This window comes from Komagataeibacter nataicola (genome assembly GCF_003207795.1).
Taxonomy (GTDB): Bacteria; Pseudomonadota; Alphaproteobacteria; order Acetobacterales; family Acetobacteraceae; genus Komagataeibacter; species Komagataeibacter nataicola.
This window is the reverse complement of record NZ_NIRT01000014.1, coordinates 1-84,537: the sequence shown is the minus strand read 5'-3', so window position 1 is coordinate 84,537 and position 84,537 is coordinate 1. Positions and strand designations below refer to the sequence as shown.

82 protein-coding genes, 1 tRNA gene and 3 pseudogenes are annotated in these 84,537 nt (G+C 61.3%); 40 read left to right on the top strand and 46 right to left on the bottom strand.

Going from position 1 to position 84,537, the window contains the following annotated elements:
* The first annotated feature begins 105 nt into the window (after positions 1 to 105).
* From CDI09_RS18155 to CDI09_RS09685, 4 genes are all read left to right on the top strand, one after another.
* Positions 106 to 258 carry a hypothetical protein gene (locus CDI09_RS18155; protein ID WP_167370202.1) on the top strand — a complete coding sequence of 51 codons (153 nt, stop codon included), beginning with the start codon at positions 106 to 108 and terminating at the stop codon, positions 256 to 258.
* A gap of 95 nt (positions 259 to 353) precedes the next feature.
* Complete coding sequence (locus tag CDI09_RS09695) at positions 354 to 893, top strand: hypothetical protein (RefSeq protein ID WP_146220867.1); 540 nt, start codon at positions 354 to 356, stop codon at positions 891 to 893.
* A 159-nt stretch (positions 894 to 1,052) separates the two neighbouring features.
* Complete coding sequence (locus CDI09_RS09690; protein ID WP_236944454.1) at positions 1,053 to 1,685, top strand: hypothetical protein; 633 nt, start codon at positions 1,053 to 1,055, stop codon at positions 1,683 to 1,685.
* A 17-nt stretch (positions 1,686 to 1,702) separates the two neighbouring features.
* On the top strand, positions 1,703 to 2,215 hold the full coding sequence (locus CDI09_RS09685; protein ID WP_078525920.1) for a peptide deformylase: 513 nt from the start codon (positions 1,703 to 1,705) through the stop codon (positions 2,213 to 2,215).
* 32 nt (positions 2,216 to 2,247) lie between these two features.
* On the opposite strand, the gene CDI09_RS09680 is transcribed toward CDI09_RS09685, so the two are convergent.
* Positions 2,248 to 2,976, bottom strand: coding sequence for a response regulator (locus CDI09_RS09680; RefSeq protein ID WP_078525919.1), 729 nt, complete (start codon positions 2,974 to 2,976; stop codon positions 2,248 to 2,250).
* Positions 2,977 to 2,981: 5 nt separating this feature from the next.
* Positions 2,982 to 3,686, bottom strand: coding sequence for a phosphate signaling complex protein PhoU (gene phoU, locus CDI09_RS09675; RefSeq protein ID WP_078527935.1), 705 nt, complete (start codon positions 3,684 to 3,686; stop codon positions 2,982 to 2,984).
* A gap of 180 nt (positions 3,687 to 3,866) precedes the next feature.
* On the opposite strand from phoU, the gene CDI09_RS09670 reads away from it, so the two are divergent.
* Entirely contained in the window at positions 3,867 to 6,194 is a 2,328-nt protein-coding gene (locus CDI09_RS09670; RefSeq protein ID WP_078525918.1) for a TonB-dependent receptor, read from the top strand.
* Here the strand turns inward: CDI09_RS09670 and CDI09_RS09665 are convergent.
* Positions 6,143 to 7,513: an MFS transporter gene (locus CDI09_RS09665; RefSeq protein ID WP_078525917.1), complete on the bottom strand. Its 1,371-nt coding sequence runs from the start codon at positions 7,511 to 7,513 to the stop codon at positions 6,143 to 6,145. The two genes, CDI09_RS09670 and CDI09_RS09665, sit on opposite strands and share 52 nt — an antisense overlap.
* On the bottom strand, positions 7,510 to 8,340 hold the full coding sequence (gene panB, locus CDI09_RS09660) for a 3-methyl-2-oxobutanoate hydroxymethyltransferase (RefSeq protein WP_078527933.1): 831 nt from the start codon (positions 8,338 to 8,340) through the stop codon (positions 7,510 to 7,512). Before panB ends, CDI09_RS09665 begins: the two co-directional genes overlap by 4 nt.
* Before the next feature lie 430 nt (positions 8,341 to 8,770).
* Between panB and CDI09_RS09655 the strand changes: the two genes are divergently transcribed.
* Positions 8,771 to 9,766, top strand: coding sequence for a hypothetical protein (locus CDI09_RS09655; RefSeq protein WP_078525916.1), 996 nt, complete (start codon positions 8,771 to 8,773; stop codon positions 9,764 to 9,766).
* Positions 9,767 to 9,953: 187 nt separating this feature from the next.
* Complete coding sequence (locus CDI09_RS09650; protein WP_078527932.1) at positions 9,954 to 11,948, top strand: AAA family ATPase; 1,995 nt, start codon at positions 9,954 to 9,956, stop codon at positions 11,946 to 11,948.
* Between the two features lie 68 nt (positions 11,949 to 12,016).
* Here the strand turns inward: CDI09_RS09650 and CDI09_RS09645 are convergent, their stop codons facing one another.
* Complete coding sequence (locus CDI09_RS09645) at positions 12,017 to 12,862, bottom strand: acid phosphatase (RefSeq protein ID WP_205836587.1); 846 nt, start codon at positions 12,860 to 12,862, stop codon at positions 12,017 to 12,019.
* Between the two features lie 155 nt (positions 12,863 to 13,017).
* Here CDI09_RS09645 and CDI09_RS09640 point away from each other — a divergent pair, with 155 nt between their 5' ends.
* Positions 13,018 to 13,227: a hypothetical protein gene (locus tag CDI09_RS09640; protein WP_078525914.1), complete on the top strand. Its 210-nt coding sequence runs from the start codon at positions 13,018 to 13,020 to the stop codon at positions 13,225 to 13,227.
* A 118-nt stretch (positions 13,228 to 13,345) separates the two neighbouring features.
* Here the strand turns inward: CDI09_RS09640 and CDI09_RS09635 are convergent, their stop codons facing one another.
* The gene (locus CDI09_RS09635) at positions 13,346 to 14,110 is read right to left on the bottom strand and encodes an SDR family NAD(P)-dependent oxidoreductase (RefSeq protein ID WP_078525913.1); all 765 of its coding nucleotides are present in this window, start codon (positions 14,108 to 14,110) and stop codon (positions 13,346 to 13,348) included.
* A gap of 103 nt (positions 14,111 to 14,213) precedes the next feature.
* Entirely contained in the window at positions 14,214 to 14,570 is a 357-nt protein-coding gene (locus tag CDI09_RS09630; protein WP_110571278.1) for a YidB family protein, read from the bottom strand.
* Between the two features lie 231 nt (positions 14,571 to 14,801).
* Between CDI09_RS09630 and CDI09_RS09625 the strand changes: the two genes are divergently transcribed.
* The 3 genes from CDI09_RS09625 to CDI09_RS09615 all read left to right on the top strand — a co-directional run bounded on the left by CDI09_RS09625 (position 14,802) and on the right by CDI09_RS09615 (position 17,623).
* Positions 14,802 to 15,119, top strand: coding sequence for a hypothetical protein (locus CDI09_RS09625; protein ID WP_078525911.1), 318 nt, complete (start codon positions 14,802 to 14,804; stop codon positions 15,117 to 15,119).
* A 172-nt stretch (positions 15,120 to 15,291) separates the two neighbouring features.
* Complete coding sequence (locus CDI09_RS09620) at positions 15,292 to 16,716, top strand: cryptochrome/photolyase family protein (protein ID WP_078525910.1); 1,425 nt, start codon at positions 15,292 to 15,294, stop codon at positions 16,714 to 16,716.
* Positions 16,717 to 17,014: 298 nt separating this feature from the next.
* Positions 17,015 to 17,623, top strand: coding sequence for a hypothetical protein (locus CDI09_RS09615; protein ID WP_236944452.1), 609 nt, complete (start codon positions 17,015 to 17,017; stop codon positions 17,621 to 17,623).
* Between the two features lie 276 nt (positions 17,624 to 17,899).
* Here CDI09_RS09615 and CDI09_RS09610 read toward each other — a convergent pair whose 3' ends face one another.
* A complete protein-coding gene (locus tag CDI09_RS09610) occupies positions 17,900 to 18,109 on the bottom strand; it encodes a hypothetical protein (RefSeq protein WP_078525906.1) in 210 nt (69 codons plus the stop codon).
* Between the two features lie 119 nt (positions 18,110 to 18,228).
* Positions 18,229 to 18,873, bottom strand: coding sequence for a glutaredoxin 2 (gene grxB / locus CDI09_RS09605; protein ID WP_078525904.1), 645 nt, complete (start codon positions 18,871 to 18,873; stop codon positions 18,229 to 18,231).
* A 104-nt stretch (positions 18,874 to 18,977) separates the two neighbouring features.
* Between grxB and petA the strand changes: the two genes are divergently transcribed.
* The gene (petA, locus tag CDI09_RS09600; protein WP_078527930.1) at positions 18,978 to 19,613 is read left to right on the top strand and encodes a ubiquinol-cytochrome c reductase iron-sulfur subunit; all 636 of its coding nucleotides are present in this window, start codon (positions 18,978 to 18,980) and stop codon (positions 19,611 to 19,613) included.
* Positions 19,614 to 19,695: 82 nt separating this feature from the next.
* Here the strand turns inward: petA and CDI09_RS09595 are convergent, their stop codons facing one another.
* The 3 genes from CDI09_RS09595 to CDI09_RS09580 form a co-directional block, all read right to left on the bottom strand.
* The gene (locus CDI09_RS09595; protein WP_078527928.1) at positions 19,696 to 20,787 is read right to left on the bottom strand and encodes an L-dopachrome tautomerase-related protein; all 1,092 of its coding nucleotides are present in this window, start codon (positions 20,785 to 20,787) and stop codon (positions 19,696 to 19,698) included.
* 300 nt (positions 20,788 to 21,087) lie between these two features.
* A complete protein-coding gene (locus CDI09_RS09585) occupies positions 21,088 to 21,624 on the bottom strand; it encodes a DUF1269 domain-containing protein (RefSeq protein WP_078525903.1) in 537 nt (178 codons plus the stop codon).
* Between the two features lie 133 nt (positions 21,625 to 21,757).
* Entirely contained in the window at positions 21,758 to 22,492 is a 735-nt protein-coding gene (locus tag CDI09_RS09580; RefSeq protein WP_078525901.1) for a lytic transglycosylase domain-containing protein, read from the bottom strand.
* Between the two features lie 122 nt (positions 22,493 to 22,614).
* Between CDI09_RS09580 and CDI09_RS09575 the strand changes: the two genes are divergently transcribed.
* From CDI09_RS09575 to CDI09_RS09550, 6 genes are all read left to right on the top strand, one after another.
* Positions 22,615 to 22,845, top strand: coding sequence for a hypothetical protein (locus CDI09_RS09575; RefSeq protein WP_078525899.1), 231 nt, complete (start codon positions 22,615 to 22,617; stop codon positions 22,843 to 22,845).
* Positions 22,842 to 23,735: a TrbG/VirB9 family P-type conjugative transfer protein gene (locus tag CDI09_RS09570; RefSeq protein ID WP_078525898.1), complete on the top strand. Its 894-nt coding sequence runs from the start codon at positions 22,842 to 22,844 to the stop codon at positions 23,733 to 23,735. The genes CDI09_RS09575 and CDI09_RS09570 overlap by 4 nt, the downstream gene beginning before the upstream one ends.
* Positions 23,732 to 24,703: a TrbI/VirB10 family protein gene (locus CDI09_RS09565; protein WP_078525896.1), complete on the top strand. Its 972-nt coding sequence runs from the start codon at positions 23,732 to 23,734 to the stop codon at positions 24,701 to 24,703. The genes CDI09_RS09570 and CDI09_RS09565 overlap by 4 nt, the downstream gene beginning before the upstream one ends.
* 42 nt (positions 24,704 to 24,745) lie before the next feature.
* A complete protein-coding gene (locus CDI09_RS09560) occupies positions 24,746 to 25,153 on the top strand; it encodes a hypothetical protein (RefSeq protein ID WP_408884493.1) in 408 nt (135 codons plus the stop codon).
* Between the two features lie 239 nt (positions 25,154 to 25,392).
* Positions 25,393 to 25,707 carry an antibiotic biosynthesis monooxygenase family protein gene (locus CDI09_RS09555; RefSeq protein ID WP_078525893.1) on the top strand — a complete coding sequence of 105 codons (315 nt, stop codon included), beginning with the start codon at positions 25,393 to 25,395 and terminating at the stop codon, positions 25,705 to 25,707.
* A 154-nt stretch (positions 25,708 to 25,861) separates the two neighbouring features.
* The gene (locus CDI09_RS09550; protein WP_078525892.1) at positions 25,862 to 27,073 is read left to right on the top strand and encodes an SMP-30/gluconolactonase/LRE family protein; all 1,212 of its coding nucleotides are present in this window, start codon (positions 25,862 to 25,864) and stop codon (positions 27,071 to 27,073) included.
* A gap of 104 nt (positions 27,074 to 27,177) precedes the next feature.
* Here the strand turns inward: CDI09_RS09550 and fumC are convergent, their stop codons facing one another.
* From fumC to CDI09_RS09535, 3 genes are all read right to left on the bottom strand, one after another.
* Complete coding sequence (gene fumC / locus CDI09_RS09545) at positions 27,178 to 28,632, bottom strand: class II fumarate hydratase (RefSeq protein WP_078525890.1); 1,455 nt, start codon at positions 28,630 to 28,632, stop codon at positions 27,178 to 27,180.
* Positions 28,633 to 28,797: 165 nt separating this feature from the next.
* On the bottom strand, positions 28,798 to 31,137 hold the full coding sequence (locus CDI09_RS09540) for a TonB-dependent receptor (protein WP_078525889.1): 2,340 nt from the start codon (positions 31,135 to 31,137) through the stop codon (positions 28,798 to 28,800).
* Positions 31,138 to 31,532: 395 nt separating this feature from the next.
* Positions 31,533 to 32,162: a LysE family translocator gene (locus CDI09_RS09535; protein WP_078527926.1), complete on the bottom strand. Its 630-nt coding sequence runs from the start codon at positions 32,160 to 32,162 to the stop codon at positions 31,533 to 31,535.
* Positions 32,163 to 32,274: 112 nt separating this feature from the next.
* Between CDI09_RS09535 and CDI09_RS18150 the strand changes: the two genes are divergently transcribed.
* Genes CDI09_RS18150 through CDI09_RS09520 form a run of 4 tightly spaced genes read left to right on the top strand, consistent with a single transcriptional unit; the run spans position 32,275 to position 34,967 of the window.
* Positions 32,275 to 32,472 carry a hypothetical protein gene (locus CDI09_RS18150; RefSeq protein WP_167370138.1) on the top strand — a complete coding sequence of 66 codons (198 nt, stop codon included), beginning with the start codon at positions 32,275 to 32,277 and terminating at the stop codon, positions 32,470 to 32,472.
* A complete protein-coding gene (locus tag CDI09_RS09530) occupies positions 32,436 to 33,197 on the top strand; it encodes a metal ABC transporter ATP-binding protein (RefSeq protein ID WP_236944450.1) in 762 nt (253 codons plus the stop codon). The genes CDI09_RS18150 and CDI09_RS09530 overlap by 37 nt, the downstream gene beginning before the upstream one ends.
* A complete protein-coding gene (locus tag CDI09_RS09525; RefSeq protein ID WP_078527924.1) occupies positions 33,194 to 34,069 on the top strand; it encodes a metal ABC transporter permease in 876 nt (291 codons plus the stop codon). Before CDI09_RS09530 ends, CDI09_RS09525 begins: the two co-directional genes overlap by 4 nt.
* A gap of 1 nt (position 34,070) precedes the next feature.
* Positions 34,071 to 34,967: a metal ABC transporter solute-binding protein, Zn/Mn family gene (locus tag CDI09_RS09520; protein WP_078525886.1), complete on the top strand. Its 897-nt coding sequence runs from the start codon at positions 34,071 to 34,073 to the stop codon at positions 34,965 to 34,967.
* On the opposite strand, the gene CDI09_RS09515 is transcribed toward CDI09_RS09520, so the two are convergent.
* The gene (locus CDI09_RS09515; RefSeq protein ID WP_205836586.1) at positions 34,945 to 36,708 is read right to left on the bottom strand and encodes an ABC transporter ATP-binding protein/permease; all 1,764 of its coding nucleotides are present in this window, start codon (positions 36,706 to 36,708) and stop codon (positions 34,945 to 34,947) included. The genes CDI09_RS09520 and CDI09_RS09515 overlap by 23 nt on opposite strands.
* 370 nt (positions 36,709 to 37,078) lie before the next feature.
* Here CDI09_RS09515 and CDI09_RS09510 point away from each other — a divergent pair, with 370 nt between their 5' ends.
* Positions 37,079 to 37,528: a DUF2501 domain-containing protein gene (locus CDI09_RS09510; protein ID WP_078525884.1), complete on the top strand. Its 450-nt coding sequence runs from the start codon at positions 37,079 to 37,081 to the stop codon at positions 37,526 to 37,528.
* A gap of 159 nt (positions 37,529 to 37,687) precedes the next feature.
* Here CDI09_RS09510 and CDI09_RS09505 read toward each other — a convergent pair whose 3' ends face one another.
* From CDI09_RS09505 to CDI09_RS09490, 4 genes are read right to left on the bottom strand one after another with little or no spacing between them, the layout of a single operon-like run.
* Positions 37,688 to 39,373 (bottom strand): ABC transporter substrate-binding protein, encoded by a 1,686-nt coding sequence (locus tag CDI09_RS09505; RefSeq protein ID WP_078525881.1) that lies wholly within the window; start codon positions 39,371 to 39,373, stop codon positions 37,688 to 37,690.
* Between the two features lie 17 nt (positions 39,374 to 39,390).
* Complete coding sequence (locus tag CDI09_RS09500; protein WP_078527921.1) at positions 39,391 to 40,020, bottom strand: SCO family protein; 630 nt, start codon at positions 40,018 to 40,020, stop codon at positions 39,391 to 39,393.
* Positions 40,020 to 42,788 carry a DNA polymerase I gene (gene polA / locus CDI09_RS09495; protein ID WP_078525879.1) on the bottom strand — a complete coding sequence of 923 codons (2,769 nt, stop codon included), beginning with the start codon at positions 42,786 to 42,788 and terminating at the stop codon, positions 40,020 to 40,022. The genes CDI09_RS09500 and polA overlap by 1 nt, the downstream gene beginning before the upstream one ends.
* 14 nt (positions 42,789 to 42,802) lie before the next feature.
* A complete protein-coding gene (locus tag CDI09_RS09490) occupies positions 42,803 to 43,018 on the bottom strand; it encodes a zinc-finger domain-containing protein (protein ID WP_078527919.1) in 216 nt (71 codons plus the stop codon).
* A gap of 76 nt (positions 43,019 to 43,094) precedes the next feature.
* Here CDI09_RS09490 and CDI09_RS09485 point away from each other — a divergent pair, with 76 nt between their 5' ends.
* Complete coding sequence (locus tag CDI09_RS09485; protein ID WP_167370255.1) at positions 43,095 to 44,177, top strand: alpha/beta fold hydrolase; 1,083 nt, start codon at positions 43,095 to 43,097, stop codon at positions 44,175 to 44,177.
* Positions 44,178 to 44,232: 55 nt separating this feature from the next.
* Positions 44,233 to 44,309, top strand: a tRNA-Arg gene (locus CDI09_RS09480).
* A gap of 278 nt (positions 44,310 to 44,587) precedes the next feature.
* On the opposite strand, the gene CDI09_RS09475 is transcribed toward CDI09_RS09480, so the two are convergent.
* From CDI09_RS09475 to CDI09_RS09415, 14 genes are all read right to left on the bottom strand, one after another.
* Complete coding sequence (locus tag CDI09_RS09475) at positions 44,588 to 45,388, bottom strand: hypothetical protein (protein ID WP_078525875.1); 801 nt, start codon at positions 45,386 to 45,388, stop codon at positions 44,588 to 44,590.
* Position 45,389: 1 nt separating this feature from the next.
* The gene (locus tag CDI09_RS09470; protein WP_236944448.1) at positions 45,390 to 45,890 is read right to left on the bottom strand and encodes a hypothetical protein; all 501 of its coding nucleotides are present in this window, start codon (positions 45,888 to 45,890) and stop codon (positions 45,390 to 45,392) included.
* A 288-nt stretch (positions 45,891 to 46,178) separates the two neighbouring features.
* On the bottom strand, positions 46,179 to 48,719 hold the full coding sequence (locus tag CDI09_RS09465; RefSeq protein WP_078525872.1) for a DUF927 domain-containing protein: 2,541 nt from the start codon (positions 48,717 to 48,719) through the stop codon (positions 46,179 to 46,181).
* Positions 48,716 to 49,063 carry a hypothetical protein gene (locus CDI09_RS09460; protein ID WP_078525870.1) on the bottom strand — a complete coding sequence of 116 codons (348 nt, stop codon included), beginning with the start codon at positions 49,061 to 49,063 and terminating at the stop codon, positions 48,716 to 48,718. The genes CDI09_RS09465 and CDI09_RS09460 overlap by 4 nt, the downstream gene beginning before the upstream one ends.
* A 115-nt stretch (positions 49,064 to 49,178) precedes the next feature.
* Positions 49,179 to 49,337 (bottom strand): hypothetical protein, encoded by a 159-nt coding sequence (locus tag CDI09_RS09455; protein ID WP_010515824.1) that lies wholly within the window; start codon positions 49,335 to 49,337, stop codon positions 49,179 to 49,181.
* An 82-nt stretch (positions 49,338 to 49,419) separates the two neighbouring features.
* Positions 49,420 to 49,671: a hypothetical protein gene (locus tag CDI09_RS09450; protein WP_078525868.1), complete on the bottom strand. Its 252-nt coding sequence runs from the start codon at positions 49,669 to 49,671 to the stop codon at positions 49,420 to 49,422.
* Positions 49,672 to 50,261: 590 nt separating this feature from the next.
* Positions 50,262 to 50,591 (bottom strand): hypothetical protein, encoded by a 330-nt coding sequence (locus CDI09_RS09445; protein ID WP_078525866.1) that lies wholly within the window; start codon positions 50,589 to 50,591, stop codon positions 50,262 to 50,264.
* Positions 50,588 to 50,884: a hypothetical protein gene (locus tag CDI09_RS09440; protein WP_078525864.1), complete on the bottom strand. Its 297-nt coding sequence runs from the start codon at positions 50,882 to 50,884 to the stop codon at positions 50,588 to 50,590. The genes CDI09_RS09445 and CDI09_RS09440 overlap by 4 nt, the downstream gene beginning before the upstream one ends.
* A complete protein-coding gene (locus CDI09_RS18830) occupies positions 50,881 to 51,003 on the bottom strand; it encodes a hypothetical protein (protein ID WP_257788359.1) in 123 nt (40 codons plus the stop codon). Before CDI09_RS18830 ends, CDI09_RS09440 begins: the two co-directional genes overlap by 4 nt.
* A 1-nt stretch (position 51,004) precedes the next feature.
* Positions 51,005 to 51,232, bottom strand: a complete 228-nt coding sequence (locus CDI09_RS09435; protein ID WP_078525862.1) for a hypothetical protein — start codon at positions 51,230 to 51,232, stop codon at positions 51,005 to 51,007.
* Positions 51,229 to 51,474 (bottom strand): hypothetical protein, encoded by a 246-nt coding sequence (locus CDI09_RS09430; RefSeq protein ID WP_078525860.1) that lies wholly within the window; start codon positions 51,472 to 51,474, stop codon positions 51,229 to 51,231. Before CDI09_RS09430 ends, CDI09_RS09435 begins: the two co-directional genes overlap by 4 nt.
* Positions 51,471 to 51,731 (bottom strand): hypothetical protein, encoded by a 261-nt coding sequence (locus tag CDI09_RS09425; protein ID WP_078525858.1) that lies wholly within the window; start codon positions 51,729 to 51,731, stop codon positions 51,471 to 51,473. Before CDI09_RS09425 ends, CDI09_RS09430 begins: the two co-directional genes overlap by 4 nt.
* Positions 51,728 to 51,925 carry a hypothetical protein gene (locus CDI09_RS09420; protein WP_078525856.1) on the bottom strand — a complete coding sequence of 66 codons (198 nt, stop codon included), beginning with the start codon at positions 51,923 to 51,925 and terminating at the stop codon, positions 51,728 to 51,730. Before CDI09_RS09420 ends, CDI09_RS09425 begins: the two co-directional genes overlap by 4 nt.
* Positions 51,922 to 52,173 carry a hypothetical protein gene (locus CDI09_RS09415; protein ID WP_078525854.1) on the bottom strand — a complete coding sequence of 84 codons (252 nt, stop codon included), beginning with the start codon at positions 52,171 to 52,173 and terminating at the stop codon, positions 51,922 to 51,924. Before CDI09_RS09415 ends, CDI09_RS09420 begins: the two co-directional genes overlap by 4 nt.
* Positions 52,174 to 52,257: 84 nt before the next feature.
* Here CDI09_RS09415 and CDI09_RS18825 point away from each other — a divergent pair, with 84 nt between their 5' ends.
* Together CDI09_RS18825 and CDI09_RS09405 are read left to right on the top strand one after the other, a co-directional pair.
* A complete protein-coding gene (locus CDI09_RS18825) occupies positions 52,258 to 52,449 on the top strand; it encodes a ribbon-helix-helix protein, CopG family (protein WP_078525852.1) in 192 nt (63 codons plus the stop codon).
* 136 nt (positions 52,450 to 52,585) lie between these two features.
* Positions 52,586 to 53,728 (top strand): type I restriction endonuclease, encoded by a 1,143-nt coding sequence (locus tag CDI09_RS09405; protein ID WP_078525851.1) that lies wholly within the window; start codon positions 52,586 to 52,588, stop codon positions 53,726 to 53,728.
* A gap of 888 nt (positions 53,729 to 54,616) precedes the next feature.
* On the opposite strand, the pseudogene CDI09_RS18965 reads toward CDI09_RS09405, so the two are convergent.
* The 5 genes and pseudogenes from CDI09_RS18965 to CDI09_RS09370 all read right to left on the bottom strand — a co-directional run.
* A pseudogene (locus tag CDI09_RS18965) lies at positions 54,617 to 54,769 on the bottom strand (integrase); the annotation flags it as partial.
* Positions 54,770 to 56,266: 1,497 nt separating this feature from the next.
* Positions 56,267 to 57,310, bottom strand: coding sequence for a helix-turn-helix domain-containing protein (locus CDI09_RS09385; RefSeq protein WP_078525845.1), 1,044 nt, complete (start codon positions 57,308 to 57,310; stop codon positions 56,267 to 56,269).
* Between the two features lie 173 nt (positions 57,311 to 57,483).
* Entirely contained in the window at positions 57,484 to 57,804 is a 321-nt protein-coding gene (locus CDI09_RS09380) for a HigA family addiction module antitoxin (RefSeq protein ID WP_078525843.1), read from the bottom strand.
* Position 57,805: 1 nt separating this feature from the next.
* Positions 57,806 to 58,096, bottom strand: coding sequence for a type II toxin-antitoxin system RelE/ParE family toxin (locus tag CDI09_RS09375; RefSeq protein WP_078525841.1), 291 nt, complete (start codon positions 58,094 to 58,096; stop codon positions 57,806 to 57,808).
* A gap of 272 nt (positions 58,097 to 58,368) precedes the next feature.
* Positions 58,369 to 59,580: a tyrosine-type recombinase/integrase gene (locus CDI09_RS09370; RefSeq protein WP_078525839.1), complete on the bottom strand. Its 1,212-nt coding sequence runs from the start codon at positions 59,578 to 59,580 to the stop codon at positions 58,369 to 58,371.
* A 238-nt stretch (positions 59,581 to 59,818) separates the two neighbouring features.
* Here CDI09_RS09370 and CDI09_RS09365 point away from each other — a divergent pair.
* Positions 59,819 to 60,408, top strand: a pseudogene (locus tag CDI09_RS09365) (transposase); the annotation flags it as partial.
* Between the two features lie 35 nt (positions 60,409 to 60,443).
* On the opposite strand, the gene CDI09_RS09360 reads toward CDI09_RS09365, so the two are convergent.
* Complete coding sequence (locus CDI09_RS09360) at positions 60,444 to 61,376, bottom strand: glycosyltransferase family 2 protein (RefSeq protein WP_078525837.1); 933 nt, start codon at positions 61,374 to 61,376, stop codon at positions 60,444 to 60,446.
* Between the two features lie 983 nt (positions 61,377 to 62,359).
* Here CDI09_RS09360 and CDI09_RS09355 point away from each other — a divergent pair.
* Both CDI09_RS09355 and CDI09_RS17730 read left to right on the top strand, forming a co-directional pair.
* On the top strand, positions 62,360 to 63,883 hold the full coding sequence (locus tag CDI09_RS09355; protein WP_151892030.1) for a hypothetical protein: 1,524 nt from the start codon (positions 62,360 to 62,362) through the stop codon (positions 63,881 to 63,883).
* 309 nt (positions 63,884 to 64,192) lie between these two features.
* Positions 64,193 to 65,851: a hypothetical protein gene (locus CDI09_RS17730; protein WP_146220863.1), complete on the top strand. Its 1,659-nt coding sequence runs from the start codon at positions 64,193 to 64,195 to the stop codon at positions 65,849 to 65,851.
* Positions 65,852 to 66,196: 345 nt separating this feature from the next.
* Here the strand turns inward: CDI09_RS17730 and CDI09_RS09345 are convergent, their stop codons facing one another.
* Together CDI09_RS09345 and CDI09_RS09340 are read right to left on the bottom strand one after the other, a co-directional pair.
* On the bottom strand, positions 66,197 to 66,451 hold the full coding sequence (locus tag CDI09_RS09345) for a hypothetical protein (protein WP_078525834.1): 255 nt from the start codon (positions 66,449 to 66,451) through the stop codon (positions 66,197 to 66,199).
* A 45-nt stretch (positions 66,452 to 66,496) separates the two neighbouring features.
* Positions 66,497 to 66,856, bottom strand: a complete 360-nt coding sequence (locus tag CDI09_RS09340) for a hypothetical protein (protein ID WP_078525833.1) — start codon at positions 66,854 to 66,856, stop codon at positions 66,497 to 66,499.
* A 200-nt stretch (positions 66,857 to 67,056) separates the two neighbouring features.
* On the opposite strand from CDI09_RS09340, the gene metH reads away from it, so the two are divergent.
* The 6 genes from metH (at position 67,057) to ybaK (ending at position 74,520) form a co-directional block, all read left to right on the top strand.
* Positions 67,057 to 70,566: a methionine synthase gene (gene metH / locus CDI09_RS09335; protein WP_078527917.1), complete on the top strand. Its 3,510-nt coding sequence runs from the start codon at positions 67,057 to 67,059 to the stop codon at positions 70,564 to 70,566.
* Between the two features lie 69 nt (positions 70,567 to 70,635).
* The gene (locus tag CDI09_RS09330; RefSeq protein ID WP_078525832.1) at positions 70,636 to 71,043 is read left to right on the top strand and encodes a phosphoribosyl-ATP pyrophosphatase; all 408 of its coding nucleotides are present in this window, start codon (positions 70,636 to 70,638) and stop codon (positions 71,041 to 71,043) included.
* Between the two features lie 175 nt (positions 71,044 to 71,218).
* Positions 71,219 to 71,743, top strand: coding sequence for a CvpA family protein (locus CDI09_RS09325; RefSeq protein WP_078525831.1), 525 nt, complete (start codon positions 71,219 to 71,221; stop codon positions 71,741 to 71,743).
* A gap of 52 nt (positions 71,744 to 71,795) precedes the next feature.
* Positions 71,796 to 73,310, top strand: coding sequence for an amidophosphoribosyltransferase (purF, locus tag CDI09_RS09320; protein WP_078525830.1), 1,515 nt, complete (start codon positions 71,796 to 71,798; stop codon positions 73,308 to 73,310).
* Entirely contained in the window at positions 73,307 to 74,047 is a 741-nt protein-coding gene (locus tag CDI09_RS09315; RefSeq protein WP_078525829.1) for an SDR family NAD(P)-dependent oxidoreductase, read from the top strand. Before purF ends, CDI09_RS09315 begins: the two co-directional genes overlap by 4 nt.
* Entirely contained in the window at positions 74,044 to 74,520 is a 477-nt protein-coding gene (gene ybaK, locus CDI09_RS09310) for a Cys-tRNA(Pro) deacylase (protein WP_078525828.1), read from the top strand. Before CDI09_RS09315 ends, ybaK begins: the two co-directional genes overlap by 4 nt.
* Before the next feature lie 168 nt (positions 74,521 to 74,688).
* Here the strand turns inward: ybaK and CDI09_RS09305 are convergent, their stop codons facing one another.
* Both CDI09_RS09305 and purD read right to left on the bottom strand, forming a co-directional pair.
* Entirely contained in the window at positions 74,689 to 76,074 is a 1,386-nt protein-coding gene (locus tag CDI09_RS09305) for an MFS transporter (protein WP_078525827.1), read from the bottom strand.
* A gap of 211 nt (positions 76,075 to 76,285) precedes the next feature.
* Positions 76,286 to 77,581 carry a phosphoribosylamine--glycine ligase gene (gene purD, locus CDI09_RS09300; RefSeq protein WP_078525825.1) on the bottom strand — a complete coding sequence of 432 codons (1,296 nt, stop codon included), beginning with the start codon at positions 77,579 to 77,581 and terminating at the stop codon, positions 76,286 to 76,288.
* 66 nt (positions 77,582 to 77,647) lie between these two features.
* On the opposite strand from purD, the gene xseA reads away from it, so the two are divergent.
* The 4 genes from xseA to CDI09_RS09280 all read left to right on the top strand — a co-directional run bounded on the left by xseA (position 77,648) and on the right by CDI09_RS09280 (position 81,087).
* Positions 77,648 to 79,108 carry an exodeoxyribonuclease VII large subunit gene (gene xseA / locus CDI09_RS09295; RefSeq protein WP_078525823.1) on the top strand — a complete coding sequence of 487 codons (1,461 nt, stop codon included), beginning with the start codon at positions 77,648 to 77,650 and terminating at the stop codon, positions 79,106 to 79,108.
* A gap of 20 nt (positions 79,109 to 79,128) precedes the next feature.
* Complete coding sequence (locus CDI09_RS09290) at positions 79,129 to 79,509, top strand: BA14K family protein (RefSeq protein ID WP_205836585.1); 381 nt, start codon at positions 79,129 to 79,131, stop codon at positions 79,507 to 79,509.
* 327 nt (positions 79,510 to 79,836) lie between these two features.
* On the top strand, positions 79,837 to 80,244 hold the full coding sequence (locus CDI09_RS09285; RefSeq protein ID WP_078525819.1) for a helix-turn-helix domain-containing protein: 408 nt from the start codon (positions 79,837 to 79,839) through the stop codon (positions 80,242 to 80,244).
* A gap of 126 nt (positions 80,245 to 80,370) precedes the next feature.
* The gene (locus CDI09_RS09280) at positions 80,371 to 81,087 is read left to right on the top strand and encodes an OmpH family outer membrane protein (protein WP_078525817.1); all 717 of its coding nucleotides are present in this window, start codon (positions 80,371 to 80,373) and stop codon (positions 81,085 to 81,087) included.
* Between the two features lie 199 nt (positions 81,088 to 81,286).
* Here the strand turns inward: CDI09_RS09280 and CDI09_RS09275 are convergent, their stop codons facing one another.
* Positions 81,287 to 82,585, bottom strand: coding sequence for a nucleobase:cation symporter-2 family protein (locus CDI09_RS09275; RefSeq protein ID WP_236944446.1), 1,299 nt, complete (start codon positions 82,583 to 82,585; stop codon positions 81,287 to 81,289).
* Positions 82,586 to 82,673: 88 nt separating this feature from the next.
* A pseudogene (locus CDI09_RS09270) lies at positions 82,674 to 84,455 on the bottom strand (TonB-dependent receptor); the annotation flags it as partial.
* Between the last annotated feature and the right edge of the window lie 82 nt (positions 84,456 to 84,537).

Here is an 84,537-nt window from a genome sequence, read left to right as displayed (position 1 = left end):
GTACGTGTGGAACCCCTCGGGCGGCGTGCCGGATTATGGCGTAAGCTACAACCGCCGCGTGGGCAACGAGGCCATTTTTGGCCTGCACAGCAGCATTACATTCTGATGGGCACCCCTGCCGCCCCGCATGAGCGGGGCTGGTCGGGCGCGATCGTGCTGCTGCTTATGGTGCTGCTCTTAGTACCCGGACGGGCCAATGCCCCCCACACCCGCAACGATACGCCCCGACAAAGGAAAAAAAGCACAGGGCCGCATTGAAAATTTGTATTATTGTACCGCCTCCCCCCGCCCTATAAACAACAGGGGAGGAATCCATGTCTTACTACGACAGATTTGATGATGTCCGAACCATCATGCGCACATCGGCAAACAACCGATGGCTGGAATGTTCCTCCACCGACCCCAAAGGCAGAACCACCTTCATCCTGCTCGACATCTGCAACATCATCCAGCTGAAACTGGAATATGATGGCACGGCCCTGTACCGGAACATTGGCGATGCCGGGCGCTATACCCTGCATGCTTTTGATGATCCCGTTCATGAACTTGCAGGCAGGCTTGGCACAAAAACCATTACACACATCATGCAGCCCGATTACCTCGTGCTGCATGATCTTGAGGATTATGAGGTTCTGGGCGCGGGCGCGCCCGCAGGCAAACAGCAGGGGCGGGCCTATAACGTGTGCAGCATGATCCATTGCGCGACATACGCCCTTTATGCCCGCTCCACCACGCCGGTATGCATCGTCTATGACTACGCCAGCATTACCCTGCGCTATAACCCCACCTGTGCACGTAGCAGGCCCAAAAGGCGCAGGCGCCGTGGCTTCCTCAGGCTGGTGAAATGGTTTTTCACGCCACCCAAACCCGGTGGCAGGAAATATGCGACGTGATGCCGCACGCCAGCGCGTAGCTGCCTTAAAAAAACATCGCAGCCATCAGGCAAAAACAGTTTCACGTCTTCTTTTTGCATTATATGGACCCTTGATGATACGGCCCGAACAACCCGCCGCATGACGGGTTTGCGCGCCCCACCAAAAAGGAAAAAACCGTTGCGCCGTCTTGTTGCTCTCTGCCTTCCGCTCACCATGGCCGCCTGCGCGCAGCATGCACCCCGCCCCATGGTCAATTACTGCAGCCAGCCCGCCATTGGCGCGGCCATCGTGCGCACGGCAAACCAAGGCGCGCCCACGGCCTCGCCCGCCATCCGTTTCGAGGGGGGCACGGTCAGGAGCTCGGTCTATAACGACCACGTGCAGGTACTCGCCTGCCATGGCAGCCTCGTGCGCGGCAATGGCACGCGCGAGGATGGCGTGGCCATCGCCCGCCTGTCGCACATGCATACGGACTGGAAATCCCTGTGGAGCACCACGGCTGCGACCCATCAGTGGCTGTCGGATGCCGATATCGCACGCAACCGGCAGGACCGTTACGCCAATTACTACGAACACACACCGCAGGCCTGCAAGCCCTACGCGCATGACCTGTTCTATGGCGCTCCGAAATCGGACAAGGAAACCGACCACCTGCGCGAGACACTGTATGACTGCCTGGCCGAGCATAACGTCAAGCCGCTGCGCCCCGTCTCGGGCGTGGAGCATACCTACAGCCCGTTTGGCCTGAATTTCTACATTCCCTACTACACCAACCTCAATGCGGATGATAACGGTCCCTTCCTTTACTGAAGCCCGGAACACCCGCCATGGCCATCGTGCCGATCATCCGCTACCCGCATGCGTGCCTCGAACAGGTCGCCCGCCCCGTTGACGCCACCAGCGCCGAAACAGCGCTTCTGGCCCGCGACCTGCTCGATACCCTGCGCGCGGCGCCGGGCCTGGGCATAACCGCAAGCCATGTGGGCCAGCCCCTGCGGCTGGTGGTGATCGACCTGCATGATGGCGCGGGCGCGCATGTCTATGCCAACCCCGAGGTCATCTGGCACGCTGATGATACCGCCACGATGGAGGAAGGCAGCCTGTCCATGCCGGGTATCCACGCGCCCGTCACCCGGCCCGCCCGCGTGCGGGTGCGCTATGACCGCCCCGATGGCACCGTGGCGGAAGACGAGGCCTGCGGCCTGCTGAGCGCCTGCCTGCAGCACGAGATCGACCAGACCAACGGCCTGTTCTGGACCCGGCGGCTGTCACGCCTGCGCCGCGAGCGCGCGCTCAGGCGGTATGCCAGGCTGGAACGCGAACATGAGGGCAATGGATAAAAGCTTCACCAGAAGCTTTTACCATTTTTGCATCAGTCCGCCTGGCCATCATCAAGCATGTAACCACTCGAGCGCACGGTGCGGATCAGGTCAGCCCCGCCCGTGGCGTTAAGCGCAAGGCGCAGGCGGCGGATATGTACATCCACCGTGCGTTCCTCCACATGGATGCGGTCATCCCACGCGGCCGCCAGGATCTCGGCGCGTGAGAACACCCGGCGCGGATGGCGCATGAGGTGCAGCAGGATACGGTATTCGGTCGGCCCCAGCGCAATGGTGCTGCCCGCGCGCGACACACGGCGCCCCCCGTGGTCGATCGTGACATCGGCAAAGGTCAGGACATCCCCCTCTGCCACGGCGGCAGCCGCAGCCCCCCGCCCCGCGCTGCGCCGCATCACCGCGCGCACGCGGGCATGCAGCACGTCCATGCCGCATGGCTTGACGAGGTAGTCATCCGCTCCGGTATCAAGCGCGTGAATCGAATCCTGCTCCTCGCCGCGCGCGGTGAGCATGATGATGGGCAGGTAGCGCGTAGCCGCCGCCATGCGCAGCCTGCGGCACAGATCCACGCCCGAAAGGCCGGGCATCATCCAGTCAAGCAGCACGAGGTCGGGTTTCCAGCTGGTCACGCCGGTCAGGGCATCAAGCCCGTTATCAACCGGCATGACCGTATGCCCCGCCGCCTCGAGGTTGTAGGTGAGCATGACGGACAGGGCGGCGTCGTCTTCTGCAACGAGGATGCGGAGCGGTTGATCAGCCTGCACGGGGTCTAGCTTCCCTGGCCCGAGAACCCGCCGCGTGGCCGCACCACGGGCAGGATCTCACCGGTGGCGGTGTAGTACACGCGCTCGGCAATGTTGGTGGCGTGGTCACCGATGCGCTCGAGGTTCTTGGCAATGAACAGCAGGTGGGTGCATGGCCCGATATTGCGCGGGTCTTCCATCATGTAGGTCACGAGTTCGCGGAACATGGCGTTGTAGAGTTCATCCACCGCCGTATCGGACTGCCACACCTCGCGCGCGAGATCGGGGTTGCGCTGGCTCAGGGCATCAATCGCGCGGCGCAGGTTGTCCTGCACCAGGCGGCCCATGCTGCGCAGGCCACTGAGCGAGATGCGCGAGGCCAGCAGTTCCGCGCGCAGCGAACGCCGCGCGATGGAGGCGGCGCAATCACCGATGCGTTCCATGTCTCCGGTGATCTTGAGGGCCGAGACCACCTCACGCAGGTCACCCGCCACGGGCGAGCGCAGGGCGAGGATGCGGATCACCATGGCCTCCACATCGCGCTCGAGCGCATCGACCTGCGGGTCGAGGTCGGCGGCGATGCCGGCGGCGTTCTCGTCACGGTCGGCAATGGCGGCAACGGCCTGTGAGGTCTGGCGTTCCACCAGTCCGCCCATGCGCGCCATCATGGAGCGCAACTGCTCGAGTTCCTGCTCGTAACTGCGTACGATATGTGCTGATTCCTGTCCCACCACCCGCAACCTTTTTGCCTGCCTGCCCGCGCAATCATGCACGATCCGCCCGATAACGGGGCTTACGATGCCTTATGGGACTATACTATATCGGTCCCCGATTTGTTCAAGACGATGTCATATCCCACCCGGATGAGACAGAATAATGAAATAAAAAGATATTTTTTCAGGAACGCCCTCATGCCGCGCCCGCCCTGCCGCCCCGTTGTGTTCCCTGCCACCTCCGCTGGCCGCCTGCATGTGCTCACGGTCGCACTCAGCACCCTGCTCGGCCTCGGGCCGGGCATGGCGGCGGCGGATGACACCACCACCACGCCTGCTGCGGCAAAACCACCCCGCCCGCCTGCTGCGGGCAAGGTGGAGCGCCTGACCGTAACCAGCCAGCGCGTGGTGGGCACCGAGCCCGGTGGCGGGCTGATCCGGGTGGAGGATGCGGCAAAATCGGTCAGCACCATCGGCACGGATTTCATGCGCAAGCAGGCCCCGAGTGCCACGGCGTTCGACATGGTCAGCCTGCTGCCGGGCGCCAATGTCTCCTCCTCCGACCCGCTGGGCTTTTCGCCGCAGACCAATATCAGCGTGCGCGGACTGGGCGGGGATTCGCTGGGTTATGTGCTCGAGGGCATGCCGCTCAACGATATCGCCTACTACAACGGCTATCCCGGCCAGTTTGCCGATACCGAGAATTACCAGAGCGTCTCGCTCGCCCAGGGGTCAGCCGATCTCGACTCCCCCGTGCTCAACGCGGCGGGCGGGCTGATGAGCATGACCTTCCGCGATCCGTCGATGCGGGCGGGCGGGTATGCGGATGTTTCCTACGGCTCATACAACACCAACCGCCAGTTCCTGCGGCTTGAAACCGGGCAGATCGGGCATACCGGCCTGCGGGGCTTCGTGTCCTACTCGCACGGCTATACCGATAACTGGCGCGGACCGGGCCATGACGAGCGCCAGCATATCGACTTCAAGTTCCTGCGCGAATGGGGGCAGGGCAACCGGGTCTCGCTGATCGGCACATGGAACACCATGGTGGCCAGCTACTACCCGCCGGTTGACAAGTCTGACTGGCAGGCCCAGGGCGTGCATGGCGCGGCCAACAACCTTGCCGCCACCTACAACCCCAACAATGCCGCTGGCGGCACCGATTACTGGGAGCTGTACCGCCAGCCCGAGCGCATTGCCTACCTTGCCGCCCCCGCGCGCTTTACGCTGGCGCGCGACCTGCACCTCAAGGTCACGCCCTATGCCCAATGGAGCTATGGCAACGACCCCGGCGGCACGACGCTGGGCGATGCCGGGCTTTCAGGCGGGGCAGATGCGGGCACGGTGGTGCGCTCGAACTGGACCCAGACCAGCTACCGCTCGGGCTTCAACGCCACGCTCGACTGGCAGCTTGGCAACCATGACCTCGTGTTCGGCTACTGGTATGACTACTCCGATGACAGCGAGCACCAGCCCTTCACCGCCGTGAACGCGCAGGGCTACGCGCCCGATATCTGGGTGGACCGCATCAGCCGCACCCTGCTCGATGGCAATGGCCAGCAGGTCGATGCGGGCAGCTACCACATGATTTCCCAGACCAACGCGCTCTATATCGGCGACCGGATGCATTTCCTGCACAAGAAGCTGATGGTGGATGTGGGCTTCAAGGAAGTGATGCTCGACCGCACCGGCACCACCACATCGGGCGGCGTGCAGACGGCGGCAGGCAGCAACAGCGCAACACCGCTGCCGCGCATCGCCATCCGCTACCAGATCACGCCACGCCACATGGTGTTCTTCAACACCACCACCAATTTCCGCACGCCTGATGAAAGCGCGCTGTTTGGCGGGGTAACGGCCAGCGGCACCGCAACGCAGCTTAAAAACGAATATTCCGTGTCCGAGGAACTCGGCTACCGCTACAATGGCGACCTGATCGTGGGCAGCCTGACGCTGTTCAACTACAATTTCACCAACCGCGAAATCCAGACCCTGCTCAACGTCAATGGCGCGCAGGTGGATTCCACCATCAACGGTGGCGGCCAGACCTCACGCGGGGTGGATGTGGAGATCGGGCTCAAGCCATGGCACCACTTCGCCCCCTACCTGTCGGGCGAATACCTGCACGCCACCATCGACAGCGACATTCCATCAGCCACCGGCACGCTGGCAACCCGCGGCAAGATGGCGGTGGAAAGCCCCACGCTTCAGGCCTCGGCGGGGCTGAGTTATGATGACGGGCATTTCTTTGGGCTGGCTTCGGTGCATTATACCGGGCGGCAGTATTCAACCTTCATGAATGACGAGCGCATGCCCGACCACACCACGGGCAACCTCGCCATCGGTTACCGCATGGATGACCATGCCTTCCTCTCGCACCCCGAATTCCGCATGAACTTCATCAACATCACCAACCAGCATTACCTCTCTGGCGTGGCCACGCCCACGCTCACCAGGGCCGACGGGCCGCAATATTACGTGGGCGGCGGGCTGGCGGTGCTGTTTACCGCCGCCACGGGGTTCTGAGCCGCAAGCCCGCGCAGCACCACCGCGCCCGCCAGCAGGTACAGCACGGCGGGCACCAGCAGAAAGCCCGCATGGATGCCCGCCTGCGCCTGCACCGTCTGTTGACCCGCGCCACTGACCAGCCCTGCCGCCGCCAGCACGCCCGCCAGCAGGCTGCCGCCAATGTCAAACGCCATTTTTGACGCCGTGGAATTGAGCGCCCAGCCCAGCCCCACCGCGTGCAGTCCGTCCGCACTGCCTTCATGCCGCATGGCCTGCGCCAGCAGGGTGAAGCAGGCCGGGTTGCACACACCCACGCACAGCCCGAACAGCGCCAGCCCCACCCCGGTCACATCCAGCCGCGCCGGCAGCCCGTAGGCCAGCAGCAGGATGCCCCCTGCCGCAACCGTGCCGCGCCGCATGACCATGCCCGGCCCCCACCATGCGCACAAAGGCAGGGAAAGCCCGCACCCTGCCAGCACCATCAGGCTCATCATGCCCAAAAGCCAGCCCGCCATGTGGTCGCCCGCATGCACCACGTAACGCACGTCATACACCAGCGCGCCGAACAGAAAGGTGCTGCCCAGCATGGTCAGCAGCATGGCTCCCGTCAGCCGCCGCCATGCCCGGTTGGCCAGCAGCGACACAACGAGCTGCCGGGGTGCGACATCACCCCCATCCGTCGCCACGCGCTCGTGGCACAGCCGCGCGGGCAGCCACACCAGCCCCCCCACCACGCACGCCACCCCCGTCATGAACAGGGCGAAGCCCGCCTGCCGGTTGCCGTGGCCCAGAAAATCCACGGCAGGCAGGGTGGCCATGCTGACTGCCAGCCCGCCCAGCGTGGCCCCCACCATGCGGCTCGTGGCCAGGCGCAGGCGGATGGCAGGATCGGATGAAATCAGGCTGGTCATGACGCCATAGGCGGTATTGACCACCCCGTAGCTCACGCACAGCCCCATATAGGCAACACCCGCGCACAGCCCGCGCACCGCTATGGGCCAGCCGCGCGGCAGCGGCACGAAGGTCAGCACCACCAGCACCATGAACGGCACGAGCCCGCCGCGCAGCAGCGGCAGGGCCTGATGACCCGCGGGCCTGCGGTCGATCCACAGCCCCACGGCCGGATCGGTCACGAGACTGACCGCGCGCGCGGCCAGCAGCATGAACCCCACCATGCGGGCAGGAAAAAAGCAGATATCGGTATAGAAATACGCCAGGTAGCTGAGCATCAGCCCCCAGATGATGTTGAACCCCGCATCACCCGCGCCAAATGCCACGATCTCCTTCAGCCCCACGCATGCGGGAGGAGGTGGCACCGGCGCGGGCGGGCGCATCATCCCGGCGTGACCGCGCGGCGGATGCCAAAACATTCTTCCGGCCCCGGAAAGCGGCGGGTGCGCACATCCTCGGCATAACGGGCCACCGCACCGTCAATCATATCGCCCACATCGCCATAACGGCGCACGAAGCGCGGGGTGACCGTGCCGAACATGCCCAGCATGTCATCAACCACCAGCACTTGCCCATCGCACGCAGGCGAGGCCCCGATGCCGATCACCGGCACCGGCACGGCGGCCACGATCTCGCGCGAGACGGATTCGACCGTGCCCTCAAGCACCACGGCAAAGGCTCCGGCATCCGCAATGGCATGGGCATCATCGCGCACCTTGCGCGCCTGCGCCTCGTCACGCCCCTGCGTGCGAAAGCCGCCCGTGGCGTTGACCGCCTGCGGCATCAGCCCCACATGCCCGCAGACGGGAATGCCACGCTCGGCCAGAAAGCGCACGGTTCCGGCCATTTCCACCCCGCCTTCAAGTTTGACCGCGCCGCAGCCGGTTTCAGCCATGAGGCGGGCGGCGTTGCGAAAGGCCTGCTGCGGCGATTCCTGATAGGAGCCAAAGGGCATGTCCACCACAACCAGCGCGCGCTGCGAGGCCCGGACCACGGCGGCGCCATGGGCAACCATCATGTCCATGCTCACGGCCAGCGTATCAGGCATGCCGTACACCACCATGCCCAGCGAATCCCCCACAAGCATCACATCGACATGCGCATCGAGCCTGCGGGCCATGGGCGCGGTATAGGCCGTAAGCCATACACCGGGTTCCTCACCCTTGCGCACATCGCGGATGGTCCGCCGCCGGGGCTGCTCCCCTTTGCCCATGCCTGCCATTTTCCTGCCATATCCATTGCGTTACGATGATATCTGGATATTGCAGCCCACCGGTCTTGGCAAATCCTCCCGCCGCCGTGGCGGCATGAGGCCATGGGCAGGCGGGCGCAATCGGGGGGAACCCCTACGCTATTCTTAACAGAACCGAAAGAGACCTATCCGTGCAGCCAGAGGGAAATCTGTCATGGATTTAATGTGATATTAATTACTATTATCACATAATATGCCTATGATATACATCAATACGGCAGCCAACGACCCCTTCATGCAGGCCTCACCCCATAACAAGGCGCATGCCGTATTTTCCATGTGACCCCGCCCCCATCCCTGTGGCGCATGGTTCCGCGCGGTGCAGGCCCCTCCTGCCCGTTCCACCACCAGTCTCAACCGTTCTGGCCACAGATACTTCAAGGACCGCCCGATGCGTGAAACACGTACCGCCCTGGCTGCCTGGCATCTGCAGCATTCCCGCCCTGAATGCCTGGTAAGCTATTTCGACCCCTGGCAGCCGGTCGCACGGCAGCTTGACCTGCTTGCCAACCGCTTCCAGGCCGTGAAAGCCCTGTGCGACGCCGACCGCGACAGCCTCGCCGTGGAAGATGACGCATTGGCGCAACTGCGTGATTCGCTGGCGTTTCACCTGCTCAAGGCCTGTGTGTGGTGGCAGGTGGATTTCGCGCCCCGCGCGGTAACGGGGCTGTCGGCGCCGCATTTCATGGAGCACGCCCACCGCCATACCGCACGGCATGTGGATGATGAAACGATGCTCGATGTCATGACATGGCAGCATTACATGCACCGCGCCGATAGCGGCCACATCATGGTAACCGGCACAGACCCGCTCTACCGTGGCAGCACCAGCATCGTGTACGGCATTGACGGGCATCGGGGCTTCCGCTTCGCCATGCAGCGCCCCGGCCAGAAGCTGGCGTGGAACGACATCACCCACCCGGATTTCATTGCCGCCAGCCTCAACGCCCGCGCGCTGCACTGCCTGATCGAGACGGAATGCGCCGCCATTGGCGAATGGGATCAGGCGCGTGAGGAGCATATCCAGGCCGCCCGCCACCATGCCCGGCACTTCCACATCGTGGGGCAGGCCGACCCCGTGGCGCGCTATGCCGCGGCCCTTGAGCAGTTCAGCCGGTGCCAGTCGCGCTTCGGGCGGTTCGCGTTCGAGAACATCGTCAACCACATGGCGTTTGCCGTGGTCCATGCCGCTCATGAGCAGGGCCTGAGCCTGGTCGGCCTCCTGCGCCAGGGCGAAGAGAATCCGGCAAGCTCAAACATGGTCGACAGCCTGAAAAGGCGCGCGCACGCCCACGTCACCACCGGCACCGACCCGCTGCGCCAGACGGAACTCGTGGCCATGCTCAACCGGGTTGAAACCGGCTTCGCCCTCTCTAACGGGCGATAAGACAGGGGGAGAAGAAAACATATTCTTCTCCCCCCACGACATCCGGGCCTGCAATACCTATATTCAGCAGGAGTAGCAGGAGACCCGATATATGGCATTGGCCAAAAGCAGACGACCGGCACCCCGCCGCAGGACGGTACAGCCCCGCTCACCGCGTGTACGCGGCGAGACCCGCCGCCTGCTGGAAATGCTGTGCGTGCTGCATGGTTCGATCCATCGCGGATCGCGTGATGCCGGTGCCCTCGTGCGCTGCGTGGTGCAGGCGCAGCCCGATCTTGGCCTGCCCGACAAGGACCTGCCCGCCGCCCCCCGCCATGATGGCGAGAACCCGCCCACCGCCACGGAATGGAAGCGCCTGGGCCATGCGCTGGAGGAAATCCGCCTCCAGCACATGAATGACCGGGGCTACGTGGATGCCTGGCTTGATGAACTCAGCCACGCCACCGGCCTTGGCAGCGTTGCCAGCGAAGTGCTCGGCCTTGCCATGTGCTACCGCCTGAACGGGCATTTCGAGCAGTTATGGGATGACCTGTGCGAAAACCGCTCGCGCGGGCCGTTCCTGTGCGAGGACATTCCGCTGCTGCACCTGCTGCTTGGCCAGGAGGAGGATGCGATCGCCACGGCCCTCGCCCCCGATGGCCAGCTGCGCATGAGCGGGCTGATGACCGTGGATGAGGATGGCGACATCACGCTCCTGCCCCGGCTGATGGCGCTGATGAACCGCCGCGCCAGCGTGGTGGGTGATATCCGCTCCATGCTGCTTGGCCAGCCCCGTGCCGCCACCCTGCCGTGGGAGGCCTTCGCCCATCTGGGCCAGCAGGCCGAGATTGCGGCCAGGCTGCTCAAGGCAGCGGTGGCCACCCATGCCAGCGGCATCAACATCCTGCTTTATGGGCCGCCGGGCACCGGCAAGACCGAATTTGCCGCCACCCTTGCGCGGCATATTGGCGCGACACTGTACCCCGTGGGCGAGGCCGACAGCGCGGGCGATGAACCCTCGCGCCATGAGCGCCTTGCCGACCTGCGGTGCAGCACGCGCCTGCTGCGCAACACCGAGTCCATCCTTCTGTTCGATGAGGCGGAGGACCTGTTTACCTCCAGCCTGTTCGACGCGCCGCAATCCTACAGCCGCGTGTTCTTTCACCGCCTGCTCGAGCAGGGTGGCACGCCGGTGATCTGGACCGCCAACGACCTCGATACCCTCGGCCCCGCCATCGCCCGGCGCATGGCGCTGTGCATCGAGGTGCGCCAGCCCGGCATCGGCGTGCGCACACGCCTGTGGCAGGACATGGCGCGTGAGGAGAAAGTGGCCCTCGCCCCGCAGGATGCGGCTGATCTTGCCCGCACCATACCGGCAGCACCCGGCATCTTTCGCAACGCGCTGCGCTCCACCCACCTTGCAGGCGGCGATTCGGCCATGGCCAGCCTGATCGCTACCGGCATTGCGCGGGCGGCGGCAGGCGGGCAGATGCCCATGCCCTCGCAGCCCGACGTGACGGATTACGACGCCACCCTGATCAATGCCGATTGCGACCTGCAGGCCCTGACCACACGCCTCGCCCGCCCCGGCGCGCCCCGTGCGGTCTCGCTGCTGCTGTCCGGGCCACCGGGCTCGGGCAAGAGCGCCTATGCCCGCCACCTTGCGGCACAGATGGACATGCCCGTGCTGCAAAAGCGCGCCTCTGACCTTCTGGACAAATATGTGGGCCAGAGCGAGCAGCAGATTGCCGCCGCCTTCGCCGAGGCGTGCGACAGCGGCGCTTTCCTGATCATTGACGAGGCCGACAGCCTGCTTGGCGACCGCCGCTCCGCCGAGCGGTCATGGGAGATCAGCCAGGTCAACGAGATGCTGACCTGGATGGAACAGCACCCGCTGCCGTTTGCCTGCACCACCAACCTGGTGGAAAAGCTGGACCCGGCCAGCATGCGCCGCTTCCTGTTCCGCGCGCGCTTTGGCTACCTGAACGCAACACAGGCGGCGCATGCGTTCTCACGCTTTTTCGGGCAGGATGCGCCAGCCGCGCTGCGGCATCTGCACACCCTCGTACCCTCGGATTTCGCGCTGGTGCTGCGTCGGGCGCGGCTGCTGGATGAAAACCCCACGCCCGACGAACTGCTTGAACGCCTGCGCACGGAAACCGCAGGCCGCGAGGGCAACCGCAAGATCGGTTTTCTTTCCTGAAGAACAAGTAAACAAACGTTTTTGGGTGCCGCCTTTTTACAAAAAGGCGGTATTCTTCTGTTTACTGCTTACTGCGGCGGATGGGCGGCGGCATCAGCCTCGATAGCACATTCGGCGGCAGGAGGGGCTGCCATGGTGGCGTGCAGCGCCGTCACCTCCGCCCGCGCCGCATCCATTTCCTGCCTGAAGCCGTCATCCTGCTCCATGGCCGAATACAGCACGCCGCCATTGAGCCAGCCCGCCGCGACATCGCTCTGCCACTGCACGCCACAGACCACGCGGCTCTCACCAAACACGCGGGCGCGCTGCATGATCGCGGCCGTGCGGTCGGGCAGGATATCGGACAGGATCAGCCCCGTCACCCAGCCCAAAGTCGCATGGAGCGAGGGATAGGACGGGTCACGCTTGAGGTCGGTGCGAAGCGGGATGCAGGTGGGGAGTTCGGCCTCGGTAAAGGGGCGGGGCCGGTTCCACAGCGCTTTCTCGGCATTGACGGCAGGTGTCAGGCGCTTTTCGATCCGCGCTACAAGGCCAACGAGTTCGGGCAGATGCTCAGGCGGCAGGGTAAAGCCCACCGCACACGAAAAGGCCGAGACCATATGCGCGGGCGTATCGCGGTTATCGGCCTGTGCGAGTTTCCACCGTGGCGTGCCTTCAAGGGCGCGGGTCTCGGCAAAGACGGAAGCATCAGCCGCGCGCTGCGCCGTGTCCGGGCCGGGCGGCGGCGGCAGGAACACCTGCCCGTCGGGCAAAGGCGGGCCAGCAGGCGCATCGGCCTGCGCGGCCGGGTGGGAATGGACAGCATGATGAGCGGCGTGCGGATGTGCAACAGCCACCACAGGCGGCATGGCCAGCAGCCCCGTTACGGTACAGGCGGCCAGCCTGCGCGCCATGGCAGCACGATCGAGACGCATCTTGTTCCTGTCAGTTCAGCTTCTGCCGCAGGGCACGGCCATACCCTGCCCATAGCATGGGGCGCGGAAGGGGCAAATGCCACGCATGCCAGACGCATCTTCTGCGCCGGCGGGTTTTATGGCATGCTGGCCCGACAAGCTGGAGGCACGCCCCGATGAACCGCAGAAACCCGATATGGCCCACTACCGTCAGCCCCGTGCGGATCGGGCTGTGCGTGATCGGGCTGACGCTGGTACTCGTCCAGTTCATTCACGGGCTGAACATCAGCCCCAATGCCATGCCGGGCCAGGTCATGTTCCATATCGCCATGCTGGCCCTGGGCGCCATCGTGTTCGTGGCGGGCATGTGGGGGCCTTCGCTTTAAATAACGCCGTTAAACCAAACTATTGAAAAATAATAAAAGTTTTTGGAGAAGCTTTTTCCAAAAGCTTTGAAGGACGCCACCATTCCGGCAAAAGGCGACGCCCCTAAACCCTTGGGTTTCAGCGCCCGCCCGATACCGTCATGACGCTGCCCGTCATGTACGATGATGCGGGCGACAGCAGGAACGCCACCGCCTGCGCAATCTCGTCCACATGGCCCACGCGGCCCATGGGCACCACGGTCTCGGCCAGCTTCGCGGTCTCGGGGGGGACCATGTCGGTCGCGGTCAGGCCGGGCGCCACCGCATTGACGCGGATGCCCTCACGCGCGACCTCATTGGCCAGGCCACGCGTAAAGGTCTCGACCGCCGCCTTGGTGGCGGCATAGGGCACAAGCCCCGGCAACCCGCCCAGCCGCGCCGCAACGGAAGACAGGTTCACGATCACGCCCCCTTTGCCGCCATGGCGGGTGGACATGCGGCGCACCGCCTCGCCCGCGGCCAGCATGGTGGCGCGGATATTGATGTTGAACAGCGCATCGAGCGTCTCGGCGCTCTGCTCATCCACCCGCACCTTGGTGCCGGTTACACCGGCATTGTTGACCAGCCCCCACAGCGGCCCGAGCTCATGCGCGCGCGTGAACAGGGTGCGGATCTCGCCCGGCTTGGAAAGATCGGCCCTGATGGCCATCGCCCGGCCACCCTGTTCGGTAATGGCGCGGGCCAGCGCCTCGGCCGGGGCGGCGTTGGTGGCGTAATTGATGGCCACCGCATGCCCCTCACGCGCCAGCAGGGCGCTGATGGCATGGCCAATGCCCCGGCTGCCCCCCGTTACGATCACGACGCCGGGGGTCTTGGGCGATGCGGGGGAATGGGCGCTGTTCATGAAGCTGTCCTGCCTGCTGTGAAGTGTCCGATAAGGGGATCATAGGCCCCTGCCCCCGCCTGCAAACCAGAAAACGCGCCCGTTTGCAGGCAGCCGGCGTATATCAGCCATCCAGTCGTGCAAGGTGGGGCAGCAGATCACCAAGCCCCTTGATGGTGGCGGAACGTGACAGCCCGGTTTCATCCGAGAACCGGCCAATGACGGGGTCAGGGATCAGTGTTGTCACCACGCTTTCATCAACCGATGTGTTGGTGGGATGGTTTTCCCAGCCGATGACCTGCTCTTCCAGCCCGGCCTTGCGGGCGCGGGCATGCAGGTCCTTGCGGCCGGGGCTGTTGGCATTGCCCATATAGGCGATGACCGCGCTCATCAGGCCCGATGTATCGGTGCGGGCACCGGTCAGCACATCAGCAACCTTGCCTGCGGCCTGTCCGATCTGATCCGTACGGGTGGTAGCCATGGTGTATGCTCCTTTGTGGTCTGACGTTGTGGTCATGACAGGCCAACGAAGGCAGGACGCCATTCGTGCCATCACGGATTTATGAAGACTGTCCTGTATTTTTCAGGGAACTTCCGGAGCACGTGCCTCATCACCCTGTTATGACAAAAAAGGTTGACAGCTGTAGCAAACTGCAATGCGCTGTGAGGCGGCAAGACCACGCCGCCTTGAAAAAACAGAGGAGAAAACGCAATGCGACGCCTGCCCGATGTCCGGCGTTCCACCACGCATGGGCTGCTTGCGCTAGTCTGTGTTGCCACGGGTGTTGCCTGCGCCACGCCACCCACCCATGCGGCCGAGCGCGGCGATCAGGCCAGCGCGTGCAAGGGCGATGTGTTCAGGCTCTGCTTTCTCGACATTCCGAACGAAAAACTGATGACGGAATGCCTGGAAAGCAAGCTCGACCAGCTCTCGCCCAAATGCCGGGCCATGTTCGAGGATGATAGCCCGCCCGAGGCCACGGGCACGCCCGCGCAGCCTCCGCCGCCCGCGCCCCCTGCCCCGCACTGAAAACATGCGGGCCTGCGCCCAAACGGATTTCCGGGTGAAACTTTTACCCCATTATCAATGATCTGGTTCCAGACGATCGCTTAAACCGGCATGTAATGGCGATGGGCGATTATTTGACGGCCCGCCATTTGTACCCCACACAAATAGCCCGTATTTCTGGAACAGGGTCGTCATGCCTGATTATGCTCCCACCATCATGTGGTTTCGTGATGACCTGCGGCTGGCGGATAACCCGGCCCTTTCTGCCGCGGTGGCGGCAGGGCCGGTGGTGTGCGTGTATATCCACGACCCCGCGCTGAAGCTGGGCGGGGCCGAGAAATGGTGGCTGCATGGCGCGCTTGAAGCCCTTGATGCCGACCTGCGCGCGCATGGCGGGCAGCTATGCCTCATGACGGGCGCGGAGCAGGACAGTCTTGTATGGCTTGCACGCGCCCTGGGCGCGCGTGGCGTGGAATGGAACCGCCGTTATGCCGGGCCTGCCCGCACGCGTGATGCCGCGATCAAGGCTACGCTGAGAGCCGGGGGTCTGGCAGCGCAGAGCCACCCCGGCAACATGCTGCATGAACCATGGCAGGTGCGCACGAAGCAGGGCAGCCCCTTTCGCGTTTTTACGCCATGGTGGCGGGCGCTGCAGGCCATGGGGCCGCCGCTGCCGCCGCTGCCCGTGCCGCATGGCCTGGCCACGGCTCTGGCGGCGGCCCCGGTGCAGGCCGCCGCAACCGAACGGCTTGTGCCGCTGGCCGCCCTGTCGCTCCGCCCCGCCACACCCGACTGGGCGGCGGGCCTGCGCGCCACATGGCAACCCGGCGAGGCAGCCGCCCGCAAGCGGCTTGATACATTCGTGGCGGAGCGCCTGCCCGGCTATGCCACCGCGCGTGACCTGCCCGCCCAGCCCGCCACGTCGGGCCTTTCACCATGCCTGCGCTTTGGTCATCTCTCATCCCGGCAGGTGTGGCACGCGGTTGATGCTCACGGCGCGGGCGACCGCGACGCTGCGAGCTTCCTGAGTGAGCTCGGGTGGCGTGATTTCGCCCATTCCACCCTGTTTGACTTTCCTGATATGGCAACGCGCAGCCTGCGACCCGAATTCGACGCCATGCCCTGGCGCACCGACCCCGCCGGGCTGCGGGCCTGGCAGCGTGGGCGCACGGGCTACCCCATCATCGACGCGGGCATGCGCGAACTGTGGCACACGGGCTGCATGCATAACCGCGTGCGCATGATCGTGGCGTCTTTCCTGACCAAGCACCTGCTGCTCGACTGGCGGGTGGGCGAACAGTGGTTTGCCGATACGCTGGTGGATGCCGATGTAGCGAGCAACCCGTTCAACTGGCAGTGGGTGGCCGGGTGCGGGCTGGATGCGGCCCCGTATTTCCGTATTTTCAACCCGGTGCTGCAAGGCGAGAAATTCGACCCCGAGGGCGCATATGTGCGGCACTGGGTGCCCGAAATCGCGCGCCTGCCGGGACGCGCCATCCACACGCCATGGAAAGCCGACCTGCCCGCAGGCACCCGCTACCCCACGCCCGTGGTGGATCTGGCGGGCGGGCGGACCCGCGCGCTGGCAGCATGGAAAGCGCTCCAGCCCCGATTATAGACCATACACCCTGTAAGTAGACAGCCGCCTCATATGGTGTTAGGGATCTCTCTAACGGTAACAGATATTATGTATTAATTATTATATGAAACTAATTCCCGCCATTCCTCGAAAGACGGGAAGGCCCTGACATGGCCACGCCTTTTCACAGACTGATCGCGGTATTTTTTAGCTGGTAAGCAACAATATCTCAAAAACGGCAATATTTTAATCATGTCTCCCGTGCTGGCGACATGCACGCAGCACCTGGAGGCAGGATTTAATGGGTAGCAGGAACAGGTATGGCTCCGTACAGGCAGTGTCCTGTGAGAACGGGCAGTTTGTCCTTGTGTCCGGTCATTTCGATATGGATTCGATCCAGCAGATCATGGCCCGGTACCGCAGGGAGGGCGGCGTGTCCGTCCGCTGGGGCAATGAATGCCCCATCGTGGCGCGTAGCGGTGCCTGGCTGAGCACGACCCTGACCGAACTTGACGGGTGGAACGCAGGCACCCTGAACCTTGACGGGGGCACGATCATCGTGGGCCATGCCCAGGGCACGAGCGTGACCATGCTGCCGGTGAACGTGCGGGCGGGCGGAGGCACCCTGATGTTTGACAGCGGCACGAAAGATGGCGGCAGCCTGCTCGTTGACCTCAAGCGCATGTGTGACCCCCACGCCACGCTGAAACTGGTCTTTGCAGGGCTGGAGCAGCAGTTTGCCGCCTATGATCCCATGACGGACATGACCCTTGTCGGGCTGCCCCCCGCCAGCGACACCGTGGAGGGCTGGGTTGCCCTGCGGCTTGATGGCAACCCGTGGCACATCACCTGCCCCACGACCATAGAAGGCGCGCCCCTGCCCCAACTGCGCCGCGAATGGCAGGCCAACGGGCAGCCGCATGTGACCCTGCGCCTGCCGGGCTGAAAAAGGGCGTCAGAACAAATCACGAAAAAAGGAGGACTCTGCATTCCGGTGCATGATCTCCGCAAGCGTCAACAGACTTATCCACAGGCTTGCGTGAAAGATTCCATCTTGCGAATCCTGTTTCCTGTTGCGACAAAGAGACAATAAATGGCTATTTTCCGCCAGAATCAGGATTCTTTTTGTGCCCTTCTTTACGCCTGCGGTTTCCTGTGCAGGGGACTCGGCCAGATTACGGTGAAAAAAATCCACACCTGACCGGCCCGTTCCAGCAGGGACTCAGCCATTCAGTCCCGGTTCGCCGTCATGTTCCGCAAGGGCGGACGGCGGCTGGCCGGGCAGGGCGAAGTGAACCAGAAGCTCGTGGGGCAGATTTTCGGTAAAAACCTGGTCGAATCGCGCATGCAGCGACTGACGGACCCAGACCTCGAACGGTGTGCCGCCGCCTCGCCTGGCGGGGAGGAGCGGCGTATCGTGAAATGCTGGCATGGTGTCCCTCCCTGTAATGCCGGGCGTGTCATGCACAGGAAACGGTCAGGCCACGCTGACAGTTTCCTGCATCCGTGCCCCGGCGGGGCTGCCATGCGCGCGCGCCCCGCAATCCCGGCTCAGGCCGCCATGGAGTCGAGCAGCGGAATGCCGGTAGCCTGCGCCATGTGCGTGCAATACGCCCGCACCGGCGCGGGCCATGTAATTCCCGCCACCAGCGTCAGGTTGCGCAGGAAGGGAAAAAGATGGATGTCATCGGTTGAAAGCGTGCCGTTTACCGCCTCCGGGCTACGGATCAGTTCGGCCAAGCGGGGAAGTGCCGCGTTGATGCGGCCGATCAGGGCCGGGCTTTCAGCCAGGCGCTGATAAAACGGGCCAACCATCTCCTCCTTGTTGCGGATGAAATACAGCCGCGCCGCCGTGGTGGCGAATTCCGGCAGCGGCGTTCCCGCCGTGCGCGGCAGTGTCAGGTTCAGGTAGGGGCCTTGCATCTCCTTCATCCACGCGGTGATTTCAGGGCGCGTGGGGCCGGTCAGCAGGGGCCTGCCATCCATGGCATCGACATGGGCAACGATATCCATGCTTTCCCCCATGAAATGGCCGTCCTGTTCCAGAATCGGCACCATCTTGCAGCCGATCATGCGGGTGGGGGTTTCCACATCGTCATTGAGCAGCACGATATCGGTAACCGGCATGTGCTTGAGGCCAAAAATCATGCGCGGCTTCACGCAGAAGGGGCAGTGATCATAGATATAAAGTTTCATTGCAATTCCATGATGGTTCCGGGACCGTGGCGCAGCGCGCCGGTGGCATGCTGGCGCGCTGTATCCTCTTCCTTTTGGCGGGGGAGCACGGTAAAAACATGATGATGGAAAACGCGTCGGATATACAACCCGCCCCCGGGGGGCGCCGGAATTTCCTCGGGCTTGTCACCACCGCCACGGCTGCGGCGGGTGTGGGGGCATGCCTGTGGCCTTTCCTGCAAAGTCTTGCCCCGCGTGACAGCGCCGCCGCCCACCTGCCGGTGGATGTGGACATATCCGCCCTGCCGCCAGGGCAGCAGATTGTCGTGACGTGGCAGGGCAAGCCGGTTTTCATTACCCACCGCACGCCTCAGGCGCTGGCCGTGCTGCAGGATGCGGCCCAGACCGCCCGCCTGCGCGATGGGCCATCGCACGACAACCAGCAGCCGCCCTATGCCACGAACTGGCACCGTTCGCTTGACCCGCGCTACGGCGTGGTCGTGGGCATCTGCACCCATCTGGGCTGCGTGCCTGCCTACAAACCCCTGCCCGAGGGCCGGGGCGAGGCCAGTTGGCCCGGTGGCTACGCCTGCCCGTGCCATGGCTCCAAATTCGACCTCGCAGGCCGTGTATTCCGTGGCGCGCCCGCGCCCTACAACCTGCCCGTGCCGCCTTACAGCATGCCCTCACCCACCGTCATCCGGCTGGGTGAGAACCCGGCGGGGCAGGATTTTGACTTCTCGAGCATTCTCCAGCTCTGAAAAAACCGGCAAAATTTCTGAAGAACGCCGCCTTTTTGAAAAAAAGGCGGCACCCAGAAACCTTTATTTTCATCACATGGCTTTAACGCACCGGTCTGAGGTGCAGGTCCATGGTGTAGATCGCAACCGGCAGGCGCAGGCGTGATTTTCCATCAGGCTGAAAACTGGCGGTGCGGTTGAGCTGGACTGCGGGAATCCACAACGTGCCGTGGCTGTCGATCCACATGGCATCGGCCCAGACCAGCCGTTTGTCCCGCACCAGCGTGCTGACCTTGCCCTGCGGGGTCAGGCGCAGGATACGCAGCCGGTTCACATCCGATACATACAGGTTGCCATCACCATCAATGGCCGTGCCGCCGGTGGTGGGCGTGTTGTAGAACAGCCTTACAGTGCGGGCGAGATCCTGCGCGGGCAGGTCCGGGTTTTCCAGCGCGGCGGTGGGGGCAACCCATAACGGGCCGGAACTGGGCTGGAAATAGAGTTTCGACCCATCTGGCGAAACCTCGAGCTGGTCGGCATGCACGCGGGCGGGGTGGCCGCCGGTGGTCAACAGCCGGCCCTCAGCATACATCGGGCGCTCATCGGTGGTGGAACGGTCATGGGCCAGCACGCGGCGCTGCTGGCCCGTGCGCTGGTTGACCACGATCAGGGCCGGATCGCCCGCATCGGTTACGAAAATCGTGTCATTATGAAAGCGGATGTCATCAATATAGCTGTGCTGCGTGCTGCTGGCGCGCAACGAGATGACATGCACGGGCTGCCCGGTCGTGATGTCAAAGGCCAGAAGCCGCGCGGGCGCGCCCCCCATGGGGTTGGGCGGACCGCCCACATTGGCATCGCCCGAATCCACGACCCATAACAGCCCGTCCGGCCCGATGCGCAGGGCGTTGACCCGCACGAAGGGCTGCAGGTCGTCTTTCGTGCCATCAACGTGGTTCCAGCGCGCATCGGGAAAGGCATGGGGCACACCCTGCGCATCGACCTCGGCCACACTCGGGCCACCGCCACCCCCACCCCAATACGGGAAAGAGACGAACATGCGCCCGTTATCCGCCACGGCAACGGCATTGAGCACGCGCTGCGAGGTCCAGGCCGTGTGCAGCGCCTCACGCGCGCAGGCCTGCACCGGCTGGCCCGCAAGGCCAGAGGCGAACAACGCACCCGCCACGGCCATGCCGCGCAGGGAAAGGGAAAAACCGGTGAACCGCATGCACCCACCCTATCACCCTGCGCCACAAAAGCCGTTCACGGCTACGTGTGAAAAAGCCATGACGTGCAGGCCAGGACCGGGCGTTTTCTTGCGGCCGCGGGCATCATTATTCAACTTGAAAAACAACTGACTGATAAAAGTTTTCGGGTGCCACCCTTTCGCAAAAAAGCGGCGTGATCTGAGGCTTTGTGAAAAAAGCCTCAGCAAAAAACTTTCTGGCGGGACTGTCCCCCGCAGGCGCCACGGCCATGCGGGGGCGGGTCTTCAGGCGGTGGGAGCGACTGCGGCCATCTGGCCCAGGGCCGCGCGCAGCTTGCTTTCATTGGCGGGCGAAAGCGAGGTCTGCAGCACGCGGGCGTGGCCCTTGAACTGGCTCAGGTCAGCCAGAACCTTGTCGGGCTGCGACTTGCGCACCAGCACGAACAGGGCAGACGTATTGGCGGGAATGGTCGAGCCGAGCGACTTGATGAAATTGTCATCAATGCCGTAATCGGACATCTTGCCCGCAATCGCCCCGGCGCCAGCCCCCACGATGCTGCCCGCGACAAAGCCTGCCAGCGGGTTCAGGCACAGCAGGCCAACCAGCGCGCCCCAGAACCCGCCCGAGAACAGGCCATAGGAGGCACCGACCTTTTCAAGGTTGATGCTCTGCTGCAGGTGCAGCTTGCCATCCGCCCCACGGACCACGACAACCGCGTCCTCAAGGTCAAGCAGGTATTCCTTTTCCAGCTTCTTGCATTCGGTCAGCGCGGCCGTGGCTTCGTCCTGGCTGTCAAAGCCGATAACGATCAGATCGGACATGGGATACTCCGTTGCATGCTACCGCCACGGTGGTGGCGGATTATGGATCTGATATTACATGCAAGCCGCCCATCTGCCGTGGTGGTTTTGGGCATGGCCGCCGCCTGCACGATGCAGGTCTATGCGCGGGCATTCAGTCCTGCGCGGCGGCAGGGGGCGTGAACACATCGCGCGGCGCATGCGTGAAGGCATCCTGCCCTGGCGCGCCATCGCGCTGCGGGTCGTGGCCGGGCGGGTCTGCCGGAGGTGGCGCGGGCGGCGGGGAAGCCGGTGCGCCATCGGGCGGCGCGGGCGGAGCCTCGAGGGCCGGTATCATCAGCGTTGCCGGGGAACCCGGCTGCGCCGCGCGGGCCAGCAGGCCATCAACATAGCCATTGCGCAGCCCGCGCGTGGGGCTGCCGGTATTGTAGCAGCTCAGCGCGTGGCGCAGCGCGGCCTGCGGGCTGGCCGCATCGGGCAGGGCCGCGCGGTAGCATTCATGCAGGATCAGGCTGGCCACGCGCAGGTTGCGGCATGGCTCGAGCAGGGCGGCGGGGTCCAGCCCCAGCCGCGTGGCGTTGCGGCTGTTGACCTGCAGCAGCCCTGTATCAAAATCATGCCCGTGGGCCGCCAGCCAGCGCACGGTGGCGATGGCCTCGGCCTCGCTGGCGGGTGGTCGGGGCAGGCGGTACGGACCATTGACATGAATGGCCCACGGCACGCCCGCTGATTCCTGTGCCACAACCAGCATGAGCGTGCGCGGCGCGGTATCGGGCGCGCAGCGCTGCGCAAGCGTGGCCAGAGGCAGAGCGGGCACGGCCGCCGCTACCGGCCCGGTCAGGCCGCACGAAAGCCACACAAAAAACGCGAGAAGGAACGGGCGGTGCATTTCTTCCTTCCCGGACTTGCCAATAACAGGGGGCTTTTTTATCCTTTTCGCATGCGAACGGTGTCAAGAGACGGATTTGAGCAATCGGTAGTGGGCATGTACAGGGTCGGGCCATACGGTCTGTGAGTCAGGCTGGCATTCCGTTTTCCCTGCGGCCTGCGGGCACGCGCCTGGGCATCGTGGCGATGGGCCTGCTGCTGGCGGGCTGCACGCCCCGACCGGGCCATGTCAGGCAGCCCAACATGTGGCATCTGGTGCAGGTCAACCGTACCCCGCCGCCTGAACTGTCGGGCCGGACAGCGCTCACGTCTGCCACCCCTGCTCCCCCCGCCGCACAGGATGCCCACCCATGACACCCACCCCATGGCGCATGGCAATGGTGGCGGCCCTCATGGCGCCGGTCCTGTGCCCCCAGCCTGCCGGAGCGACGGGACGCAAGAGCACCTCGCCGTATGACTATCGCATCAAGTCGGTCATCTATAACCCGCGTGATACGGTGGAAGTCGACGGCGTGGTGGGGATTGCGACCGACATCACCCTTGCCCCCGACGAGCATTACGTCACCCACGCCTTTGGCGAGGAGGGCGGCTGGTCCTTCGCCTGCCGCGAGAACCACTGCTTCATCCGCCCCAAGGCGCAGGAGAGCGACACCAACCTGACCATCGTGACCGACCGGCACACCTACCATATCCTGCTGCATTACGTGGGCGGCCGACAGGAGAAGGGGGTAGATGGCCACATGCGCACCGTCTTCGCCTCCACGCCGTGGGCGCTGGCGCAGGCCACGGTGGAGCTGACCTATATCTACCCCGATGAGGATGACGGCAAAAAGGCCGCTGCCGCGCGCGCCAGCCACATCGAGGCCGAACTGGCCGACCCGTATGGCGACGGGCCGCATAATACCGCCTATCGCCGCTCGGATGGCACGCAGGACCGGGCCATCGCACCCCTGAACGTGTGGGATGACTATCGCTTCACCTATTTCCGCTTCCCTGAAAACGGGGTGCTTCCCACGCTGTATGTCATGAACGAAAGCGGGCAGGAAACGGTGGTCAACGCCGTGGTGCTGGGGCGTGACCACAATATCCTCGCCGCCCAGATGACCGCCCGGCAATGGCGCATCCGCTACGGAAGCCTGGTGATTGGCGTGGTCAATGACGGGTTCAATCCCTCGCTGGGCAGTGCGCCGGGCGGCACCATCTCGCCCATGGTGCGCCGGGTCGTGCGTGATGGGGCATCATGAAGCACGTGGCCCCTGCCTGTGCGCTGGCGCTGTGCGCGCTGGCCAGCCCCGCCCACGCGCAGGATGCAGCCCACCTGACCCTGAAATGCCCCGGCAGCACCGTCATGGTCGACGGGCAGGGACAGGCCTCGTGCCCGCCCGCCGCGCCACCCGCACCCGCAGCAACCCCCGCGCCTGCGGTGGACAGCGCTGAAGATGCCGCCATGAAGCGCAGGCTTGGCCATGATTTCACCTTCGCAACCCCCGTGGCCGATACCACCACCCCCCCGGCGGCGACGCCCGCTGCCGCCACGGCAGCGACCAAGACCGATAACCCGCTGCTGACCCGCCTGCTGCCCGAGAGCACGCCCACCGCCCATGCCAGCCTGCTGCGCGGCCAGAACCTGATCGTGGGCAAGGGCACGCTGATCCCGTGCGGCACGATCAACGAGATCAACACCACCCTGCCCGGACTGGTCACCTGCCGGGTCAGCCATGATGTCTATTCCATCAACGGCAAGGTGCGCCTGATCGACAAGGGAGCGGTGGCGGAAGGCGAGGTGACATCCGCCCTGCAATATGGCCAGAACCGTATTTTCGTGAACTGGCTGCGCCTGCGCAACCCCGAGGGCGTGAGCATAGACCTGCTCAGCCCCGGCACCACGCCGCTTGGCGGCAGCGGGGTGAAGGGCAAGGTCAATACGCATTTCTGGGCGCGCTTTGGCGATGCGATCATGGTGTCGATCATCACCAATGTGGGGCAGATGATGGTGCAGGCCATCACCAACCTCGCCTCCAAGCCCGGCACCACCAGCATCACCACCAGCAGCGACGACACCAACTCCGTCGTCAGCCAGGTGGAAAAGATCATCCTCAGCCAGACCAGCAACGTGCCGCCCAGCCTGTATGTGCAGCAGGGCAACATGGTGCAGATCTATGTAGCGCGCGATCTCGACTTCAGCAGCGTCTATACATTGGCCGAGCAGTAACCATGGCTGCCATGTGGCGGTGCGTGAAAGCCCTGGTGAACCATGACCCCGCCCCGCGTGTTGTCTGCCCATGGGCCACCCGGCCCGCAACATGACACGAAAGGCAGGCCCATGCCCCGTTCGATGAATGATGACGACCGCCCCGGTGATGCCGGTGAAAACAAGCACGCCACAGCCCGCCATCTGGCCGAGGCCGGCCTGCGCGCCGAACGCGCGGGCGACCAGACGCGCGCCGATGAACTGTTTGATGAAGCCGAACGCACCGACCCCGAGGCGCTGGCCAACGTGCTGATGGAAAACCCCGCCCCCCGCCGCCGTGTTCCGGCACAAGGGTTTGGCGATGATGCAGGTGTTGCCCGCATGAGCCGGATGGTGGAACCCGGCTCGGACGCACCATCGCGCTCCGGTATTACCGATGAAGGCAGCGGCGCGGATTCAGAACGCCGCTGAAAGGCACCCCCCGCCTGATGAAAGGGCAGGTTGCTAGCACCTCGATACACCGCAATGTCATCACCTGACCTGCGGCACATGGCCCTTCCTCAAGGCTGTTTTTTTCGAGAAGCGTCAGAAAATGCCGCCTTTTTGAAAAAGGCGGCACCCAGAAACTTTTATCAGTTTTTTTATCAAGGGTTTATTTTCGGGCAGGGCGCAGGCAGGCTTTCAGGGCAGCTTTTGAGGAGAAGCCAGACATGTATATCGCCATGAACCGTTTCCGCATCCCGCCCGAGAACGAGGCCGAATTCCGTGAACGCTGGCTCGGCCGCGAGGTGCACCTGCGCACCGTGCCCGGTTTTGTCAGCTTCCAGTTCCTCAAGGGCCCCGCGCATGAGGACTACATCCTCTACGCCTCGCACACCGTGTGGGAATCCTATGAGGCGTTTTTAGGCTGGACCCAGTCCGAGCAGTTCCGCGCCGCCCACGCGCATGCGGGCAACCGCAAGCCGCTCATGGCGGGGCCGCCGGTGTTCGAAGGCTTTGAAGTGCTTCAGGATATTCAGAACTGAAAACCGCCTTTTTAAAAAAGCGCCCGTTTTTCCAAAGCTTTTTGAAGAAAACTTCACCACAACCTTTCAGGATCGACATTCATGCGGCGTCATCCGGCCTCTTCGGGGGTCGGGTTTTCATGTCGTGATCCATCATCATCAAAGGGAGGCCGCCATGCCGCCAGTCATCCATCCGTTCAATCCTGGCCGACGGGCCATGCTTGCCGGGGGGCTGGCCGCAGGCGGACTATGGAGCATCGGGCAATCCGCCCGGGCCGCCAGCCCCGACGGCCTGCCCCAGCCGCCCAGCGTGGTATCGAACCCGCCCCGGCAATGGGGCACTGACGCCCCCGTCACGCCCCTGCCCGACCCCGATATTCTGGTGCTTGACCCCAGCTTTGGCAATCTGGCCTACGCCAATGCCAGCCTGAAGCTGGCATGGCGCGGCGGCGGCTGGCTGGAAGGCCCGGCCTGGTGCAGCGAAGGGCGCTTCCTGCTGCTCAGTGACACCATCCGCGCCGTGCAGTACCGCTATCTGTGGGAGAACGGGGCCGTCTCGCTTTTCCGCAGCCCGTCCTATCACAGCAACGGCAACATCTTTGACAATGAAGGCCGCCTGGTCAGTTGCGAGCACGGCCTGCGCCGCGTGGTGCGCTGGGAGCATGACGGCTCATGCCGCGTGCTGGCCGACCGCTACAATGGCGCGCCGCTGAACTCGCCCAACGACCTTGCCGTCCACCCCGATGGCAGCATCTGGTTTACCGATCCGGGCTATGGCGACACGATCGTGGAGGGCCACCCCGATGCGCCGGGCAACCCCGCCAACCGCGAGGGCGTGGAGCGCTGGAACCTTGATGGCGAGGTCATGACCGAGTTTGGTGGCAGCAGGCGGCAGGAGGACCATGTCTTCCGCATCGACCCCGCCACGGGCGAGGTGAAGGCCGTGCTGACCGAAAAGCAGTTGCCCGACCCCAACGGCATTGCCTTCTCGCCCGATGGCCGGATTGTCTATGTCATTTCCGACGGGCCGGGACCGGGGCAGGATGGCCATGGCGGCGACGGGCGCATCCATGCCGCCGACGTGGCAGGCAGCGAAGTGCGCAACCTCCGCCCGTTTGCTGACATGATGCTCAACGGGCATGCAATGGTTCCCGATGGCATGCGCACCGACATTTTCGGCAATCTGTGGTGCGGGGCCAACGGGCCGCTGGGGCTGTGTGGCGTGGTGGTGTACAACCCCCACGGCCACATGATCGGGCGCATCCGCCTGCCGCGCGGGGTGTCGAACCTGACCTTTGGCGGCCCCAAGCGCGATGTGGTGTTCATGTGCGCGGGCGATACGCTGTTCACGCTGCAGGTCAACACGCAGGGGGCTGCGCCCTCTTAGAAACCTGCCTTAAAAAATAAAAGTTTTTGGGTGCCGCCTTTTTTCAAAAAGGCGGCGTTCTTCGAAGCTTTTTGAAAAAAGCTTCACCAAAAACTTTTATCCGCTCAGGCGCCGCCCACGCCCTTGCCCACCATGTCGAGCGGGCGGACCAGCCGGTCAAAGGTTGCGCCATCGACAAAGCCGGAGGCCAATGCGGCTTCACGCAGGCTGATGTCATGCTCCATGGCCTGATGCGCAATGGCGGAAGCGCGATCGTAACCGATCTCGGGGCTGAGGGCGGTAACCAGCATGACCGAACCCGCCACGTAAGCATCAATGCGCTTGCGGTTGAGCGTGGTGCCCTCCACTGAAAACACACGGAAGTTGTGGCAGCCATCGGCCAGGATGCGGATGGCATGCAGCACATTGGCCACGATCACCGGGCGCATCACGTTCAGGTCAAGCTGGCCCTGACTGCCCGCAAACGCCACCGTGGCGTCATTGCCAAGCACCTGCGTGCAGATCATCACCATCGCCTCGCACTGGGTCGGGTTGACCTTGCCGGGCATGATGGAGGAGCCGGGTTCGTTTTCCGGCAGGTGCAGTTCACCCAGCCCGCAGCGCGGGCCGGAGCCGAGCAGGCGCATGTCATTGGCGATCTTGAGCAGGGTTACGGCCACCCCGCGCAGCCCGGCGGAAGCCCGCACCATGGCATCCAGCCCGCCAAGCGCCGCGAATTTGTTGGGCGCGGTGACAAAGGGCTTATCGGTCAGGGTAGCGATGCGCTTTGCTATGGCGCGGCTGAAGCCCGGCGGCGCGTTCAGCCCCGTGCCCACCGCCGTGCCGCCCGCCGCAAGCTGCAACAGACCCGGCCGCGCGGCCTCGACCGCCTCAAGCGCATCTTCAAGCTGCTGCGCCCAGCCCGACCATTCCTGCCCCACCGTAAGCGGCACGGCATCCTGCAAATGGGTGCGGCCAATCTTGACCACCTGCATCCATTCCTCTGCCTTGCTGCGCAGGCTTTCAATCAGTTCACGCACGCGCGGCAGCAGGCGGCTGTCGATTTCCAGCAAGGTGGCGACATGCATGGCAGTGGGAAACGAGTCATTGCTCGACTGCCCCATGTTCACGTCATCATTGGGGTGAACCGGACTTTTGGAACCGACCGTGCCGCCAAGGCACTGGATGGCGCGATTTGCGATCACCTCGTTCACGTTCATGTTCGTCTGGGTGCCCGATCCGGTCTGCCAGACAAAGAGCGGGAATTCGGAATCGAGCTTGCCCGCAATCACTTCATCAGCCACGCGGCTGATGGCGTCGGCCTTCCATTGCGGCATGCGCCCGTCGGCGGCATTGACCTGGGCCGCCGCCTTTTTCACGATGCCGTAGGCATGACAGACCTCGATGGGCATATGATCGCGCCCGATCGAGAAATGCACGAGGCTGCGCTGCGTCTGGGCACCCCAGTAATGGCTGGCGGGCACGTCAATCGCGCCCATCGAGTCCTTCTCGCGCCGGGTGCCGGTGGCATCGAGCCTGATGGGGCAGTCGGTGAATGTCGGGGTCGTGGGTTCGGTCATGGTGGCGTTCCTTCCCTTATGGTTGAAGGGAATATGGGCACACCACCTGCCTTTCGCGCCCCTGCCCGCCATCACAAGCGGGTGCGCGGCACTTCTTGAAAAGAATGCCGCCTTTTTGAAAAAAGGCGGCACCCAAAAACTTTTACTGTTTTTTGTGCAGCGTTTTCAGAAGTCGGCTTCCAGTGTGAAGTGGAAGGCGCGCGGCATGCCGGCATAGGCGGCGCTGCCACTGTTGAGCGACGCGGCCGTCGGATCCTTGGTCGTAACACCCGCACTCGAGACCGTGCCGTTATAGACCGAGGACCAGTACCGCTCATTGGCCACGTTCGTTACGCCAAAGCGCGCCATCCACGGGTGCTTCGCCGCACGGAACGGATAACGCAGGCCCATATCCAGCGTTACGTAGGAACCGGCATAGGTCGAATTCGTAATATCCGCCGCGCGGCGGCCCGTGTAATGCACGTTGGCATTGACCGCCAGACCATTGAGGGCAAAGCCACGCGGGAACGGAATGCGGTAATCCATCAGCGCATTGGCCTGCAGCGGGGCCACACCCACAACTTCCTTGTTGTTGAGGGCGGCAAAGGCTGCATGGGTCACCTCGGCATCGATCCAGGTCATGCCGCCAATAACCGACAGGCGGGGCGTGATGTGGCCCATGGCCTGGAACTCCACGCCATAATTACGCTGCATGCCAAAATTGCCATACAGCGTGTTGCTGCCTTCATAGAAGGCATAGCTACGCGTGGCGCGGAAACCCGCCACGTTGAACTGCATCTGGCGCCACTGCATCTTGTAGCCCACCTCATATTCCTCGCTATGCACGGGGGAGGTAAGGCCATTGGCGTTGAGCGCGTCGGCTGGGGCGGTTGTGCCCGCCTGCAGCGAGCGGCCATAGGTGAAATAGGCGGTCTGGTTGTCGGTCGGCTTGTAAACCAGGCTGGCCATGGGGCTGAAGGCCGCATTGGCGCGGCTGTTGGTGGTCGCACCCTTGGCCAGATGCGTTGTGGTGACGGTATAACCGTTTTCGATGCTCGTAGTGTTCTTCTCGGCCGTCGTGGTGCCGGTGGCGTCCTGATCCAGCCAGCTCCATGCCAGCGTGCCCATGACCGACCAGTGCTTGTTGAAATGCACCGTATCGCCCAGAATCATCGACTGGTAGCGCACGTACTGCGATTCATACTTGCCGTTGTAATAGGGCTGCGGACCATTGGGCGCCACGGTGGGGTTATAGAGCGAACCCGACTTGACGGCCGTATAGCTCTGCCCGCTCAGCGGGTTGTAGCCGCCTTCCATGTAGCCATTGGTGCCAATGACCAGATCATGCCTGATGAAGCCCGTGCGCACATGACCATTGATATAGGCCATGTTACTGCCGACCTTGAAGTCATTGACCGTGGTGGCGGCGGAGAGGGACTGCGTATAGCCACCGGAGTTGTTAATCAGCGAGTCGGCTGATTCAAACACCTGCCGCCCGGAATCCTGGTAAAGCCCGCCGATGACGAAGCTCCAGTTATCATTGATCCGGTGCCTGAGCTTGGCGAGGAAGACGTTGTTCTCGGAATTGTAGCCCGAATATTCCTGGCCCATATGGGGCTTGCCCAGGTCAGGGGCGGTGGGCAGCTGGTAGCCCTTGAGGTTGACGCCCGCGGGCATGCCGCGCTCATCGAACGTGTAATGGCTGGCATCAAGCTCCAGCACGGTATCGCGATCAAAATGGATATCGAAATCGGCGCTGACCATGTTACGGCGCACCCAGCTGTCCTGCACATAGGACGTGCCATCGCCATGCAGCAGGTTGATGCGGTAGCCAAACCAGCCATGCCTGCCCGCGCGGCCTGATGCATCGACGTTTTCCATCAGCGTGCCAACGGAATCCACACCCACCACAAGGCGGTTGATGCGCTCGTCGGTCGGGCGCTTGAGGCCGTATTCGAACGTACCCGCCGGGTTCTGGGGCCCGTACATGGCGCCGGCAAGGCCGTTGAGCACCTGCACGTTGTCAAACTGCTCGGCGGCATAGGGCGTAACCGTAAAGGCGTTCAGCCCGTCGATGCGGCTGTTGGAGATCACATCCGCCTCGAACCCGCGTGACTGCGGGCGGCTGGTGCCGGGATCGGCGCGCGTTTCAAGCTGCACAGACGGAATGTACTGCATCAGGTCGTTGATGTTACGCGCCTGCTGGTTGACGATCACGTCATGCGGCACGGTCATGATCGACATGGGCGTATCAAGCGTGCGGCGCGTGCCAAGCGGGCCGAGATTGGCCATCTTTTTATTATAGTTGGCCGCGGCACCCGCCACCATGCGGTGGTGGCCGATCACGGTCATTTCCTCCGCATTGGCGGAGCCTACGGCATTATCGGTGGCAGCGGTGCTTTTGGCGGTCGAGAGGGCTTTTTTGCCTTTGTCCGCATCCGTGCCCTGTGCGTAAGCGGAGGGGATGAGCAGTGCGCCAAGACTGGCCGAAAGCATCCACGCCATACCTGCGGTCATTCTGGCCATGCTGGTTCCATTTCGTTAGCCATTTTGAACATGTATGGCCGTATATAACCCACCTGCCGCAGCGTCTATATCAGCATAAATATATTAATCACGTAATCGTCACATAGCGCATGACTGTGTCCTTATAGATACAGATGTCTATATATGACTGTATATAGATGCGCCTACTTTACTGATGACCCCGCTTTTGCAGAAAGCATAGCCCGATGCTGCACAACTATATGGAATCGATACTGAAACACACATGCCGCCCGAAGTGTTTCCACAAAGCTGCACCGCAATACCGGACAAAGGCAAAATGGCGCGGGCCCTGTCAGCCACCCTGCCCGCATTCCATCAGGCAGAAAGTGCCACCGAGAACATTCATCCCATAAGCTGTCTTAAAATCAGGCTACCTAGACCCGCGTCAGCAGCAGCATGGCGCCGAACCCCATGAACACCAGCCCGGTCACAATACCAAAGACCCGCCGCACCGCCGGCCTGCGCAGCCATGCCGACAGCATGCGCCCGCCGCCTGCATAAACCAGGTACCAGAACGCCTCCACCAGCACGAAGGTCACAACCAGCAGCACATATTGCGGCATGTGCGGGACGGCGGGATTGACGAACTGCGGCAGGAAGGCCGCCGCAAACAGCAGCAGCTTGGGGTTGCTGATGCCGGTCAGGAATCCATCACGGAACAGGTCATGCCATGCGGCGGGCGGCCACGCATCCGCCGCCTGCGCGCCCTCGCCTTCAGTGTCGCGCGCCATCCACACCCGCACGCCCAGAAACACCAGATACGCCGCCCCCATTACGCGCAGCACCGCAAACAGCCGGGGCGACGTTGCCAGCACGCCCGCCATGCCCGCGAGTGAGGCGCACACCACCAGCACAATGGCCAGCATGCACCCCGCCATGACCCCCGTGCTGCGCAGCAGGCCCTGGCGCACGCTGATGGACATGACATGCATCATGTTCGGCCCCGGCATGGCCGAGAGCAGGAAGGCGGTCGCGGCAAACAGCAGCCATGTATGAAAGCTCACCCGTTCCACCCCGATCGTGTCATGCGCATGGCGTAACAATGCAGCCTTCGCTTGACGGATGGCAAGCCTGTGCTGTAAACGGATGTTATATTATAACACTTTGGGCGTTCCCATGCCATTCCCGTCCCCGTCTGCCGCCCGCCATGCCCCGCAGGACAGCACCACGACAATGCCCCACCCTGCCCCCGGAGCACCAACGCCCCTGCCGCTTACATGGATGGCCCGCGCGGGGTGGCAGCGTCTGGTGTGCATGGCGCTGCCCTGCGGCCTGTTATGGGGGCTGGTGGCCTGGGCCGTGGCCCAGCCATGAGCTATGGCGCCATCGGGCTGGATGATGCGGGGGTCACGCTGCACGGCACGCCGGTATGGCAGCATGTAACCGGCAGCTTCCCACCCGGCAGCATGACCGCCATCGCGGGCGCCAATGGCGCGGGCAAGTCCACCCTGCTGCGCGCCATACTTGGCGAGGTGCCGCTTGCGGCGGGCAGGATTACGCTTGGCGGGCTGCGCGCGCAGGATTTTGGCTACCTGCCGCAGGCCCGCATCATTGACCGCGCCTTTCCCATCAGTGTTACGGACATGGTGCTCAGTGGCGCATGGCGGCAGACCGGGGCCTTTGGTGCCGCAGGCCGCACGGTGCGCCAGCGCGCGGCCGATGCGCTGCGCCGCGTGGGGCTGGAGAAACAGGCCGGGCGCATGATCGACGCACTCTCGGCAGGGCAGTTCCAGCGCCTTCTGTTCGCGCGCCTGCTCATGACCGATGCCACCGTCATCATGCTCGATGAACCGTTCACGGCGCTGGATGCCCCCACCACGCAGGACCTGCTGGCACTGGTGCGTGAATGGCACGCGCAGGGCCGCACCATCATCGCCGTGCTGCATGACATGCACCAGATCCGCACCTGTTTTCCGCATGTGGTGCTGCTGTCAGGCGGGCAGGCCATCTGGGGCGAGACCGCCCGCATCCTCACGCCCGGCATGCTGCAACGCGCCTATGACACGCCGCAGCCCACATGGGCAGGCAGCCCGGCATGAGCATACTGGCCGGGTTGTGGGAGCCGTTCGCCACTTTTGGCTTCATGCGCCGCGCACTGGTGGCCTCCATCACGCTGGGCATGGGGGCGGGGCCGGTCGGCGTGCTGCTGCAACTGCGCCGCATGAGCCTGATTGGCGATGCGATGAGCCACGCCATCCTGCCCGGTGCCGCCATAGGCTTTCTGGCGGCGGGCGGGCTGTCACTTACGGCCATGGGGCTGGGCGGCATCGCGGCGGGGCTGGGGGTGGCGCTGCTGGCGGGGCTGGTCAGCCGCCGCACGCACCTGGCGGAAGATGCGAGCTTTGCCAGTTTCTACCTCACATCACTGGCGCTGGGCGTGCTGATCGTCTCGGCGCGGGGGTCGAATATCGACCTGCTGCACGTGCTGTTCGGCACCATCCTCGCCATTGACGGGCCTGCCCTGTACCTGATGGCGGGCATCACCACGCTCAGCCTGTTCCTGCTCTCCTTCATCTGGCGGCCACTGGTCATGGAATGCGTCGATCCCGGCTTCATGCGCATGACCGGCAGCCGGGGCGCGCTGTACCACATGGTGTTCCTGTTCCTCGTGGTCATCAACCTCGTGGCCGGGTTTGAAGCCCTGGGCACGCTCATGTCGGTCGGCATGATGATGGTGCCCGCCGCCACCGCGCGGCTGTGGACGCGCCGCCTCGTGCCCATGATGGCGCTCTCGGCCATGGTGGGCATGCTGGCGGGCTTTACGGGGCTGCTCGTGTCCTACCATTTCCGGCTGGCGGCGGGGCCGTGCATCATCCTGACCTGCTCGGCCGCCTACCTTTTCTCCCTTATCGCCTCCCCCGTCGGCATCCGCGCGGGTGGTGGTGGTTCATCCCCTTTCCGGAGTCACTGACATGCGCCGCCTCACCTGCCTTCTGGGCTTCTGCGGTTTCCTGTCCATCCTGCCTGCCCGTGCCGCCCCCGCGCCGCATGTCGTGCATGCCGTTGCCAGCTTTACCGTGCTGGCCGATGTGGTGTCGCATGTGGGCGGCGCGCATGTTGCCGTCACCTCGCTGGTGCCGCCCGATGGCGACCCGCATGAATTCGAGCCTGCCCCCGATGACGCACGCGCCCTGCGGCAGGCCGATGTCGTGTTCATGAGTGGCGAGGGACTGGAAAGCTGGTTTGGCCGCCTTGCGCACGCGGCGGGCTATCAGGGCAGGCCGGTCATCGTATCAGACGGGATCGACATCCATACCGAACACGATGGCCAGCAGGTGGAAACCGACCCGCATGTATGGAACAGCGTGCCCAACGTGATTGTATGGACCAGCAACATCCGCGATGCGCTGATCGCAGCCGACCCGGCGGACGCAGATGATTTCCGCGCCTCGGCTGCCGCCTATGCCGCGCAGTTGCACGCCCTTGACCATGACATCCGCACAGCGATCGACACCATCCCGCCCGCGCGGCGGCGCGTGCTGACCAGCCATGACGCCTTTGGCTATTTTGGCCGCGCCTATGGCGTGACCTTCATGGCGCCGCAGGGCCTGTCTACCGAGACCGAAGCCTCCGCCGCCGATGTGGGCAAACTGATCGCGCAGATCCGCGAGACCGGCATGACCACCTATTTCCTTGAAAACGCCACCGACCCGCGCCTTGTCCAGCAGGTCGCCCGCGCCACCGGGGCGCAGCCCGGCGGCGAACTTTATGCCGAGGCCCTCTCGAGCGCGAGCGGCCCCGCCCCCGATTACATCAGCATGATGCGCTACAATACCGACCTGATGGTCAGGGCGATGCGTCCGCACTGATCCCATCAGTCGTACCCACGGCAAAGGGGGTGAGGTCAATGGCGTTTTCATGCATCCCCACCACCGACTGCCGGTGCGTGATCGACACCACCGTCATGCCCGGGCAGGCCTGGGCCAGCAGGGCGTAAAGCGCCGCCTCTGATGCCGCATCGAGGTTCGAGGTCGATTCATCCAAAAACACCCAGCCCGGCCGCGCCAGCACAATGCGCGCGAAGGCGAGGCGCTGGAGTTCGCCGGGCGAGAGGATCTGGCCCCACGGCTCCTCATTTTCAATACGCGGCACCAGCGCGCCAAGCCCCACCTGCTGCAGCGCCTGCGCCACCTGCGTTGCGGAATACGCCTCGCTACCCGCCGGATAGGCCACGGCCCGGCGCAGCGTGCCGGTGGGCATGTAAGGGCGCTGGGGCACGAACATCATGGGCACGTCAGGGCGCGTGATCGTGCCTTTGGCAAAAGGCCAGATGCCTGCGAGCACCCGGAACAGCGTGGACTTGCCGGTGCCAGAGGGGCCGGTCACCACCGTCATCTGCCCCGGCGCCAGCGTAAGGTTCACATCCCTGAGCAGCGCCGTGCCATCAGGGCGGAACACGTCCAGCCCGCTGACCTGCATGCCCGCCCCGGCGGGGGCGGCAATGAGGCTGACTTCGCTTTTCATGGCCTGCGCGCGGTCCATCACGCGCTGGAAGGTGGCCAGACGCGCCACCTCCGCATGCCATGTGGTCAGCGCGGCATAGGAATTGGACAGCCAGCCCAAAGCCCCCTGCACGCGTGAGAACGCCATGACAAGCTGCATGAGTGTGCCAAAGCTCATCTTGCCCGCGAAATAGCGGATCGAGCCGATCAGCAGCGCAAAATTGCCCGACACCACATCAAGCCCGGTGGTGAGCAGCCCCAGCCATTTGGTGCGGCGCATGATGGAGAGGAAATTGCCGTACACGGAAGCGAAGGACCGGTCGAGCCCGGCCTGTTCCTCCGCCTCGCCCCGATAGAGCGCGATGCCTTCGGCATTGTTGCGCACATGGACAAGGCTGTAGCGGAAATCAGCCTCGGCGCGCTGCTGGAAGAACTGCAGCCCCGCCAGTCTGTGCCCCGCCAGATGCGTCACCCACGTCGCCACCACGGAATAGATGAGCGCAGCCCAGAAGAAGTAGCCCGGTATGGACATGCCCCATATTTCCAGCGGCCCGGACAGCACCCACAAAAGCCCGACATAGCTGAACAGCGTCACGATATTGGACAGCAGGTTGATGAACTGCGTCAGCGTATCGGTAACAAAGCTGTTCAGATCCTCCTGTATGCGCTGGTCGGGGTTATCGGCCCCGGCCTCGAGGCCCGACGTGGTGATGGCGATGCGGAAATAGGTCTGGTGCTCCATCCACTGCCGCGTCATGCGCGCGGTCAGCCACCGCCGCCAGCGCAGGCCCAGCATCTGCTGCAGGTAAGTGGCATAGACACTGAACAGGATGGCCGGAATGGTGATGATGAAGAAGCCGGGCACGTACCCGCTCTCGTTATGCACATACCAGAACAGCCCGCGCAGGAAGGTGGTGGCATCACGCTGCTGCAGCGCCGTGTAATACACATTGCGCGAGAAGGACTGGAGCAGATCCATCCCCACGATGGAGAAGGTCAGCACCAGAACGGCCACGAGCAGGCCCCAGGCCCATTTCCTGTCCTCCGACACGAAATAGGGGCGGGTCAGGTACCAGACATCTTTCAGAAGAAGGCGCAAATGCTGCATGTTGATCCCGTGCAGTGGGGTGAAAGGCAGGAACCCACAGCATTCCCACGAAGTGGGGGCGGACTCAATCATGATTGCGGCACGGACCCGTTTTGCGCGCAAAAAGCCGGGCGCATTAAGCGTTATCACAACTTATTGACCATACGCGCCATTTGCGCGCGTGCGCCACCGCGCTGGCAATACCGGCTGACAACAGGGGTTTATGGCGCATAAAGCGCATGACAAGGGCGCCATATATCGAAAAGACGAATGCCTGACATATCCGCCGCAGGGGTGTGGTGCGCGCGCATCGTGTTATGCCTGACACATAGATTCACAATTGAGTGGGCCCTGACGGGCCTGCCAGATGAACATGCAAGGAATAACGAATATGGTGTCGTTCGGTCGCGTCCTGTCCGCCAGTGCCTTCGCAACCCTGCTGGCCACAGCACCGCTTGCGGCCCATGCCGCTGAAGTCTCGCCGCCCACGGGTGCGGGTGTGGCCAACCAGGTCGAGCAGATCAAGCCGGGTTCGCTCTCGGCGGATACGGTTTATTCCGCCGTCGCCTCCGCCAAGCCCGCTGATCTGGGCGGCATCATGAACTACTGCATCCAGTCCAACTACCTGACCGCGTCTGAAGCCTGGCCGGTGCTCGCCGCCTTCAACAAGAAGACCAACGACGTGCCGTCCAACCAGAAGGGCAACATGTCCTATGCCGATGGCTCGACCGGCCTGCTGAAAGTGGGCGGCAAGGCTCCCATCTCGCTCGAGGATGCCTCGACCGACATCCGCAAGCAGGCCTGCGCCAAGGTGGAAGCCCGCGCGAAGTCCATGCTCTGATGACGGTGGCCTGACGCCTCGTTTACAGACCCCGTCAGTTAAGCTGGCGGGGTTTTTTATTTTAAAGAAGTTTTTGGTGAAGCTTTTTTCAAAAAGCTTCAAAGAACGCCGCCTTTTTGAAAAAAGGCGGCACCCAAAAACTTTTATTCCGTATCTTCCTTACTGCACCCACACGCGTGAAAACGCCATGTGATACAGGCTGGTCGAAAAATAATGGCCCAGCCGGGGCGAGACAAGATCGACATATCGCGTGCTGATTATGGGGGCGGCGGGAGCAAGGCGGGTGATGCGGTCATCCACCTGCCCCCACAACGCCAGCGCCGCCTGCGGGTCGGGTTCACTGCGGATACGCGCCACAAGCCCCTGCATCACCGGGTCGCACAGGCCGGACATGTTGATGGAACTGTCGGAACCGGGATGGAAGTTCTCACAGCCAAACAGCGTATCAAGGAAGTTGGAGGGCGAGGCGTAATCCGCGTACCATCCCAGCAGGCTGATCTGCACATGGTTGGCGGTGTTGGCGGCGTAATTGCCCTCCATGGCGGGCGAGAGGGGGTGCAGGCGCGCGTGGTAGCCCATCGCCTCAAGCATGTCGCGCAGATAGGTGCCCATGCTCACGTACATGGCGGTAGCGGGCACGATCAGGGTCACGTCCATGCCCTCCGTGCCGCTTTCATGCACGAGTTCGCGGGCGCGTTGCAGGTCGGGGTGCACCCAGACAGGGGCCGGGTGGTCAGGGTCGGCGCCGCGCGTCCAGGCACAGGTGCCATCGCCGGGCAGCAGGCCCGGCGGCACCATGCGGCATAGCGGCGTGGCAATGCCCGAGCCGCCGTACAGGATGGTCATGGCGCGGCGGTCAAGCGCGTAATTTACGGCCTCGCGCGCCTTGAGCTGGTCAAAGGGCGGGATGTTGACGTTCATCGGCAGGAAGATCAGGCCATAAAGCGGAGATACATGCACCTGCGCCGTATAGCGGCTGCCAATCTCGCCCAGCCGGTCGAGCGGCTTGAGGCCCGCCATCCAGTCATACTGCCCGCGCTCGACAGCAGTGACCGCATCTTCTTCCGACAGGCCAAAATCATAGACAATGCGGTCCACATACCCATCGGGCTGGGCTGCCTCGCTCCATTCATGAAAATAGGGGTTACGCTCCAGCACCAGCCCGCGCTCGGGGTCGGATGACACGATATGGTATGGCCCTGTGCCGGGCGCGGCCACATTGCCCAGATCATGCGCGGGCGTTGACGCGGGCAGGATGGAGGCGTGGCCGAAGGCGAGTTTTTGCGGAAATTCGGAATCCGGCCCGGTCAGGTTAATGGTGATGCGGCGGGTGGCGGGGTCGGTTTCCACGCCGCCTTGCAGCGTGCAGTGCGCGCCATCGCGCAGGCAAGCATCCGCCCCCACTATGGTGCCGTAAAACGAGCCTGCCGTGGGCGTGCCCACCTTGAAGATGCGCCGCAGCGAGGCAGCCACGTCCTCAACCGTAACCGGCGCGCCATCTGAAAAGCGGATGCCTTCGCGCAGGGTGAACACCCATGTGCGCCCGCCATCACGCGGCTCGGGCATGGCCTCGGCCAGATCAGGCACCACCTGGTTGCCTGCTGGCCCCTCCAGCTTGGGGTAGGTAAGCAGCCCGTCATACATGACCGCGGCAAGCTGCATGTACTGGCTGGTGTAGCTGATCTGCGGGTCAAGCGTGCCAGACGCGCTTGCCGCCGTCAGCCGCAGGGTGCCGCCACGATGGGGGCTGCCCTGCGTGCCCTGCGCCAGGCCGCCAGCAGGCAGCGCATGCAGCCCACCAAACATGAGCGCCATGAGGCCCAGTCGGTGGCACAATGCCCGCATGCGCTGGCCCGCCCGGTTCAGTTATGCGCCGGGGGCGCCATGAGCTCCGTCATGCGGGCCGTGATGTCGGCTGCCGTGGCGGTGGCGGGCAGGCTGCCCTCATAGCGCCCGGTGGGCGACATGATCACGATCTGGCTGGCAGGCTCCATGCTGTAATCCCCATTGGCGCCATCATGCCGCACGTAAGGAGCATGATACTCCTTGGCCACGGCCTGAATCATCTTGGGCGAGCCGGTCATGACCGTGACATGCGAGCCATAGCGCAGGGCATAGGTGCGCAGCACATCGGAGTTATCACGCATGGGGTCGAGCGTGATGAAGATGGGCACCGCCAGCCGCGCGCGGTCGTGGCCAAGCGCTTCCACGCCCTCGGCCATGGCCTTGACGGTGGCGCCGCATACGTCATCGGGGCAGTGGGTATCGCCAAAATAGATCAGCATCCAGCGGCCCCGGAAGTCGGTATCAAGCACCGAACCATCCGCTCCGTTAATCAGCCTGAACGACCCGCCAACCGGGTTGCCATAGGTGGTCAGCGGCACGGGCGCGCTATCGGAATAACGGTAGCCGAAATACCCCGCCACCGAGGAGACCGCCAGTATCAGCAACCCGACCAGCACGAAAAACCGGTCCCGTTCATTTCGCATTATCAATGTGCATCCGCCCAGTTCGTTCCGGTCCCGGTTTCCACGACCAGAGGCACAGACAGGGCCGCTGCGGATTCCATGACCTGTTTGACGAGGGCTGCCAGACGATCGGCATCATCCTTGCGCACCTCGAACACAAGTTCGTCATGGACCTGAAGGAGCATGCGTCCGTCAAGCCCCGCATCCGACAGGGCAGCCGGAATTCGCACCATGGCGCGCTTGATGATGTCAGCCGCTCCCCCCTGCAGCGGCGCGTTGATGGCCTGGCGCTCGGCATAGTTGCGGCGCACGGCGCTCTTCTCGGCAATGCCCGGCACATAGCAGCGGCGGCCGAATGGCGTGGTGACATAGCCGTTTTTGCGGGCCTCCGCCTTCACCCGCTCCATGTAATCGCGGATGCCGGGATAGCGGGCGAAATAGGCGTCGATATACCCTCGTGCCTCACCGGGGGAGATGCCAAGCTGGCGGCTCAGCCCGAAGGCGCTGATGCCGTAGATGATGCCGAAATTGATGGCCTTGGCGCGCCTGCGCGTGAGCGGGTCCATGCCTTCAAGCGGGATTCCGAACACTTCGGAGGCCGTGCGGGCATGGATGTCCTGCCGCAGCGCGAATGCCTCGCGCAGGGCGGGAATATCCGCCACATCGGCCAGAAGCCGCAGTTCGATCTGCGAATAATCCGCCGAGACCAGCACATGGCCGGGTGCGGCCACAAAGGCGCGGCGGATGCGCCCGCCTTCCTCCGTGCGGATGGGGATATTCTGCAGGTTGGGGTCGTTCGATGACAGGCGGCCCGTTGTCGTCACCGCCATCTGGAAGGAGGTGTGCACGCGCCCCGTGGCGGGGTTGATCTGGTTGAGCAGCGCATCGGCATAGGTGCTTTTCAGCTTGGCCAGCTGCCGCCAGGCCAGAATGCGCGCGGGCAGGTCATGACCCTGATCGGCCAGATCCTGCAACACTGCCGAATCCGTGCCCCATGCGCCCGCCTTGGTGCGCTTGCCGCCAGGCAGGCCCATCTCGTCAAACAGGATCTCGCCCAGCTGCTTGGGGGAGCCAACATTGAAGTCACGCCCGGCCAGCTTGTGAATCTCGGCCTCGATCACTGCCATGCGGCCTGCGAACTCGGTGGACATGGCGCGCAGGTCATCGGCATCAACCCTGATGCCCGCCCGCTCCATATCCGCCAGGATGGGCACCAGCGGGCGCTCCATTTCCTCATACAGCGCCAGCGCCCTGTTGATGCGGAGCTGGGGCCTGAGCACCTGCCACAGGCGCAGCGTCACATCCGCATCTTCCGCCGCGTACGGCGTGGCGCGGTCAATCGCCACCTGCGAGAACACGACCCGCTTGCGGCCCGTGCCGGTCACTTCATCGTAGGGAATGGGCGTGTGATCGAGCGTGAGGCGCGAAAGCTCGTCCATGCCCTGCCCGTGCTGCCCGGCTGACTGCGCATACGAGATCAGCATGGTGTCATCAATCGGGGCAGGCTGCACGCTGCCCGCCTGGGTCAGCACCAGCAGGTCGAACTTGGCGTTTTGAAACACCTTGAGCACCGACGGGTCGGCAAACAGCGGCTCAAGGATTTCCAGCGCGGTTTCCACCTTTATCTGGGGCGCACCCGCGCTGTCCATCAGATCCACCTGATGGCCAAGCGGAATATAGCATGCCCGCCCGCAGCGTGGCGCAAGCGAGATGCCAACCAGCGGCGCGGTGAGCGGGTCAAGCCCGTCGGTTTCGGTATCCACCGCGCACACGCCGCTGGTGCGGGCCTCGCTGACCCATTCCCGCAGGGCCTCGGGGTCGGTTATGGTGATGTACGGGCCATAAGGCTCGGACGGAAAGGGCGGGCGCTGTGCCACCGGAGCCGCGGCCAGCGTGTCATGCGCCGAGATGCGCGGGCGCGGCTTTGCCTTGAGCCCCATGCGCTGCAACAGCGACGAAAAACCCATATCCGACAGCCATGCGCCCAGCCGCTCCATGTCCACATCACAGCAGCCCAGATCGGCCAGCGGTTCGGGACAGGGCGCATCCTCGCACAGCGTGACCAGCTTGTAGGACAGGCGGGCCATGTCGGCATGGGCCAGCAGGTTCTCACGCCGCTTGGAGGCCTTCATGCCCTCGGCCCCTGCGAGGATGGCCTCAAGCGAGCCATATTCCGCCATCAGGGCCGATGCGGTCTTGGGGCCGATTCCGGGCACGCCGGGCACGTTGTCCACCGGGTCACCGATCAGGGCCTGCACCTGCGCCACCCGGTCGGGAGTCACGCCGAATTTTGCCTCGACTTCCTTCGGTCCGATCGGCCGGTTCCTGATCGGGTCCATCATCATCACGCCGGGGCGGATGAGCTGCATCAGATCCTTGTCCGATGAATAGATGGTGCACTGCCCGCCCGCATCGGTTGCCTTGCGGGCGTAGGCTGCGATCAGGTCATCAGCTTCCCACCCTGCCGCCTCGATGGCGGGCACGCCAAAGGCTGCGGTGGCGTCGCGCACGAGGCTGAACTGCGGTCGCAGTTCCTCGGGTGGTTCGGGGCGGTGGGCCTTGTATTCGCCATACAGGTCATTGCGGAAGGTATGGCGGCCCGCATCGAAGATGACGGCCAGATGCGTGCCGGCATGCTCGCGCAGGAGCCGCGACAGCATGTTCGTAAAACCATAGACCGCGTTGACGGGCGTGCCATCAGGGCTGGTCATGGGTGGCAGGGCGTGGAAGGCGCGGAAGATATACCCCGAGCCATCCACCAGGATCAGGTGAAGCGGCGTGTCGCTGGACATGGATGTAGAAGCAGTCAGTGCGCGTCACCCGCCGGTGCATCGGGGTTGAGCACGAACAGGCGGGAGCAGTAGGGGCAGAAGGTCTGGTGATGGCCGATGCGCAGGAAAACGCGCGGGTGGCCGAGCGCACCGAGGCCGCCATCACAGGACAGGGTGCGCGAATCGACCACGATGGTTTCAATCGTGCCCAGACGGGGGTGCGGTGCGGGATCGGGGGACAGGGCTTGCATTCTGATCGGCCTCGGGTTGTTGTCCGGCTTGGATTTGCATGGCGCGCCCGATGGGCGGACCATGCGCTGGCCCATGATGATACGCAGGATTGCCGTGCTTTCAAACATTCGCCTGTCACGCCTGCTTTATCCAGCGCTTTTTGTGATGTTGACCGCCTGCGCCACGCACGAGGCCCCGGCCCCCACCCCGCCCGCACGCCATGCGGAACTCAGCCGCCGCATACCGCCTGACCGCGTGGTGGATGTTGCGGGCGTGGGTGCTGTGCCCCTGCGCATCTGGCCTGCCCGTGGGCCGGAGCGCGCGGTAATTCTGGCGCTGCACGGCTTCAATGACAGCCGCGATGCGTGGGAGCGCCCGGCTCCCGCACTCAATGCCGCAGGGCTGGGCGTAGTCGCACCCGACCTGCCCGGCTTTGGCCAGACACAGGCGCGCGGGGGCTGGGTGGGCACCGACATGCTGCGCCGCACGGTCAGCACTCTGGTCACCACCATCAGGCGCGAACACCCCGACGTGCCGCTTTACATCATGGGCGAGAGCATGGGCGGCGCGCTTGCCGCCGTGCAGGCGGCCCAGCCCGACGCGCCGCCAGTGGCGGGCACGATCCTGCTGGCCCCGGCGTTGTGGGATCTGGATGCGGGCGCGCGCCTGACCACCCACCTTATGGCGGCCATGGCCCCGCGCTGGCGGCTGAGCGGGCGCGAACTGCCCGTGCATGTGACCGCAGCCGACGACCAGCTGGCTCTGGCCCGCCTGTATTACGACCCGCTGACCCTGCGCGACACATCCACCACCGCCCTGGCCGGGCTGACCGACCTCATGCACCAGGCCGCCCATGCCAGCGCCCACATGCATGGACCGGTGCTGGTGATATATGGCGGGTGCGACCAGATCGTGCCCGCTGCCGCCATGGCGCGGGCGTGGCGACACATGCCAGCGCGCACCCGGCTGGATTACATACCCAACGGCTACCACCTGCTGACCCGCGGACGGGCAGGCGAGAAGGTGACGGCGGACATAACCGGCTGGATCCTGCACCCCGAGCGCTTCCTGCCCTCGGGCGGGGATGCTGCGGCGGCGGCATGGATGGCCGAACCCCCTGGCCACGACGCCCCGCTGCCCATCCTGCCCGGACGGATGGACGCGATCGCGCCGCGATGATTTTTCCCGATTGGGGCTGGCGTTCCGCCCTGTGGCGATGTATGCAGGCGTGAGTGGACTCGTAGCTCAGCTGGATAGAGCGTCGCCCTCCGAAGGCGAAGGTCGAAGGTTCGAATCCTTTCGAGTCCGCCATTAATTTCCAAAAAATAGCAGAAAATAGCCATTTTTTGGCTGTTTCCGTTTGGCTTACCCCCCTTAACGCCCCTCTTAAAACTGTCGCTTGGACGGCTTTAGCAGGCAGGATGGGGTGCATGTTTGTTTTGATAACGCAATGAAATAGGTTGACCTATAAAATGAGGATGTAGGTGTGAGGGTGTTACCCCTACACATAAAAAAGGCCTCCATCTCTGGAAGCCCCTTACCTGTCCTGATTTCCTTTGCGGGCCGTCCTGACTTTCGCCCGCCTGCCATCACCCGGCCACCTCCCTGCCCGTCAGGGCAAACCAGCGGCGCAGGCTGGTATCCATTACCTCATCGGTCATGCGGTCCCGCTCCACTTCCCCGATGCTGCGCTCCGTCCACAAATCCCCCAATGCCTCAAGGGTTGCTGTCAGGGCACGCTGGTAGTCATCGTCTGTCCGGTTCCGGTCATGGCAGTAATCGGCAATCACCACGCCAGCGCCGTGCGTACCCAGTTCAGACAGGCTCGGTTGAGGCTTTTCGCCCCGGTAGAGTTCAGCCATCTTATCCATGGCGGCATCCATTGCCGCCTGCCTGTGTTCGTCCGTGTCCTGCCCTGGTATGACCATCTGGCGAAACAGCGCCGTAAGCCGTCGCGTTACGGCCTCCACAGCGAATCCGTAGGGCAGTCCGGCATCATGCGCGAACATGGCCGCGATCCTGCCTGTGCCAGGCATGTTCACCATGCCCACGCCATCAACGACCTTGCGGTCATTATCATCCAGCGACGCCATGATACGGGTCTGTGCGACTTCCCGGCTTTCATCCAGCGCGCGCCCATCCTTCACGGGCCAATCATGGACGGCGGCAATCTTCTGACAGAACTGGCGAGCCGCCAGCCCGTCCATCGCACAGGCAAGCGGGCATTCCGTGCCGTCCACGAACACCACAGATGGCAGATAGGTCGCATCCCCCATCCCTGCCGGGACAGGCCGCGTCCATAGGCACCGCACGGCCTTGGGGTCCAGCGTAGCAGGATCAGCCATCACGGTCGGAACTGCACGGGCCGTGGCATATTTGGGATTGCTCATGTCATGCGTCCTCGCTGCTGTCAGGGGCATAGGTAATTTCGGGATAATCATCAGGCAGGCGAGGGCCACCACCAATCATGTGCTCAGGCGTGGCGTCATCCCGGTCGCGTGGATAGGGAGCCATGAAGCGGTGGCGATTCTGGTCCCATGCCCACCCCTGCTCTTTGAGCCATTGCGGGTCTGGTGAGCCGAACAGGTGCAGCTTGCCGGTCTTTGGGTCGAGCCGGATGCCCGAACGATCTTCATGCGCCGGGGCCTGCGCTGGGGATGGTCCTGTTGCTTCCAGTATCTGAATGATGGCGTCCCGGCTGTACTTCATCATCCTGATAAGGTCTGGGGTGATGGCGGCGGTATTGCCCCTTATGGCCGGTTGCCCGTCCACCAGCACGACACGGCACCCAAGATCATCCAGTTGCGCCAGCAGGGCGGAGGGGTCCGGGATCTCTGGAGCGCAATCCGACTTTGCCCACTCCATCAGTCCGGCAAGGGCGACACTAACCATGATGCCCACCTCCGATGTGTATGTGCATCCCGTTCAGACCCGTTGTTCTCAACGGCTGCCCTTCACTGTTATCTCCGCTGTTCTCAACGACGGGTAGCCCCTCAGACCGCCTGCTATCAGGTGCAAACAGAGCCAATCCGTTTCGGGGTCTGTAAAATGCGGTGTGACTGGTGTGACCGGTGTGACCAGCGTTCGGATTGGCTGTTTTCTGTCGTTTTTCTGGGGTTCTTCCGGTCACACACCCAAAAATACGAGGTGTGACCGGTGTGACCGGGAATAGATGGGCCATCATTTGTCCCCACCCATAATGTCATCACTGATTGCGTAGACGCGCACGGACTTGCCGTGTTCGGGGTCTTTGAGGAATGACGCCGATTTCCCGCCCTTGCCCGAATTGAGATACCCGGCAGCGATAAGGCTTTGCGCGGCCCGCCTGGCATCCAGCCCCTTACACACGACCTCACGCCATACAGCAGGGAAAATCAGGTATTCCCATTTCTCCGCACCGCCTTCTGTTGTCACCTTACGGCGGTATCCGGCGCGATTGATCGTGCGGGAGCGGCTGTCATCACCGTCGCCATCGGGACCACCCAGCGGGGTGAAACGGCTCTCTCCATGTTCCTCAATGAAAAGCCGGACCTGTTCGATTGCGGTCCTGTCCTCCGCCGCCTGGGTGCCGCCACGCTCATCAAGCCATGAGCGGAAGCACACCAGAACGGCCCGCGTTGCTTCCCCACGCTGCCACGGCAGAACGCCATACGCGGTTGCCATCTCGCCCGCAGCAGCCACCAGCCCGAACCGTCGTACTACGGAGCGCACCTGCCCATCGACAGGGCCAGCATCAGGCAATGCCTGTTCTTCAAACCGTGCCACAATCTGCTTGATGGTATCGGTAAGGACGGCCTCATCTTCATTGCGGTCCAGCACAAGGGCCTGCAACCATGCGCGGCTTGCGGTGCCGTAGCTGGTCCGGGCCGCACGGCGGATATGATCGGCAAGGTCGCCCGGTGAGGCCATGTCATGCAGGTTTTCAAACAGGCCCATCCCGGCCCCGGCATCGGCCTGCACGTTCACAAGGCGGACCTCCTGCCCTGCCATCGGGCGCTGTCCTGCTTCTCCCATCTTGGTTGCCAGCGTGATTTCGCCGGTAGACAGGAACAGCACGCGCCAGCTCTTGCGGGCACGGGCTTCGCCATTGCGACCGGCACGCTGCTTGCCGCTGTTGTTCGCCAGCATATAGGTGATTTCACCGACTTCGCGGCTGTTGGCCTGCCCCATCTCATCAAGGACAAGCAGGGTGTCGGAGGTCTCGGACGCGATGCCCTCCGTCCCGTTGGACGTGCCGCGCCATGAACGCACCTGCCCGTCACGGTCGCCCTTGCCCCATACCGAACCCGCAGCGAACAGGGATGTGGATTTGCCGGACTGGCTCTTGCCCACGATGTGGAACCCACCCGACTGTTCGCCCATCAGGTCCAGCAGGGGGCCGCAAAAGGCAACAGACAGGGAAAACGCAAGGCGGCTGTTACCTACGGCGTATGCGGCAATATCATGCTGCCAGTCCACCAGAGTCCCGGCTGTGCCGTATTCCGCGCCCCGTGCCATGCGGGTCGTCTGGAACACCACATCACGCCGCCCCGCACCAACCGTCACACCATTGGGCAGGACAAAGGTGGCGTTGCCATTGTCATGATACCATCCCGACTTATCGACACAGCGCAGACGGCGCACGGTATGAACCGAGGCAAAGAACTGGCGCAGCAGCCGCACGCCAGAGACGGTGCAACCAAAACCCGCGTCCTCAAGTTCACTGGCAATATCCTTGCCGTCCCCATGCACCATACGCTTTGGCAATGCCCACTGGTGGGGCTTTCCGTCCGGGTCCAGCCAGCTAATCAGGACACCCCACCCCATGTTGTCCACGTCCCGCGTCTCGGCAATCACGTTGAAGGGGATGCAGACCTTTACCTTCTTCGGGGGGAGGTCGCCTTCCTGCTCGGGGGTGAAATACAGGCCCCCGCGCTCCATGCTGTAACCATGCGGCATCTTGACGTTTGCGACGGCTGGCGTGGCCTGATCCAGATATGGACGCAGGAAATCCACATCGGACGTTTCCCCTCCGCCCGTCAGATCATCCGGCACGTCATCAGCCAAATCCCAGCCGGGAGGCAGGTTTTCCGGCACCCCCACCTTACGCACCACCGCAGCCCCAACATCCTCAAGAGCGGCAATGACCGCATCGGCGTACCCGCTGCCAGCATCATCATTGTCCGGCCAGATCGTCACGCTACGTCCCGCCAGGGGCGACCAGTCATTATTGGCCGCCGCCTTGCTGCCACCCTGGGAGGTCATGACCACATAATCAGGAAACAGACGGGCCGCCGCGTCCGCCGTCTTTTCACCTTCCACCAGCAGCACGGGCACATCAGGGAAGGCCGCCAACTGATCCAGTCCGTAAAGCGGCAACGGCTTGCGCCCCTGCTTCCAGTGCCAGCCTGTTGCATCGTGGCGCTTGCCCTTCCTGTCCGTCCACACACGACGACCAAAGGACAGGGGCAGAATATCCTTGCTGCCGTTCTCACGCTCCAAACGGAAACGGGCACAAAGGGGGCGGCCCTCCGCATCGCGGTAAACCCACATTGCCACCGCATCGCGCGGTCTTTCAGGATCGCAAGGGGCAGGCGTAACCGGCTCCCATTCTTCACCGGCAGGACCACCAGCGGCTTTTGCCCTGGCCTTTTCCTCATCGCTCAAAGGCGCAAGGGGTGCCGGTCCTGACAGGCACGCCATTGCGGGAAGGGCGCTGGCTTCGGAGGTAATGCCGGTCATGGCCGCACCTCCATGCCAAGCATAATGGAAAGCTGTTGCGCCGCCTCAAGCTGGGACAGTCCAAACAGATAGGCCGCAAGGGATACGGGATCACCGCCCCGGTCGCCCGTGGCGAAATCAGACCATCGGCCCGTGTTCATGTTCACTTTGAACGAACCCGGATTACGATCACCCCGGCGCGGGTTCCGCGACACCCATTCGTGCCCCTCACGCTTACCGTCTGGCAGCCAGCGCAGGAGCAGGGCTGTCAGCACGCCAAGGGCTGCGCGGTTGACTGTCTGGAAGTCTATTTTACCCCCCGGATTCGCGCGTACGGATTCCGGGTGTGCATGTGTTTCTGCCATGTCAGGCTTGCCATCTTTTCAGGCGCGCCCGTCATTTTACCTGGGAAATCCTACGTCGGTGACGTATAGTGTATGTGGCCTTCAACAGCACACATCACCGGCGCGGCTCCCTCAGTTAATGACGGGGGCCGTTGCTTTTTGGGATGAATGTTGCGCTGGGAAGGGACGCAAGCCATGCCAGTCCCGCCCGGAAATCAATCACCGTCCGGCGTCCCAGCTTCTTTGCGATCAGCTTGCCGTCATTCAACTTGCGATACGTTTCCGTGCGGGACATGCCCGTCCGCGCCACCCACTCAACCACCGATACGTAATGCGGAGGTGCCTTCTCATTGCCGCCAGCAGTCACGCGCACCCCCTCAAGCCATAGCGTGGGAGGTCACGCAGCCAGTCCGGCCAACAGGCAGGCGGGCAGCAATCACAGGCAGGTCAGACCGGCGCACGAAGCGGAAGCGGCCCCGCTTGATTGTGGGGATCATCCCGCTTGCCGCGTAGGAGTAAGCCGTCGTCATCGCATGGAAGCTATCGCCAGCGCCCCGAGTCGCACGCTGGCTGTTCAGTTCCGCAATCGCATCGGCAAAAGGGATCAGGTCGTCGTTTTCTTCGGTCATAAAGCACCGCAAACCAAGGGTTTCAGGGTGCTATCAGGGCGTCAGGAAGCACAAGGGCCTGTGCAGAAATGCACAGATTATCCTTGTCAACCAAACTTAAGTCCTGTTAGGGAAACCGACAGGAACCCACGGAATGGAACCTGTAGTTTTTCTAACAGGATTGGCGGTTTTCCGCCGTCCTGATAGCAATGACACTACCAACGAAAAGCCGCTTTCGGTGTTGGCGCACCGGGCGGCTTTTCTTTTGGCGACGCGCTCCCGAAGAAGCGAGTCACGCGCCACTGATTCTCTATACACCCCAAAACATGCCCGTTCCAATACCTAATGCCGCAAGGCCTTTCTATGCCGCACAGAACGGCTTTAGAAATGTACGGCTATAGGTAGACAAAAAGATATTTGATCCCCCTGCACGGGCTTCTATGGGCCTCTTATGGGCATGTAGTTGATCGCATAGGAAACTGCCTTTGCATCCATCAGAACGAAATGAGGACAAACCGCTTGGGGAATCCGGCTTTTGTTCACAAGTGCCAATTCCCTGCCTGGCAAACAGCAGGGAGGGTTAACCTCACGGTTAAGCCCTACATCGTTTCTCATGAAATACAGTCCTCAATGGCGTGGGCATACCGACCGATCCCATCGGCCAGCCATGCCAACTCAGTGCCGGTCTGTTTGTCCCCCTCCGCCATGCGGGCCAGTATCCCGGCCATGACACTGATTTCCGTAGTGGCAGCCTGTATGACTGCCAGCCGATCGGGCGTTGCGAGGCTGGGTGGCGCGGTATGCGCGCGCCATGCCCGGTGGCAGGACGCGGAACTGCTGCCCATCGCCTCGCCTACCTCACGCCATGACAGACCCTCTTTGCGGAGGTGTTCAATCCGGCGGAGGGCGCGGGCAGACCAGATGCGTGCGGGGCGGCTCATGCGTGCCCCCTGTGATGCTGGTGAGCCATATAGAGGTCATACAGACGCGCTTTGGCCGCCACGGTGAAATAGCCCACATGCCGATCCACCAACGGGATACCTTCATGCTCAAATCTGGCGCATGGAGCGTCTTTCAGCCTGTTGCGCATGGCCTCGGCTTCCGCCTGCACCAGCCTTTGCGCCTCCCGTAACGGCAGGCCATTCACGCCCCACACGGTCTCGGCCCATCGCTTCCCGCGCCGGATCGGGTCAGGTTCTCCAAACAGCGTGGCGTATGCTTCATCCGACGTCATGGCTTCACCTCCTGCCACATGTGGTTTGACAGCCGAAGCATCGCGCCACTGATACGGACGGCGATGCCGGTAAGGGGGATAAGGAAGAATAGGGCGGCGTTGATGAGGAAGCGTTTCATCTCAAATCGCCTCATCAATGGTGATGCATTGCCGCTCGATTTCGTCAGCAGCCCACGTGATAGCCAGCCCAAAGGATTGCGCCTGTGCCGGGGTCAGGCCCGACCGGCTGGCGGTAGCTGTCATCCCCTCTCCGGCCCAGCGCATGAGGATGGCGAGACGTGCGAGATAATGGCTAGCGTTCTGGGCTGCCCTGACCTGCTTGATGTCGATTTGTAGAAGGTCGCTCATTTCGGGTACACCCCGCCATTTTTGGCAGCGTTAATGTCCGCGCTGGCATTCGCCTGCATCTTTTTGGTGTAGTCGGACAGCCAGTGAGCCACATCCATCCAGTGGTCTCTGTTACTGTCGTTCGGGACTTCCGTAATCTCCATATCGTGCGCAAGCGCACGCAGCACATTGCTTACGTTGCTCAGGGATCGCTCCTGCCAGCCGAGGGCGTAGATAGCCGTGCTGAAATCGTTCTTGCTCATTTCGCGCCCCCTTTCAGCGCCAGAATGTCACGGGCAAGGCTGCCCTCTATGGTGTCGGGCTTCGGATTACACAGCATCACCAGCCGGGCTTTGTCCTGTAGATCGGAAAGAGTTCGGACGGGCGTGCGGATGACCTTGCGGTAGGCCGCGCCAAAACGCCGCATCTGTGTTTCCGCGTCGATGGTGGCGGGTTCCTTCCAGCACCGGCGATCAGCGGCAAGAGCAGCCATGGTGGCCTTGCGGATGGGACTGTTCATTTGGCTCTCTCCCGGCGCTCATCGGGAAGGGCCAGCCATGCCACATCCAGTTCGGTGTGGAGGCGCTTTACCCATTTGTGCATCCATTCCAACGGAACTGGCTCCGAGGCGGTGATAAGGGCGTCCAGTATCTCGGACAGAGCGCGCAAATCGCACACAACAGCATGCACGCGGTTCTGTGGTGTCTCGCTCATCGGGCCACCTCCGCCAGCGCGATCACTGTGGGGTGGGGTTTCGCGGCACCGTGCCGCAGAACCTCCGGTTGGGCGAACCCGGCCAGGGCGAGCAGAAGCAGCGCGGGGAAGATCAGCCCGGCCGCCAGATGCTCGGATGTTAGTAAGGGGTCTTTCCCGGTTTTGGGAAAAAGGGAGCCGAGTACGCTTGTACCCAGCCGGGAGCATGCCCATGTGTGTCTGGGCGTGCTATAGGCACGATTAGCCATTGCCGAAACTCCGGTTCGGTTGTGGTTAAGGCCGGTTGGAAGTTGCCGCTTCCTTCCGGCCTGCTTTTTTGGTAACCAATAAAAATGATAGCGTCAATAACTGGTAACCAAAAAAACAGAGGTCGGCCTAAAACAGGCGAACGATCTCATGTAGCTGCTCGCGTCACCGATGAAGAAATGAGGTTGATTGATGCATGGGCAGCCAGTCACGGCATCACCCGTGCAGAAGCCATCCGCCGCCTAATTGCGAAGGGACTTGAGGCAGATAAAGAGTAAAATCGAACAAGTTTTCCGTTTGATTCAATGCGTGTGGGAATATTATTCAGAAACCGTATATCTGTAATTTTCTGAAAAGATTTTCATAGAATTGCCTTAATTCGTAACTTTTAGAAAATTTCTAAGAGAGACGAATATGTCAGACGATTTTCGACAAAAGTTTAAAGCATTTTCAGAACGCATGGTTGGCCTTGCTCCGCGTTGCAGCAATGAAGAAGCCACAAAAATGTTCCTTGTTCTGCCATTTTTGCAGTTCTTGGGATATGACATCATGAATCCGGACGAAGTGTGCCCGGAACATCACGCAGATTTTTCAGAAAAATACAAAAATAGAGTGGACTATGCTGTCCTTCGTGAAGGACAGCCGGTAATTGCAATCGAGTGTAAGGCACTAGGTGCGCCATTGAAAGATGACCGAGGACAGTTAAAGTCATATTTTAATGCAGCCCACACAGTAAAAATGGGCGTTATCACTGATGGCCTAGTTTATGAGTTCTATGCAGACTCAGATGAGCCAAATATGATGGACCCGACCGCCTTTCTATCATTTGACCTTCGGGAGATTGCAAAAGGGAAGATTGAGGACTCCGTTGTCGACGGGTTGAAAAGTCTTCAAAAGTCCAACTTCGACCCTGAAAATATTGGGGCAGAAGCCAAACGCAAGCTGGTTTTCCAAAATCTCGTTCAGCAGATCGAGGATCTTGCAGCATCACCCAGTGAGGCGTTTGTGCGCCTTTTGCTGCAAAATATTGGCCTCAAGCATATTCGCGCCAAGGCAGTCGCCGAGTATATGGACCTGACAAAAAGCGCCTTCGCTGAGTTCGTGAACCTTCGCATTCTCCAGAGACTAGACCTCCCGGTAAAGGACAAGGAAGCTGACAAGCCGGTTCTGGTTGCCGATGTCCCGAAGGTAGATCCCGATGCAAAACCCGCAGATGGTATCATCACGACAGAAACCGAGTTGGAAGTTTATGAGTATGCCAAACGGCGGCTCGCGTTCTTGGCGGATAGTGACGAATTATTCGATGCTATAACCAGTATTGAATATAAAGATTACAAAGGAAAATTTGTAGTATTCTACCGAAAGGAGCGGGCTGGACGTCTGTTCGATTTTTATGAGGATAAGGGTATCAAATATACGTTCGACTTCGGTGAAGAATTTGGGGGTGAGTTTGAATCAGATGAACTGGGCGGCATAGACGATCAGCTTCTCAGTGTGTTTAAAGCCCGCGTTGAAGCCATGGGTGCAAAAGGAAAGCGATCCAAGGTTGATGCGTAGTGCTGTCGAACTCAGGACGGCATTCCTGCGATGGCACGTAAAAGAGGAATGGGCTTTGGGCCAAGGATTCCCAGCCTGAGAAAGAAGATTGCGGCAAGGACCTCCTACAAACGCTATATAAGGCACAATCTTGGCCTTAAGGCCCCGCGCGGTTGGGGGTGGCTGACCAATCCAAGGAAAGCCGCCTACAACCGAGTCTATTACCAGAAAAACAAACTGTGGAATGGCTTTCTAGGGTGGGTGGTCATCGGGTTTATTGTGGCAGTGCTGCTTGGAGCATTCCATTAATACCCTGCCGAGAATGGCGGTGGGGGTGCGATTGAAGAAGGAACAAGCGTGATGCAAAGGCTCAAGAGGTGGTGCCTTACAGCCATGCTTGGTCTCACGCTGGCGGGCTGCACACAGCATCCCCCACATAGGCAGCACGATACACCTGAGTGCATGAACTACCGGGCCATGATGACTGCGCCCATGCCGCCGGACGCGATGAAACGGCTACAGGCGCGATGCGAGGCATCTCGACGGCCGTGGTGACAAAGGACGTACCGCCGTATGCCATCCCCGACGACACTGGAACGGTCACGGAAGTCAGAAGGCAAAAGTCCCCCGGACACGCAGCGGGCCACTACGACTTTGTGACGTTATCGGTAGGCTCTGTGGCTATTTTCAATTTTTTAACGAGTGTGAGTGTAAAATGAAAAAAATTCATAAGTATAGAAAAAGAGATGCTTATCTTATGGCTAAGATGACCCTTGCATCTCCAATGAAATTCCTTGGATGAAAAAAAATAAAAGGAGAACGTGGTTTAGAAAAAGGAACTTGGGAAGATAATACCGGCGGGAAATTTACTGCATGCATCCAAAGAGACATAAAAGGATTTATTCAGGTCTAACGTCCCCAGTCTCTCATCATTTCTCGCCGCTTATCGAATAGATCACCCCTCCGATACGCGGCCTCAACCTTATCCCCGATAGCGTGCTCCAGAGCCATCTCTCGGGGATAGTCGTTTTCTCTGCCGTCCACAAAGGTACGCAGAAAGCCTCAAACGCTCAATGCGGTCACCAGGAGACGATTATTCCGTTACACACGCCTGAGCACGTCCCTGACAGGCTGTGGCGGCCATCTGTGTCGGCACCATCCCCTTCCAGGGGTCTTTGGAGCATTGCGGCACACCAGCAGATCACCCGCGTCAACGTCGAGCATGCAATGCAAGTCAGGCCGGTGCCTACGTAGGCACACACATCTTGCCAGCCCAGATTTGTTCCAACTCGGCCCGAGCTGGCCCTAAACGGCCCGGACAAGCTGTTTCTTGGCTTAGGGCCAAGTCGGGCCATTTGAGGCCGAACAAGACAGAAAATGGATCGGCAAGATGTGTGACCCTACCTATGGTCACGGCTTTACTCGCGCTTCGCACTCAATGGCTTCAGGTGTTGAGACGCATTGGAGCAGGTTGATGGGAACTGCTTTGATTTCCGTTTGAAAAAAAATCAAACGCAGCCTGCCGCATTCTCTCGCGCATGCGCGCGCGTATCTCGTAGCGAAGCGGGTCATGGCCCTGCTGCACTATTGCGCGCGCGTGGACCTGTCCCATGTGTATCACGCCCGTGCTCTAACAAGCGCGTTGACCTGTTCGACGTGTATCATATTCTCCGCTTCATGCCTCCAGTCGGGGTATTTCCCGAGTGACGGATTCCAGCCCATCAATGCTAACATTTGCTAACAGGCACTTTGCGCAGGAATGGCGGAATACAGCCAAAAATAACACAGTCCCTCGCGTGCGCGCGCGTACTGGGCTGTTAATCCCGGCATTGCCGGGGTAGTTCAGCCCGCAATATGATGCGGCATGACAGGTATCAAACCCATATCCGAATGGACGCCGCCGGAGGTGGTGGACGTATTCAGCATCAGGCGAGGCGCACGAAATCCACAAAGCCGCTACTGCCCAATGTCACAGGCCGCATTTGCCAGGCGGTATGGCTTTACCGCTTCTGCCATGGCCGACTGGGAGCAGGGACGCCGGAAGCCTGATCCAGCAGCCCGCACCTTGCTGTCAATGATCCAGAAGGACCAGCAGGCCGTGGACCGGCTATTGGGCCACAAGGACGCTGCACCCCCTAAGTAGGTGGGGCAGCCTCGCGCACGCGCGCGCACGGATAATATTAAGTCATGAAAACCTGACAAAACCAGATATTCAGGCCTCGCGCGCGCACTTGGTGCGGAAACCTCCGACCATCCAGCTAATTCCCGTTCGCGCGCATTGCGCGTAGGACGTGTTCGGCTCGTTCGGTTTGTGCCGACGAAATTCGTCGCTACGGCCTCGCGCGAATGCGCGTCTAAAGTAGACGAAAGTAGACCAGTCTCCCGCGTCAGCCTCATCTCGCGCAATGCGCGTTGGATGTGTCTTTTCTGTCGTGCCGATAATAACCCTGACGCATGACCTGACCTGTGTAACTCGCGTACGGTTTGGGCCGCAGAGATAAACCAAAGGGTCCGCACAGTAAGCGGCCCCTACCCCTGTTCAATCTGAACATACCTCCGTCATGTTGCCATGCGCCGCCTGATGTTCAGCACGGTTGAAGGCGATACCCCAACGATGGCGGCAATCTCACGTAACGGCATATGCCTGCCTTCCGGGGTGGCAAGTATCCGCTCTACCTCCGCCCGCCGCTTCCCTGCCGTGTTCAATCTGGACGGAGGAGGTGCGTCCAGATTTGGACCGGCACAAACATGGGGATTTCCCACCTTATCCCCCTCATTACCGGGAATATCGACATCGAGTGATAAACCGGCAGATTCCCGTGTTTCCGATGCCCCGAAGCCTGCTGCCTGTAACTGCTCAAGGTCATCAAGAACAGCCTGGGGGTTATCGCGGCTTCCCTGTCCGTCCAACTGGAAGCGCAGGCGCACAATCACGTCGGACAGGTCACGGGCCGGGATGAGCTTCTCCACCATGTCGCACAAGTGCCACCGCCGTTTGTCAGCGCCGTTGCTCAGGTAATCATATTGGTTGTTCCCGTCCGCCACGTTGCGGTCATCACATAGCCTGTCCCACGCCTCATATTCAGCCAGAGCCGCCGGGATGGTGTCGGGCCATGGGATCGCCTGACCCATCGCCTCTACCACGCGGGGGGAAGGGCTGAAGTTCTCGCCGTCAAACGTATCCGCCTGATTATCGGGGTGGACCTCGCGGAATGGCTCAATAGCCGCATCCAACGCCTTTTCTTCCGCCGTGGGTGCGAACACGGCTTCCTTTGATCCATAGCGGGCGATCACCTCCGCAATCCGGTCCGCGTTGTCGCGCATCCAGCGCCGCCGCCTGGCATCATGCTCCCGCTGGTAAGCCCGCATATGAGCCGGGTTGCCCATGTTATAGAACCTGAGACCCCCCGGTCCCGGCTGGGGCAGGTCATCACCGAACCCGGCATCCGCCAGCAGGCCCGGAATGTCATCCAGCACGTATCCATATGGCTCAACCATAGCAGCGGCGCGTTGCCGGGCGGCATCTGCCTCGCCCTGCTTCCCGCCTTCCGCTAGTGCCCAGACCTTCGCCAGACGTTCAAGATTGATACCGGATTGCGCCACTATCCGCCCCCGCCCTGTTCAAATTGAACATTACAGGATGGACGGAGGGTGTACAAGTTGAACATGCCGTCAGGGGACATGTTAAAGACGTTGGGTTTTGATAACACATCGACCGGACATGTTAAGGAGTGTGGGGGGTTTACCCTTTACCCGCAAAACAGGGGGAACGGCGCTTAGGCCCCTTCCATCACACTGACAGAATGCGGCATGGCGGCTGCCAGTGGCCCGACGTGTATCTCACCTTCATGGGCACGAGCCTGTGCCATATCGAAGGCAGACTGCATCCGCATGAGGGTATCAGCCTTCACGCCGAACGCCTTTTCAAACCGGATCGCCATATCGGCGGACAGGCTGGCGCGACCATTAAGCAGGGCGCTCAGGGCCTGTCTGGAAACGCCGAAGTGTGATGCCAGGCCAGACACCGTAATACCGGCAGGCTCCACGATTTCCGTCCTGAGCCATTCCCCGGCATGGACAGCCAAGGAGGGGTGCATCTTAATTGCCATGGTAGTCCTCCAGATCCATATCTTCGATTGCGCCAAGGTCATTCAGCCGGAATGTCAGCCGCCAGTTACGTGTGACAGTCATTGCCCATGTTCCCACCCGATCCCCGGAAAGAGGATGCAGGCCGTAGTTAGGGGGCACCGACAGCTCATCAAGTGACGCCGCCGCATCAATGAAGGCCAACATCCGGCGCAGGCGGGATACATCCCCCAGCAGGCCTTTCGGGTTCCCAGTTTCAAAGAAACGCCTCAGACCCTTGTGGGAAATGCTCTCGATCTGCATGGGTGTAAAGTGTGACGTTACATGCGGTCTGTCAAGCATGACGTTACAGCAGTCGAGGAAATTTCCCGAGGCCACCGCTCAGACACGCTGTTATCAGCATCCCGATCCGCTGTCAGTCACACCGGTCACACACCCATTACAGGCAGGTGTGACGAAACCTACCACATAAAAATGGCCGTATTCCGCCACTCTTTTGCTTGGTCACACCAGTCACACCAGTCACACCAAAAAACACAGACCCTGAATGGAAATTGAGGGTGTGACCCGCTACGTCATGGCCGGTTCCTGTGTAACCCGCAGCAATAAGCAGCCCATTCATCCATCAGGGCACGACGCTTTTCAAACAGGTCTCCCCGCCGGTAAGCAGCCTCCACCTTGTTGCCGACTGCATGGGCAAGCGCCATCTCCACAACCTCATTCGGATAATCGGTTGCTTCCGCAGCCCAGTCCCGGAACGTGGACCGCAGGCCATGCACGGTCACATCCTTGGTCCCGGCTGCAAGATGCAAAGCCTTGGACAGCGCCACGTCAGTCAGGGGACGTGATGGCCTGTATCCGGGAAAGACAAAGCCGGTTCCATTTGTCGGCTGGCACAGGCCGTCCAGAATATCCGTGGCAGGCATGGACAGAGGGACACGGTGCAACCGCCCTGCCTTCATCTTCTCCGCCGGTATCGTCCACACACGGGTGGTCATATCAATTTCAGACCACAGGCAGGACCGGACCTCACCAGACCGCGCCGCTGTCAGGCAGGCAAAGCGAACAGCCTTGGCCGCCAGCCCGCCGGACATGCTCAGAGCCGCCATGACCGATGCAATGTCCGCCCACGGGATAGCCTTGTGATGCTGGACCTTCGCCACCTTGGATGGGGCAGGAAGCAATGCAGACAGGTGCCCACGCCATCGGGCCGGATTCTCACCCTCTCGCCAGCCCATGACACGCGCATAATCAAGTATGCGCTCCATGCGCCCTCTCAGCCGTCCGGCTGTCTCTGTCCTGTCTTTCCAGATAGGGCGGAGGGCAGACAACACATCATCGGTATCAACGTCTTTGATAGGCTTGTCCCCAAAGACAGGGAAAACATGGTTAGCAAGCGATCCGGCCCATGTGGCGGCGGCCTTGCGATCCTTCCATGCCGGTGCCTGCTCCGTGATGTATCTCTGCGCCACCCCCGCAAAGGTGCCGCCCTGTTCCATCTTCCGGGCGGCTTTTTCCTTGTTCCGCTCCACCAAGGGGTCAGTGCCCTCCTTAATCATGCGACGGAGGTCCACAGCCCTGTCACGCGCACCGGCCAACGAAAGACCGGGATAGCTGCCAAGGCTCATCTGCCTGCGCTTGCCGGTTGCTGGCGACGTATAGCGCATCTCCCACAGGCGCGATCCCCCAGAGGCCACCAGCCACAGACCACCACCGTCGCATATGCTGCCATCCCTGTGACGTGACACCTGTAGGGCCGTCAGTTGATTGGGTCCGAGTCTGCTCAATCCAGTTTACCCCTCTTATTACCCCCCTTAGAATCGGGGATTGTGTGGGTCATTCTGGGACGCTCTGGGACACTCACGCCAGCAAATACCTAGGAAACCTTATGTTTTTGGTACGCCCTGAAACACTCCGGGACGTGGGTTAGGCGGATTTCGAGTCCGCCATTCCTAAATAAAATACCACCACTTATTTTAGCAGCCTGTCGGGTTGGGGTGCCCTGTGAAGGGGTGAGGTGGTGAGATGAGCAGCTTCATCCCGTTTGACCGACCTCAGCCGTATCTTCTGCTGCCTGATCTGAAGTCGTGGCTTCCGGCTGATGATATGGCGCATTTCATTGTTGCCGCCGTTGAGCGGGTTCCGATGAATGCGTTTTGTGTGCCGGTGCGCACGGGTGGCAAGGCGCAGTATCATCTGCGACTGATGCCGGCCCTTCTGATCTTCAGCCATGCAAACGGGATTTTTCCTCACGCCGGATCGAGCGGACGACATATCGCGACATCGGCATACGCTTCGTGGCGGCGAACCTGCCTCCGGGTCACGACACGATCGCCTCTTTCCGGCGGACAAACCGGATGGCCATTGAAGCTGCATTTGCACAAGTGCTGCTTATGGCGCGCGAGACCGGCCTGCTGCGTCTGGGCGTGGCATCGATCAACGGCACGGAAATCGATGCCGATGCCTTAAAATACCATTCTGTGCGCTACGACCGGATCAGGGCCCTGCGCGAACAGCTGGCGGCGGATATCGCGGAACTGATGGAGCAGGCAGAGCGAGCTGACACAACGGACACGGATCCACAGGCCCTGCCAGAAGAACTCGCCCGACGGGAATGAATTGCCCCGGGTTTTGTGGAAACAGCCTGATTCTAACGCCGTATATAAGCAAGCCTTTTATTTTCCTTGCGGCTCAAAGTGATCATATCCATGATAAGCCCGCAAACAAACGATAAACCAGCCAGAATCATCAACCCCATGGCCAATAACGTGCGGGGCAATTTAGGAACCATATGAGTATTCATAAACTCTACGGTAACAGGAATTCCAATACTCAAACCAATAACTGATAATATAGCTGAAACAATAGAGAAGAAAAAGAGAGGCTTCTCCATTTTTACAAGATTTATAATGGTCAGCAAAATCCGGAAGCCATCCTGATAGGTCTTGAGTTTGGAGGATGACCCCGCAGGTCTTTCAACGTATTTTGTGACCACCTCTCCTATGGGCATAGCCATTTCCAGGGCATGTACCGAAAGGAAGGTTTCGATTTCAAACCCGGAACACACAATGGGAAAGGAGCGGACATAGCGCCGGGAAAAGACACGATAGCCGGACAGAAGATCAGAAATACGGTGCCCGAAAATCAATGTGACGCAACCCGTCAGCATCATATTGCCCAGAACATGGCCAGGCCGGTAAGCATCCCGCTGGTCTGTTACGCGCACGCCATTGACCATATCCAAGCAGTTTTCCTGCGCCAGACTGACCATGCGCGGCGCGGCCGCAGCCTCGTAGGTCGCATCTCCATCGACCAGAACATAGTAATCAGCATCTATGTCGGCAAACATCTGACAAACGACGTAGCCCTTGCCCTGCAGGCCTACCTGTCGAACGTAGGCCCCACATTGGCGCGCTATCTCGGCCGTCCTGTCAGTTGAATTATTGTCGTAGACGTAAATTTCAGCTTCTGGAATGGCTTTTTTAAAATCCTCGATCACCCTCTCGATTGATACTTCCTCATTATAACAGGGTATCAGGACAGCTATACGAGATGACAGGGGAGAAGAAGGATTCAAGTTCATTGTCTCAGTTCTAAGTAATAAGGATTTTTTCTTAGCACGGAATAAATATTATGCACTATGAAAAAATCAAGGCATAATTACGAACATATTATTCACTTGTCATATGATTTATTTTTTCACTTTTAGATGTTGATGTTTTCTCTTCATCCGCTCTGAAGCAACCATGAAAAAATGGTCTCTTCTGAGTATGCCTCAATGAAGCGCCCGAGGCAATTTTCCTGGCTATTTTCTTCGACTATGGACGACACGCTACCCGGTAACAAACGAGACTGTATGGCACACCCTTTCTGCCAACAAGATGACTACGTGCATCATTATGTCAGATTGGCCGACAGGTTCAATGGTCCTACCCCCCCGGGTTTGCACAAAAAAGACTTGCGGTTTCAAACCAAGGCGGTCACATACGCAAAAAACCATCTGATCTGAACAAAAACCCATGATATATCATCGCGTCAGTCAATATCGACCAAAGATGCAATAGCCCTCATGTAGCTTCCAGTATATTGGTAGCAATGTCATGTTTATGCCCCTACTCTTCCTGTCTGCATCAAGGCCTCATGGTCTGGTGTTTCCCGCATTTTAACCGACCTGTCACCAGAAGGATGATTTTCATTGCAGTTTCCGTACAAAGAGGAACCTTGCATCGGGCAGCCTCCAGCGTCTGATCCGGTTCATTTTCGGGGCGATCTGCCGTACGTCCTACATCAGCCAGATTGCTTGCATATTCCTCATCATCGTGGCGATACTGAGTGCGGACACTTTTGGCTCAACAGCTCATTTCATCAGTCTTCCGCATATTCATGAACAAAACCAAAAGGGAATAATTATCTTTCCGACAGCTATAATATAATGGATTGTTAATAAAAATGTTAATCACGAAAAATAAAAATATATTTCAGTCATTTATATTAATATTATGGCTATTTATTACATGTTATGCAATTCATTTTCATGCATTATGGCGTGATGAAGTCCGTAATTTCATGATTGCGATTGGCGGTACACCAAGCGTGCATCTGATCGGCAATGCCCATCCCGTTTTATCATACCTAATTGAAAAATCCTGTTATCTGATTTTTCATACTTATACAGTTCTTCCTGTTTCCACTTTCCTCGTATCTTTTCTGGCCATCGCAACAGTCCTATTTCTATCCCCCTACAATCTGCGCATGAAAGTGCTATTCGTATTTGGGTATTTTTCACTCTATGAATACACCGTCATGGCGCGAAACTATGGGATAAGCATGTTACTCATGCTTATCCTGGCACTGGTTTTCTCATCACAGAAGTATCGTTACAAATTAACCGGTCCCGTAATTTTCCTGCTTGCCAACACGAACATACATTCCGCGCTGATTGTCGCCGTCTTTTCCGGCATGTGGCCGCTCTGTACATGGCAAGCAAACCGCTGGTCCTTTAACAAAAATGTCCGAAAAACCCTGCCTTCGGCCATCATGGGCATTGTAGGGTTCGTGCTTTGCATCCTAACCATTTACCCGCCTCGCTATGACGATCTTGCTGCTCTTATTCCTGCAGACGGAGAGTCACATCACTTCAAAGTACGCTTTCTAAAAGGTTTAACTTTAAAGCCCTTCAAAAGATTCTTTTACGATGCAATAGGTGATAATTTATTCTCTCATTCCATATATAAATTTCTTTATATAGCTTCATTTGTTTCTGTTATATCATGTGTATTTGTTCTTTGGGGCAATACGTTTCTTTTTTTCACTGCGATTGCGGTCCAAATTGTTTTTATCGCTTTTTTTTCGATCATTTATTATGGGAGTTATCGCCATCAGTCGCTATGGATCGTCTGGATATGCACCCTTTTCTGGATATATCGTAAAGAGCATGCATTTCCGCAAAATGGTTTAAATAAGTTTGGGCTATATTCCCTTTACTTCCTGCTTTCCGTGCAGGTTTTTCAGGCGGTTCTGATGGAATATCACGAAATTCGTATACCGAATTCCAGGGCAAGAGAATTCTCAAAAGTAATAAATGCTCATGAAGATTTAAAAGATTCTACCATAATATCATCGGTCGATTATATAATTGAATCTATGCCATATTATATTAATAATAGATTTTACTTTATGACACAAAGAAAATTTGATCGTGTTGTAATATACAACACTCATGCTTATATGAATTATTCGTTGCAGGACATAATGGATGAGGCCGACAGGATTTCAATATGTACTCATAAGCCTTCAATCATTATTATTGCAAATGATTGGGACAAGATGATGGATGGCTCACCTGTAAACCTTATGGATCGGGAACAGGTTGAAAATTATAGAAAATATACCTACAAATACTGGAAATTCACCTTTTCAGAAGTGCAGAAACAGACCCTGAAAGCACGCTCAACCGAGATCGCCCGCTATCCAAACGGTTTACTCGAGGAAGGCTTCATCGCCTATAAATTGAATTCTCCCCATCAGGATGCGCACACTACAATCGATTGCCATGGCCATGAACTGAGCGATGTGCCGCCCCTGCCATGAATGGCGACAGGGCTGGTCCTCATGCGGGTCAGGCGGCATGAGGCCCCCCACAAGTTTCAGCACCTGCCAAAATGGGCAAGCGCTTTGATGACTGGGTCCTGACCCGATACCGGATGCACGCCATGCAAAAGCATGCCGCGCCTGCGTATCGGGTCATGCAACCGGTTTCCTCACGGGGCAGCCCATACCAAATTACAAGCACATCAATCAACAGGAACGACCCGGAGCGGCCAAGTATCGGTTAAAGCCAGCGTTCAGGCATCTGGTGCAGCAATAACCTTCCCCTTTGGTTAGAGGGAAAGCTGTCCCGTGACTTTTCCTATCTTAATAATAAGAACAGTGCCCCGCCAGCACATCTCAGCGGCATATGTCGGCAATATTCTGGCTGTTTCAGTCACGGTATTGGTGATATGCTTAACGCCACATTACCCCGCGCAACGCGCAAGCGCATCCCCGGTGGTGGTCGCACCGGATACTGCACGTCGATGGTTTGGGCTAGGCCATCAGGAGCGCATAAGGCTGTCACAAACTGATGCGATCATACGCTGCTCCAATGAATTCATTTACTTTCTATCAGGCTCTGAGGCAATAATGCTTAATAAAAATAATTTTTCATTTTTTCTTGGCACAGGATTCCCTGTATTCATACTATCTATATTACTATTCCTGATAGGAAATGGCTTTTTTGAAAATCTTTACATCAGTCATGATGACTGGGACTATATGCTATCCCATCGTTATACCCGACCGGGGTTCATAACACCTTTCATCAGCACGTCCTATGATGGCCGATGGATGAACTACTTATGGTCATTGCTGGCAAAACATATGTATTATAGAAACGTTTATACATGTTTTATAGCCATATACTCACTGTTCTGCTGGGTCGCAGCCTATTTTCTGTGCAAAAACTCTTTGCATAGGGTTGTCATTGCGCTCCTTGTATTTTTCTGCCCTGCCTATGCTTCCTTATCCTCATGGCCTGCGACCCTTACGGTTTCCAGCTTATTATCATTTATTACTTTGGTTATTATAAATAATACTGAATTGAAAACATCATACAAAGCGTTTTTTGCACTAAATACCTTGCTAATGATGAGTTATCCCCCCTTGTCTCTGGCAATGATTGTGTATTCCTGCGCTACCCTGGCGCATAAACAAAATTTCAATCCTATAAAATTTATATTTATCTCTTTTATTTCCTATGTTCTATCCATTCTTATTATATTTTCGCTGAACTATATCTTCCACCATCGTTTTGGCATTCATATCGCTGGATGGCGACATCCCCATCATATTCATAACCTGCATGATATTATAACAAATTTTTTCATCGCCCTGAAATCATGCCTGTCTTCATTTGAATATCACTGGCCCATTATGGCCTTTTCTCTTCTTATCATATTTCTGTCTGTCTCACGAAAAGAGAAGATGGGAATTGCCATATCCTGTGCCTTTATTTATTGCCTGCTGATGGATTTCAATCTTGTTTTTACGACAGGCGTTGACATTCCGCCCCGCGCAAATATCTGGCAATGGGCCTTCCTGTGCTCTTCCCTTGCGTTGTATTTTGGCTGGACTGAGCAAGGGCAGGCTCCTGTAAAAAAATATAGTCCTGCCCTCGTCTCCGCCAGTATTGCCGCAGGCATGCTCTTTGTTGGTTGCCAGGAGTGGCTGACTTTCCATTCGGAAAACCGGGATGTCGCGATCTATCAGACCAGAATATCGGAAGACCTGCTCTTGCGCGGCCAGAAAACCGTTATCGTATGTGGCGATCCCAGCCAACTAGAGGCACTCCGCTCGACAGGACATGATGACGCACGGGCCGAATTGCGGGTTGCGCTGAAGAAAATTGCCGACATATCGGTTCTGGCTGGCACCAAGGAGGAGTGTACCGCAGACGATCTGCTGCCAGATGGTCCTTTCTATCGCAAAGGCCGGCAGGAATATCTTGTTTACGGCAAATGATCGGGAACTGTCAGGAATCTCGTGTGCGGAACATGGTTATGTGTCCCGATGACCAGATTGCCCATACGGAGCGTCCCCAAAGAGAATAGCAAACCGGACCTTGGGCATGATCCATTCTGTTTTCTACCCGGTCCAGGCCACAGAAAGCCGCTTTGTCATGGATAAAGCGGCCTCCCCTGGCCCTGACTGCACGCGGAAAGGGGATGATATCCTCCCATGACTGGATGATAGCGGCATATTGCTGCCCCATAGGCTTTCTCGGCAGAGGCCATGGGAGCCATCAGAGCGCAATAACTCCATACGCGCCCCTAATTCGGGGCGGAAAACGCATCCACGCCATAAAGTTCATGCAGGTGGCGCGAGACCTTGCGAAATGGGCAGCATGACATGGCCCTCGTCACTCAAAACCATCTTCTCGCCATAGCCGTTGCGGCTTTTTCGCATCACACGCCCAAACACGAAATTTGGAGAAATACCAAATAAAATACTGAAATCAAAAAGTTTTTTGTGAAGCTTTTTGCAAAACGCTTCGAAAGACATCGCCTTTCTGAAAAAGCCGACATTCAAAAACTTTTCTTTTTTATCAATGACCTGCTTCAAACACAGCCCAACTGCGTGCAGAACCGATATTCTGCGGCTACCCTGTCAGTTTTCCACGCGGAACCGGGCCTGCGCCAGCACATCCTTTTCCATGCTGGCACGCCATAAGGCTTCCTGCCCCGGCGGCGGCACCACCACCAGACGGGTAAACCATTTCAGCCCGCCGGTCGCACGCTTGCGAAAGAGATCGCCCATCAGCCCCGCAAGGCCGCCACGCGGCAGGCAGCACTGGCAACCCAGCGCATGCGTGAAGGCGGTTGCAGCAGGCTGCGCCACCACCATGCCTGCCCAGCCTTCAGCCGGGCCGGGCTGCCTGCCATCACCCACCACCAGCAGCGTATCGGCACGCGGGGTTACAGCTCCGTCAGCCGCCACGAATTCCACCACAATCCGCCCATCTGCCATTATGGCGTCCTCCACTTCTCATCACTCCGGCTTGGCGGCGTTTTTTCATTTGAGCCAATGGTGCTGGACACCGGCGGAAAGTTCGGGGAATAAAAGGCACCAGACCGATCCATATGCAAGCCCGGCCCGGACAGACCGCGCTGGAAAACCGCGGCAGACACTGGCTGTTGCCCGGCATTCACCAGGATTTCAGGATAACCATGACCACTCGCCCCCACCTTCTCGATGCCCTCCGCGACCAGGTCCTGCTGTGTGACGGCGGGATGGGTTCGCGCGTACAGCTTCTGGACCTTGAGGTCGAGCGTGATTACTGGGGGCAGGAAAACTGCACCGAAATCCTGAACCTCTCGCGCCCCGAACTGGTGCGTGAAATCCACCGTGGCTACTTCGAGGCCGGGGCGGATATGGTGGAAACCAACAGCTTTGGCGGCTCGCCCATCACCCTGGCCGAATTCGGGCTGGCCGACCGCGCGCGCGAGATCAACCGCACCGCAGGCCATCTGGCGCGTGAAGCCGCCGAGACCTTTGCCGATGGCCGCCACCGCTATGTGGTCGGCTCCATCGGGCCGGGCACCAAGCTGCCCTCACTGGGCAATATCGATTACGACACGCTCGAAGCCGGCCTTGCCGAGCAGTGCCGCGGCCTGATCGAAGGCGGCGTGGACTGCTTCCTCATCGAGACCTGTCAGGACACGCTACAGATCAAGGCTGCCGTCAATGCCGCCAAGATCGCACGCGCCGAGATGGGTGTTGATACCCCCATCTTCGTGCAGGTCACGGTCGAGACCACGGGCACGCTGCTCGTCGGCCCCGACATCGCCGCCGCCGCCACGGTCATCAACGCGCTCGATGTGCCGCTGATGGGCCTGAACTGCGCCACCGGCCCGCAGGAAATGGCCGAGCACGTGCGCTGGCTGAGCGAGAACTGGCCCGGCCTGATCTCGGTCCAGCCCAATGCCGGCCTGCCTGAACTGGTCAACGGCACCACCCACTACCCGCTCACTCCCGCCGAGATGGCAAGCTGGGTAGACCGCTTCATTACCGAAGATGGCCTGAACCTCATCGGCGGCTGCTGCGGCACCTCCACGCCGCACACGCAGGCGCTTGACCAGATGCTGCGTAAGCGCGCCGAGGGCACGGGCCGCATCCGCCCCGCCCCCGTGCCGCGCAAGCCGGTGTGGATTCCGTCTGTTGCCAGCCTGTATTCGCAGGTGCCGCTGCGCCAGGAGAACAGCTACTTCTCGATCGGCGAGCGCTGCAACGCCAACGGGTCCAAGAAGTGGCGGCAGTTGCAGGAAGCGGGCGACTGGGATGGCTGCGTGGCGCTGGGCCGCGAGCAGGTGGCCGAAGGCTCGAACGCGCTCGACATCTGCACCGCCTTCGTCGGCCGTGACGAAATGCGCGAGATGAACGCGGTCGTTACCCGCTTCACCTCCTCGGTCAACGCGCCGCTGGTCATTGATTCCACCGAGACCCCGGTGATCGAGGCCGCACTCAAGCTGCATGGCGGCAAGCCCATCATCAACTCCATCAACTTCGAGGATGGGGAAGCCATCGCCAACGAGCGCATGCTGCTCGCACGCAAGTTCGGCGCCTCGGTCATTGCCCTGACCATTGATGAAGTGGGCATGGCCAAGACGGCGGAAGACAAGCTGCGCATCGCAACGAGACTGGTCGAATTCGCGTGCGAAAAGCATGGCCTGCCGCAATCCGACCTGATGATCGACCCGCTGACCTTCACCATCGGCACCGGCACGGAAGATGACCGCAAGCTGGGCGAATGGACGCTGGAGGGCATCCGCCTGATCCGCGAGCGCTTCCCCGATATCCAGATCGTGCTGGGGCTGTCGAACATCTCGTTTGGCCTGAACCCGGCGGCGCGCGCGGTGCTGAACTCGGTGTTCCTTGACCACGCGGTGCGCGCGGGCATGACGGCGGCGATCGTGCACGTTTCGAAAATCCGCCCGCTGCACCTCATCGCCGCCGAGGAAGTAAAGGTGGCCGAGGACCTGATCTTCGACCGCCGCGCCGAGGGCTATGACCCGCTGCAGCGCATGCTGGAAATCTTCGCCGACCGCAAGGCCGCCGATGCCGTGAAGAAGGCCCGCGCCGAGACCGCGCCCGAACGGCTGAAAGACCGCATCGTCGATGGCGACCGCAAGGGGCTGGAAGACGATCTGGCCGAGGCCATGCAGGACATGGCCCCGCTCGACATCATCAACACCGTGCTGCTCGATGGCATGAAGGTGGTGGGCGAACTGTTTGGCGCGGGCAAGATGCAGCTTCCCTTCGTGCTGCAGTCCGCCGAGACGATGAAAGCCGCCGTCGCCTGGCTCGAGCCCCATATGGAGCGCAGCGAGGGCCAGACCCGTGGCACCATGGTGCTGGCCACCGTCAAGGGCGACGTGCATGACATCGGCAAGAACCTTGTCGACATCATCCTCACCAATAACGGCTACCGGGTCATCAACCTCGGCATCAAGGTGCCGGTGGCCGACATGATCGCGGCAGCCCGCGAGCACAAGGCCGATGCGATCGGCATGTCCGGCCTGCTGGTCAAGTCCACCGTCATCATGCGTGAAAACCTTGAGGAAATGAACCGCCAGGGCGTGGACGTGCCGGTCATGCTCGGGGGCGCGGCCCTTACCCGCAACTATGTGGAAGAGGACTGCACCGCAGCCTATGGCGAAGGCGGGCGCGTGGCCTATGCGCGTGATGCGTTTGATGGCCTGTCGCTGATGGACAAGGTGGCGCAGGGCGAGTTCGACACCTACCTTGCCGCCATCCAGTCCCGCCGCGCGGGCAAGGCCACGCGCACCAACCGCACGCAGGACATCGAGGCCGCAGAAAACCGTGGCTTCGGCCCGGTGGATGTGCCCGCCGCCCGCGCCCGGCGCGAGAAGCTGACGGCGGACGAACCCGTGCTGACCCCGCCGTTCTGGGGCCCGCGTGTGCTTGAAGCCACGCCGGAGGCCGTGCTGCCGTTCCTCAATGAGCGCTCGCTGTACCAGTTCCAGTGGGGCTTTCGCAAACAGGGCCGCTCGCTTGATGACTTCATGGTCTGGGCACGCAAGGAACTGCGCCCGGTGCTGCGCCACATGCTGGCCCTGTGCGCCGAGCAGGACATCCTGCACCCCAAGGCCAGCTACGGTTACTGGAAGGCGGCGGGCGAAGGCAACGACCTCGTGCTGTTTGGTGAGGACGGCACCACCGAGGCTGCCCGCTTCACGCTGCCCCGCCAGCCGCGCGCGGACGGGGCCTGCATTGCCGACTTCGTGCGCGATATCGATGATGCACAGCGCGACGTGATCGGCCTGCAGGTGGTGACCGTGGGGCAGGATGCCTCCGACCGTGCGCGGGAATGGTTCGAGGCGGATCGCTACAAGGACTACCTCTACCTGCATGGCCTGTCGGTCGAGATGGCGGAAGCCATGGCGGAATACACCCACAAGCGCATCCGCGCCGAGATGGGCTTCGCCGCCGAGGATGACCGCGACATGGCGAAGCTGCTCCAGCAGGGCTATCGCGGCTCGCGCTATTCGTTCGGCTACCCCGCCTGCCCCCGGCTGGAGGAACAGGAGCCAATCCTGAAACTGCTCGATGCGGAAAAGATCGGCGTCTCGCTGACCGATGGCTTCCAGCTCCACCCCGAGCAGTCCACCTCGGCGCTGGTCATTTTCAACCCACACGCGAAGTATTTCTCGATCTGACAAAAACGGTGTTCCGCCACCCGGCGGGACTTGTTGACCGGTGCCGAAAATGATGCCCATCATTGCATTATGTTTCGCCCCCGCCACACGCCATCCAACCCTGCTGAAGCACCACGCGCCGACCACGCGCTCGGCCGCCTGCTGGCGCGGCTGCACAGCACCGCGCCACAGGCAGGGCAGGCCGACCGCGCCACACGCCACGGCGGTCGCGCCTTTACCTGTGCTGCCGAGCAATGCGTGATGGACCTCATGACCGAAGACCACGCGGGCCTGGTGGAACACAGCGCCGATGTGCTGACCCACCTGCTGGAGGTCTGGGTGGCGTCTGGCATCGACCCCGAGGATATCTGGACCGAGATCGACCGCCGCACCCGCATGGGCAACCTGCTGCTCGCACTCAACACGGCCGAGCGCACCTCCGTCCCCACCCGCGCGCGCAAACGGCCGTGGAAGATCCGCACCACCAAGCTGCCCTGAGCACCCCACCCCGCCCCGATTGCATGAAATCGCAACGAACCGTTTTTTGGCCTAGCCGGTAGGCCATGCGGGTGGCATAAGCTGGCCGCTGGCGGAACAGCAGGGAATGTCGCGATAAGATGGACCGGGTCCATGCCTGTTACGTGCCCGCGGGGCCTGCCCCGGCCCGGCACGCATGAACTGGATTGACATCACAGCCATCGCCATAGCCGCGCTGTCGGGGGTGGTGGGTATCGTTCGCGGCTTCTCGCGTGAGGTGCTTGGCCTTGCCGCCTGGGTCATGGCCACCATACTGGCCGTGGCATGGTACGGCGCGCTGCTGCCCTACGCCACACAATGGATCAGCAACCACACACTGGCCTCGCTGGCCTCGTTTGCGGTGCTGTTCCTGGCCCTTCTTGTCATTTTTACCACCACTGCCCATCTATCGGGTCGGGCGGTGCAGGGTTCCATCCTGTCAGGGCTGGACCGCGTGCTTGGCCTGCTGTTTGGCCTGGTGCGGGGCTATGTGTGCCTTGTGCTGATCTATGCGGGCATTACCGCCCTCGTGCCCGCGGATGAATGGCCCGAGGTGATGCGCACCAGCCGCATCATGCCCCTTATCGGCAACAGCGTGACATATCTTCACGCCCACGCGCCCGATAACTTCCCCGCGCATCTTGCGCAACCCGCCGGGACGCGGCATGACGCGCCCATCTGAACCTTATCGTCGGTCCCCGCCGCCCCCGTCCGTCAAGGAAAGATCGCCCACCATGTCCCGCACCAGCCTCCACACCACATCCGGTAACCCGCCCACGCAGCACGAGCGCGATGATATCGCCGCCCAGTGGCGCCATGATGATGACAAGCCGCATGAAGAATGTGGCGTCTTTGGCGTATGGAACACCAAGGATGCCTCCGCCCTGACCGCCCTTGGCCTGCATGCGCTCCAGCATCGCGGGCAGGAAGCCAGCGGCATCGTGTCCTATGATGGCGAGCGCTTCCACACCCACAAGGGGCTGGGGCTGGTGGGCGACGTGTTTGGCGATGCCCGCGTCATGGCCACCCTGCCCGGCAGGTGCGCGGTGGGTCACAACCGCTACGCCACCACGGGTGCGACGCTGATCCGCAACGTGCAGCCACTGTTTGCCGATTTCGAGTTCGGCGGCCTGGCCGTGGCCCATAACGGCAACCTGACCAATGCCGAGACCCTGCGCAAGGCGCTGGTGCGGCGGGGCTGCATCTTCCAGTCCACCACCGATAGCGAGGTGTTCATCCACCTCATCGCCATCTCGCTCTATGCCAACGTGGTTGACCGGCTGATCGACGCACTCAAGCAGGTGCTTGGCGCGTATTCCCTCATCGTGCTGTCGCGTGATGAACTGATCGGCGTGCGCGACCCGCTGGGCGTGCGCCCGCTGATCCTGGGCCGCATCCGCGAGGAAGACGGCACGGAAGGCGCATGGGTGCTGGCCAGCGAGACCTGCGCGCTCGACATCGTGGGCGCCGAGTTCGTGCGCGACGTGGAGCCGGGCGAGATCGTCATCATCAATGACGAGGGCATCCGCTCGGTGCGCCCGTTCAACAACACGCAGTCACGCTTCTGCGTGTTTGAATACATCTATTTCGCCCGCCCCGATTCGGTCATGGATGGCCGCGCGGTATATGACACGCGCAAGCAGATCGGCGTGGAACTCGCGCGTGAAAGCGCTGTCGAGGCCGACGTGATCGTGCCGGTGCCCGATTCAGGCGTGCCTTCGGCCATGGGCTTTGCCGCCGAGAGCGGCATTCCGTTCGAACTCGGCATCATCCGCAACCATTACGTGGGCCGCACCTTCATCGAGCCGACCGACCAGATCCGCAACCTTGGCGTCAAGATGAAGCATTCCACCAATCGCCCGGTGCTTGATGGCAAGCGCGTGGTGCTGGTCGATGACTCCATCGTGCGCGGCACCACCTCGCGCAAGATCGTGGACATGGTGCGCGCTGCCGGGGCGAAGGAAGTCCATATGCGCATCTCCTCGCCGCCCACCACGCATTCATGCTTCTATGGCATCGACACGCCCGAGCGCAGCCAGCTTCTCGCCGCCCAGCACAATGTTGAGGAAATGGCCAGGCTGATCGGCGTGGACAGTCTTGCCTTCATCTCGTTTGACGGGCTGTACCGCGCGCTGGGCTACAAGGACCGCAAGAGCGCGGCCAACCGCTACTGCGATGCCTGCTTTACCGGCGACTACCCGATCGAACTGGTGGATTACGAGGCCGAACACCACCCCGAACCCGCATGACCAGCCCCACTGCCATGACCGAAGGCCCGGTGGCGCTCGTTACCGGGGCCAGCCGGGGCATCGGGCAGGCGGTGGCCATTGCCCTGGCACAGGCGGGGATGCGCTGCATCCTGACCGCACGCACGCAGGGCGGGCTGGAACAGGCGGATGACCAGATCCGCCAGCACACGGCTCGCAGCGCCACCCTGCTGCCGCTTGACCTGACCGATGGCGAAAAGCTTGATACGCTCGGCCCCTCCATTGCGGCACAGTTCGGGCGGCTGGACTGCGTGGTGCACTGCGCGGGCACGCTGGGCGTGCTCTCGCCACTGGCGCACCTGCAACCCAGAGACTGGGAACGCGCGCTGCAAACCGGCCCGCTCACCACATGGCGGCTGATCCGCACCCTTGCCCCCCTGCTCGAGCGCGCGCCGGCCGGGCGCGCGGTGTTCCTGACCGACCAACATGCCCGCCAGCCCGCGCCCTTCTGGGGGCTGGTGGCGGCAACACGCGCGGCACAGGAAGCCATTGTAAACACATGGGTGCGCGAACTGCCCACAGGCAGCCCGCTGCGCATAAACCTGTTTGAACCCGGCCCCGTCGCCACCCGCCTGCGCAAACTGGCCATGCCCGCGCTCGACATGGCCAGCCTGCCCACGCCCAACGACATTGCGCCCCATATCGTACGGCTCTGCCAGTCTGGCCCCCAGCCGCAGGGCCGGTACATAACGCTCAACCTGCAGGAGCCCGTGGCATGAGCAGCAAGGCAACCCCGGGCGCTGCCGCCCTGCAGAAGGCGGGCATCGCCTTCGAGGTGGTGGAATATGAATACGACCCCACCGCCGGCCAGACCGGCAACCACGCAGCCACTGCCATAGGCGAGAACCCCGAGCGCGTGTTCAAGACGCTGATGGTGCTGGTGGATGGCAAGCCCGCCTGCGCGGTGGTGCCGGTGGCGGCCAGCCTGAGCATGAAAAAGGTTGCGGCGGCCTTTGGCGGCAAATCGGCCGAAATGATGCCGCCTGCCAACGCCGAGCGCAGCACGGGCTTCCGGGTGGGAGGCATCAGCCCGTTTGGCCAGCGCAGGCGCGTACGCACCGCCCTGGCGCGCGAGGCGCTGGCGCAGCCCTATGTCATCATCAACGGTGGCAAGCGCGGCTATCTGGTGCGCCTGAGCGCTGCTGATGCCATTGCCGCCACCAATGCGCTGACCGCCGACCTGCTGGTCTGACAGCCGAAAGTCTTCGGAGGCCGCTTTTTTTGAGAGGCTGTTTGAACAGTCAGGCTCAATAATATCCTGAAATTATAAAAGTTTTTGTTGAAGCTATTTCCAAAAAGCTTCAGAAGACGCCGCCTTTTTGAAAAAAGGCGACACCCAAAAACTGTTCTTATTTTTTTATCAACGCGTCGCAGGCCGCCAGATCAGGCGGCTGGCGCTGCACAGCACGCCAATCATGGCCACGACCGCGCCAAAGCCCAGGCAGTCCCGTTCCGCGTCATGCGCAATCAGGCCAAAGGCCATGGCCACGCACATCGCCCCGGTGGCCTGCCCGCACTGCCGCGCAATCTGCACCATGCCCGAGGCCCCGCCCGAGCGCCCCGGCGGGGCAGTCACCATCATCACCCGGTTGTTGGGCGGCTGGAAAATGCCAAACCCCATACCAGCCAGCATGATGCGCCAGGCAATGTTGAACCAGCCCGGATCAGGCGGCAGCAGGTAAAGGGCGAGAAACCCCATCGAGGTCATGAACAGCCCCACCGAGGACAGGATGGCCGCAGGCACCCTGTCGCTCAGGCGGCTGATGACCGGCGAGACCGCCATGATGCCCACCGGCCACGGCGTCATGAGCAGGCCCACGGTTGCGGGCGGATAATGGAACATCGACTGCAGCGTGAACGGAAACGAGATCATGAACAGGTTGGAGGCGATAAAGGCCACGAACCCCACCAGCGTGCCGATGCGAAAGGCGGGAATACGCAGCATGTCGATGGGGAACATGGGGTGAGTCTGCCCGCGCTGGCGGCGCACCAGCAGCACGCCCGCCGCAACACCCGCCACCACCAGGGCCACCACCTGCGCCGCCCCTGCGTGATGGGCCACGGAATCACCGGCCATGATAAGCGCGCCAAACGCCACCACGTTCAGCACGGCGCTCACGCCATCAAACGAGCCGGGATTGACCGGCGTGCGCGGCAGCGACACCAGCGCCAGCACCAGTGCCGTCACCCCGAGCGGAATGTTGATGAGAAACAGCCACGGCCATGTGGCAAATGACAGGATGATCGACGCCACGGTCGGGCCGCCGCCCACGCCAAGGGCCACCATCAGCCCGTTGAGCGCAATGCCGCGCCCGATGATGGCATGCGGGTAGATGAAGCGGATCAGCGCGATGCTGACACTCATGATGCACGCGCCGCCCACGCCCTGCACCGCGCGCGCCAGCGAGAGCATGAGCAATGAGTGCGACATGGCGCAGAACAGCGAGGCCACGGTCAGCAGCGCCAGCCCGATCTGGCACAGTCTTGCAAAGCCGATGCGCGTGCCCAGGGCCGCCATGGGCAGCAGCGAGACCACGCTGGCCAGCTGGTAGGCATTGACGATCCAGACCGACGAGGCGGGCGAGACATGAATATCCGCCGCAATCGTGGGCAGCGCCACGTTGGCGATGGCGTAATCCAGCAGGGCGAGCAGCACCGCAAGGGCAATGGCGGTCACGGCACGCACGCGGGCTGCGCCATGCAGGCCTTCGCCTTCGGTCAGGACAGGTTTTGATTGGGGGGGCATGGCAGGGGCTTTTCGGGCGGAAAGGAAAATGTTCTGTTGTGTAAACGATATCCGGATCCGCCCTGTCCATCAATCCGCCTGGGGCAGAAGGCAGCCTGAAAAACCCGTCCATTCAACAGCGTGCAAATCATGGAGACGTTTGAGGCGAAGCTTTTTTCAAAAAGCTTCGAAAGATGCCGCCTTTTTGAAAAAACACGGCACCCGGAAACTTTTATTGCTCCCCAATTTTTTCCTGCGCCGCAAGCGCACGCTGGCCAATATCGTGGCGGTAGATGCCATCGGGCCAGTCGATCAGCCCCACGGCCTCATAGGCCCGCGTGCACGCCTGCGCCAGCGTATCACCCGTGGCGCACACGGCCAGCACGCGCCCGCCAGCAGCCACGATCTCGCCCGCGTCATTGCCCTTCGTGCCCGCCTGGAACACATGCACGCCCGGCAGGGCTTGCGCCGCCGCAAGGTTACGGATCACCCCGCCGGTCACAGGCCTGCCGGGATAACCCTTCGCCGCCATGATGACGCTGATGGAGGACTGGCCGGAAAAACGGATATCCGTGCCAGCCAGATCACCCTTCGCCACGGCGGCAAGGGCGGCGAGCAGGTCGCTTTCCAGCCGGATCAGCAGGGCTTCGGCTTCCGGGTCGCCAAAGCGGACGTTGTATTCGATCAGCTGCGGGCCATCACCCGTGAGCATCAGGCCAGCAAAGATGATGCCGGTGAACGGCGTGCCGCGCCGCGCCATCTCGCGCAGCATGGGGCGCACCAGCACATCAAGGGCGGCTTCCTGCTCCGCGCGGCCAAAGCCGGTGGGCGGCGAAACCGCGCCCATGCCGCCGGTATTGGGGCCGGTATCACCATCGCCAATGCGCTTGTGGTCCTGTGCCGCGCCGATCAGCACCGCCGTCTCGCCCGCGCAGAAGGCGAACAGCGAAACCTCATCACCCACAAGGCAGTCCTCGATCACCACGCTATGGCCTGCCTGGCCGAGCGTGCCGTCGGTCATCATGTCGGTAATGGCCTGTTCGGCCTCGGCAACACTCTGCGCCACGACCACGCCCTTGCCAGCCGCCAGACCATCCGCCTTGACCACAACCGGCGCACCGTGGCGGCGCACGTAGTCCAGCGCAGGAGCAGCAGCATCGAAGCGTTCCCACCGCGCGGTGGGAATGTTTGCCGCATCACACACTTCCTTGGTGAAGGTCTTGCTGCCTTCAAGGGCGGCGGCGGCCTGCGTGGGGCCTGCACACGCAATGCCCGCCGCCTTGCACGCATCGGCCAGGCCCGCCACCAGGGGCGCTTCGGGGCCGGGCACCACAAGGTCGATGCGCTCTTGCTGCGCCAGGGCGATCAGGCCCGCCACGTCATCGGCTTTCACGGCGCGGTTCGTGCCCAGCGCCGCGGTGCCGGGGTTGCCCGGCGCGATGAACAGGGCCTCAAGTCGCGGCGAGCGCGCAATGGCAGCGGCCATGGCATGTTCCCGTCCGCCTGATCCAACCAGCAGCACCCGCATCACTTGTTTCTCCCGTTTTTCATCTCTGCCCTTTCGGGGTGGCCGTCTCTATCATACCTTGTGCGGATGGTTGAACAGTTTCCCGACTCCGGCCGCGCCATGGGCGGCAATACGCCTGAATTTTCGGTGGCCGAGATTTCAGGCGCCATCCGCCGCGTGCTCGAGGGCACGTTTGGCCGCATCCGCGTGCGCGGCGAAATTACCGAATTCAAGCGCTACCCTTCGGGCCACCTGTATTTCTCTCTCAAGGATGAGGGCGGCAAGCTTTCCTCGGTGGTGTGGCGCGGCACGGTATCGCGGCTGGGGCTGAAGCCGGAGAACGGGGTGGAAGTCATCGCCACAGGCAAGATCTCGTCCTATGGCGAGCGCTCGTCGTACCAGATGGTGATCGACCGGCTGGAATATGCAGGCGAGGGCGCGCTGCTGGCCCGGATCGAACGTCTGCGCCTGCGTCTGGCGCAGGAGGGACTGTTTGACGCCGAACGCAAGCGCGCCCTGCCCTTCCTGCCGCGCCTGATCGGGGTCGTGACATCGGCGCAGGGTGCTGTGCTGCATGATATCCGCACAACCATCGCGCGGCGCTTTCCCCTGCCGGTTCTGGTCTGGCCGGTGCCGGTGCAGGGCGAGGGCGCTGCCGAGCGCATTGCCCAGGCCATTGCGGGCTTTGATGCCATTGGCCCCCGGAGCGGCGTGCCCCGGCCCGATGTGCTGATCGTGGCGCGTGGTGGTGGCTCGCTGGAAGACCTGATGGCCTTCAATGATGAAGAGGTGCTGCGCGCCGTGGCCGCGTGCCGCATTCCGGTCATTTCCGCCGTGGGGCACGAGACCGACACCACGCTGATCGACTTCGTGTCCGACCAGCGCGCCCCCACGCCCACGGCGGCCGCCGAGATGGCCGTGCCCGTGCGCGCCGAGCTTGAGGCGGGTCTGGCCCAGCGCGCGGCCCGGCTGCGCAGCGGGCTGGAACGCGGCCTGCAACTGGCACGCGCCCGGCTGGACAGGGCGGCAGCGGGCCTGCCCGATCTGCCTGCCGTGGTGGAAAACGCCCGCCGCAGGCTGGATGACCGCGCCTATCGCCTCGACCTGGCCCTGCCCGCCCGCCTGAGCCGCCTGCGTGACCGCGTGCAGGGCGCCTCTGACCGGCTGCCCACGCCCCATATGATCCTTGCCCTGCGCCGCGCGGAACTCGACCGCGTGGGCACTGCCTGCCAGCAGGCCATGAGCAGCCTGCTGCACCGGCAGGCTGCCACCCTTGGCCGCCTGCGTGTGCCGCCCGCCGTGCTGGTGGCACAGTTGCGGGCCAGCAAGAGCGTACTGGCCGGCGCCGCGGGCCAGCTTGAATCCCTCTCGCCCCAGGCGGTGCTGGAACGGGGCTACGTGCTGGTGACCGACCGCGCGGGCAGGCCTCTGGCGCAGGCGGCGCAGGCGCGTGCCGTGCCCGAGGTCATCATGACCTTTGCCGATGGCAAGGTCGCGGCCCGCCCCCTTGAAGTTTCTCCCGGCCCGCAGGGGCGGCTGGATCTGTAATGCACATACGGGCACATCACATGACCTTACGCTCACGCTTCTGCGCCACGATGGCGGTCCTGCTGCTCGGCGCCTGCACGCATGACGCGCCCCACACGCCCGCCCCCCGGACAGCGGCCCGGCCCGCGGCAACACCGGGCCGCATCCCGCCGCAGGACTTCGCGCCCGGCCTGACGGGCGAGGAAAGCGCGCCACCCGCAAGCGCCACCCTGACCAATGACCCTTCCGCCCCGGCCGATACGCCACTATGTGGCCATGCAGCCCGGGAGGCCAATGCCATGAGCGCCACCATCCACCCCGAGGTCACACCCACCGCCAGCACCTGCGCGGCCAATGCCTGCTTCGATGCCCAGACCGGCACCTACATCGCCGCCGATGGCAGCCGCCGGGTCTGCCGTTAAGGAAGTCTTTGAAAGCAGGTTACTGATAAAAAAGAAGAAAAGGTTCCGGGTGCTGCCTTTTTCTAAAAAAGCGACGTTTTCCGAAGGCGTTTTGAAAAAAGCTTCACCAGAAACTTCTATAATTTCAGCCTGCTGGTGGGGCTGACTTTTGAGGCAGCCCCACAAAACTGATCCACAGGAACATGCTGCATGGGTCATATGTTCAGGATGGGCAGGCCCGCGCCACATTCCCATTGACTCGGCCGGAAGGGATGGTCGAGTTTCAGGGGCATCATGACCCTGCCCCCCTCGTCCGGTCCCATAGGTGAGCAACAGGCGACGGTCCACATGTTTCCCCTCAAGCGCATGCTCTCGATGCGCGAGGCGGCGGAATATGTTGGCATCACGCCGCGCAGGTTCCGCAGCCTCAGGCTGGTGGGGGCAGGCCCGCATGCGGCCATGCGTCATGGCCGCAAGGCGATGTTCCGCACCGAAGACCTTGATGAATACGTGGATGGCCTGTACCGCCGGGCCAATATCTCCCACACCGAGCAGGCCCGCCAGCGCACCGAATGGCGCGGCAGGCTCGCGGCCCTGCCCGATGAGGCACGCGCCCGGCTGTCCGATTCCTTCATGCAGATCGTAACGCGGGATGAATTGCTGGAAAAAGGAGCCAACCGGGGCTTCCGGGTGCTGTTCCTTGGCGGGCTGTGCCTCATTTTCCTGTCACACACGCCCCTGATCTGGCGGCTATAGGGGTATCGGTCCGCCATTTCGTGCCAAAGGCGCTTTTTTTGCCTGTGCGGGGATGTTCTTTCGCCATACGATCCGCTACGCAGAAACCACGATAGCGGAACAATAATGGATCGGATAATGACAGGTATGCGGAGCAGCATTATGGCCCCGACCGGACACGCCCGCCTGCGTGGCGCGCTTTGTGGGCTGGCTATTGCCCTGACCCCGGCCCTTGCCATGGCGCAGGACGCCGGCGGCCAGCAGCAGAACCCCATTCTGCCCATGCCACCCGTGCCGGAATTCAAGCCCCTGCCTGCCGGCACGAAGCCTGCGGCGCCTGTTATCGGCATTTTCAACACCCAGCAGATCATGGCGCAGTCCACCGCCGTGCAGAAGCTGCAGACCGAGTTGAGCAACCGCCGTGAAGCGCTGGTCAAGGACGTGCGCGCCGAGGATACGCAGCTGCAGGCGCTGCGCCAGTCCATCATCAAGGCGGGCAAGGCCCCCACGCCCGAGCAGCAGCAGGACCTGCAGAAGCGCGTGATGGCCGACCGCACCAAGTTCGGCAACCGCAACCGCATTCTTGAAGAAGACGCGCAGGTCGCCCTGAATCAGGTGCAGCGTGAAATGCAGCAGATTGTCAGCGCCATCGCCGCCGCGCGTGGCATGAACATGGTGCTGCAGGCCGGCACGGCTGCCCTGCATGACAACAGCCTCGATATCAGCGACCAGGTCGTGACCTACCTTAACCAGGCGCTGCCCACCGTGTACCTGCCTGGCCCGACGGAAGACCCCGAGGAAATCGCCAAGAGCGGCAAATACCCTGTCATGCCGTTCCAGCCTGCTGATAACGGCGGCGAATAACACCCCAGGGGCCTGGCGCTCCTGGAGCAGATCGTGATTAGGTGGACTCACCTAATCACGTGAAGACGCTCTGAAAAGAACAGATGAGAGCAATTCATTTGATTCTGTCTAATGACAGATTGCTCTAACAATAAAATTTCTTGGGTGAAGCCTTTTTTGAAAAAAGCTTCACCAGAAACTTTTATTACTTTGTCATCAATCAGTTACGACCCCGCCCCACCAGCAGGTTGAGCGCCACGCCGGACAGGATGCACAGCAGCACCCCGTTGCCCAGCAACAGCCGCGCCAGCCCGTTCATATGGGTAAACAGGTCCGGGCAGGCCATGGGCAACACGCCCAGACCAAGTGATACGGCGGCAATCAGCCCGTTGCGCGTGCCCTCAAAGCGCACATGCAGCAGTTCGCGTATGCCCCCAACCGTGGTCATGCCGAACATGACCAGCCCGCAGCCCCCCAGCACGGGGGCAGGCAGGGCGGCAATCAAGGCCCCCAGCTTGGGAAACAGCCCCAGCCCGATCATGACCACGCCCGCCGCCGCCACCACATAGCGGCTGCGGATATCGGTTATGGCGATCAGCCCGGTATTCTGGGTAAAGGCATTGTAGGGAAAGCTGTTGAACGCCCCGCCCAGCATGGTGGACAGGCCATCGGCCCGCAGCGCGCCCGCTATGGTTACGTCATTGACCGGCACATCCACCACACGGCCAATGGCCAGGCAGTTGCCGGTTGTTTCCGCCACGATGATGACCATGCTCAGCAACATGATGAAGACCGGCATGGCATGGAACTCGGGCAGGCCAAAGGCAAAGGGCGTGCTGATGGCGAACCACGGCGCATCAACCACCATGCCGTAATGCCCCATGCCGCACAGGGCCGCGATCACGCTGCCCGCCACCAGCCCCACCAGCACACTGATATTGGACCAGAACCCCCGGCCCCAGGCCTGAATGCCCACCGTGATGACAATGGTGGTGAAAGCAAGCAGCAGGTTGGCCACGCTGCCAAACCCCGGCGCACCGGGCGTGCCGCCGCCAATCCACCGCCCCGCCACGGGAATGAGCGTCAGCCCGATGATGATGATGAGACAGCCAATGACCACGGGCGGGAAAAAGCGCATGAGCCGCGCCATGACCGGCGCCAGCACCACCATGGCCACCCCCGCGCCGATCACCGCGCCAAACACCGAGCGCACGCCATAGATCTGCCCGATGAGCAGCATGGACGCCAGCATGGCAAACGATGACCCCTGAACGATGGGCAGGCGCGAACCGAATTTCCACACCCCCACGCTCTGTATGATCGTGGCGATGCCCGATGTCATCAGCCCGCAATTGATCAGCATGACCGTCTGCGGACCAGACAGGTGCATGGCGGCGGCAAAGACCAGCGGCACCGCCACGGTACCCGCGTACATGACCAGTGCATGTTGCAGCCCGAAGGCAAACAGCATGCCCATGGGCAGCATTTCATCAACCGGATGGGTTTTCTGTGCTGTCACACGTCCTCTCCACTTGTTGGTACACGCCTGCACAAGAAGAACCCCGCCTTCTGGTAAAGGAGGCGGGGTCCGGCAGACGTAAGGAAGATCAGAAGGAAGTGGAGACAGAGCCCGTCATGGTGAAGCGCGGTTCGACCATGAAGGAGTTGCCATTGGCATAACGACCCAGTGGCGATGAGGCACCATAGTAAACCGGATACCCACCCTGCGTGCCTGCGTGATAGATCGCACCCATCGCACCCGTGCGCACGATCGAGCCAGTCAGGTTGCTGAAGTTCAGCTTGAAGGTCGGCGACTTGGCATACATGAAGGGCTTGAAGTGATAGCCTAGCGACAGCGTGTCGGTCACATAACCCGGCATGCGCTCGCTGTTATCCAGTGCGACCGACTGCGGGCCGGTGTAATGCACGGCGGCATTGGCAAAGAAGCCCTTGTACTTATACGTCAGGCCAAAATTGGCCATGATGCGCGGCGCCATGATGGCCTGCTGCCCCTTGGCGGCATAGGGGGTGTTAGTCGTGGGGTCCGTAACGTTGGAATCCTGCGTCGCGTGCAGGTATTCAAATGACGCGTAAGGGCTGAACCCGTGAATCGGGCGGCTTGCGATCATGGCGTCAAAGCCGCGCATGGTCTGGTTGCCACCTTCGATCGGCATGAACTGATTGGCGCCAATATAGGTGCTCAGAATACGATTGGTCACGTTGTAGTGGAACAGCGACAGGTCAAACATGACGTATTTGTCGTGATACCGGTAGCCCAGTTCTTCCTTGATGGAATACTGGTTCTTCAGCATCTTCTGGTTACTACCCGGCGTCAGCCAGCCGAGATCGTTGGCTGAAGGCTCACGGTAGTCACCCTCGGCATTTACATAGATCTGGTGGTGGTTGTTGAAGGTGTAACCGATGGAAAGCTGCGGCAGGGGTTCGGTCGTGTTCGCCCCCATGCGGCCCACGCTCGCACCGGGTGAAAGGTTCTTGCCATAGGTCCAGTTGCTGGCAGCCGAATTCCAGCCCTTGTCCCACGCATCGGACATGACAAACTTGAAGCCCGCATGGATCTGCAGCTTGTCATTAAAGTATTTTGCGGTGTCCTGAATGAAAAGCGCATGCAGTTCGTAACCCGCATTCACGCCCGATACGCCAAAGGTCTCGTTGGAATAGGTGTTCTGATACGCGGCTGCGTTGGGGCTTGGCGTCGAGCCATTGGCCATGGTGTAGCTTAACGGATAGGACTGGATCGTCTGGTTGTTTTCATACCAGTAGCCAAACGAGACATGGTTGTGCCTGTCGACATCATAGCCCAGCTTGGCAACGACGCCGACCTGGCGGGCCTCGTTCTCCAAGAAGAAATTCGTATAGTTACGACCTTCGGCGGGAGAATAATTCATGCCATATGCCGTATTGTTACCCGGTGAGGCATCCCAGCCCTGACCAAAGCTGAAATAGGACTGGAGGTCGAACGTGAATTTGGCAGGCAGCACCACATGGACCGGCGCTGTCAGGAAGATCTGGTTCCAGTGGTCGTTATTGTTCTTCCAGTAGTTGTCGCTGGTGGGATCGGAGTTGCGGCCATAACCTTCGCCCGTGCGCTTGTAGTTTTCAAACGCAGTGCTGTCGGGGTAGGCATCGATGGTGAAATCCTCGGAGTTCCACGACACGAACAGCTTGGCGTTGGAGCCGTTGTTCCAGTCCTTCTGCAGGCCGAAATCGATATGCTTGCGCTGGTTGATGCCCGAACCCATCCATGAGCGTGAATGCGTGTTGGAGAACGAGAAATAGCTGCGCACGCCGGTATGGCCGATCTCGCCCGAATCCAGCCGGATAAACTCGCGCGACATGTTGTTCGTGCCGTACGAGATGGGGTGGTTGCCGTCCTCCCCGCACGGCATCGCAATGTGCCAGAATGGTCGTTGGAAGAAACGACTGCGCGAAAGGACGGCAGATGAAGGATAC

Excerpts from the sequence above, each read along its gene's own strand:
- CDI09_RS18155 (WP_167370202.1), top strand. The coding sequence starts at position 106 with ATGGGCACCCCTGCCGCCCCGCATGAGCGGGGCTGGTCGGGCGCGATC.
- CDI09_RS09695 (WP_146220867.1), top strand. The coding sequence starts at position 354 with ATGCGCACATCGGCAAACAACCGATGGCTGGAATGTTCCTCCACCGAC.
- CDI09_RS09685 (WP_078525920.1), top strand. The coding sequence starts at position 1,703 with ATGGCCATCGTGCCGATCATCCGCTACCCGCATGCGTGCCTCGAACAG.
- CDI09_RS09670 (WP_078525918.1), top strand. The coding sequence starts at position 3,867 with ATGCCGCGCCCGCCCTGCCGCCCCGTTGTGTTCCCTGCCACCTCCGCT.
- CDI09_RS09665 (WP_078525917.1), bottom strand. The coding sequence starts at position 7,513 with ATGATGCGCCCGCCCGCGCCGGTGCCACCTCCTCCCGCATGCGTGGGG.
- panB (WP_078527933.1), bottom strand. The coding sequence starts at position 8,340 with ATGGGCAAAGGGGAGCAGCCCCGGCGGCGGACCATCCGCGATGTGCGC.
- CDI09_RS09655 (WP_078525916.1), top strand. The coding sequence starts at position 8,771 with ATGCGTGAAACACGTACCGCCCTGGCTGCCTGGCATCTGCAGCATTCC.
- CDI09_RS09650 (WP_078527932.1), top strand. The coding sequence starts at position 9,954 with ATGCTGTGCGTGCTGCATGGTTCGATCCATCGCGGATCGCGTGATGCC.
- CDI09_RS09645 (WP_205836587.1), bottom strand. The coding sequence starts at position 12,862 with ATGCGTCTCGATCGTGCTGCCATGGCGCGCAGGCTGGCCGCCTGTACC.
- CDI09_RS09640 (WP_078525914.1), top strand. The coding sequence starts at position 13,018 with ATGAACCGCAGAAACCCGATATGGCCCACTACCGTCAGCCCCGTGCGG.
- CDI09_RS09635 (WP_078525913.1), bottom strand. The coding sequence starts at position 14,110 with ATGAACAGCGCCCATTCCCCCGCATCGCCCAAGACCCCCGGCGTCGTG.
- CDI09_RS09630 (WP_110571278.1), bottom strand. The coding sequence starts at position 14,570 with ATGGCTACCACCCGTACGGATCAGATCGGACAGGCCGCAGGCAAGGTT.
- CDI09_RS09625 (WP_078525911.1), top strand. The coding sequence starts at position 14,802 with ATGCGACGCCTGCCCGATGTCCGGCGTTCCACCACGCATGGGCTGCTT.
- CDI09_RS09620 (WP_078525910.1), top strand. The coding sequence starts at position 15,292 with ATGCCTGATTATGCTCCCACCATCATGTGGTTTCGTGATGACCTGCGG.
- CDI09_RS09610 (WP_078525906.1), bottom strand. The coding sequence starts at position 18,109 with ATGCCAGCATTTCACGATACGCCGCTCCTCCCCGCCAGGCGAGGCGGC.
- grxB (WP_078525904.1), bottom strand. The coding sequence starts at position 18,873 with ATGAAACTTTATATCTATGATCACTGCCCCTTCTGCGTGAAGCCGCGC.
- petA (WP_078527930.1), top strand. The coding sequence starts at position 18,978 with ATGGAAAACGCGTCGGATATACAACCCGCCCCCGGGGGGCGCCGGAAT.
- CDI09_RS09595 (WP_078527928.1), bottom strand. The coding sequence starts at position 20,787 with ATGGCCGTGGCGGGTGCGTTGTTCGCCTCTGGCCTTGCGGGCCAGCCG.
- CDI09_RS09585 (WP_078525903.1), bottom strand. The coding sequence starts at position 21,624 with ATGTCCGATCTGATCGTTATCGGCTTTGACAGCCAGGACGAAGCCACG.
- CDI09_RS09580 (WP_078525901.1), bottom strand. The coding sequence starts at position 22,492 with ATGCACCGCCCGTTCCTTCTCGCGTTTTTTGTGTGGCTTTCGTGCGGC.
- CDI09_RS09570 (WP_078525898.1), top strand. The coding sequence starts at position 22,842 with ATGACACCCACCCCATGGCGCATGGCAATGGTGGCGGCCCTCATGGCG.
- CDI09_RS09565 (WP_078525896.1), top strand. The coding sequence starts at position 23,732 with ATGAAGCACGTGGCCCCTGCCTGTGCGCTGGCGCTGTGCGCGCTGGCC.
- CDI09_RS09560 (WP_408884493.1), top strand. The coding sequence starts at position 24,746 with ATGACCCCGCCCCGCGTGTTGTCTGCCCATGGGCCACCCGGCCCGCAA.
- CDI09_RS09555 (WP_078525893.1), top strand. The coding sequence starts at position 25,393 with ATGTATATCGCCATGAACCGTTTCCGCATCCCGCCCGAGAACGAGGCC.
- CDI09_RS09550 (WP_078525892.1), top strand. The coding sequence starts at position 25,862 with ATGCCGCCAGTCATCCATCCGTTCAATCCTGGCCGACGGGCCATGCTT.
- fumC (WP_078525890.1), bottom strand. The coding sequence starts at position 28,632 with ATGACCGAACCCACGACCCCGACATTCACCGACTGCCCCATCAGGCTC.
- CDI09_RS09540 (WP_078525889.1), bottom strand. The coding sequence starts at position 31,137 with ATGGCCAGAATGACCGCAGGTATGGCGTGGATGCTTTCGGCCAGTCTT.
- CDI09_RS18150 (WP_167370138.1), top strand. The coding sequence starts at position 32,275 with ATGCCATTCCCGTCCCCGTCTGCCGCCCGCCATGCCCCGCAGGACAGC.
- CDI09_RS09530 (WP_236944450.1), top strand. The coding sequence starts at position 32,436 with ATGGGGGCTGGTGGCCTGGGCCGTGGCCCAGCCATGAGCTATGGCGCC.
- CDI09_RS09525 (WP_078527924.1), top strand. The coding sequence starts at position 33,194 with ATGAGCATACTGGCCGGGTTGTGGGAGCCGTTCGCCACTTTTGGCTTC.
- CDI09_RS09520 (WP_078525886.1), top strand. The coding sequence starts at position 34,071 with ATGCGCCGCCTCACCTGCCTTCTGGGCTTCTGCGGTTTCCTGTCCATC.
- CDI09_RS09515 (WP_205836586.1), bottom strand. The coding sequence starts at position 36,708 with ATGCAGCATTTGCGCCTTCTTCTGAAAGATGTCTGGTACCTGACCCGC.
- CDI09_RS09510 (WP_078525884.1), top strand. The coding sequence starts at position 37,079 with ATGGTGTCGTTCGGTCGCGTCCTGTCCGCCAGTGCCTTCGCAACCCTG.
- CDI09_RS09505 (WP_078525881.1), bottom strand. The coding sequence starts at position 39,373 with ATGCGGGCATTGTGCCACCGACTGGGCCTCATGGCGCTCATGTTTGGT.
- polA (WP_078525879.1), bottom strand. The coding sequence starts at position 42,788 with ATGTCCAGCGACACGCCGCTTCACCTGATCCTGGTGGATGGCTCGGGG.
- CDI09_RS09490 (WP_078527919.1), bottom strand. The coding sequence starts at position 43,018 with ATGCAAGCCCTGTCCCCCGATCCCGCACCGCACCCCCGTCTGGGCACG.
- CDI09_RS09485 (WP_167370255.1), top strand. The coding sequence starts at position 43,095 with ATGATACGCAGGATTGCCGTGCTTTCAAACATTCGCCTGTCACGCCTG.
- CDI09_RS09475 (WP_078525875.1), bottom strand. The coding sequence starts at position 45,388 with ATGAGCAATCCCAAATATGCCACGGCCCGTGCAGTTCCGACCGTGATG.
- CDI09_RS09470 (WP_236944448.1), bottom strand. The coding sequence starts at position 45,890 with ATGGTTAGTGTCGCCCTTGCCGGACTGATGGAGTGGGCAAAGTCGGAT.
- CDI09_RS09465 (WP_078525872.1), bottom strand. The coding sequence starts at position 48,719 with ATGACCGGCATTACCTCCGAAGCCAGCGCCCTTCCCGCAATGGCGTGC.
- CDI09_RS09460 (WP_078525870.1), bottom strand. The coding sequence starts at position 49,063 with ATGGCAGAAACACATGCACACCCGGAATCCGTACGCGCGAATCCGGGG.
- CDI09_RS09455 (WP_010515824.1), bottom strand. The coding sequence starts at position 49,337 with ATGTCCCGCACGGAAACGTATCGCAAGTTGAATGACGGCAAGCTGATC.
- CDI09_RS09450 (WP_078525868.1), bottom strand. The coding sequence starts at position 49,671 with ATGACCGAAGAAAACGACGACCTGATCCCTTTTGCCGATGCGATTGCG.
- CDI09_RS09445 (WP_078525866.1), bottom strand. The coding sequence starts at position 50,591 with ATGAGCCGCCCCGCACGCATCTGGTCTGCCCGCGCCCTCCGCCGGATT.
- CDI09_RS09440 (WP_078525864.1), bottom strand. The coding sequence starts at position 50,884 with ATGACGTCGGATGAAGCATACGCCACGCTGTTTGGAGAACCTGACCCG.
- CDI09_RS18830 (WP_257788359.1), bottom strand. The coding sequence starts at position 51,003 with ATGAAACGCTTCCTCATCAACGCCGCCCTATTCTTCCTTATCCCCCTT.
- CDI09_RS09435 (WP_078525862.1), bottom strand. The coding sequence starts at position 51,232 with ATGAGCGACCTTCTACAAATCGACATCAAGCAGGTCAGGGCAGCCCAG.
- CDI09_RS09430 (WP_078525860.1), bottom strand. The coding sequence starts at position 51,474 with ATGAGCAAGAACGATTTCAGCACGGCTATCTACGCCCTCGGCTGGCAG.
- CDI09_RS09425 (WP_078525858.1), bottom strand. The coding sequence starts at position 51,731 with ATGAACAGTCCCATCCGCAAGGCCACCATGGCTGCTCTTGCCGCTGAT.
- CDI09_RS09420 (WP_078525856.1), bottom strand. The coding sequence starts at position 51,925 with ATGAGCGAGACACCACAGAACCGCGTGCATGCTGTTGTGTGCGATTTG.
- CDI09_RS09415 (WP_078525854.1), bottom strand. The coding sequence starts at position 52,173 with ATGGCTAATCGTGCCTATAGCACGCCCAGACACACATGGGCATGCTCC.
- CDI09_RS18825 (WP_078525852.1), top strand. The coding sequence starts at position 52,258 with ATGATAGCGTCAATAACTGGTAACCAAAAAAACAGAGGTCGGCCTAAA.
- CDI09_RS09405 (WP_078525851.1), top strand. The coding sequence starts at position 52,586 with ATGTCAGACGATTTTCGACAAAAGTTTAAAGCATTTTCAGAACGCATG.
- CDI09_RS09380 (WP_078525843.1), bottom strand. The coding sequence starts at position 57,804 with ATGCACCCCTCCTTGGCTGTCCATGCCGGGGAATGGCTCAGGACGGAA.
- CDI09_RS09375 (WP_078525841.1), bottom strand. The coding sequence starts at position 58,096 with ATGCAGATCGAGAGCATTTCCCACAAGGGTCTGAGGCGTTTCTTTGAA.
- CDI09_RS09360 (WP_078525837.1), bottom strand. The coding sequence starts at position 61,376 with ATGAACTTGAATCCTTCTTCTCCCCTGTCATCTCGTATAGCTGTCCTG.
- CDI09_RS09355 (WP_151892030.1), top strand. The coding sequence starts at position 62,360 with ATGATTGCGATTGGCGGTACACCAAGCGTGCATCTGATCGGCAATGCC.
- CDI09_RS09340 (WP_078525833.1), bottom strand. The coding sequence starts at position 66,856 with ATGGCAGATGGGCGGATTGTGGTGGAATTCGTGGCGGCTGACGGAGCT.
- metH (WP_078527917.1), top strand. The coding sequence starts at position 67,057 with ATGACCACTCGCCCCCACCTTCTCGATGCCCTCCGCGACCAGGTCCTG.
- CDI09_RS09330 (WP_078525832.1), top strand. The coding sequence starts at position 70,636 with ATGTTTCGCCCCCGCCACACGCCATCCAACCCTGCTGAAGCACCACGC.
- CDI09_RS09325 (WP_078525831.1), top strand. The coding sequence starts at position 71,219 with ATGAACTGGATTGACATCACAGCCATCGCCATAGCCGCGCTGTCGGGG.
- purF (WP_078525830.1), top strand. The coding sequence starts at position 71,796 with ATGTCCCGCACCAGCCTCCACACCACATCCGGTAACCCGCCCACGCAG.
- CDI09_RS09315 (WP_078525829.1), top strand. The coding sequence starts at position 73,307 with ATGACCAGCCCCACTGCCATGACCGAAGGCCCGGTGGCGCTCGTTACC.
- ybaK (WP_078525828.1), top strand. The coding sequence starts at position 74,044 with ATGAGCAGCAAGGCAACCCCGGGCGCTGCCGCCCTGCAGAAGGCGGGC.
- CDI09_RS09305 (WP_078525827.1), bottom strand. The coding sequence starts at position 76,074 with ATGCCCCCCCAATCAAAACCTGTCCTGACCGAAGGCGAAGGCCTGCAT.
- purD (WP_078525825.1), bottom strand. The coding sequence starts at position 77,581 with ATGCGGGTGCTGCTGGTTGGATCAGGCGGACGGGAACATGCCATGGCC.
- xseA (WP_078525823.1), top strand. The coding sequence starts at position 77,648 with ATGGTTGAACAGTTTCCCGACTCCGGCCGCGCCATGGGCGGCAATACG.
- CDI09_RS09290 (WP_205836585.1), top strand. The coding sequence starts at position 79,129 with ATGACCTTACGCTCACGCTTCTGCGCCACGATGGCGGTCCTGCTGCTC.
- CDI09_RS09285 (WP_078525819.1), top strand. The coding sequence starts at position 79,837 with ATGTTTCCCCTCAAGCGCATGCTCTCGATGCGCGAGGCGGCGGAATAT.
- CDI09_RS09280 (WP_078525817.1), top strand. The coding sequence starts at position 80,371 with ATGCGGAGCAGCATTATGGCCCCGACCGGACACGCCCGCCTGCGTGGC.